This window comes from Streptomyces sp. NPDC004111 (assembly GCF_042874215.1).
Taxonomy (GTDB): domain Bacteria; phylum Actinomycetota; class Actinomycetes; order Streptomycetales; family Streptomycetaceae; genus Streptomyces.
Genome location: NZ_JBIAMU010000009.1, coordinates 176,245 through 287,414, shown reverse-complemented (window position 1 = coordinate 287,414; position 111,170 = coordinate 176,245). Strand labels below are relative to the sequence as shown.

Genomic DNA, 111,170 nt, shown 5'->3' with positions numbered 1-111,170 from the left:
CTGGACGACTGGGTCGACGGGGTGCAGGGCTCCACCCCCGACGCGGTGCTGGCCGAGCTGGGCCGGGGCATGGGCGGCATGGACCACGGGAGCGGCGGGAACAGCGGGGGCGGCGGCCACGAGGGCCACTCGATGCCCGCCCCCACGCAGTCGACGCCCGCCGCGAAGGGCCCCTCGCGGATGATGATGGGCGCCACCAGCGACCTCCTGGGACCCGACGCGGGCGACGTCGCCTACCCGCACTACCTGGTCAACGGCCGCACCCCGCAGGCCCCTTCGACGTACCGCGCCAAGCCGGGCGACCGGATCCGCATCCGGATCGTCAACGCGGGCGGCGACACCGCCTTCCGCGTCGCGCTCGGCGGCCACCGGATGACCGTCACCCACACGGACGGCTTCCCGGTCCGGCACGCGGAGACGGACGCACTGCTGCTGGGGATGGGCGAGCGGTACGACGTCCTGGTCACGGCCAAGGACGGCGTGTTCCCGCTGACCGCGGTCGCCGAGGGCAAGAAGGCGGCGGCCCTGGCGCTGCTGCGCACCGGCGGCGGCGCGGCGCCCGCCGCCTCCGTACGCCCGAAGGAGCTGACCGGGAAGCTGCTGACGGCGGACAGGCTGACCGCGGACGAGTCGGTGGCGCTGCCCGCCCGCAAGCCGGACCGGACGGTGAAGATCCGGCTGACCGGCGGGATGGCCAAGTACGACTGGGCGTTCGACGGGAAGCCGTACTCGCCCGACCAGCGGCACCCGGTGAAGGCGGGCGAGCGGGTCAGGCTGGACTTCACCAACGCGACGGCCATGTGGCACCCGCTGCACCTGCACGGCCACACCTTCGCCCTGGCGAACCCCGGCGCCGGCCCGCGCAAGGACACCGCGATCATCCTGCCGAACGGGCGCCTCACGGTGGACTTCGACGCCGACAACCCGGGGCTGTGGATGATCCACTGCCACAACGTCTACCACTCGGAGGCGGGAATGATGACGGTGCTGGGCTACCGGCGCTGAGCCGGGCCCCGGGGCGGGAGGCGGCGGGGTGCCGGACCGGAAGGCCGCCGGGCCCCGCCGCCCCCGCCCCGGGGGCGGTGAAAAGGCCGTGGGGCACGGGTGAAGATCCTGTTACTGTCACGACACCACGGGTCGAATGCGCATTCGCATCGCCCCGAGTCGCGCTAAGGACACCGCCGCATGACCACGCCCCTCCCGCCCTCCGGTTCCGACCCGTGGGCAGCTCCCGACGCGGACACGCCCGAGGCCCCGCCGACCGGTCCGGACCCGCACGGGACGGGCCCGCGGGCCGACCCGTACGCCCACCCGGCGGTCCCGCCGCCGCCCACGCACCCGGGCCCTTACACCTACCCGGGCGGCTACGGCATGCCGTTCGCGCCGCCCCCGCCGCCCCGCAACGGCATGGGCGTCACCGCGCTGGTCCTCGGGCTGGTCAGCACGCTCCTGGGCCTGCTGGTCGTGCTCTTCTGGGCGACCTGGCTGCCGGGGCTGCTGGCCCTCGTGTTCGGCCTCGTCGCACTGGGGCAGGTCAGGAGGGGCACGGCCACCAACAAGGGCGCCGCCGTGGCCGGTGCGGTCCTCGGCGCCGTGGGCCTGCTGTTCTCGGGCGGCGGCGGCTACCTCGCCGTCACCGGGTACCGCGCGGCCGAGGCACGGGTGGCGGAGCACCGCACGGTGGACGGCGAGGAGTACGGCGACCCGTCCGCGGACGACGGCGCGGACGCGGACACCTCCCCCGCGGACCGCACGCCGGAGCCCGAACCCGAGCCGGAGATCCTGCCCTTCGGGAAGTCCTTCACCTACGAGGACGGCGTGAAGGTCACCGTGAGCGCCCCGAAGTCCTTCACCCCCGACCGGTACACCGCGCACCTGCTCAAGCCGGGCAACCGCGCGTACTTCGTGCGGATCACCATCGACAACGGCAGCACGAAGCGGCTGTCCCCGCTCTCCTACCCGCAGGTCACCGACCAGCGCGGCGCCGACGTGGACGTCATGGTCGACTCCGCGCACGTCTCGTACTTCGCCCGGACCATCCTGCCCGGCAACCGGTCCAGCGCCATGCACGCCTTCCAGGTGCCGAAGGACGCCGCCACGCGGCTCCAGCTGGAGTACGCCCCGGACTACGAGGGACACGACTTCCAGATGTGGACCGGCCCGGCCGAGTAGGCGGGGACCAGGCGGCGCACCAGGACATCGCGTCAGGTAGACGATTAGAGTGGCGGGCGTGCCCCGACTACGCATCGCCCTGAATCAGATCGACTCGACCGTCGGTGATCTCGCCGCGAACGCCGAGGCGATCGTGCACTGGACCCGGCACGCCGCCGAACAGGGCGCGCACCTGGTCGCGTTCCCCGAGATGGTGCTCACCGGGTACCCCGTGGAGGACCTGGCCCTGCGGTCGTCCTTCGTCGAGGCCTCCCGCACCGCCGTACGGGAACTGGCCGCGCGGCTCGCCGAGGAGGGCTTCGGGGAGGTCCCGGTCGTCGTCGGCCACCTCGACCGGGCGGCCCGCGCCCGGCCGCGCTACGGGCAGCCCGCCGGAGCCCCGCAGGACGCCGCCTCGGTACTGCACCGGGGCGAGGTCGCCCTGACCTTCGCCAAGCATCACCTCCCCAACTACGGCGTCTTCGACGAGTTCCGGTACTTCGTGCCGGGCGACACGATGCCGGTCGTCCGGGTGCACGGGGTGGACGTCGCCCTCGCCATCTGCGAGGACCTCTGGCAGGACGGCGGCCGGGTGCCCGCCGCCCGCACCGTGCGGGCCGGGCTGCTGCTGTCGGTCAACGCCTCGCCGTACGAGGTGCACAAGGACGACACCCGCCTCGACCTGGTGCGCAGGCGCGCCCGGGAGGCCGGCTGCACCACCGCGTACGTGGCGACGACCGGCGGCCAGGACGAGCTGGTCTACGACGGCGACTCGATCGTCTGCGACCGCGACGGCGAAGTCCTCGCGCGCGCACCGCAGTTCTCCGAGGGCAGCATGCTGCTGGACCTGGACCTGCCCGCCGCGAGCGGGGACCCGGTGACCGGGACGGTCGACGACGGACTGCGCGTCGACCGGGTGGTGCTCAGCACGGACCCGCCGCCCGCCCACGACGCCGAGCTGACCGGGGACAGCGCGGCGCGGCTGGAGGACACCGAGGAGGTGTACACGGCGCTGGTGGTGGGGCTGCGCGCCTACCTCGCGAAGAACGGTTTCCGCTCGGTGCTGGTCGGGCTGTCCGGCGGCATCGACTCGGCGCTGGTCGCCTCGATCGCCTGCGACGCGGTGGGCGCCCGGCACGTGTACGGCGTGTCCATGCCGTCGAAGTACAGCTCGCAGCACTCGAAGGACGACGCAGCCGAACTGGCCCGGCGCACCGGGCTGCACTACCGCACCGTCCCCATCGGCCCGATGTTCGACGCGTACACCGCCGCGCTGGAGCTGACCGGCCTAGCCGAGGAGAACCTCCAGTCGCGGCTGCGCGGCACCACCCTGATGGCGCTCTCCAACCAGGAGGGCCACCTCGTCCTCGCCCCGGGCAACAAGTCCGAGCTGGCGGTGGGCTACTCGACCCTCTACGGCGACTCCGTCGGCGGGTTCGGCCCGATCAAGGACGTCTACAAGACGTGGGTCTTCGATCTGGCCCGCTGGCGCAACAAGGCGGCCGAGGAGCGCGGGAAGACCCCGCCGATCCCGGAGAACTCGCTCACCAAGCCGCCCAGCGCCGAACTGCGCCCCGGCCAGGTCGACACCGACTCGCTGCCCGACTACGCCGTCCTGGACGCGGTGCTGGAGCGCTACGTCGACCGTGACGAGGGCCTGGAGGCGATCGTCGCGGCGGGCTTCGACCGAGAACTGGTCGCGCGGACACTGCGGATGGTGGACGCGGCCGAGTACAAGCGCCGCCAGTACCCGCCGGGCACCAAGATCTCCCCGAAGGGCTTCGGCAAGGACCGCAGGCTGCCGGTCACCAACCGGTGGCGGGAGTCGGGCTGAGCCCCGCGGCCCGCGGGAAGGGGGCCGCGGGCGGCGGGGCGGGTCCGCGGACCCGGGCTAGAACTTCACCCGGGCGGCGATCGGCAGGTGGTCGCTCGCGGTGCGCTCCAGGGCCCAGGAGGACATCGGCTCGACGCCCTTGACCATGATCTGGTCGATCCGCGCCATCGGGAACCCGGCCGGCCAGGTGAAGCCGAAGCCGTCGCCCGCGGCTCCCTGGGTGGAGCGCATCTGGGCGGTGATGCCGTTGAGGGCACGGTCGTTCATGGTGCCGTTGAGGTCGCCGAGCAGCACGATGCGCCGCAGCGGCTCGTGGGCGATGGCCTCGCCCAGGGCGTCCGCGCTGGCGTCGCGCTGCCCGGCGGTGAAGCCGGACTGGAGCTTGACCCGTACCGAGGGCATGTGGGCCACGTACACCGCGACGTCGCCCTTGGGGGTGGCCACCGTGGAGCGCATCGCGCGGGCCCAGCCGAGCTGGATGTCGACCTGCCGGGTGTCGGTCATCGGGTACTTGCTCCACAGCCCGACGGTGCCCTCGACCGAGTGGTAGCGGTACGTGGCGCCCATGGCCTTCTTGTACGCCGCGAGGCGGTCGCCCCGGATCTCCTCCAGGGCCACCACGTCGGCGCCGGAGGCGGCGACCACCCGTACGGTGCCCTCGGGGTCGTCGTTCTCCGCGTTGACGTTGTGGGTGGCGACGGTGAGGTCGCCGCCGGGGGCGGTCTTGTCGGAGTAGAGCCCGGCGAAGAGGTTGAGCCAGACCGCCGCCGGGAGGATCAGCGCGACCAGCGCGAGGGCCGAGCGGCGCAGCAGGGCGCACACCAGCAGCACCGGGACGGCCAGCCCGAACCAGGGCAGGAAGGTCTCGGTGAGGCTGCCGAGGTTGCCGATGGTGTTGGGGATCTGCGCGTGGAACATCATCACCAGCGCGACCAGCACGGCCAGGACCGCGAGGAAGATGCCGCGCCGCCAGATCCGGCGGTCGCCGCGCCAGGCGGCCGACGGCCGCCCCGTGCGCGCCCCGGAACCCGAGCCGGAACCGGACCCCGGGACGGAACCGGAACCCGAGCCGGAACCAGAACCGGCGACGGAACCGGAACCGGCCGCGGAACCCGGTCCTGCGGCCGAAGCGGAATCCGGCCCTGAGCCGGGAGGGGTGCCGGGAGCGGCCCCGGAACCCGGTGCGAAGGCCCCGCCGGCGCCGTCGCCCGCGCCGGTCGAGGCGGTGGCTCCGGAGCCGGTTCCGGAGGGCTCCGCCTCCGGGCCGTCGTTCCCGGTGTCCGGCCTGTACGCCTGCGCCATTCCGCTGTCCTCACTTGCCGTGCTCGCTCACCGCCCGCCCCGCCCCTTGACCCTAGGCGATGACCGGTGCCCTTCTCCGCCGCCATCCGCAACGGCCGTACGGCGTGAAGGACGGCGGTGCCCGGCGACGGGTTCCGGTGCGACCGCCCGCCCGGTCCTCTGTGACGAAACGCGCACAGAAGGGCAGGTGGGGAGGGTGTCTCGGCGTCCCACTTCCGGACTGCGCCGCGGGATGCCACCATGGACGCGGTCCGGAGACGCCGTAAGGGCGCTTCGAGATGACGAAGGAGCCGTTTCAGCCATGACGCTTCAGGCTGCCCACAACGCTGCCCAGCACCCGGATTCCGCCGGGTCGCCCGCCCCCTCGCCCGCGGCCCCCGCCGCCGCGAGCCGGGACCCCAAGTCGCTCTACGGAGGTACCGGCACCCGCCGGATCACCGTTCACCAGATCGCCGCCGCCAAGGAGCGCGGCGAGAAGTGGCCCATGCTCACCGCGTACGACGCGATGACGGCGTCCGTGTTCGACGAGGCCGGGGTACCGGTGCTGCTCGTCGGGGACTCGATGGGCAACTGCCACCTCGGGTACGAGACCACCGTGCCGGTCACCATGGACGAGATGGCCGTGCTGTCGGCCGCCGTCGTCCGCGGGACCCAGCGCGCCATGGTCGTCGCCGACCTGCCGTTCGGCTCGTACCAGGAGGGCCCCGTGCAGGCCCTGCGCAACGCCACCCGGCTGATCAAGGAGTCGGGCGTCGGCGCGGTCAAGCTGGAGGGCGGCGAGCGGTCGCTGCCGCAGACCGAACTGCTGGTCGCCTCCGGCATCCCGGTGATGTCCCACCTGGGGCTCACCCCGCAGTCCGTGAACACGCTCGGCTACCGGGTGCAGGGCCGCGGCGACGAGGCCGCGCACCGGCTGCTGCGGGACGCCAAGGCCGCCGAGGACGCGGGCGCGTTCGCCCTGGTCCTGGAGCTGGTCCCGGCGGAGCTGGCGGCGGAGGTCACCCGCAGCCTGTCCATCCCCACCATCGGCATCGGCGCGGGCCCGGACACCGACGCGCAGGTCCTCGTCTACACCGACATGGTGGGGCTGACCGGCGGCAAGGTGCCGCGCTTCACCAAGCAGTACGCGAACCTGCGGCAGACCCTCGGGGACGCGGCACGGGCGTTCGCCGACGAGGTCTCGGGCGGAACGTTCCCGCGCGAGGAGCACACCTTCCACTAGGAGCCCCGCCCCGGGGAGCCCCTTCCCCCGGAAACCCCTCCCGCGGGGACCCTTCCCGCGGGAGGGACCGTCCGGCGGGCACCGCCGGACCACGAGCCACTGCCCGCACGAACGACGGCCCGCCGCCTTCCCCCACGGCGGGCCGTCGGCGTTCGCGGCGGACGGCGGGAACGGCGCCCTGTCGGCGGGCTGTCGGTGATCTGTCGGTGGAGCGGGGCCGGCCGGACAGAACTGTCGGCCGATTGTCAGTGGCGGCTGCTCCAATGTTCGACATGACGCGATACGACAAGAAACCGGGTGACACCGGCACACCTGCCATCCAGGTACGGGGCCTGGCCAAGCACTACGGCGAGACCAGGGCGCTCGACGGCGTGGACCTCGACGTGAGCGAGGGCACGGTCCTCGGCGTACTCGGCCCCAACGGCGCCGGCAAGACCACCCTCGTGCGCTGCCTCTCCACCCTGATCAGGCCCGACGCGGGCACGGCGACGGTCGCCGGGTTCGACGTGGTGCGCCAGCCGCGGCAGCTGCGCCGGACGATCGGCCTGACCGGGCAGTACGCCTCGGTCGACGAGAAGCTCTCCGGCTGGGAGAACCTCTACATGATCGGGCGGCTGCTCGACCTGTCCCGCAAGGACTCCCGCAGGCGCGCGGACGACCTGCTGGAGCGGTTCTCGCTGACCGAGGCGGCGAAGAAGGCCGCCGCGACGTACTCCGGCGGCATGCGCCGCCGGCTCGACCTGGCGGCGTCCATGATCGGGCAGCCCGCGGTGCTCTACCTGGACGAGCCGACGACCGGCCTCGACCCGCGCACCCGCAACGAGGTGTGGGCGGAGGTGCAGCGCATGGTCGGCGAGGGCGTCACCGTGCTGCTCACCACGCAGTACATGGAGGAGGCCGAGCAGCTGGCCAGCGAGCTGACCGTGATCGACCGGGGCAAGGTCGTCGCGGAGGGCAAGGTGGACGAGCTGAAGGCCAAGGTCGGCGGGCGCACCCTGCAGATCCGCCCCTCCGACCCGGCCCAGCTGAACGCCATGGCGGGCACGCTGGCCGAGGCGGGGCTGGACGGCCTCGCGGGCTCGCAGACGCGGGTCGACGAGGGCCTGCTGTACGTGCCGATCCTCAGCGACGAGCAACTGACCGCGGTGGTCGGCCTGCTGGGCGCCCGCGGGTTCGCCATCGCCGACATCGGCACCCATCTGCCCAGCCTGGACGAGGTGTTCCTGGCGATCACGGGCGAGAAGAGCAGCGAGGCGGACAGCGCGTCGCCGTCCGCCGGGCGGATCGAGGACGCCGTGGAGAAGGAAGAGGTAGCGGCATGAGTACGGCCACCCTGACCAAGCCGGAGCCCGGCACCGGGCGGACGCGGCCGGCGGACCTCGTCGACGAGGGCCGGATCGGGCTGCGCGCCAATCTGCGGCACATCACCGCGCTCGCGCGGCGCAACGCGCTGCAGATCAAGCGGGACCCGGAGTCGCTGTTCGACGTCCTGTTCATGCCGATCATCTTCACGCTGCTGTTCACGTTCGTCTTCGGCGGCGCGGTGGCGGGCGCCGGCAACCAGGACCAGTACGTCAGCTACCTGGTGCCCGGCCTGATGGCGATGATGGGCATGAACGTGTCGATGGCGGTCGGCACCGGTGTCAACGAGGACTTCCAGAAGGGGGTCATGGACCGGTTCCGGACGATGCCCATCGCCCGGTCCTCCGTCCTCATCGCCAAGATCGTCGTCGAGATCGGCCGCATGATGATCGCCTTCGCGATCCTGCTGACCGTCGGTCTCGTCCTGGGGATGAACATCGCCACCTCGCCGCTGCACGTGCTGGCCGCGGTCGGTCTGTCGCTGCTCTTCGGTGCCGCGCTGATGTGGGTGTTCATCCTGATCGGACTGACCGTCAAGACGGCGCAGGCCGTGCAGGGGATGGCGATGATCGTGCTGATGCCGCTCCAGTTCGGCTCCTCCATCTTCACCCCGACGAAGACCATGCCCGGCTGGCTGCAGACGTTCACCGACTACAACCCGCTGTCCAACCTGGCGGACGCGGTGCGCGGACTGTTCCTGAGCGGCCCGATCGCCCAGGACGTGTGGATGGTGCTGGGCTGGGCCGTGGTGATCACCCTGGCGACCGCGCCGCTGGCGATCTCCAGGTTCCGCAACAAGACCTGAGCCCACGGGCCCCGGCGACCCGAGCCGTTCCACAGGACACGCGCTAGTGCCCGGGACCCCGCTCCTCGAACCAGTCCGGATCCTCCCCGTACCGATCGCGTCGTGCGTACACGAGGGCGGTGGCCTCCTCCATGGAGAGGCCGCCGCCTTCCGCGTACGCCGTCCCGTAGGCCTCCTCGCCCAGGACGGCGCGGGCCTGGGCCGCCGCGAGGTCCCTGGCCTCGACCTCCTGCCCGACGACGAAGTGCCGCTTGGGGAGCTGCTCCTGGTACGTGCCGAGCAGCCGCGCCGCGTCCGCCGCCAGTCGCGTGTCCGGTGCGCCGCCGTCGTGGCCGCCGGCCAGACCGGCCAGCGAGCCCGCGATCGTCATCAGGTGCACGGCGGGCATCTGCGGGGCCACCATCCGGGACAGCGCGGACCCCGCCCGCTCCAGTGCGCGGGCCCCCAGGGCGAGGCCCTCCGCGTACGAGCCCTCCAGGTTGGCCACCCAGGCGAGCAGCCCGAGCGAGAAGCCGTCGAAGATCCGCAGGTTGCCGCCCTCGAAGTCGTCGCGCAGCACCGTCAGTTGCTCGCGGGCCTCGGCCAGCCGGCCGGTGCGGGCCAGCCGGATGCCGAGGTAGAGCCGGGTGGCCGGACCCGCCTCGGTGCCGGGGCTCACCGGGTCGGCCAGCCCCTGCCACAGCAGTGCCTCGCCCTCGTCGCCCCGGTCGATCTCCATCAGGGCACCGGCCAGCCGGGTGCGCAGCAGCAGGACGTGGGGACGCGCGTCGAGTGCCTCCGCGTGGCCGACGGCCTCCTCGTACGCCTCGGCGGCCAGGGCGAAGTCGCCGGACTTCTCGTATGCCTCGCCCAGCGCGGACAGCGCCTCGGCGATCCCCCAGCCGTCGCCGAGCCGGCGGAAGATCTCCAGGCTCTCCTCGGCGTCCCGGCGGGCGTCGCCCGCCCAGGCGGAGTGGTTGGCGAAGATGTTGGCCCGCATCTCCAGGGCGCAGGCCAGGTCCCACTCGTACCCGAACCGCCGGCAGGCGTCGACGGTCCCGTCGATCGCGTCGCGCAGCACGGCGTCGTCCTCGCTGGTCATCAGCAGCGCGAGGACCCACAGCGAGCCCGGGGCGCGGCAGGCCTGCGGCAGGTCGGGGCGGTAGGTGGCGGCGACCCGGCGCAGCCAGCGCTCGGCCTCCGGGCCGAACCAGGCGTCCAGCCGGTGGTCCATGCTGACCAGGTGGAGGATGCGGACGCCGCGCCGGGCCTCCTGGAGCACCTCGGGGCGCATCGGCGGGGGTGCGTCGGTGCACGCCTCGAAGACGGCCTCGACGGACTCGGGGGGCGCCTCGAACGGGTCCTCGCTCAGCGCCAGGGTGGCCGCGGTCCAGTGCCTGGCCTCGCTGCGCCGGTCGCGGACCTGCCAGTACCAGGCCAGGGAGTGCACCAGGCAGAGCGCCTCGTGCTCGTCCCCGGCGGCGACGGCGCGGCGCAGTGCGGCGCGCAGGTTCTCGTACTCGCTCTGGAAGCGGGCGACCCAGTGCAGCTGTTCCCGGCTGTGCAGCAACGGGTTCCCGGTGCGGGCCAGTTCGCGGAAGTGGACGAGGTGGCGGTGCTCGGCCTCGGCGCGGGTGCCGGACTCGGCGAGGCGTTCGGCGGCGTACTCCGAGACGGTTTCCAGCAGGTGGTAGCGCATCTGGCCGTCGGTCTCGGCGGGCGCGGCGACGACGAGGGACTTGTCGACGAGCGAGCCGAGCAGGTCGAGTGCGGCGGGCCCGCAGACCGCTTCGGCGGCGGCCAGGTCGCAGCCGCCCTGGAAGACCGAGAGCGCGGCCAGGGCCTGCCGTTCGTCCTCCTCCAGCAGTTCCCACGACCAGTCGACGACCGCGCGCAGCGTCTGCTGGCGGGGCAGTACGGTCCTGGCGCCCGCGCTGAGCAGCCGGAACCGGTCGTCGAGCCGGTCGGCGATCTGCCGGGGGGTGAGCATCCGCAGCCGGGCGGCGGCGAGTTCGATGGCCAGCGGCAGTCCGTCGAGGCGGCGGCAGATCTCGGCGGCGGCGGCCGGGTCGTCGTCGGTGCGGAACCCGGGCCTGGCGGCGGCGCCGCGCTCGGCGAACAGCCGCAGCGCGACGGGCGGCGGGAGCGGTTCCACCGGGCGCACCAGTTCGCCCGGCACGCCGAGGGGTTCGCGGCTGGTGGCGAGGATGGTCAGCTCGGGGCAGCGCGCGAGGAGGTGCTCGGCGAGCCGGGCCGCGGCGGCCACGACGTGCTCGCAGTTGTCGAGCAGGAGCAGCACGCTGCGGCGGGAGAGGTACTCGGTGAGGCGGATCAGCGGGTCGCGGCCGGTGGGGTCGGCGGCCCGCAGTTCCTCGGCGCCCGCGCCGCGCAGCACGATCTCCTGGGCGCCGAGCGCGGTGAGGACCGCCTCGGGGACGGTGTCCGGGTCCTCCACCGGGGCGAGTTCCACCAGCCACACGCCGTCGCCCCACGGGCCGGGGGTGCCGGCCCGCTCGGCCGCCTCGGCGGCCTCCTGCGAGAGCCGTGTCTTGCCCGCTCCCCCGGGCCCCAGGAGCGTCACGAGCCGGGCCTGCGCGAGGTCGTCCCGGATGACGTCGATGTCCTTCTCCCGGCCGACGAAGGAGGTGAGGCGGGCCCGGAGATTGCCCGTGACGGGCGGGGCGGCGGGCCGTGGTGCGCGGGGGGCCGGCGGGGCACCGGGGGCCTTGGGGGCTTCCGGGACCTCCGCGGCCTCGGGAGCCCCGGCAGTCTCGGGGACCCCGGCAGCCTCAGGGGTCAGCAGCCGGGCGTGCAGCGTGCGCAGCTCGGCGGAGGGGTCCGTGCCGAGGCGGTCGGCGAGCAGGGTGCGCACGGTCTCGTACCCGGCCAGCGCCTCCGCGGTGCGGCCGGTGGCGTGCAGGGCGCGCAGCCGCAGGGCCTGGAGGGGTTCGTCCAGGGGGTGCTCGGCGCAGAGCGCGGTCAGTTCCGGGAGTGCCTCGGCCGCGCCGCCGAGCGCGAGGGACGCGCCGAGCCGGGCGCGGCGGGCGTCCAGCAGGCGGGCCTCCCAGCGGGTCGCGTCGGCGGTACGGGCCGGGAGGTCGGCCAGCGGCGGGCCGCCGCCGGCCCGCCACAGGGCGAGCGCGTCGTCGAGCAGCGCGAGGGCCTTCGTCGCGTCGCCCTCGGCGGCGGCCCGCAGCCCCTCGGTCGTGAGGTGCTCGAACCGGTGCAGGTCGACGTCGTCCGGGGCGGCGGCGAGTACGTAGCCGCCGTCGGCGGAGGTGACCGCGGCGCGGCCGATGGTCCTGCGCAGCCGGGCCACGAGGGCCTGGACGGCGCCGGGGGTGTCGGCCGGGGCGGAGTCGGGATCGCCCCACAGGTCGTCGGCGAGAGCGGCGACCGAGACCTGCCGGCCGGGGCGCAGGGCGAGCGCCGTCAGCAGTGCGCGCAGGCGGGGACCGCCGAGGGGGACGGGGGTTCCGTCGTCGCGGAGGGCTCGGGCGGGGCCGAGAATCTGATAACGCACCGAGCCATTGTCCCTGCCGATCCCGGCATCGGCCCCGCCGCCCGAGGGGGCTCGGCGGGGTGGGGGAACGTGAGGCGTCGCCGCCCGAGGGGGCGGGGGCGTGGAACCGTGGGGGTGGGGTCGGGCGTTGGGGGGAGTGCGGGACGGTACGGTCGGCTCCTCGACCGGTACCCGCCCCGCACCGACCACGTGCCGCACCGACCACGTCCCGCCGCAGCACACCCTCCACGCCCCGCCCCGTACCAACGCCCCCCACGGACCCCGCCCCCGCCCAGGAGTCGCTTCCATGACCACCGCCATCAGCCGCAAGGACCGCCGCGTCAGCCCGGTCTTCCTCGGCATCGTTGCCGTCATGGCCGTCTCCGGGTGGGCCGTCTGGACGGATTTCGCGGCGATGCCCGGGATCGCGGTCTTCCTCTTCGTGACCGCCGCCTGGGTCGTCTCGCTGTGCCTGCACGAGTACGCGCACGCCCGCACCGCCCTGCACAGCGGTGACATCAGCATCGGTGCCAAGGGCTATCTGACGCTCAACCCGCTGAAGTACACGCACGCCCTGCTCAGCATCGTGCTGCCGATCATCTTCGTGATCATGGGCGGTATCGGCCTTCCCGGCGGGGCCGTCTTCATCGAGCGGGGCCGGATCCAGGGGCGCTGGAAGCACAGTCTGATCTCGGCGGCCGGGCCGCTGACGAACGTGGTGTTCGCGATCGTGTGCACCGCGCCGTTCTGGCTGGACGCGCTGGACGGCGTACCGGCCGCCTTCCGCTACGCGCTCGGCTTCCTGGCCCTGCTCCAGGTCTCGGCGGCGATCCTGAACTTCCTGCCGGTCCCCGGGCTCGACGGGTACGGGGTGATCGAGCCCTGGCTCTCCCACCGGTTCCGGCGGCAGATCGAGCCGTACGCGCCCTTCGGGCTGCTGTTCGTGTTCGCACTGCTGTGGGTGCCGAGCGTGAACCGGGTGTTCTTCGACGTGATCTACGCGATCACCGGCAGCCTCGGGGTGGACGAGGTGGAGAGCTACTGCGGGCGCGACCTGTTCCAGTTCTGGCAGGAGACCAACCCGCTCTGCCAGGTCCGCTAGGACTCCCCGGGCCGGCCGGGCCCGACCGGCCCCGCCCTACGCCTTGGCGGCGGAGGCTTCGCGTCCGCTCTGCCCGGCCTTCTCCGCCTTCGCCCGGCGCAGATAGAACCACGCCATGTTCGACGAGACACCGGCCAGCAGGATCCACACGATGCCCAGCAGGTTGCCCGCGACGAACGAGACCACCGCGGCGGCGACCGACAGTGCGCAGACGACCAGGGCGTACACAGCGAGGCGGGGCATGGGGGACATCTCCTGTCCAGGTGGAGGGGGAACTGCCCGTCCAGTGTCCCCCATGCCCGGATCGCCTTATACGTCGGTCACCCGCAGACCCGCGTGGGCCTTGTAGCGGCGGTTCACCGAGATCAGGTTGGCGACCAGCGACTCGACCTGGTGGGCGTTGCGCAGCCGGCCGGCGAAGACGCCGCGCATGCCGGGGATGCGGGCGGCCAGCGCCTGTACGAGGTCGGTGTCCGCGCGCACCTCGCCGAGCACCATCACGTCGGTGTCGATCTCCTCGACCTCGGGGTCCTGGAGGAGGACGGCCGAGAGGTGGTGGAAGGCGGCCGTGACGCGCGAGTCCGGGAGGAGGGCGGCGGCCTGCTCGGCGGCACTGCCCTCCTCGGGCTTCAGGGCGTACGCGCCCTTCTTGTCGAAGCCGAGCGGGTTCACGCAGTCGACGACGAGCTTGCCGGCGAGTTCCTCGCGCAGCGATTCGAGGGTCTTGGCGTGGCCGTCCCACGGCACCGCCACGATCACGATGTCGCTGCGCCGCGCGCACTCGGCGTTGTCCGCGCCCTCGACGCCCAGGCCCAGCTCGGCGGCGGCCGACCGCGCGCGTTCGGCGGCCCGGGAGCCGATGATCACCTTCTGGCCGGCCCTGGCCAGCCGGTAGGCGAGGCCGCGCCCCTGGTCGCCGGTACCGCCGAGGACGCCGACGACGAGGCCGGACACGTCGGGCAGCTCCCAGGGGTCCCTGACCGGCTTGGGGGCGGGGGCGGCGTCGCCCGTGGTGCTGTCTGTGGTGGAAGTCATGGGCCGACCCTACTTCCCGGTAGTGCGCTCGTTGGGGTGAGCCCGCGACGTCCCGGGGACACGGCGGGTGCGCGCACGGCAGGCTTCCGTCCATGGATGCCGTGAGGGTCGCACTGCTGCGGGAGGTCCTGGCCGGTACGGAGTGGCTGGGCGCCACCCGTCGATTCGCCGGGGTGCTGCGGGCGTCGGTGGTGCCGCAGGGCAGCGGGCTGCTCCTGGTGGGCACGGAGCGGTACGAGCCGTGGCACCTGGCGGCGCACCTGATGGACGAGGCGGCCTGGTCGGGGCTGCCCGCGCTGGCGCCCACCCTGGTGCGGCACGAGGTGCGGCACGACGACCCGGCGCACCTGTCGACGGGCCTGGGACGGCTGACGGCGGCCGGCCGCGGCGACACGCTGCTGGTGGTGGCGCCGGGGGACGGGGCGGCCGACGTGGACGCGGACGCGGAGCTGCTGGAGCGGGTGAACGACGTGCGCAGGGCGGGGGTCACGGTGCTGGCGCTGTCCGGCGGGGACGAGCGGGCGGGGGAACTGGGGGCGCTGGCACACGAGTTGCTGGCGGTGCCGGAGGGCGGGGCGGTGGATCTGGACACGGTCCAGCATCTGGTGAGTGCGGCGGCGGGTGAGAACGTGCTGCCGGGGCCGCGTGGGGGGCGCCGGTTCCGGGACCGGCTGGCCCGGTTGACGGATCGGCTTACGGCGCCGCCGCCGGAGCGGTGGTAGGGCGGGGGCGGGCGGGGGGCAGTACGGGGCCGGGGCCGGGGCGGGGCGGGGCGGGTGGTTCGGCTCCGCCGGGGGCCGCCCCCTTGCCCGCCCGTTCCGCCCCCGGGGGGCGGCCCCGCCGCCCAAGGGGGCGGGGGCAGGGTGGGAAGGGGCGGCCCCGCCGACCGAGGGGGCGGGGGTGAGGTGGGAGAGGGCGGCTCTGGTGTCCGAGGGGGGCGATAAGAAGTTGCATGGTTCAGCGAAATGCTCGCAGCATGGTGCTTCGTGCCTCCCAAATCCGCCAGGTTCTCGCTGGCATCCGTACTCCCCGACCTCTCCCCCTGGCGTTCCTCCGCCGATTTCAGGCTGCTCTGGATCCAGGGGCTGGTCGCGTTCTTCGGCAGCTCCATGGCGCTCATCGCGCTGCCGCTGCAGATCGCCCACCTCACCGACTCGCCGCTCGCGGTCGGTGCGATCGGCGCCGTCGAGCTGGTGCCGCTGATCGTCTTCGGTCTGTACGGCGGGGCGCTGGCCGACGCCTCCGACCGGAAGCGGATCATCCTGCTCACCGAGGCGGGGCTCGGTGTGCTCGCCGTCGTGCTGCTGGTGAACTCGCTGCTTCCCGAGCCCCTGCTGTGGCCGCTGTACGTCGTCGCCGCCGGTGTCGCCGCCCTCGCCGGGCTCCAGCGTCCGGCGCTCGACTCGCTGATGGCGCGGATCGTGCCGCACGACCAGCTGACCGCGGCCGCCGCGCTCAACGCGCTGCGCTGGCAGGTCGGCGCCATCGCCGGACCCGCGCTCGCCGGTGTCGTGGTCGCGACCGCGGGCACGCCGACCGCGTACACCGTCACCGTCGTCGGGTTCGCCGCCTCGGTGCTGATGTGCCTGCGGCTCTCCCCCGCCCCGCCCGTGCGGGACGCCGAGAAGCCCTCGCTGCGCGGCATAGCGGAGGGCGCGCGCTACGCCTGGAGCAAGCCGGTGCTGCTGGGCACGTACGCGGTCGACCTGGCCGCCATGTTCTTCGCGTTCCCGAACGCCGTCTTCCCCTTCCTCGCCACCGAGCTGCGCGCCGAGTGGGCGCTGGGGCTGATGTACGCGGCGATGCCGCTGGGGGCCTGCCTGGTCGGGCTGACCAGCGGCTGGGCGTCGAAGGTACGGCGGCACGGCCGGCTCGTGGTGATCGGCGCGACCGGCTGGGGTCTCGCCATGACGGCCGCCGGGCTCACCTCCAACATCTGGCTGGTGCTGGTGTGCATCGTGCTGGCGGGCGGCGGCGACATGCTCAGCGGACTCGGCCGTTCCACCATCTGGAACCAGACCATCCCCGAGGAGCTGCGCGGACGGCTCGCGGGCATCGAGATCCTCTCGTACAGCTGCGGACCGCAGCTCGGCCAGGTCAGGTCCGGCGCCATCGCGGGCTGGACCGGGGTGCGGGGCGCGGTGTGGAGCGGCGGCGCCGCGTGCGTCGTCGCGGTGGGCCTGCTGGCCGCCGTACTGCCGAAGCTGCTCTCGTACGACTCGGAGACCGACGAGGACGCCCAGCGGCGCCGCGCCCAGCGCGAGGAGGAGGCCCGCCGGGAGACCGGGGACCCGGAAGAGGCGGGCACGCCGCACGGGGCGGGCGCGGAGGCGGCAGGGGCCGCGTAGGGCGCACGAACGGGCGGGGCGGGCCCGGAGGACGTTCCTCCGGGCCCGCCCCGCCGGTGGTTCCGCGCAGGATCCCCCGCTCGGCCCCTGCCCGGCTCCCGCCCGGGTCCGGCCCGGCTCCCGCCCGGGTCCCGCGCGGCTCCCGCCCGGGTCCGGCCCGGCGCCGCTCAGGCGCCCGCGCCCGCCTGCGGCCCGTTCTTGTCGTGCCACTTGGGGTCGTTCTCCCATTCGAGGTTGCGCTCGCGGGCGGTCTCCATGGCGTGCTGCGCCTCCTCCCGGCTGGCGTACGGGCCGAAGCGGTCCTTGGAGGGGCACTGCGGGCCCTCCTCGACCGTCTTGTGCTCCAGGCAGTAGAACCACTCGCCGGGCTTGCCGGTGGTGCGTCGTTTGAACAGGGCCATCTCTCGTCACTCCTCGCTCGGTCGTACGGCGTCGCTCCGTCGTCTCTGCCGCCATAGTGCCCCCGCCCCGCTGACTACACTCGTCGGCATGTCTGGCCAGTCGCTGCTCGTACCAGGGGAGCTCTCTCCCACCCGTTCCGTCCCCGGCAACATCCGGCGTCCCGAGTACGTCGGGAAACCCTCGCCGACGCCGTACACAGGACCCGAGGTCCAGGACTCCGACACCGTCGAGCGGATGCGCGTCGCGGGCCGTATCGCCGCGCAGGCGATGGAGGAGGCCGCCAAGCACATCGCGCCCGGTGTGACCACCGACGAGCTCGACCGGGTCGCGCACGAGTTCATGGTGGACCACGGCGCCTACCCCTCGACGCTCGGTTACAAGGGCTACCCCAAGTCGCTGTGCAGCTCGGTCAACGAGGTCATCTGCCACGGCATCCCCGACTCGACCGTGCTGCGCGACGGCGACATCGTGAACCTCGACGTCACCGCGTACCTCAACGGCGTGCACGGCGACAACAACGCCACCTACTTCTGCGGCGACGTCGACGAGGAGTCCCGGCTGCTCGTCGAGCGCACCCGGGAGTCCCTCAACCGCGCCATCAAGGCGGTCAAGCCGGGCCGCCAGATCAACGTCATCGGCCGGGTCATCGAGTCGTACGCCAAGCGCTTCGGCTACGGCGTGGTCCGTGACTTCACCGGCCACGGCATCAACACGTCCTTCCACTCCGGGCTGATCGTGCCGCACTACGACAGCCCGCACGCCACGACCGTCATGCGGCCCGGCATGACGTTCACCATCGAGCCGATGCTGACGCTGGGCACGCACGAGTACGACATGTGGGAGGACGGCTGGACGGTCGTCACCAAGGACCGCAGGCGCACGGCCCAGTTCGAGCACACGCTGGTGGTGACGGAGACCGGGGCGGACATCCTGACGCTGCCGTAGGGCGCCCGTGGCGGGCCGGATTTTTTTTACCGACAGGTCGTCGGGAACAGGTTGACTTAGGTAACCCTAAGCACCGAAGATCGGTGGTGGCAGGTGTCAGCGCTGTCACCACCGCTCTCTTTCCCGGCCCCTTTCGTCCCCGGAGGTCCGCTTTGGACACCAACTTCTCCACCCTGATCCGTGTCGCTTCGCACGAGCAGCACACGGAGGCGGAGACCTCGACGTTCATGAGCGACCTCCTCGGCGGCCGGCTCGGCGTGGACGCGTACACGCGCTACACCGAGCAGCTGTGGTTCGTCTACCGGGCGCTGGAGGAGGCCGCGGACTCGCTGCGCGAGGACCCGGTCGCGGGCCCGTTCATACAGCCCGAGCTGATGCGCACCCCCGAGCTGGAGCGCGACCTGGCGCACCTGCGGGGCGAGAACTGGCAGGACGGCCTGGAGCCGCTGCCCGCCACCCGGGCGTACGCGGCACGCGTCGCCGAGTGCGCGGCGACCTGGCCCGGCGGGTACGTGGCCCACCACTACACCCGTTACCTGGGCGACCTCTCCGGCGGCCAGATCATCCGCGACAAGGCGGAGAAGACCTGGGGCTTCGCGCGCAAGGGCGACGGCGTCCGCTTCTACGTCTTCGAGCAGGTCTCCAACCCGGCCGCCTTCAAGCGGGACTACCGGGAGCTGCTGGACAACATCGCGGCGGACGAGCTGGAGAAGAAGCGCATCGTCGAGGAGTGCAAGCGGGCGTTCGACTTCAACGGGGCGGTGTTCCGGGAGCTGGGCGGGGAGTTCCCGCTCAGTGCGTAGTACGGGGCGGGTACGGGGCCTTTGACGGTACGTGGGCCGGGCGGGGCGGGGCGGAGCTGCCCCGCTGTGCGGCGACCTTGTACTGACGGAGGGTTCTACGGGGCCGGGCCGTGGCTTTGCGCACGGCCGGTTCTACGGGGTCCACACCGGGGCGGTGTGGGCCCCTCGCGCTGTGCGGGCGGGCTCGTGGGCGGTGAAGTGGACCCGGCCGCCGAGTTCGATGAGGCCGTCCGGTCCCGGGGCGGTGAGGAGCTGGGAGCCGCGGCCCTGGGTGATGTTGAGGGCGCGGCCCAGCTCGGCGGTGAGCAGGAGCGCGGCGGCGCCGGTCGCCTCGTCCTCGGCGATGCCGTCGTCGCGGCGCGGGAAACCGCGGGCGCGGACGCGGCCCGCCGCCTCGTCCTCCCAGGCCCACGCGTAGAGCCAGCCCTCGCCGGGCGGCGGCGCGGGCAGCGCGTCGACCTCGGCCGGGCTCGCGAAGCGCTGGAGGGTGCGCGGGGGTGCCCAGTCGGCGCGGGCCGTGATCCAGGTGAACTCGCCGTCCTGGCGGGCGAAGACGTCGCCCACGGGCAGCTCCATCACCTCGATGTCGAGGAGCCAGGCGGCACCGACGAGGGGGTACCCGGCGAACGGGAGACGGGTGGTGGGGGTGTAGATGTCGAGGACGCCGCGCTCGGGGTCGTCGACGAACACCGTCTCGCTGTAACCGAGTTCCCGGGCGAGGGCCTGACGGCCGGCCGGGTCGGGGTGCGTACGGGGGGCGTCCCGGACGACGGCGAGGGTGTTGCCGTGGGTGCCGTTGGGGGCGCAGAAGACTTGGAGGATGTCGAGGTCGTTCACGGGCGGCATTGAAGCACGGGGTGGGTGAGAGCGCTTCCTGCTGCCCGGAACTCGCGCCTGCGGCGGGCGGTTGCCCCGGCCCGCTGCGCCGGATCTGCGGCTGCCGCCGCGTGGCGCAGGCCTGGCCGGGCTTGCGCCTGCGGCGGGCGATGCCCCTCCCCGCCCCTTCCCTAAACCGCTGGCCGCGGGGCTGTGTTTGGACTGCGTGTGCGTAGTTGGTTGCTCGCGCAGTTCCCCGCGCCCCTGAAGGGGCGCGGGGAACTGCGCGAGCGGGCACGTACAAGCCGCGGATGGGCACCCGGCTCGGGAGGGCCCGCCACCTGGGGTCCGGGGCGGAGCACCGGTTTCGGGAAGGGGCGGGGTGGGGGAAGGCCCCGCGCAGCGGACCCCGCCCGCCCCCGCCACCCTCCCGCCCTTACGCCCCGTTCGCCGTGCGGCGCCGCTTCGCCGCGAAGACAACCGCGCCGCCCGCCAGCGCCAGCGCCCCCGCCGCGCCCATCAGCGCACCCGACGGCGTCGACGAGCCCGTCGCGGCGAGGTTGCCGCCGACCGGGCCACCCACCGACGTACCGTCACCGGCACCGCCGACCGTCCCGCCGCCCACCGACGTACCGCCCGTCGTCGAGCCCGCGTCCGTCCCACCGGCCGTGGAGCCGCCCGCCGAGCCGCCCGCCGATCCACCACCCACCGCGCCGCCCTCCGGCAGCTGCGCGTTCTTGTCCACCGAGACCGCCACCGTCAGGGCGTCCAGCGCCTGGCCCGGCTCGTACATGCCGCCGAAGGCCTTCACGCCGCCCGCCGTCAGCTTGGCGGGCACGCCCGACAGCTTCACCACGCCGTCCACGACGGCCAGTTCGCCCGAGGGCGTCAGCGACGCGATGTCCAGCGCCCTGTACGTCTCGACCTTCTTCGTCGTGCGGTCCTTCGTGGAGACGTCGGCGGTCAGGGTGCCCTTGCCGTTCTTCACCTCGACCTTGAGGGCGGAGAGGTTGAGGTCGAGGGTGAACGCCCCGTTCTCCTCGTGCCCCAGGAAGCGGACCTTGCCGTCGAAGGACGCCGAGAGGTTCTGCTTCTCCGCGTCGAAGGAGCCCTTGCCCTTCGGGAAGCGGAAGCCGTCGCCCGACTTCACCGCGCCGCCGGACAGTTCGATCCTGCCGTGCGCGATCGGGCCCGTGACGTACTTGCGGAAGCGTTCCAGGACACCCCAGTCGAGGTTGCCGTCGACGATCGCGCCCCGGTCGGCGCCGACCGGCGGGGTGACCGGGGCGGTCGGTGCCGGAGTGGTCGGGGCGGGGGTCGTGGGAGCGGGCGTGGTCGGTTCGACCGGGGGCTTGGTGGCCGGCGGCTTCGTCGGGTCGACGGGCGGCTTCGTCGGGTCCACCGGCGGCTTCGTCGTCGGCGGCTTCGTCGGCTCGCCGCCGCCCGCCGCCTTCACCGACAGGGTCGCCGCGTCGAGCTTGTCGCCCTCCTTGTACTGGCCGTTGAAGGCCGTCGAGCCCTCCTTGGTCAGCGTGGCCGGGATGTCCTTGAAGACCATCGCGCCGCCCGCGCCCTGGCCGGGCTTCACGGCGGACAGGTCGAGCGCAGCGAGCCGCACGTCGTTCTGCGTGACGAACTCCGTGCCGCCCTGCGGCTTCGACCTGATGTCGGCGGTGATCGCACCGGTCCTGCCGGCCGTGGAGATCTTCAGGTCCGACATGGTGATGTCGAGGACCCCGTCGTGCGCGGTGAAGTGCACGCTGCCCTTGAACGCGGTCTGCGTGCCGTGCGTCGTCGTGTCGTACGTGCCGACGCCGTCGACGAAGGTGAACACACCGTTGCCGGCCGCCTGCCGGGCACCCTCCGCGACCGTGATCCTGCCGCCGGAGAACGGCGATGCGAGGTACTTGCGGAAGGACTCCTTGAAGCCCCAGTCCAGCGTGCCGTCCTTCAGCTCCAGTTGAGGAGCGCCGGGGGCGGCGGGGGCGGCCGAGGCCGGCAGGGTCAGGACGGTGGCGCCCACGGCGGCGGCCGTGGCTACGGCCGCGGCGAGGGCTATGGGGCGGCGGGTGGCTGCCATGGTCAGGGGTCTCCTAGGACGTGCGGGGGTGGGGAAAGGGGTGGAGAGGGGGAAGGGAGAGGAAAAGGAGAGAAGAAGGAAGGGTGGGTGCGGCGGGGCCCCCGGGGAGGGTGGGGCCCCGCGCGGGAGAGTGGCGTCAGCCGGCGCCTTCGGTGCTCTCCGCACCCCGCGCGCCCCGCCTGCGGAGCAGCAGGAACGCGGCTCCTCCGACCACCAGGACGCCCGCGCCCACGGCGACGTACAGCCCGGTGTCCGAAGAAGAGGTGGCGGCCGCGGTGTTCGCGGTCCGCGGTGTCGCGGCGGCCTTCTTCGGCTGGTCCGCGCCGGCCGCCGGGGTCCCGGTGTCGCTGCCGAGGTCCGGCAGCGCGGGGAGTTTCGCCCTGTCGTCGACGGTGACGGCGAGGGACACCGGGTCCATCTCGGTGCCCGCCCGGTACATCGAGCCGAAGGCCCGTGCGCCCTGCTCGGTCAGTGTGGCGGGTGCCTCGGTGAGTACGGCCAGGCCGTCCTTGGCGGTGAGGGACTTCGCCTCGAAGGTGACCAGCGGTACACCGGCCGAGCTGGTGGGCCTGTCCGTCCGGGCGTCCTTGCCCGCCACGTCGGCGACGAGGGTGCCCTTGCCGTCGGCGACCTTCACACCGACCTTGGAGAGGGTCAGGTCGAGGTGGGCGCCCGAGAAGCGGACGCTGCCCGCGAAGGACGCGTCGAGGGTCTGCCCTCCGCTGTCGTACGTCCCCCTGCCCTGCGGGAAGCGGAACAGTGCGCCACCGTCCTGCGCGCCCGCGGTCAGTTCCCACCGGCCCTTGGAGATGGGCCCGGTGACGTACTCGCGGAAGGTGCGGCGCACGCCCCAGTCGACGGCGGCGTCGGTGAAGGTGCCGGGGGCCCGGCGGCCGTCCTCGGCCTTCGCCTTCTCCCCGGCCTTCTTCTCCCCGGCCTTGTCCTTCGGGTCCTCGGGCTTCCTTCCGGGGTCGGTGGACGGGCCGCTTCCGGGGGTCTTCGCGCCCGCCGCCACGTCCGCCGACAGGCTGACCGGGTCGAGGGGCGTGCCCGCGGTGTAGTAGCCGGCGAAGGCGGTGGCGCCCTGCGCGGTGAGCGTGGCGGGGATGTCGCGGAGGGCGACGGGGCTGCTGCCGCCCTTCATGTTGATGCCGCCGACGGCGAGCGAGGCGAGCGGGATCTGGGCGCCGCCGGTCACCTTGCCGGTGGCCCTGCTCCGGCTGCTGACGTCCGCGAACAGGGTGCCGCTGCCGCCGGAGATCCGGACGGTGGGGCGGCCGATGGTGAGGTCGAGTTCGTGGCTGCCGTCCGCCTTCCGGTGGCCGGTGAAGCGGACCTTGCCCTGGAAGCCGGCGGTCAGGGCCCCGCTGTCCGGGTCGTAGGAACCGCTCGCCGAGTGGAAGCGGAACTGGCTTCCGCCGACGGTCGCGGCACCGCCGAGGAGGGAGAAGTTCCCCTTGGCTATCGGCCCGGTGACGTAGCTCTGGAAGGAGGACTTGATCCCCCAGTCGAGCCTGCCGCCCTGGACGGTGCGCGCTGCCGCACTGGCTGCGGCGGCCGGGAGCAGTGCTCCCAGCACGGCCGCGACGAGCGCGAGGGCGAACGCGCGGGCCGGTCTGGACGACAACATGGGGGACCCTCCGAGGTCTGGCGAGTGAGGTAAGGCTAACCTAAGCTAATCCCGACCTGGTCCGGAACCCCCGTGAACCGTTCACCGGTGTCCGGCCCCCGCCGGCCGGGAGCCGACTCCCCTGCCCCATCGATCACTTCGGCCCCCTCGGACCGGAAGCAACAGAACAGGACGGTGCACCCCGTGCGAACGCCCGCCGCGTCCCGGCGCCCCTCACGCCCGGCAGCCGCGCTGCTCTCCGCGCTCGCCCTGGCCGTCGTCGCCACCGGCTGCGGCGGCGGTACGACGACGGCTCCGCCCACCGTGGAGACGAAGGCGCGGACCGCCCCCGACCGGGTCGAGCCGCTGTCCGCCGCGCCGAAGGCGCAGCTCCCGGTCACCGTGGCGTCCGCCGACGGGAAGCGGGTGAAGGTCGCCTCCACCGACCGGATCGTGCCGCTGACGGGGAGCCTGAACGAGATCGTCTTCACCCTCGGGCTCGGCCGGCAGGTGGTCGCCCGCGACATCACCGCCACCTTCGAACAGGCCGCGGCCCTCCCGGTGGTGACACGTGCGCACGACGTGTCGGCGGAGAGCGTGCTGTCGCTGCGGCCCACCGTGGTCCTCGCGGACACCACGACGGGCCCCGCCGAGGCCGTCCAGCAGATCCGCGACGCGGGCGTCCCGCTGGTCGTGGTGAAGCCCGCGAAGGAACTCGCCGACGTGGACCGGCGCATCGACGCCGTGGCCGCCGCGCTCGGCGTGCGGCCGGCCGGGGAGGAGCTGAAGAAGCGCACCCGGGAGCGGATCGCCGCCGTGCAGAAGGACATTCCGCGGCCGAAGGACGGCAGGAAGCCCCGGGTGACGTTCCTCTACCTGCGCGGTTCGGCGTCGGTCTACCTGCTCGGCGGGCGCGACTCCGGGGCGAGTTCGCTGCTGGAGGCGGCCGGCGCGGTCGACGCGGGCAAGGACTCCGGGCTGGACAAGGACTTCACCGCGATCACCAGCGAGGCGCTGGTGAAGGCGGCGCCCGACGCGATCCTGGTGATGCGCAAGGGACTCGAATCGGTGAACGGCGTGGACGGCCTGCTCAAGGTCCCCGGCGTCGCCGAGACCCCGGCCGGGCTCGACCGCCGGATCGTCTCCGTCGACGACGGCGTCCTGCTGAACTACGGCCCCCGTACCGACCAGGTCCTCACGTCCCTGGTCGACCAGCTCTACGGCGGGAACGAATGACCGGCGACCCCACGACCACCGTCCCCCAAGCCCCGACGGCAGACCGGCCCGGCCCGCCGGACCGCTCCCCGGCGGAGCACGGTTGCGCCCCGGACGCGTCCCCGGCTCCGGCGCGCGGCGCCACCGCGGCCGGCGATCCCGTGCCGTCGAAGCCGCGCGGTAGGGCCTTCACCCTCACCGTCGGGCTGTCCGTCGCGCTGCTCGCCCTCGCCCTGGTGTCCGCGGGGCTCGGCACCTACCACATCTCCCCCGGTGACGTCCTGGGCTCCGTACAGCACCGGCTGGGGCTCGGCGGTGCTCCGCTGGACCGGGTCGGCGAGAGCGTGCTGTGGAACATCCGGCTGCCCCGGGTGGTTCTCGCGCTGCTCGTCGGTGCCTCGCTGGGCTGTGCGGGCGCCCTGATGCAGGGCGTGTTCGGCAATCCGCTGGCCGAGCCCGGGGTCATCGGCATCTCGGCCGGTGCGGCGGTCGGCGCGGTCGCCTCGATCGCGCTCGGGCTGAGCTTCCTCGGCAACTGGACGGTGACGTTCTGCGCGTTCGTGGCCGGTCTGCTCACCGTGCTGGTGGTGTACGTGCTCTCCCGGTCGGGCGGGCGCAGCGAGGTCGTGACGCTGATCCTCACCGGCATCGCGGTGAACGCCTTCGCGGGCGCGCTGATCGGCCTGTTCATCTTCTTCGCGGACAACGCGCAGATCACCCAGATCACCTTCTGGCAGCTCGGCTCGCTCGCCCAGGCCACCTGGCCCAAGGTGCTCGCGGTGCTGCCGTGCGCCCTGCTCGGCCTGCTCGTCGCCCCCTTCCACGCCCGCAAGTTGGACCTGCTCGCGCTCGGCGAGCGCCCGGCCAGGCACCTGGGCGTGGACGTGGAGAAGCTGCGCATGGTGCTCGTACTGGTGGTGGCGCTGCTGACGGCGGCGGCGGTCGCGGTGGCGGGCATCATCACCTTCGTCGGGCTGCTCGTCCCGCATCTGCTGCGGATGGCGAACGGCCCCGGGCACCGCTTCCTGGTGCCCGGCAGCGCGCTGGGCGGCGCACTCGTGCTGCTCGCCGGCGACCTCGCCGCCCGGACGGTGGCGAACCCGGCGGAGCTGCCGCTGGGTGTGCTGACCGCGCTGTTCGGCAGTCCTTTCTTCTTCTGGCTGCTGCGCCGGACCCGTCGCAAGCAGGGTGGTTGGGCATGAAATTCGCGTCTCTCTTCTCCTCGGCGGGCCGCCGCCGCGAGCTGCCGTCCCCGCTCGAACGCGGCCGGGCCGCCGTCGAGGCGGCCGCTCTGCACGTCCGGCTCGGGCAGCGCGAGGTGCTGCGCGGCATCGACCTGAGCGCGCACGCGGGCGAGGTGCTGGCACTGGTCGGGCCCAACGGGGCCGGGAAGTCGACCCTGCTGGCCGCCTTCGCCGCCGACCTGCCCGCCACCGCGGGAGAGGTACGCATCGCCGGCCGGGCGGTCGGCGGCTGGAGCGCGCCGGAGCTGGCGCTGCGCCGGTCCGTGCTGCCGCAGTCGGCGGCGCTGTCCTTCCCGTTCCCGGTCGAGGACGTCGTACGGATGGGGCGCGCGCCCTGGGCGGGCACGGAACGCGAGGACGAGGACGACGCGGCGGTCGCGGAGGCGATGGCGGCGACGGAGGTCACCGGGTTCGGGCCGCGCCCCTTCTCCGCGCTGTCCGGCGGCGAGCGGGCCCGGGTCGCCCTGGCCAGGGTGCTGGCGCAGCGCGCCCCGGTGCTCCTGCTGGACGAGCCGACCGCGGCGCTCGACCTGCGCCACCAGGAACTGGTGCTGCGGATCTGCCGCGAGCGGGCGGCGGCCGGGGACGCGGTGGTGGTCGTGCTGCACGATCTGGGGCTCGCCGCGGCGTACGCGGACCGGGCGGCCGTGCTGCACGACGGACGGATCGCGGCGTGCGGGCCGCCCGCCGAGGTGTTCGCGGGCGAGCTGCTGAGCCGGGTGTACCGGCAGCCGGTCGAGGTGCTGCCGCACCCGCGCACCGGGGCCCCGCTGGTGCTTCCGCGGCGGGATCCGCACCCGGCGGGGAAGGAGCCGCGGGCCGCGGCCGGGTCCTGCGCCGAGGCGTGATTTGACCCGGCCTTTGCCGGACTCCGAGGCACCCATGGGGCTCCTGTGACCGGCTCGTACTCCTGGGCCCAAGGTGAGATCTGAATCACTGCACGGGGGGCTATGTCCGGAGTAAGGGGCGCTTAACTTAGGTAAGCCTCAGTAGACCTGTGGGCCTCGTAGACCTTTCACCCCGCGTGGAGTTCCCTTATGCGTCCCCTCCGTCTTCCCGTCCTCACCGTCGTCGCCGCCGCGACCGTGCTCACGGCCATGACCGGCTGCGCCCAGAAGAGCAAGGCCATGAAGAACGACGGCAGCGACAGCGGTGCGATCCAGGTCGTGGCCAAGGACGACTCCTGCGCGGTGTCGAAGAAGGCCTTCCCCGCGGGCAAGGTCGAGCTGGCCGTGGAGAACAAGGGCACCAAGGTCACCGAGGTGTACGTGCTCTTCCCCGACGGCCGCATCCTCACCGAGCGCGAGAACATCGGTCCGGGCACCAAGGCCGACCTCACCGCCGAGGTCAAGGCCGGGGCGTACGAGATCACCTGCAAGCCCGGCATGAAGGGCGACGGCATCCGGCAGAAGGTGGTCGCCACCGGCGGCGCCCAGCAGGCCGCCCGCAACCCGGAGAAGGACGCCGCGGTCGCCGCGTACCGCACCTACGTGCGCGAGCAGGCTGAGGAGACGCTGCCCAAGGCGCAGGTCTTCGCGGACGCGGTGAAGGCGGGCGACCTGGAGGCCGCGAAGAAGGCGTACGCGCCCTCGCGGATCGGCTGGGAGCGCACCGAGCCGGTCGCCGAGTCGTTCGGCGACATCGACCCGATGGTCGACCTGCGCGAGGACGGCGTGGAGGAGACCGGCAAGCCGTGGACCGGCTGGCACCGCCTGGAGAAGGCGCTGTGGCAGGACAAGAAGATCGGGGACGCGGAGAAGAAGCTCGCGGACACCCTGATCAAGGACCTGGGCGTGTGGGTGAAGAAGGTCGGCACGGCCGAGATCACCCCGTCCTCGATGGCCAACGGCGCCAAGGAGCTCCTCGACGAGGTGGCCACCGGCAAGGTCACCGGCGAGGAGGAGCGCTACAGCCACACCGACCTCGTGGACTTCAAGGCGAACGTCGAGGGCGCGGAGAAGGCGTACACCCTGCTGAAGCCGGTCGCCTCGAAGAGCGACCCGAAGCTCACCGCCGAGCTGGACAAGCAGTTCGCGGCGCTGGACAAGCTGCTCGACAAGCACCGCCCGAACACCTCCTCGTACGACTTCGTCAGTTACGACAAGGTCGGCAAGGCCGACCGCAAGACGCTCTCCGACGGGGTGAACGCGCTGGCCGAGCCGCTGTCGAAGCTCGCCGCCGCGGTCACCAAGTAGGCGCACAGGTCACGTGGAAGGAGGCGGACCCGTGTCAGCAGCACAAGCCGGTCCCCCGTCGGAAACCGGCGAGGACCTGAGCAGGAACACCGGGGCCGTGGCCGGTACCGGTACGGATGCCGGTAGCGGTACGGGCACCCCCGCCGGTGCGGAAGCCGGCCCGCGCCCCGGTGCCGGTGGCGGCGGCTCCCCCGGCCCGTCCCGCCGTTCGGTGGTCGGCTGGGGCGGTGCAGGGCTCGCGCTCGGGGCCGCGGCGGCGGGCGGCGCGGCCCTCGCCCTGAACCGTGACCGGGAGCCGGAACCGGCCGCGCCCGCCGCCTCCGACGGGGCCGCCGTCCCCTTCCACGGGCCGCACCAGGCGGGCATCGCCACCGCGGTCCCCGACCGGCTGCACTTCGCCGCGTTCGACGTGACGACCAAGGACCGGGCGGAACTCGTCCAGTTGCTGAAGGACTGGACGGCGGCCGCCGCCCGGATGACGGCCGGGCACGCGGTCGGCGAGGGCGCGTTCGGCGGGCTGCCGGAGGCCCCGCCGGACGACACGGGCGAGGCGCTCGGGCTCAAGCCGTCCCGGCTCACCCTGACGATCGGTTTCGGCCCCTCCCTGTTCGACGGCCGCTTCCAGCTGGCCGGGCGGCGTCCGGCGGCGCTGGTCGACCTGCCGAAGTTCCCCGGCGACAACCTCGACAGGGCGCGCAGCGGCGGCGACCTGTGCGTCCAGGCGTGCGCGGACGACCCGCAGGTGGCGGTGCACGCCGTCCGCAACCTGGCCAGGATCGGCTTCGGCAAGGTCGCGGTGCGCTGGTCGCAGCTCGGCTTCGGCAAGACCTCCTCGACCACTCCCGACGCGCAGACGCCCCGCAACCTCTTCGGTTTCAAGGACGGCACCCGCAACATCGCGGGCGCCGACTCCGCCGCCCTCGACAAGCATGTGTGGGCGTCCGCGAAGGACGGGGCGGCGTGGATGGCCGGCGGCTCCTACCTGGTGGCCCGCCGCATCCGGATGAACATCGAGACCTGGGACCGCACCCCGCTGTCTGAGCAGGAGGACATCTTCGGCCGCGACAAGGGCGAGGGCGCGGCGGTCGGCAGGTCCAAGGAGCACGACGAGCCCCGGCTGCAGGCCCTGCTGCCCACCTCGCACGTACGGCTCGCACACCCCGACAGCAACGCCGGGGCGCGGATGCTGCGGCGCGGCTACTCGTTCACCGACGGCACGGACGGGCTCGGCCGGCTGGACGCCGGGCTGTTCTTCCTGGCGTACCAGCGCGACGCGCGGGACGCGTTCATCCCGGTGCAGCGCAGCCTGGCGCGCTCCGACGCGCTCAACGAGTACATCCAGCACGTGGGTTCGGCGCACTTCGCCGTACCGCCCGGCGTCCGGGACAAGGGCGACTGGTGGGGCCGGGCGCTGTTCTCGTGACCCGGCCCGCTCCGCTCCCAAGCTCTCCAGACCCTCGTAACCCTCGAATGCTCGTGAAAGGGCGGGGACCGACGTGTTCGCCAACTATCTGACCGGTCTGCGTGAAGGCCTCGAAGCCAGCCTGGTCGTCTGCATCCTGATCGCCTATCTGGTGAAGACCGGCCGCCGGGACGCGCTGGCGCCGGTGTGGATCGGCATCGGCGTCGCCGTGCTGCTCGCGCTCGGCTTCGGTGCCGGACTGACCTTCGGTTCGCAGGAGCTGACCTTCGAGACGCAGGAGGCGCTGGGCGGTTCGCTGTCGATCCTGGCGGTGGGCCTGGTGACCTGGATGGTGTTCTGGATGCGGCGCACCGCCCGGCACCTGAAATCCGAGCTGCACGGGAAGCTGGACGCGGCGCTGCGGATGGGGACGGGCGCGCTGGTGGCGACCGCGTTCCTGGCGGTGGGGCGCGAGGGGCTGGAGACGGCGCTGTTCGTGTGGGCCTCGGTGCGGGCGTCGGGCGACGGCACGCACGCGCCGCTGATCGGAGTGGTCCTCGGCCTGCTGACGGCGATCGTGCTGGGCTGGCTGTTCTACCGGGGTGCGGTCCGGATCAACCTGGCGAAGTTCTTCACCTGGACCGGCGGCATGCTGCTGGTCGTCGCGGCCGGTGTGCTGGCGTACGGCGTCCACGACCTCCAGGAGGCGCGCTTCCTGGGCGGTCTGTCCGACAAGGCCTTCGACATCAGCGAGCAGATCCCGCCGGACAGCTGGTACGGGACGCTCCTGAAGGGCGTCTTCAACTTCCAGCCCGACCCGACCGTCCTCCAGGTCACGGTGTGGGCGCTGTATCTGGTCCCGATGCTGGTGCTCTTCCTCGCCCCGGTAGGGTTCCGGTCGTCGGCGACGGTGACACAGAGGGCGACCCATGGGCAGGCTGAGCACAGTGCGGACCGGGCGGCGTCCGGCGACGCGTCACAAGCGGCGCATGGCGGCCCTCGCGACGGCGGGGGCGCTGGCGCTGACGGCGAGCGGGTGCGTGACGGTGCACGGGGAGACGGCGGTCGTCCCGTCGGCGACCAGGGCTGAGGCGGCCCGCGCGCTGCAGGACTTCACCGCCGCCTACAACAAGGCGGACAAGGCGTACGACCCGGCCCTCAGCGCGGGCCGGGTCACCGGCGCGCTCGGCGCCATCAACCAGGGCGGGCTCAAGGCCCGGCAGAAGCAGAGCCCCGGCGGCAATCCGCGCCACCGTGAACTGGCCCTCACCGACACGAAGTTCCTGATCCCGAAGAAGGCCGGCTGGCCGCGCTGGTTCGTCGCCGACGCCGACAGCAACCGGGACACCGAGGGCGGCAGCGCCGACAGCCGCTGGCTGATCGTCTTCGTCCGGGGCGGCGCGAACCAGCTCTGGGAGGCCGCGCACCTGCTGACGCTCTCGCCGGGCGAGGTGCCGAAGTTCGCGGTGGACGCCGACGGCTGGGCGAAGCCCGCGCCCGCCGACGGGGCCGGCCTGGCCGCCGCTCCGCGGGAGCTGAGCCGGGCCTACGCCGCGTACCTCCAGAACAGGGGGAAGGCGGGCTCCGTGCGCTTCGCACCCGGCGCGGACACCACGCTGTGGCTGGCCTCGCGGCAACGGGCCTCGCAGCGCATCGGCCGCTCCATGCAGTACCTCGACCAGCAGCTGGACACCGGTGCGTTCGCCCCGGTCGCGCTGAGCACCGCGGACGGCGGTGCGTTCGTCTTCTTCGCCACCCGCCACTTCGAGAAGCAGACCGCGGCGCGCGGGGTGCCGCTGCTGGACCTCAACGCGGACGTCACCGCCCTGATGACCGGCACCGCGAAGTCGACGCTGACCAAGGAGCGGGTGTCGAGCCAGGTGGCGCTGGTCCCCAGGAAGGGCGCGGCGCGGCCGGCGGTGGAGCTGGAGTCCCGGGTGCAGGGGCTGGTCGCGGCGTCGGGGTCCTGACACACCGGCCCCGAGTCCCGGTGCCCGCGCCGGGGCCCCTCGTCCGTGGCCCGGTCGCCGCCGTGGAGCGCGCGGGGGTCAGCGGCCCACCGGCCAGGCGACCGCGTGCGGGTCGTGGCCGGCGTCGCTCTGCGCGCCCTCGGCGTACCGGGCGCAGGCGTCGGTGAGCGTTTCGAGGAGGGTCAGCGGGTCGGGCAGCGGGTGTTCGAGGCCGCGCACCCAGTGCACGTCCAGGTCACCGGGGAGCCGGGCCGGCGGTACGAGGACGTAGCTGCCGCGGCAGTGCCAGCGCAGGCCGGGGTGCTCGTCCATGGTCTCGGGGTGGCAGTCCAGCTCGCACGGCCACCACTCGTCCTCGTCCTCGGGGGTGCCCCGGGTCGCGGTGAAGAACAGCATCCGGGCGTCCTCGCCGCTGCCGCCCTCGCCGAAGACGGCCACCGGGCCGACCTCGATCCCGGCGGACAGCAGGCGCTCCAACGCGGCGCGACCGGCCTCCAGCGGAACGTCGAGGACGTCGTGGACCATGCCGGTCGCGGTGATGAAGTTGGCCTGCGGCTGGGTGTGCGCCCAGCGGTCGATCTGGGCGCGGTCGGTGGTCGACTGGGTCTGCCAGGCGAAGGACAGCGGATGGCGGGCGGGCGTGGGACAGCCGACGCGCTCGCAGGAACACCGGTAGCCGGAGGGATGCGCGGCAGGGGCGAGGGGCAGTCCGGCCGCGGCGGCGGCGCGCAGCAGCTCCAGGCGGTCGACCCCGGAGTCCGGTGCGGGTTTGCCCCCGCCGCGGCGGCGCAGCCACTGCGCGATCCGGCCCTTGGCCCCGAACGGTCCGGACATGTCGGCTGCTCCGGACGATTTGCTCCCCGCGCCCATCTGGCTCCTCACCCTCAACGTCGGCCCCCGGCGGACCCCTCCATGCTCCCACCATCCTGCGCCCCGGGTGGCCGGTGTCCGTATCCGGGGTTGGTGAGATAGCTCGCTCGGGACGGGGCGCGAGGGAGGAATGCGCCGCACCGGAGGCGGGTGCGGGGCGGGGCGGGGGCCTGTTCAGCGGGGGGCGAGGCCGTGGAGGGCGTAGTCGACGAGGCGGTCGGCGTAGGCGTGGGTGAGGGGGCCGGTGCGCATCAGCCAGCGCCCCGAGAGCGGGCCGGTGAACAGTTCCACGGCGATGTCCAGGTCCAGGTCGGCGCGGAGTTCGCCGCGTTCGCGGGAGGCCGCGAGGCGGTCGGCGTACAGCTGGAGGGAGGGGCGCAGCAGCTTCTCGACGTACTGGGCGCACAGCTCGGCGTCGACGATGCCCTCGGCGGCGAGCGCGCGGGTGGGCAGGTCGTACTTGGGATCGACGAGTTCGTCGACGGTCGCGCGCACGACGAGCCGGAGGTCGGCGGCGAGGTCGCCGGTGTCGGGGATGGCTGCCCCGACCTCGCCGACCGCCTCGGCGGCCTGTTCGCCGAGGTCGACGAAGGCCTCCAGGAGGACCGCCGCCTTGGAGGGCCACCAGCGGTAGATGGTCTGCTTGCCGACGCCGGCGCGGGCGGCGATGCCCTCGATGGTGGTCTTCGGGTAGCCGGCCTCGACGACGAGGGCGAGCGCGGCGTCGTAGATCGCTCGCCGGGAGCGCTCGCTGCGCCGCGTGGAGTCGGGGGTCCTGGTGTCTGCCATCCCGGCAATCTACCAGCCCGCGAGACGTTCCGTCTCGCTCACTGGGGGTGGTCGGCGGGCCTCCCCCGCGCGGGCCGCCCGGCCCTCCCGCGCGCACCCGCCTCACGTACCGTGAACCACCCTTTCGGTGCACAGCGGAAGTCCCCGCGAGCCCCGACCATGGGCACCAGGCAGGCCGACCACTCCTGCCCCCTCCTTCGAAGGAGCCCTCATTGAGCCGACCCATTCGTGACGCCGCGCCCCGTCGCTACCTGATGTGCCCCCCGGAGCACTTCAGGGTCACGTACTCCATCAACCCCTGGATGGACCCCAGCAAGCCGGTCGAGCTGCCGCTCGCCCTCGCGCAGTGGGAAGACCTGCGCGACCGCTATCTCTCCCTCGGCCACACCGTCGAACTCCTCGAACCGCTGCCCGGCCTCCCCGACATGGTCTTCGCCGCCAACGGCGCCACCGTCGTCGACCACCGGGTCCTGGGCGCCCGGTTCGCCTACGCGGAACGGACCCTGGAGGCCGAGGCGCACCGCGAGTGGTTCGCGGCGCACGGCTTCGGGGACGTCCACGAGCCGGAGCACGTCAACGAGGGCGAGGGCGACTTCGCCGTCACCTCCTCCTGGGTGCTGGCCGGGCGCGGTTTCCGCTCGACGTCGGCCGCGCACGACGAGGCGCAGGAGTTCTTCGGCCGCCCGGTGATCGGCCTGGACCTCGTGGACCCCCGCTACTACCACCTCGACACGGCGCTCGCGGTCCTCGACGACCGCACCGACGAGGTCATGTACTACCCGGGTGCCTTCTCCCCGGGCAGCCGGGCCGTCCTCGCCCGCCTCTTCCCCGACGCGCTGATCGCCGAGGAGCCGGACGCGGCGGCGCTGGGACTCAACGCGGTCAGCGACGGGCGCCACGTCCTGCTGCCGCAGGCGGCGACCGGCCTCTACGAGCCGCTGCGCGCACGCGGATTCGAGCCGATCGGCATGGACCTGGGCGAACTGCTCAAGGGCGGCGGCAGTGTGAAGTGCTGCACGCAGGAGCTGCGCGGCTGACAGCGGCCGGGGGGCGGGGAGCCGGCCGTCCGGTGCCCGGCGGCACGGCGCCCCGCCCCTCTAACGGGGCGGCCACTCGTCGCCCCAGTCGGTGTCCCTGGCCGTGCGGTACAGGTCGCCGTGCCGCTTCTTGGAGATGTTCTCCCGGGCCTGGGTGCCGTCCGCCCGGCACAGCTCCAGCATCACCAGTCCCTTGCGGATCTGCGGCCGGCGCACGACGCGGGCGCCGGCCGCGGTGGCGTCGAGAGCCTCCTCCCGCACCGCGGCCACGTACGCGAACTTCTCGTCCTCGTAGGGCAGCGAGCCGCCCTTGACCTGGCGGTGCAGCGAGGAGCGGCTGACCCGGGCGGAGAAGTGGCACCAGTCGTCGCCGTCCGCCTCCAGCGGGCAGGCGGCGCTGTGCGGGCAGGGGGCGGCGACGCGCAGCCCGGCGGCGATCAGCCGGTCGCGGGCGGCCAGGACGCGCCGGTAGCCGTCCGGGGTGCCGGGCTCGACCACGACGACGGCGCCGGTGGCGGCGCGGGCGGCCTCCTCGACGAGGGTGTCCCGGTCGGCCTCGGTGAGTTCCTTGAGCACGTACGAGATGGTGACGAGATCGGTGCTCTCGATGCTGAGCGCCGTTCCGATGCGCGAGCGCTGCCACACGACGTCGCGCAGGGCGGGCACCCCGGACGCCTCGGCCAGCTCCCGGCCCAGCGCCAGCGCGGGCTCCGCCCAGTCCAGCACGGTGCTGCGCTGCGTCCCCCACGCCTCGCAGACCGCCCAGCTCGCGGCCCCGGTGCCGCCCCCGACGTCGGTGTGCGTGGCGGGCACCCAGCCGGGCGCCGCCAGCCGCAGCGCCCCGAGCGCGGACCGTACGGCCTCGAAGGTCGCCGGCATCCGGTAGGCCGCGTAGGCCGCCACGTCCGAGCGGTCGCGCAGCACCGGGGCGTCGGTCGGGGTGGTCCCCCGGTAGTTGGCGATCAGCCGTTCGACGGCCTGCGCCGCCTGCTTGGGCGGCAGTCCGTCGAGCAGCCCGGCGAGGGCACCGCGCAGCACGTCCGGGGTGGCGCCGGGAGCGGTCGGGGCGCCCGCGGCCGAGGTGGGGAGGGTGGAGTTCACCGCAGAAGTGTAGGGCCGGCCGGGCGCGCCGGGCCGGACCGCACCGGGGCCCCAAAAGGGGCATCGGTGAACTGCTGCGCTTCCAGAGGCAGTTGCATACTCTGACAGCCGTTGACCGTTTCCGGCGGCAATGTGTCGGGGCAGACCGTGCGACGGCGGATCAGGGGGCAGACCGTGGGACAGCGGATCGTGCGCATGGCGCTGGTGGCCGCAGGAGCCGTGCTCGCCCTGCTCCTGCTGCTCGCCACCTGCGGCGGCGGCCAGGACGGCGGGGGCGCGAAGGACGCGGGCAAGGACGGCGGGCAGCCGGCGAAGGCGGCCACCGAGGCGCCGCCCGCCACGCCCCGGCTGGCCGCGCCCGCCGCGTACGACAACACGAAGGGGTGGCGGATCGTCGGCGGCTCCGCGGAGTACGCGCTCGCCCAGGAGCCCGCCCTCGTCGCGCACGTGGAGCGCTCCGGCGCCGACCGCTTCGTGCTCCGCGCCTACGACGCGCGCACCGGGCGGACCGTGTGGTCGGGCGAGCCGTGGCGCTCCCTGTCGGACCCGGCGTACTTCCCCAAGCTGCTCACCGTCACCAAGGGCGACCGCCGCTTCTTCGTCACCTGGTCGTACGGGAAGGTCAGCGGCGCGGACGCGCTGTCCACCGGGGACTCGGTGGTCGCCCTCGACATGTACGACGCCCGCGACGGCAGCCAGCAGCACACCGAGCTGCCCTGGCCGGGCGTCCCGGTGGTCTCCGGTACGGGCCCCGGCATCCTGCTCACCGACGGCGCGGCCACCGCGACCGTGGTGGACCCGGAGACCGGGCGGCCGACCGCGTACACCCCCAAGGACCTCGGAGCCCCCAAGGGGTGCAAGAACTGCGGGGTGCGCACCGAGGTGCGGGGCCTGACCGCCAAGGGGCTGCTGGTCGGCGGGCGCACCGAGTTCTGGGTGAAGGGCGGCTGGTACAGCAGGTCGGTGGCGCCCAAGGGCACCGACCCGGTGTCCGGGCTGCCCACCTCGGTGACCGCGACCGGACAGATCCTCGCGAAGTGGCAGAAGAAGAAGCCCGACGGCTGGGACCGGTGGGCGGTGCACGACGCGGCCACCGGCAAGGTGCTGGCCTCGGTGGACTGCCGCAAACCGGCGATAGAGCCGGGCACCTACCCGCAGGCGGTGACCGCGCCCGGCGGCCAGTACCTGGTCGCCGGGAACCTCGCCTTCGACCTCCGCACCCCCGCGCCCAAGGAGGCGACCACCGGCCACTGCCTCCAGGAGAAGGAGGGCAGCAGGCCGGTCACCCTCACCTCGGTCACCGACGACGGCATCGCCTACGGCACCACCAGCCCGACCTCGGCGGCCGGCACCCCCGTCGAGGTCCCGCTGGCCACCGGCGCGCCCGTCGCCCTCAAGGACACCGCCGTGCCGCCGGAGACGGAGCTTGCGGGCACGGGGCTGTTCCGGTGGACCGACCGGCGCGAGCGCCCGTACCTGATCGGCTATCCGCGCCGCTGAACCGCCCGTGCCGCGCCTCTGGCGCACCGGGCCGAACTCGGCCACGCTGAGCGGATGTTGCTGCCCCGCGCACACGAACAGACGGAGCTGGTCGAGGTCGTCCGGATCACCCCGGACGCGAACGACCCGATGCCCAGGACCATGGCGGGCGAGGACGTGGCGCTCTGGGACGCCGACCAGGCGCGGGAGGTGTTCGCCCTGGTCGAGGCGCTGCCGGGCAGTCAGCCCGGCCGGACGTTCCTGCCGGGCTGGGGAGTGCGGGTGCACGGCGCGCGCGGGATGCTCTTCGAGATCGCCTTCTCCTACGACTGCCACGCGGCCCGGGTGTGGGGGCCGTCCGTCCCGCACAAGCAGGAGGGCATCTACAGCTTCGACCCGGACAGCGCCCCGGCGCTCGAACTGCTGCGCCGCTTCCGGGAGAGCGGGTAGCGGGGCGGGCAAGGGAGAGCGGGTGGCGGGCGGGTACGGCGACGGCCGCCCACCGGCACCGGGCGGCGGCCGTCCTCGTACCCCTGCGCCGGTTACGCGTCCGAGGTGCGCTGCCACGGGCGGCACAGGGCCGTGAAGCACACGACGGCGAGCAGCGCGCACACCAGCTGCACGACCGCCATCGGGACCGCCGTGGCCTCGCCCGCGATGCCCACCAGCGGCGAGGCGACCGCGCCGACCAGGAACGACGACGTGCCCAGCAGCGCGGAGGCGGAGCCCGCCGCGTGCGGGGTGCGCATCAGGGCCTGGGTGTTGGTGCTCGGCATGATCAGGCCCATCGCCGACATCAGCACGAACAGCCCGCCCGCGACCGGCCACAGCCCGACCTCGCCGAACACCCCGCTCGTCATCAGCAGCAGCGCCGTGGCGGCGAGCGTGACCACGGCCAGCCCGAACGCGAGGACCTTGTCGAGGCGGACCCGGCCGACCAGGACCTTGCCGTTGATCTGGCCGACGACGATCAGGCCGATCGAGTTCACGCCGAACAGCAGGCTGAAGGTCTGCGGGGACGCCCCGTAGATCTCCTGGACCACGAACGGGGAGGCCGAGATGTACGCGAAGAGGACCGCGAAGGCGAGTCCGCCGGTCAGCATGTAGCCGGTGAAGACCCGGTCGGCGAGCAGCCCCTTCATGGTGCGCAGGGCCGCGCCCACGCCACCGGTGTGCCGCCGCTCCTCGGGCAGCGTCTCGTGCAGCCACTTCCACACCACCAGGGTCAGCACCAGGCCGACACCGGTCAGTACGTAGAAGACGCCGCGCCAGTCGGTCAGGCGCAGCACCTGGCCGCCGATCACCGGGGCGATGACCGGGGCCACCCCGGAGATCAGCATCAGGGTGGAGAAGAAGCGGGCCATCTCCACGCCGTCGTACAGGTCGCGGACCACCGCCCGCGCGATGACGATTCCGGCGGCGCCCGCCAGGCCCTGGAGGAGGCGGAAGGCGATGAGGAGTTCCGCGTTGGGGGCCAGCGCGCAGATGGCGGTGGCCAGCACGTAGACGACCATGCCGAAGAGCAGCGGGCGGCGGCGGCCGAGCTTGTCGCTGAGCGGGCCGACGACGAGCTGGCCGAGCGCCATGCCGGCGAGGCAGGCGGTCAGGGTGAGCTGGACGGTCGCGGCCGGCGCGTTCAGCGCGCCGGTGACCTCCGGGAGGGCCGGGAGGTACATGTCCATGGAGAGCGGCGGGAGGGCCGTGAGGCCGCCGAGCACGAGGGTGACCAGGAGGCCGGTGCGGCGGACGGCGGCCCCGCCCGTCCGCCCCGCGCCGTCGGTGCCCTTGCCCGGGGCGGCCTCGCCGGACACCGGCCGGGCGGGTGCGGCGACGGCGGGTGCGGCGGAGACGGCGGACACGGTTCCGGCCGTCGCGGCGGTCGCGGACTCCGCCGCCGCCATGACCTCCGCGCCCGCCGCGGGTATGTGCTCCTGCCCGGCCGATCCTGCTGAACTCTTGCCGCTCTCCGGCATCATCGCTCCCATTTCGTTGAATACCGACCCATGCTCTCAGCTCTTCCGGAGTGTTCGGAACAGTCTTTCGGCACTGGTGGGAGCGCTTGCGGCACGGAGGGGGAGCGACCCGGCGCACATCAGTGTGCGTTACACCGGCTTCAGTCCGGGGTTTCCGGCCTCGGTGACGAACGAGGCCGCCGTGGAGATGGGCGCCCCGGGCGTGCTGACCGCGGACACGGTCCGGAAGTCGGCCCGCGCCTGCTGGGTGCCCAGGGTGACCAGGGCGTAGCCGCGCCGCCCGTTGTAGTGCTTCATGTGCGGGTTGGCGCCGGTGAGGGCGGCCCAGTTCGCGGGCCTGTCGGCGCCGTCCTTGCCGCTGGTGACCGACGTGGTGACGATCTCGGTGCCGACCGTCCGCGACGCCGGGTCGCGGAAGTCGCGCTTGATGTCGAGCCCGTAGGAGACGTGCACGTCACCGGTGAGCACCAGCAGGTTCTTCACCCCGGCGGACTCGGCCCCGGCGAGGATCCGGGCGCGGGAGGCGGGGTAGCCGTCCCAGGAGTCCATGCTGAGCTTGAAGCCGGGGGCGTCCTTGTCGCGCCGCTCGGCGAAGGTGACCTGCTGCGGGACGACGTTCCACACGGGTCGCGGGCCCTGCCGCCAGCCGTCGATCAGCCAGCGCTCCTGGGCGGCGCCCGTCATGGTGCGGCCCGGGTCCTCCGACTCCGGGCCCGGCACCTGCCAGCCGTCGCCATACGCCTGGTCGGAGCGGTACTGGCGGGTGTCGAGGATGTCGAACTGGGCGAGCCTGCCGAACCGCAGCCGCCGGTAGAGCCGCATGTCGGGGCCGGTGGGGCGCTGCGGGGCGCGCAGCGGCTGGTTCTCCCAGTACGCGCGGTAGGCGGCGGCCCGGCGCAGCAGGAACTCCTCCGGCGGCACGTCGTTCTCCGGCGTGCCCCCCGCGTAGTTGTTCTCGGTCTCGTGGTCGTCCCAGGTGACGACGAACGGGTGCGCGGCGTGCGCGGCGCGCAGGTCCGGGTCCGACTTGTAGAGGGCGTACCGCAGCCGGTAGTCCTCCAGGGTCACGGTCTCCCGGTTGAAGTGGGCGGGCAGCCGGCGGTCGGTGTACTTGCGCTCGCCGCCGGTGGCGTTGACCGCGTACTCGTAGAGGTAGTCGCCGAGGTGGAAGACGGCGTCGACGTCCTCTTGGGCGAGGTGCCGGTAGGCGGTGTAGTAGCCGTCGTGGTACGCCTGGCAGGAGACCACACCGAGCCGCAGCGCACTGTTGCGGGCGCCGGGGGCGGGAGCGGTGCGGGTCCGTCCGGTGGGGCTGATCCACCGGCCCGCCCGGAAGCGGTAGTACAGGACGCGGTCGGTGCCGAGCCCGTCCACCTCGACGTGCACGCTGTGGTGGAACTCCGGGTGGGCGGTGACGCCGCCGCGCCGCACCACCCGCCCGAACCGCTCGTCGTGCGCGATCTCCCACTCGACCCGCACCCGCTTCCTGGGCAGACCGCTGTCCGTTTCGTACGGTCTGGGGGCCAGCCGGGTCCACAGCAGGACGGATCCGGGCAGCGGGTCCCCGGAGGCGACGCCCAGCGTGAAGGGGTTCTCGGTGATCCGCCGTGCGTCGAAGTCACCGGCGGACGCGGCGTGCGCCTCGCCGGCGCCGGGGAGGTTGGTGGCGAAGGCGAGGGCCGCGGCGGCTCCCGCGACGGTGAGGAAGCGGCGCCGACCGTGTGTCAAGTGGCGTGCCGCGGCGCGGAGTTCGGGAGAGTGCTGGGGTGCTCCGGAGGCTGTCATGCGGGCAGTTGAGCGCGCCGGAACGGCACCTGGTTGTCACGTACACGTCCACCACATGACGGACAGATGATCTCCTGACCGGCGGATCTGGCTACCCTCCCCTGTCATGAGTACTGACGCACGGATCGCGGTGGTGACGGGAGCGGGCTCGGGCATCGGCCGGGCGGTGGCGGTGGAACTGGCCGCGGCCGGCTGGACGGTGGCCCTGGCGGGCCGCCGTACCGGGCCGCTGGAGGAGACGGCGGAGCTGGCGCGGGCGGCGGGCGGCACGGCCCTCGCCGTACGCACCGACGTGTCCTCCCCCGCCGAGGTGGACGCCCTCTTCGGCACGGTCCGCGACACCTTCGGCCGCCTCGACCTGCTCTTCAACAACGCGGGCACCTTCGGGCCCGGCGGGGTGCCCACCGAGGAACTCTCCTACGAGGACTGGCAGTCGGTCGTCCAGGTGAACGTCACCGGCGCGTTCCTGTGCGCCCAGGCGGCCTACCGCCTGATGAAGGAGCAGACCCCGCGCGGCGGCCGGATCATCAACAACGGCTCCATCTCCGCCCACGCCCCCCGCCCGCACTCCGTCGCGTACACCACCACCAAGCACGCCATGACGGGCCTGACCAAGTCCCTGTCCCTGGACGGCCGCGCGTACGACATCGCGGTCGGCCAGATCGACATCGGCAACGCGGCCACGGACATGACGGAACGGATGCGCACCGGCATCCTCCAGGCGGACGGCCGGCTCGCGGTGGAGCCGGTGATGGACGTGGCGGAGGTGGCCCGCACGGTGCGGCACATGGCGGACCTGCCGCTGGGGGCGAACGTCCAGTTCGCCACGGTCCTGGCCACCTCCATGCCCTACGTGGGCCGCGGCTGACCACGCCGCCGCGCGTCCCTCTCGGGCGACGGGGCCGCCCGAGAGGGCGGAACGTGCGGGCAGGGGGGCAGCCCCCGGCGGAGCGGGCCCCTTGCCTTGCCTTGCCCTGCCTTGCCCGGCCCCCCCCGCTCCCCCACGTCACCCACCACTCGCCACTCGCCACTCGCCAGCGTGGGAATGCGCACTCCCGCCCACCGGTTGTGCCGACCATGACTACCGACCCCGCGTCTCCGCTCACCGCCGAGATCCTCCGCTACACCGCCTTCTCCACCACCCCCGCCGGCGGCAACCCGGCCGGCGTCGTCCTCGACGCCTCCGCCCTGGACGACCCGGAGATGCTCGCCGTCGCGGCCGAACTCGGCTACAGCGAGACCGCCTTCCTCACTGCGGGCCGGGCCCCCGGGGCGTACCGGGTCCGTTACTTCAGCCCGAAGGCGGAGGTCCCCTTCTGCGGGCACGCCACCGTCGCGACCGCCGTCGCGCTCGGTGAGCGGCTCGGGCCGCTGGACCTCACGTTCGAAACGAACGCGGGCACGGTGCCCGTCAACGTCGCGGCCTCCCCCGACGGCACCCTGCGCGCCACGCTCACCAGCGTCGAACCGCACACCGAGGCCGCCGAGCCGCAGGACGTCGAGGAAGCCCTGGCCGCCCTGAACTGGCCCGCAGGCGACCTCGACCCGGCCATCGCGCCCCGCATCGCCTACGCGGGCGCCCGCCACCTCGTCCTCGCGGCGGCCACCCGCGCACGGCTGGCCGACCTGGACTACGACTTCGTCCGGCTGCGCACGCTGATGGAACGCCTGGACCTGACCACGGTCCAGCTGGTCCACCGCGTCTCGGACACGGTGTTCCACGTCCGCGACCCGTTCCCGGTGGGCGGAGTGGTCGAGGACGCGGCGACGGGCGCGGCGGCGGCGGCGTTCGGGGCGTACGCCCGGGAGCTGGGGCTGGTACCGGCGGAGTCGACGCTCACGCTGCACCAGGGGGAGGACATGGGGAGGCCGGGGACGCTGACGGTGACGCTGCGGGCCGACGACCCCCGCGTCCAGGTCTCGGGCACGGCGGTCGCGATCTCCTGAGGCGCGGCGGGGGGCGCGGACGCCGGCATCCCCCACTCCCCGGTACATGTGTGCCCCTTCCAGGGGCGGGGGGTGTGTCACTGTGCGGCTGCCGCCGCGCGGGCACGAGCGTGGCGTGCCCCGGCAGGGGCGCGGGACTGTGTCACTGTGCGGCTGCCGCCGCGCGGGCGCGATCAACGCCCCTTCAGGGGCGCGGGGAACTGCGCGAGCAACCACGCTCCTCCCGCGCGTGCGCACTCTCCCCTGGCGGGCTCGCCACCCGGGGTCCGGGGCGGAGCTCCGGTTTCGGGAAGGGGCGGGGTGGGGTGAAGCCCCGCGCAGCGGCCACTTGGGTGCGGAGCAGCGGGCCGGGCCGGGCGGGGCCGGAGGGTGCGGCTCCGCCGGGGGCCGCCCCCTTGCCCGCCCGTCCCGCCCCCGGGGGGCGGCCCCGCCGCCCAAGGGGACGGGGCGGGGCGGGGGAGCGAGCGTGCGGGCCCGGCGTCCAAGGGGGCGGCGGGGGCAACGGCTATCCCGTTTGGGCCGGGGTCGTGTGGGAGAGCCAGGTCCGGGACTCGTCCCGGCTCAGCACCCGCTCCACCACCAACCCCCCACGCATCCCCGGAAAGTACCTCCCCGCCGGCCAGCTCCGCGCATACGGTTCGGGGTCCAGGACCAGCACCCGCGTCCCGTTCACCGGCGGAATGTCCGCGGGGTCGCCCTCGTTCCAGATCCACGCCCCGTCCGCACCGACCAGGTTGAACGACCCCTGGGTCAGGACCTGGCCCTCGACGTCCCGGCAGACGGCCACCGCCTCCGCGGACGGCGGCGTGCCCGGCAGATGGCCGCCGCCCACGAGCGCGTCGGCGAGCAGCGTGTGGAGCTGGAAGTTGTCCCCGATGCCGCCGATGCGGACGAGGAACCCGGCGCTGCTCTCCCGGTGGAGCACCACCAGCGGCTCCCCGTCGAGCACCCGCAGCGCGTACCGCAGCCCCTTCAGGGAGGGGCCGCCCCTCTCCTCGCAGGCCCATTCGATCCGGGCCAGCAGGGCCAGCAGTTCCCCGCGGCAGGGAACCTGCCCGCGCCCCGCCTCCTCGTTCAGCAACGCGAAAGCGGCCATCTGCCACTGCGGAAGCGTCCACCAGGCGAGGGCGGGACCGAAGCCGGTGCGCTCCGCGGCCTCGCCGTCGGGGCCCTGCCCGGGTTCCTCGGGGTCGGGGAACGTCCCGCCCCCGCTCTCCTCCCACAGCGCACAGAACTCCGCCACGTCCTCGAACGCCTCCCGCATCCCCGCGAACACCCCGGGCGCGCACAGCCCGGCGTCGGCCCCGCGCTCCACGCACGCCCCGACGATCACCGCGACCACCGCGCGCACCCCTTCGGGCGCCGAGGTCAGCAGTGCGGCCAGCCGCGGCCCGCACTCCCGCACCTCCGCGGGCCCGGCCTGCCCGAAGGTCTGCCGTATCGCGTCGAACCCGCTCCCGGTCAGCTCCGCGTCGCGCGCGGCCACCCCCGCCTCGAACTCCGCGACCGCGCGCAGCAGTTCCCCGCCCACTTCACTTGATCCAAAACCCATCCGGGCACCCTACCGACGCCCCCGGCACGGGGCGAAAGTGACCGGAGGCAGCCGGACCGCGGGCGCAGGAGCGCACGCCAGGGAGTACACGCGAAGGAGCACCTGCGAAGGACAGCGCACGAAGGAGCACACGCGAAGGACGCCGCACGAAGGAGAGGAAGCAGCAGATGAGCCGACCTGTACGCCGGGTTCTGTCACTCGGGGCCCTCGCGGTCCCCGAGGAGACGGTCATCCATCTAGGACCGGCGTTGCCGCCGGCCTCGTGCGGTCTACCCGCGAACTCGGGCGAGCAGCCCTCGATCGTCCGCGCAGGAACGTCTTGCGACGGTCCCTCTTGACCTTGCTCCGGGTGGGGTTTACCTAGCCGCCTGAGTCACCTCAGGCGCTGGTGGTCTCTTACACCACCGTTTCACCCTTACCCGGGACCTGAGTCCCGGGCGGTCTGTTTTCTGTGGCACTGTCCCGCGGGTCACCCCGGGTGGCTGTTGGCCACCACCCTGCTCTGTGGAGCCCGGACGTTCCTCGGGAAGCCCCCGGAGGAGCTCCACGCGACCGTCCAGTCGCCTCATCTGCTGCGCGGACCATGCTACCCGGGGTCGCGGGGGCCGCCGTCCGGGGACCCGGACGGACCGGTCCGCTTGACCTTGCCGCAGCGTCAACGTTTCCAATGGAGTCATGCGGATCGGAGAGATCGCCGCACTCGTCGGGATCACCACGCGTGCGGTGCGCCACTACCACCACGTCGGGCTGCTGCCCGAGCCCGAGCGGCTGCCCAACGGCTACCGCGAGTACACCCTGCGCGACGCCGTCGTGCTCGCCCGGATCAGGCGGCTCACCGAGCTGGGGCTCGGCCTCGACGAGGTGCGCGACGTGGTCCGCGACGACGTGGGCCGCGAGCTGGCCGTCGTACTGGAGGAACTGGACGCGGACCTGGCCCGCCAGGAGGCGGCGATCAGGGAGCGCAGGGCGCGGATCGGAACGCTGCTCGCGCAGGCCAGGGACGGCGAGCTGTCGCCGGAGGGGCCCGTGTCGCCCGCACTGGGCGAGCTGCTGCGCGGGCTGCCCGCGCGCGGCGCGATGGCGGCCAAGGACCGGGAGATGCTGGCGCTGCTGGAGACCACGGCGCCGGACCTCGCCCGGGGGCCCATGGTGGACGCGCTGCGGGCGGCGGCCGCCCTGCCGGGTGCGGCGGAGCGGGCCCAGCAGGCGTACGACCGGCTGGACGAGCTGGCCGGCGACGTGCCCGTCGACGACCCGCGGGTGCGGGCCGCGGCGGAGCTGCTGGCCTCGTGCGTGCCGGACGACATGTGGAGCGGCGACGCGCTGCCGGACGAGGACAGCGCGTTCCTGCGGGCCTTCTTCGCCGACTTCGCACCGGCCCAGGCGGAAGCCGTACGGCTGTCGCTCAGGATCGTCACCGAGCGGAAGGGAACGGGATCGTGAAGAAGCTGCTCAGAGGTATCGCCTACACGGCCATTCCGGCGGAACTGACCCTGGTGGTCTGCCTGCTGGCGGGCGTGCGGGTGCCCGGCGGGGTGCTGGTGGCGGCCGAGGCGCTGGTGCTGGCCCTGGTCTGCGCCGAGGTGTTCCTCTTCGTACGGCTGCGCAGGCAGGGGCTCTCGGCGCGGGAGGCCGTGGCGGAGCTGGTGCCCGCGCCCGTGCTGCGGATCCTGGGGCACGAGCTGCGGCTGCTCGCGTCGATCGCCCGGTGGGTGGCGCGGCGTCCGCACGGGATCGGTCCCGGCGACACGGCGTTCGCGCACGCGGGGGCGCAGTCGGCGCTGCTGCTGGGCTTCGGCTTCGTGTGCGTGGTGGAGACGGTGGGGATGCACGTCCTGCTGGCAGGGGTGCCGGTGGTGCAGATGGTCTTCCTGGTGCTGGACGTGTACACCGTGGTGCTGATCCTGGGGCTGCACGCGGCGGCCGTGAGCAGGCCCCACGTGGTGCGCGCGGACGGCTCGCTGCGGGTGCGCGCGGGCGCCCACACGGATCTGCTGCTGCCCGCCGCGCACATCGTCTCCGTACGGTACGACCTGCGGCTGAACCCGGGTCAGAAGAAGGACGACGGGCTGCTGGAACTGGCCGTGGCGTCGCAGACCAATGTGACCGTGCGGCTGTCGGAGCCGGTGGAGGCGGTGTCGCTGCTGGGCAAGCGGCGGCCGGTGACCACGGTCTGCTTCCACGCGGACGACGCCCGGGGACTGGCGGAGGCGGCGCGGGCGGCCCTGGAGCAGCGGGAGGCGGCCGGGGACGGCCCGGCCACCGCCGCGGGCGGGGCGGCCGACGGCGACCGCACCCCGGCCGCCCGGGGCGAGCGCTCCCCGCTCGCCCCGCTCACGCCGGAGCGAACAGCACCTTCGCCGACCCCGGGTCGGCCTGCGTCAGTCGCACCCTGATCCGCTCGCCCAGCGGCAGGTTCCGTCCGCCCTCGACACGGGCGATCACGGCGAGGTCGGCACTGTCCAGCTGGACGGTGCCGACCGTCGGTTCGTGGTCCTTGACGTCGACCACGTGGGCGTCGAAGAGTTCGCCGATCCGGTCCTTGAGGAGGGCCGCCTCGACGATGTCGACGGACTCCCGCTCGACCGTGTTCTGCCGGCGGGTGCCCTCGGCCATCTCCTTGGGGAGGCCGGGGAGGGCCGCCAGGACCCACTCCGGCGGATCCTGGCCCGCCGCCGCGGCGACGCACAGTTCTCCCGCGTACCGGTCGACGAGGCGGCGCAGCGGAGCCGTGCAGTGGGTGTACGGGGCGGCCACCGCGGCGTGCACCGCGGCGTCCGGGACCTCGCCGCCGGTGAAGACGGTGTAGCCCGCGCCGCGCAGCAGCGTCGTGCACTCCTGGAGGAAGGCGGCGTGCGCCGGGTCCGCCGGGTCGAGGCCGCGGACGATCTGCGCGTACGAGGTGTGGTGCGGCCAGTCGATGCCCAGGGCGCGCGCGGTGCGGCGCAGCCGGGCGACCGCGCCGTCGGGGGCGGCGGGCAGGGTGCGCAGGATGCCGGTGCCCGAGGCGGTCATCAGGTCGGCGGCGGCCATTCCGGTCAGCAGGGAGATCTGGGCGTTCCAGCCGTCGGCGGGCAGCGGGGTGCGGTAGGCGAGCCGGTAGGCGCCGTCGCGGAGTTCGATCTCCTGCTCGGGGACGTTGAGGGAGATCCCGCCGCGCTCGCGCTCCTGCTCCTCGCGCAGCCGGCCGATGTCGCGCAGGAGGGCGAGGGACTCGTCGGCGGTGCCCGCGTCGATCCGCCGCTGGACGCCCGCGTAGTCCAGCTTGGCGCGGCTGCGGACCAGGGCGCGCCTGACGTCGGTGGCGCGGACCGCGCCGTCGGCGTCGAGGTCGATCCGCCACAGCAGGGCCGGGCGGACCTGGTCGGCCAGCAGGCTCGCGGCGCCCTCGGAGAGCAGCCGCGGGTGCAGCGGCACCTTCTCGTCCGGGAAGTAGAGGGTGGTGACGCGGCGGTGCGCCTCCGCGTCGAGGGCGCCGCCGGGCGCGACGAAGGCGGCCACGTCGGCGATGGCGTAGTGCACCCGGTACCCGCCGCCCTCGCGCCGGGCCAGGTGCATGGCCTGGTCGAGGTCGGTGGAGGCGGGCGGGTCGACGGTGAACAGCGCGAGGCCGGTGGCGTCGTACGGGTCCGCGGGCAGCCGGGGGTGGCAGGCGGCCTCCCGGGCCTCCGCCAGCACCTCGGGCGGGAAGGCGTCCGGACCGGCCGGGTCGGCGGGTACGTCGAGGGTCGTCCGCAGCTCGCGCAGGGCCGCCCGCAGCGGGGCGGCCTCGGCGGCGCCGGTCACGTGGATATGGCGGCGGGGCATGGGTCGAGCGTAGGGCGGCAGGGGGAAAGCGGCACGGCGGAAGGGGGTGGTCCGGGCGGGGGCGGCGGCGCACTACCGTGGGCTGGTCCGTCCCGCAGTCCCGAAGGAGTCACCCCGTGCTCGTGCTCTTGCCGCCGTCCGAAGGAAAGGCCGCTTCCGGGCGCGGCGCCCCGCTGAAGCCGGAGTCCCTGTCGCTGCCGGGCCTCGCGGAGGCGCGGGCCGCGGTGCTGGCCGAGCTGGTGGAGCTGTGCCGGGGCGACGAGGAGAAGGCCCGTGAGGTGCTCGGGCTGAGCGAGGGGCTGCGCGGCGAGGTCGCCAAGAACGCCGGGCTGCTCACCGCGGGCACCCGCCCGGCCGGGGAGATCTACACGGGGGTGCTGTACGACGCCCTGGACCTCGCCTCGCTCGACGCGGCGGCCCGCAAGCGGGCGCGGCAATGGCTGCTGGTGTTCTCGGGGCTGTGGGGGGCGGTGGGAGTCGGTGACCGCATTCCGTCCTACCGCTGCTCGATGGGGGTGAAGCTGCCGGGGCTCGGGGCGCTCGGCGCGTACTGGCGTCCGGCGATGGCCGGGGTCATGCCCGAGGCGGCGGGCGACGGGCTGGTACTGGACCTGCGCTCCTCCGCGTACACGGCGGCCTGGAAGCCGAAGGGCGAGGTCGCGGGCCGGACGGCGACGGTACGGGTCCTGCACGCGCAGGTGGTGGACGGCGTGGAGAAGCGCTCGGTGGTCAGCCACTTCAACAAGGCGACGAAGGGCCGGATCGTACGGGACCTGCTGGTCGCGGGGGCCGCGCCGCGCGATCCGGCGGAGCTGGTGGTGGCGCTGCGGGACCTGGGTCACGTGGTGGAGGCCGCGGAGCCGGCCAGGGCGGGCCGGCCGTGGGAGCTGGACGTGGTGGTGCGGCAGATCCACTGAGGCGCGCGGCGGGCCGGCGGCGGCTGCCGTCGGCGGCCGTACGGGACACGGGTTTATGCGCGTAGAGTGGAAAGGTTGTCTTTCCGGTCCACCCGCTCCTGGCGGGCCGGCCGGTCCTTCGCGCTCCGTCCGAACCAGATCCAGAGGAAACTCCGTGCCCAGCTCTTTGTGCGACATATTGACCTCGGTGGCGCAGGGGCAGTACCCGCCGCCGGACGGTCGCACGCTCGTCCTTCCGCAGCCGAGCCCGCGGGACGCCGGTGTGGTCGCCTTCACCGCCCACTCGGTGATCTTCTCGGACGAGGACCCGGAGTGGATCCGCACGCAGTTGCAGGCGGCCTGCCCGGACCCGTTCTCGGCGTCCCTGCACCCGGTCTTCCTGGCCGCCCTGATGTCGCGCACCGGCCGCCGCATGGACACGGTCGGCTCGCTGACCCTGGCCCCGGCCCTGGAGGGTCCGCCGCCGCTGGAGCTCACCCCGATCGAGGACCCGGACCACCCCCGGGTGGCGCGTGCCCGCAAGTACCGGGACGACGTCCGGGTCTGGTCGTCCGAGGGCGGCGGGATCCTGGTCATCGGCCGCGGTCTGGCCGGCCGCTGGGAGACGGCCATCGAGGTCGACGAGGAGTCCCGGCACCGGGGCCTCGGCCGGGCGCTGGCGGAGTCGGCGCGGCACATGGTCCCGGCGGGCGAGGTGGTCTGGTCCCAGCAGGCACCGGGGAACGCCCGGAGCGTACGGGCCTTCCAGGCGGCGGGGTACCGGGCGGTCGGCGCGGAGGCCCTGCTGATCGCGGCCTGAGCGGCGGACCCGGGGAGCAGCCCGAGCGGGGCGTCCGGTACGGCACGCACCGGCGGCATATTGCAGAGGGCGCAACGCACGTTGTGCAGAGTGCTGCATCCGAGGCAGGATGCATGCATGGCCTTCTCCCTGTTCGCGCTCGCCCCTGTCATCCCCGTCGTGGTCGTCGACGACGCCCGGCACGCCGTTCCGCTCGCCCGCGCCCTCGTGGCCGGCGGGCTGCCCGCCATCGAGGTCACGCTGCGCACCCCCGCCGCCCCGGACGCGATCCGGGCGATCGCGGCCGAGGTGCCGGACGCGGTCGTCGGCGCCGGCACCGTCGTGACCCCCGCCCACGTGGACCGGTCGGTGGCCGCCGGAGCGAAGTTCCTGGTCAGCCCCGGCTGGACGGACTCGCTGCTGAGCGCGATGCAGGAGTCGGGCGTCCCCTTCCTCCCCGGCGTCTCGACCACCTCCGAAGTGGTCGCCCTGCTGGAGCGCGGCGTCACCGACATGAAGTTCTTCCCCGCGGAGGCGGCCGGCGGCACCGCGTACCTCAAGTCGCTCTCCGGACCGCTCCCCCAGGCCCGCTTCTGCCCGACCGGCGGCATCTCCCTGGCCTCCGCCCCCTCCTACCTCGCCCTGCCCAACGTCGGCTGCGTGGGCGGCACCTGGATGCTCCCCGCCGACGCGATCGCCGCCGAGGACTGGGACCGGGTGGAGAATCTGGCCCGCGAGGCCGCGGCCCTGCGATAACCGGACGGCCCGCGGCAGGCGGCCCGGACGTCCCCCCGTACGGCCGCCCCCGCACACGGCGAAGCCCCGGCCCGCTCCCGAGGAGGAGCGGACCGGGGCTTCGCCGTGGGTGTCAGCGCAGGTGCGAGGTGTCGTTCAGCAGCCGCACCGAGGCGTTGCCGTCCGCGTAGTACGCCACCGCCGACAGCGAAGCCGCCGACAGCTCCATCCGGAACAGCGCCTGCGGCGGGGCGCCCAGCGCGAGGCGCACCAGCGTCTTGACCGGGGTGACGTGGGTGACGACCAGTACCGTGCGGCCCGCGTACTTCTCCGTCAGCCGGTCCCGGGCCGCCGCCACCCGCACGGCCACCTCGGCGAAGCTCTCGCCGCCGCCGGTCGGTGCCGCGTCCGGGGAGTCCAGCCAGTCGTCCAGGTCCTCGGGGTGGCGCTGCTTGACCTCGGCGAACGTCAGCCCCTCCCAGGCGCCGAAGTCCGTCTCCCGCAGGTCCTCCTCGACCTGTACGGGCAGCCCGAGGCGGCGGGCCACCGCGTCGGCGGTCTCCCGGCAGCGCAGCAGCGGGGAGCTGACGATCGCCTGGACGGTGCCGCGCGCGGCGAGCGCGTCGGCGACCGCCTCGGCCTGCTTCCGGCCGACCGCCGAGAGCATCGGGTCCGAGCCGCCGCTGCCGGAGAACCGCTTCTCCGGAGTGAGCGGGGTCTCGCCGTGCCGCAGCAGCACGAGGGTGGCGGGCTCGCCGAGATCGGCGGTGACCCCCCAGCCCACGGAGGGCGTGGACGGCTCCTGCGGGGCCGCCGCCGGTTCCTCGTCCAGTGCGAACAGGCCCTCGGGGGCGGGGGCCGCGGCCCGTGCCCCGGCCAGCGCTGCGCGGGCCCGCGCAGCGCCCGCGGCGGCGTCGCCGACCACCCGGGGCGGCTCGGCGGCAGCGGCGGCGGGCGAGGAGGACGCGGCGGCGGACCCCGAGGGCTCCCACTGCCTGCCCTTCTTGCCCGCGTCCATCGCCTCGTTGGCGAGCCGGTCCGCGTGCTTGTTCTTCTCGCGCGGGATCCACTCGTAGCGGACCTGCGCGCGCGGCAGGATCGTCGCCGCCTCGGCCGCGAGCGGCTTCATGTCGGGGTGCTTGATCTTCCAGCGGCCCGACATCTGCTCGACGACCAGCTTGGAGTCCATCCGCACGTGCACCCGGGCGTCCGGGAACAGGTCCCGGGCCGCCTTCAGCCCGGCGATCAGGCCCTTGTACTCGGCGACGTTGTTCGTGGCCACACCGATGTACTCGGCGGCCTCGGCCAGCGTCTCACCGGTGTGCGGGTCGAGCACGACGGCGCCGTAACCGGCGGGCCCCGGGTTGCCCCGGGAGCCGCCGTCCGCCTCGACGACCAGGCTGCGTACGGTTTCCGCCATCGTTCTCTACAGCCCCGACTCGGACGTGCGGACCAGGATGCGGCGGCAGTTCTCGCAGCGCAGCACGGCCTCGGGGGCGGCGGCGCGGACCTCGTTCACCTCGGTGATGTTGAGCTCCAGCCGGCAGCCCTCGCAGCGGCGCTGGTACAGCCGGGCGGCGCCGACGCCACCGGACTGGGTGCGCAGCTTCTCGTACAGCTTGACCAGGTCGGCGGGGACCGAGCCGACCACGACCTCGCGCTCCTTGGCGACCTTCGCGGCCTCCTCGTCGAGCTCGCCGGTGGCGGCGTCGCGGCGCGCGGTCGCGTCGTCGGCCTTGGCCTGCACGGAGTCGACCCGGGCGGTCAGCTCGGCGGCGCGCTCCTGCGCGGACTCGCGGCGCTCCATGACCTCCAGGACGACGTCCTCCAGGTCGCCCTGGCGCTTGGCCAGCGAGACGATCTCCTTCTGGAGGTTCTCCAGGTCCTTCGGGGAGGTGATCGCCCCGGAGTCCAGCCGCTGCTGGTCGCGGGCGGCGCGCTGGCGGACCTGGTCGACGTCCTGCTCGGCCTTGGTCTGCTCGCGGGCGGTGTCGGACTCCTCCGTCGTCGCGGCGACCAGCAGGTCGCGCAGCTGGGTGAGGTCCTTGGTCAGCGACTCGATCTCGGCGTGCTCGGGCAGCGACTTGCGCTTGTGGGCGAGCTGGGACAGCCGTACGTCGAGGGCCTGGACGTCGAGAAGTCGGATCTGGTCGGCGGGCGCGGCGTTCAGTTGGGGGCTCCAGGAGAAGAGAAGGGTGCGGAGAAGTCGGTGGCGGGCCCGGAGGAGAGCTGGGCCGTCCAGGGGTCGGTGACCGTGTGCGAGACATGGACCCGCAGGTTCCACCCCTCCCGGTCGGAGATCGTTTCGAGCTGGGCCGCGGCCTGCTCGCACCAGGGCCACTCGGTGGCCCAGTGCGCCGCGTCGATCAGTGCGGGCAGCGGCGCGCTCTCGCGGGCCTCGGAGACCGGGTGGTGGCGCAGGTCGGCGGTCAGGAACGCGTCCACACCCGCCGCCCTGACCTGCTCGAAGAGGCTGTCGCCCGATCCGCCGCTGACGGCGACGGTGGTGACGGTGGCGTCCGGGTCGCCGGCGAACCGGATGCCCTGCGCGGTGTGCGGCAGGCGCTTGGCGGCGCGTGCGGCGAAGTCGCGGAGGCTCTCGGGGTGGTCGAGTTCACAGATCCTGCCGAGCCCGCGACGCCCTTCGGGGTCGCTCGGGTCGGGGACCAGCGGCCGTACGACGCGCAGGTCGAGGGCGCCGGCGAGGGCGTCGGAGACTCCGGGGTCGGCGGTGTCGGCGTTGGTGTGCGCGACGTGCAGGGCGATGCCGTTCCTGATGAGCGTGTGCACCACGCGGCCCTTGAAGTGGGTGGCCGCGACCGTCGTCGTGCCGCGCAGGTAGAGCGGGTGGTGGGTGACGATCAGGTCGGCGCCCAGCGCGACCGCCTCGTCGGCGATCTCCTGGACGGGGTCGACGGCGAACAGGACCCGGTTCACCTCGGTGTCCGGGTCGCCACAGACCGTACCGACGGCGTCCCAGCTCTCGGCCCGCTCGGGGGGCCAGAGGGCGTCGAGGGCGGCGATGACTTCAGACAGACGGGGCACGGATGCAAGGCTACCTGCCGTCCGTGCCCCGTCCGCCTGGCTGTCCGCTACCGGGTTCCCCGGCACCGGGAACCCGGCCCGGCGGGACTACTTGGCCAGGAAGCCGCGGAGGTCGGCGAGGACCTCGTCGGCGGCGGCGGTGCCCAGACCCAGGTACCAGGTCTCGTCGGGCACGTCCTTGGCCTGCCCCTTCTTCACCGCGTCCAGCTTGTTCCAGAGCGGGTTGGCCTCGGCCTTGTCGCGCTTGGTCGCCTTGGCGTCGCCGTACACGCCGGTGAAGATCCAGTCGGCCGCGGCCTCGTCGATCTTCTCCGGGCTGACCTCCGCCGCGAGGTCGTCGACCTGCTGGTTCTTGGGGCGGGGCAGGCCGGCGTCGTCGAGGATGGTGCCGATGAAGGAGGCCTTGGCGTACAGCCGGGTCTTCTCCGGCATGTAGCGCAGCATGGTGATCGTCGGCTTCTTGCCGCCGTGCGCGGCGGCCACGTCGGCGCCGAGCTGCTTGGCCTTCTTCTCGTACGCGGCGAGCTGGGCGTCGGCCTCGGCGCTCCTGTCGAGGGCGGCGGCGTTCAGCTTGAGGTTCTCCTTCCAGGTGAAGCCGGGGCGGATGGAGAAGACGGTCGGGGCGATCTCGGAGAGCAGCTTGTACTGCTTCTCGGCGCGCAGCTTGCTGCCCAGGATCAGGTCGGGCTTGAGCGCGAGGATCGCCTCCATGTTGAGGCTGTTGATGGTGCCGACGCTCTTCGGGGCCCCGGCGCCCTTCTTCTTCAGGTACTCGGGCAGCTCCTGCGAGCCCTCGGAGGGCGCCCAGCCGACCGGCTTCATGCCCAGCGACACCACGTTGTCCAGCTCGCCGACGTCGAGCACGACGACCCGCTTGGGGGCGGCCTTCAGCTCGGTGCTGCCCATGGCGTGGGTGATGGTGCGCGGGAACTGGCCAGGCTTCGCGTCGGTGCCGAGGGCCGCGGTCTTCTTCGCGGCGTCGCCGAAGTCCTTGCCGCCCTGGGCGACGGACTTCCCGCCGTCGGACTTCTTCTCGCCGCCGCCCTCGGAGTCCCCGCCGCCGCAGGCGGACAGGGCGAGCGCGGCGGTGACCGCCAGGGTGACGGCGGCGGTGCCGCGGCGGCGTATGGAGGACGACATGCAAGGACTCGCTTCCGGACAACGAACGGGGGCGTGCGGCGGGCCGGTGCGGACCTCCGCACGCCCCCGCCGGCACTTCTGCAAACACTTAGGCGAACCTAACCTTACGTCTCCCTGCGGACTCCCCCGAGCACACCCGTCCCCCGCATTTCGCTGGAACGACCGGACGGCCACCCTTATGTGTGAAGTGGGGTGACTCGTGTTGTCCGGCGGGAAAGCCGAAAACTAGCGTCGCGGGCGGAGGTGACGGATCAATGACTGCCTGTGCCATCGAGACCGCCCCGGAGGGCGGTGCGGTGCGGCGCCCCGGGTGCACGATCGCCGCGGACGGTTCGTACGCGGCGCGCCTGGCCGGGAGCGCGGAGGCGTGGTTCCCGGAGCGGTGGACCCTGGACGGTCCGGAGCCGTACGCGGTGCCGCTCCCCGCCGACCAGCCCGAGGAGCCCGGCACCGAGGTGCTGCCGCTGGCCGACGGACGCGTGCTGATCCACCGGCGGGCGATGGGCCGGCACCTCTTCTCCCTGCTCTACCCGACCGGCCCGACGACCGGCGAACTCCCGCTGGGAGCCGTCGAGTTCGGCGAGGGGCCGCTGACCCTGCTGCCGCCGGCCCCGGGCGGCGGCGCCGCCTACGCGCTGGCCGTCGGCGCGCACTCGACGGCGCTGTGGCTGGTCGCGGGCGGCGCGTTCGGCCCCGAGCACGTGGCCGAGGTGCCGGGCCGCTGCACGGGCGGGGTGTGGCTGGACCGCGAGGGGCGGATCCTCGCCCTGGACCGGGAGGGCGAGGGCGGCGCGGTGAAGTCCGTCGCGGTGGACCTGGAGCGCGGCGGCGAGGTGACCCCGCTGCTCCAGATCACGGAGCGGAGCAACGACCGGCTGCTCCTCGCCGACCCGGACAGCGGCCTGCTCATGATCCGCTCGGACGCGCCCGGCGAGGACCGCCTGGGGTGGGGCGTACTGGGCAGCACCCGCCCGGTCCGCTTCCCGGAGTCGCTCCGGGTGGACGGCTGCACGGTGACCCCGTTCGCGGCCCAGCCGGGACAGGTGCTGACGCCGGAGTCGTGCGCGGTGGCGGTACGGATAGACCGGGCCGGCCGGCCTGCGGACCCGTCCGCGTGCTGGGTCGGTCTGTGGCGCCCCACGGACGGCCGCCTGCACCAACTGGCCGCCCCCCAGGGGTGGTTGTCCGGCTCCGGGCTGTGGACCCGGGACGGTGTGCTGCGGCTGCCGTTCGCGACGCCCGAGGTGCCCTGCGGGGTCGCGGAGGTCTGCGTACCGCCGGCCGGCCCGGCGCCGGACCCGGCGGCCGGGGCAGCACCGGCCTCCGGGATACGGGCCGACGGGCCCGGTACCGAGGAGCGGGAGGCATCCGCCGGAGAGGGCCCCGCGGGGCGGACCTCGGGCGGGGAGGGCTCGGCCGCCTGGCGCCCCGTACCGCTCCAGCAGGCGACGCTGACGGGGCGGCTGCACCGGATCGGGACGCGCCCGCCGAGGCCGGAGCCCGAGACGGCGGAACCGGCAGACCGGCCGCGGGGCGCGACGCCCGCGCACGGCACACCGCTCGAACCGGCCGCCGGCCAGGACCCGGCACCCGGCCGCACCCCGGTGCCCGGCCCGAACACCTCGCCCGGTCGGGGCACGGCCCCCACCCCGGCCCGGGACACGGACCCCGGCCACGGACCGGCACCTGCACCCGCACCCGCATCCACCGCGCCAGCCGCTCCGGCCCAGCAGGTCCCGCAGATCCCGCAGGTCCCGCAGGTCCCCGGGGACGCGATGCACGCGCCGAACCGGCAGGCCCCTCGGGACGCGGTGCACCCTCCGGCCCCGCAGGCACCCCGGGAGGTGATGCACCCTTCGGCCCCGCAGCCACCGGCCGCCCCGCCGGCACCTCCGGTGCCCGTCCCCGTGCCGTCCGCGCGCCCGGCCGTACCGGCGTCCGCACCCCCGACACTGCTGGCTCCGCCGCCGCCCGCCTCGGCCCACGCGGCGGCTACGGAGATGGTCCGGATGACCGTCCCGGTGCGGATCGAGGTGCCCGTGCCCACCGTGCTGACCGGAAGAACAACCCCGCTGACCGAGACATGACCGGGCGGTTAGACTCGCGGGCCCGGGGGCAGGCGGACCTGGGCGTACGTATGTAAGCGATCTGTTGACGGGGTGACTTTCCCACATGTCCGAAACCCTCACCGACCCGGCACAGGCGGGACCGCAGACCACGGTCCCGGCGCAGGGCGGACCGGTCGGCTCCGGCAAGCACCGGGGCGACGCGGCGCCGAAGGAGGAGCCGACGGCTCCGGCACAGGGACGGCATCGGCGCGACGCCTAGTCGGGCCGCACGCACCACGGCGGGGCCGGGACCAGGAGGGCATTCCTCCCGGTCCCGGCCCCGCCGCACATACGGCGCGCGCCCGTCCGCGCACCGCGCCCGGAAGCCGGGGCCTCACCCCTTCTTCAGCCCCAGCACCTCCCCCGCACCGAAGGTCTCCCCCTCGGGGCGGCCCGCGAAGAACCCGCCGAGGGCCTCGTCCAGTTCCTCGTAACTGAAGACGTCCTTCGCGGTGTCGAACTTGGCGGCCACCTTGGGCCGTTCCATGACCGCGACCATTCCGCCGTGCACGACGAGCAGTTGGCCGTTCGCGCGGGCGGCGGCCGGTGAGGCCAGGTAGCCGACCAGCGGGGCGACGTGCTCCGGGGAGAGCGGGTCGGTCTGGTCGGGGGCGGACGGCTCCTGGTAGCCCGCGAAGACGTCCTCGGTCATCCGGGTGCGGGCGCGCGGGCAGATCGCGTTGGCGGTGACGCCGTACTTGGCGAGGGCGAGCGCGGTGGAGGTGGTGAGGCCGACGATGCCGCCCTTGGCCGCCGCGTAGTTGGGCTGGCCCGCCGAGCCCGCGAGGTACGCCTCGGAGGAGGTGTTGACGATGCGGCCGTAGACCGGGCCGCCCGCCTCCTTCGAGCGTGCCCGCCAGTGCACGGAGGCGAAGTGGGTGGTGTTGAAGTGGCCCTTGAGGTGGACCCGGACGACCGTGTCCCACTCCTCCTCGCTCATCGAGAAGACCATCCGGTCGCGCAGGATCCCGGCGTTGTTGACGAGGATGTCGAGCTTGCCGAACTGTGCGACGGCCAGCTCGACCAGTGCGCGGGCCTGGTCGAAGTCGGCGACGTCGCCCTGGTGGGCGACCGCCCGGCCGCCCGCGGCACGGATCTCCTCGGCCACCGACTCGGCGGGGGTCGCGGACGCGTCGCCGGACCCGTCGCGCCCCGGCTGCCCGAAGTCGTTGACGACCACGGACGCGCCGAGCCGGGCGAGTTCGAGGGCCTCGGCGCGCCCGAGGCCGCGCCCGGCTCCGGTGACGATCGCGGACAGTCCTTCGAGCGGCAGGGACATGAACGACTCCTTCGGAACGGTGTGCGGAGCGGGTCTCGGTACGGGTGCCGTGGCTGGTCCCGGTACGGGTCTCGGTACGGGTCTCGGTACGGCTGCCGCGGCGGGTGCGCGGTGCCGGTGCGGGCCGGGCGGGCCGGGCGGTGCGGACGGGCAGTACGGGCCCAGCGGCGGGTCGGGCGGTGCGGCCGGGCGGTGCGGGCCTGACAGCGGGTCGGGCAGTGCGGTCGGGCAGGACGGGCCCGGCATCAGGGGCGGACAGTGCTGCCGGGCGGTGCGAGCCCGACAGCGCGGCGGACGGTGCGGTCGGGCCGCGCGGCCCAACAGCGCGGTGGGTGGTGCCGCCGAACGATGCCGCCCGGCAGCGTGGCGGACCGTGCCGCCGCGGGTGGCCCGGAGGGGGTGGTTCCGCGGCGGCGGTGGGTCAGAGGGCGATCGACGTGCGCAGGGCCGAGCCCGTCCGCATCTGCTCCAACGCGTCGTTGATCTCCGCCAGTTGGACCCGGTGGGTGATCATCGATTCGAGGTCGATGCGGCCGGCCCGCCACAGCGCGACGGCCCGCTCGTAGGAGCGGAGCACGTCGCCGCCGCCGTACATCGAGGGCAGGATCCGCTTCTCGTCGAAGAACAGCTCGAACATGTTGAGCTGGAAGTTGTCGTCCATGGCGCCCGCGCCGACCACGCACAGGGTGCCGCCGCGCCGTGTCGTGTCGTAGGCGACCCGGGCGGTGGCGGACTTGCCGACGACCTCGAAGACGTAGTCGAAGCCCTCGCCGGAGGTGATCCGCTGTTTGGCGTCGGCGAGTTCGTCGGGTGCGAGCGCCTCGGTGGCGCCGAAGCGCAGTGCGGCCTCGCGGCGGGAGGCGACCGGGTCGACGGCGACGATCTGGGCCGCGCCCTGCACCCGGGCGCCCTGGATCGCGGAGATCCCCACGCCGCCGCAGCCGATGACGGCGACCGACGAACCGGCCTCCACCCGGGCGGTGTTGATCGCGGCGCCCAGTCCGGTGGTGACGCCGCAGCCGATCAGCGCGGCGATCTCGAAGGGGACGTCGTCGGGGATCGGCACCGCGCACCCGGCGTCGACCACGACCTCCTCGGTGAAGGTCCCGGTCCCGGCGAAGCCGAAGACGTCGCCGCCGGCCCGCTTGAAGTTGGGGGTGCCCGCGTTCATGAACCCGGCCAGGCACAGCTGTGTCTGGCCGCGCTTGCAGGCCGGACAGCTGCCGCAGGCGGGCAGCCAGCACACCAGCACCCGGTCCCCCGCCGAGAGCCCGGTGACCCCGTCGCCCACGTCCACGATCTCGCCCGCGCCCTCGTGGCCGGGGACGAAGGGGGCGGGCTGCGGGAGCACGCCGCTCATCGCGGAGACGTCGGAGTGGCACAGCCCGGTGGCCCGCACCCGGATCCTGACCTTGCCGGGGCCGAAGCCCACCGCCTCGATGTCGTCGTGGACCTCCAGCTTGTCCTGGCCTACTTCGTGCAGTACGGCTGCGCGCATGGCATGACTCCCCTCACGGTTCACCTGGTGTGGAAGGTTCTCGGCGGGACGCGGGCCCGGCACCACGGGCACCGGAAGTCGCCCGCGCCCGGTATCGCCCGTGCCCGATGTCGCCCGCGTCCGGCGTCAGGAGTGCTCGACGACGGTGTCCGCGAGGACCGGCGCGTCGTCCCGCTCGGCCGACGTCACCGTCAGCCGGGTGCGGCCCTCCTCCGCCCACATGCGGATGCGGAGGGTCTCGCCGGGGAAGACGATGCCCGCGAAGCGGGTGCCGTAGGACTTCACCCGGGTCACGTCGCCGTCGAGCACCGTGTCGACGACGGCCTTGAGCGCCATCCCGTACGAGCACAGCCCGTGCAGGATCGGCCTGTCGAAGCCCGCGAGCCGGGCGAACTCGGGGTCGGCGTGCAGCGGGTTCCAGTCGCCGGAGAGCCGGTAGAGCAGCGCCTGCTCCTCGCGGATGGGCCGCTCGACGGTGAACTCCGGTTCGCGGCCGGGAACTTCGCTGCGGGCGGAGGGACCGCGCTCGCCGCCGAAGCCGCCCTCGCCGCGTACGAAGATGGAGGAGTCGCTGGTCCACAGCGGCCCGTCCGCGTCCGACGCCTCGGAACGCAGCACGATCACGGCCGCCTTGCCCTTGTCGTACACGGCGCTGACGCCGGAGGTCTGGGTGGCCTCGCCGCTGACCGGGATCGGCCGGTGGAGGGTCACGGTCTGTCCGCCGTGCAGGACCGCGGCGAGGTCGACCTCGATGCCGGGTACGGCGAGCCCGCCCATCATGGCCATGCCCGCGCCCGCGACGGTGGCGAAGCTGGGCAGCACGTGCAGCTTGCTCTCCAGGGTGTAGCGCAGCTCGCCGGGGTCGGTGGCGGGGACGCCCGCGCCGAGGCCCAGGTGGTAGAGCTGGACGTCCTTGTGCCCCCAGACGAGGGGGGCGGTCCGGGGTTCGGCGGCGAGTGCCTTCGCGACATCAATGGGCATGGGCGCAAAGCTCCTTCGACGGGCTGCGGGCGTCGGACGGCGGACATCGGGGGCGGCCGTGCGGAGAAGACCCCGGCGCTGCCGTCCGCACCGTCGGCCGCGCCGGGGTCGTACGGGAGGGGCCCGTCACGCACCCCCGGTTGTAGAACGCGTTCTAGGCCGATGGCCCCATGTATAACGCACCCCGCCCGGCTTGGGAAGAAGAAGTGTGACGATCCGTCAGATGCGCTGTGGGACACCCGCCAACGCCCCGCGCGGCCACCCGTGACATTTGTACTGGTGGGCCGAGTACACATCGCGCTACTGCGCGAGCGGGCCGCTCCGTAGGGTTTTCGACATGACCACCTCAGCCAAGGACACCGCCCCGGGCACACCCCCGGCAGTCCTCTTCAGCGCCGTCGGCAAGACCTACGGCCAGGTGCGCGCCGTCGACGGCATCGACCTCGCCCTGAGCCCCGGCGAGACCGTCGCCCTGCTCGGCCGCAACGGCGCGGGGAAGTCCACCACCATCAACCTCCTGCTCGGCCTCGACGAGCCCGGCACCGGAGAGGTCAGCCTGTTCGGCGGCACCCCCGCGCGGGCGGTCCAGGCGGGCCGGGTGGGCGCGATGCTCCAGGACGGCCGCCCCATCCCCCGGGTCACGGTCCGCGAGCTGGTCACCTTCGTGTCGAAGACCTACCCGTCGCCGATGCCGGTGGACGAGGCCCTGGAGCTGGCCGGGATAAGGGAGTTCGGGTCCCGGCGCGCCGACAAGCTCTCCGGCGGACAGATCCAGCGGGTCCGCTTCGCCGTCGCGCTGGTCGGCAACCCGGAGCTGATCGTGCTCGACGAGCCGACCGCCGCGCTGGACGTGGAGGCGCGCCGCGCCCTGTGGGAGTCGATGCGGCGGTACGCGGCCCGGGGCAACACCGTCCTGTTCTCCACCCACTACCTCGCCGAGGCCGACGAGAACGCCGACCGGATCACGGTCATCGACCGCGGCCGGATCGTCGCCGACGGCAGCAGCGAGGAGCTCAAGCGCCGGGCCGGCGGCAACCTGGTCTCCTTCGACCTGGCGGGCCGCCCCACCGATGGCCTGGGCCTGCTGCCGGGCGTGAGCGAGGTGGAGATCCGCGGCGACCGCGCCCGGCTCCGCAGCGACGACTCGGACGCCACCGTCATGGCCCTGGCCGGAATGCGGGCGGTCCGCAACCTGGAAGTCACCCGGGCCACCCTGGAGGACGCCTTCCTCCAGCTCACCGACCCCGACAGGGTCCCGGCCGGCCCCGCGGCCGCGCCCCACGCCAAGGAGAGTGTGTGATGGCCCTCGTTCTCGACTACGTCGCCCTGGAGACCCGGCGCACGCTGCGCGACACGGGGTTCGTGATCTTCGGCATCGGGATGCCGGTGCTGATGTACCTGCTGTTCACCAACATCGGCGGCAACGACGCCGCCGAGTGGCGGACCGCCTCGATGATCGGCATGGCCGCCTACGGGGCGCTGGGCGCGGCGATGTCCGCCGGTACGGGAGTGGCCGAGGACAAGTCGCTCGGCTGGCTGCGCCAGTTGCGGATCACCCCGATGACCCCGGCGCAGGTGGTGCTGGGCCGGGCGCTGACCGCCTCGGTCGTCGTGCTGCCCGCGATCCTGGCGGTGCTGGCGGTGGGCGGGCTGGTCAACGGGGTGAGCCTGGCCGTCTGGCAGTGGCTGCTGCTCGCGGTGCTGCTGTGGCTGGGTTCGCTGCCCTTCACCCTGCTGGGCATAGGCAACGGCTACCGGCTCTCGGCGCAGAGCACCGGCGTGGTGAACGTGGGCTGCAACCTGGGCCTGTCCATCCTGGGCGGTCTGTGGTTCCCGACCCAGCTCTTCCCCGGCTGGCTCCAGGGCATCTCGACGTACACCCCGACCAAGGCGATCTCCCAGATCGGGGTGTCCATCGGCCAGGGCGAGGCTCCCGGCCTCCTGGCGCTCGCGGTGCTCGCCGGCTGGCTGCTGGTGTTCGGCTCCTACGCTTCCTACGCGTACCGCAAGGCGGCGCGCACGGTCTGACGGGCGGGAACAGCAAAGCGAGCGGGACCCGGCCGGCACGGCCGGCCGGTGGACGGACGAGAAGGCGGAGCAGAGGTGGCACGGTGAAGGACAACCGGCTGACACGGACGTGGCGGAACAGGCCGCGGCCGGGTACCGACCCGGACGCGCACTACGCGGAGCGGATGGGCCCGCCCAACGGCTTCTCCCTGCTGCCCTGGCTGCTGATGGGCATGGGCGCCTTCTCCCACCTCTTCCAGGGCAAGACCGACAACCCGTGGATCGGCGGCGCCTTCCTCCTGGCCTTCAACTCCCTGTACATCTACGTGGTGTTCCGGGCCTTCGACAAGCGGAGCCGCGAATCGCGCAGCACCCGGCTGGCGCTGGTCGGCCTCGGTCTGATGACCGGCGTCGTGTCCGCCTGGTACGGCGGTCCCTGGCTGCTGTTCTGGCCGCTGCTCGGCCTGGCCACCGGCGCGGTGCTGCGCGGCCCGAAGGTCGGCCGGGTGATGCTCGCCCTGGCCGTGCTGGCCGGGGTGGTCGCCGGGGTGCGGGACGGCTGGGGCGCGATCAACGTCGCGTACGGGACGCTGCTGTCCGGCCTGGTCACCTCCGCCATCCTCACCCTGGCCGAGACGGTCAAGGAACTCCGCGAGACCCGGCAGGAACTGGCCCGTACCGCGGTGGAGAAGGAGCGGCTGCGCTTCTCCCGCGACCTGCACGACCTGCTCGGCCACACCCTGTCGGTGATCGTGGTGAAGTCGGAGGCCGCCCGCAGGCTGGCGCCCCGCGACCTCGAAGCCGCGCTCTCCCAGGTCAACGACATCGAGTCGGTCGGCAGGCAGGCCCTCACCGAGATCCGCGAGGCCGTCACCGGCTACCGCGAAGGCAGCCTCAACACCGAGCTGGACGGCGCCCGCTCGGCCCTGTCCGCCGCCGGCATCGAACCGGTCGTACGGCAGTCGGGCCCGCCCCTGGAACCGCAGCCGGAGTCGCTGCTGGGCTGGGTGGTGCGGGAGGCCGTCACCAACGTCGTCCGGCACAGCCGGGACGCGTCCCGCTGCACGATCACCGTGACGGGCGGCTCGGAGCGGGTCCTGCTGGAGATCGCGGACGACGGGCGCGGCGTACGATCCGAGCAGCACGGATCCGGGACGGGCACCAGTACGGCGCCCACCGCCGTCCGCACCGGCACGGGCCTCAAGGGCCTCACCGAACGCCTCGCGGCGGCCGGTGGCTCCCTCACCGCGGGCCCCGGGCCGCGCGGCGGCTTCCTGGTGAAGGCCGAACTGCCGGTCGACACACAGCTGGAGCTGACCCGATGATCCGAGTTCTCCTCGCCGAGGACCAAGGCATGATGCGCGGCGCCCTCGCCCTCCTGCTCGGCCTGGAGGAGGACATGGAGGTCGTCGCGCAGGTCGCGGCGGGTGACGAAATCGTCGACGCGGCGCTGGCCGCCCGCCCGGACGTGGCCCTGCTGGACATCGAACTGCCCGGCATGACCGGTCTGGACGCCGCGGCCCTGCTGCGCACCGAGGCCCCCGACTGCAAGGTCATGATCCTCACGACCTTCGGCCGGCCCGGCTATCTGCGCCGGGCGATGGACGCGGGCGCGGTCGGCTTCCTGGTCAAGGACGGCCCGGTGGAGGAACTCGCGGCCTCGATCCGGCGCGTGTTGACCGGTGAGACGGTCATCGACCCGGCGCTGGCCGTCGCCGCCCTCAGCTCGGGCCCGAGCCCGCTGACGGCCCGCGAGTGCGACGTGCTGAACGCGGCGGTGGACGGCGCGACGGTCGCCGACATCGCCGCCAAGCTGCACCTCTCGGAGTCAACGGTACGCAACTACCTGTCCTCCGCGATCGGCAAGACGGGCACCCGCAACCGGATGGAGGCGGTCCGCTCGGCCCGCCAGCAGGGCTGGCTGTAGCCGCTCCGGGAACCGATGGGCCGGCACCCGGAGCGGACGCCGCCGCTCAGGCGTGCAGCGTGGCCAGGACGGTGTCCGTCGCGGTGCCGTCGGCGAGCACCAGCGGGCCGACGAGGTGGCCGAGGGCGTCCTCGGGGAGTACGGCGGGCTGGGTGCGGGGCAGCCGCAGCAGCGCGCCGTGCGGCAGCCGGATCTCGGTGGCGTCGGCCGTGTCCGAGGTGGTGGAGCCGGCCGTCTCCAGCGGCTCCCGGCCCGCGTACGTCCGGCTGAAGCCCTTGGCGAGGGTGTCGCTGACGCTCTGCTCCTGGATCTCGGCGCGGCCCTCGATCGCGGCGAGCAGCTGGGCGACGGCGACCGGGTCGTGGGTGGCGTCGTACACCCAGCGGGTGCCCAGCTCGCCGTGCTCGGTGGTGCCGACGAGGGCGTGTTCGGGGGCGCCGGGCAGTGGGGCGCCCCGGTAGGTGACCGGGACCAGGTACACGCTCTCGCCGTCGGCGAGCAGGTGGAACTCGATGCCGACCTCGCCCGCCGGGTCGTCGAGCCGGAAGCCGCGCGCGGGGACCAGCTCGGGTGCGGCCGTCCCCCGGTACCAGGGCCGGGTGGGCAGCCAGGCCGAGAGCAGCTCCAGCTTGGTCGGCCGGAGAGTGGTTCGGTAGATGTACGCCATGCCGGGGTGCTCCTTCGTGACGCGGGGGCCGCTGCGGTCCTGCCCACTGTGCCATCCGCGACCGGCTCCGCGGCGCCGCCCCCTCGCTCGGCGCCCCCTCGCCTGCGCGGCGCGGCCCCGGTTCACAACTCCCGTGCGTACGGGGGTTCCGCGCCCGCCCGCGCGCAGGTGAGGGCCGCCGCGCGGGCCGCGAGGGCGAGGACCTCCCGCCACTGGGTCCCGTCCGCCGCCGCGAGCGCGCCGGGCGCCAGCAGGTCCCGCCCGGCCAGCGCGTGCAGGAGCGCCGCGTTCACGGTGTCGCCCGCGCCGATCGTGTCGACGACCTCGGTCCTCTCGGCGGGCACCGACCACTCCCCGCCCCCGCGGGTGTGCACGGTCAGCCCCTCGCCGCCCCGGGTCAGCACCACCGCAGCCGGGCCCGCCGCCAGCCAGCCCGGCACGTCCGCGCCCAGCCACGCGGCGTCCTCCTCGCTGAGCTTGAGCAGCGAGAGCGACGGCAGCCAGGACCGGAAGCGGGCGCGGTAGGCGTCCGGGTCGTCGATCAGTCCGGCCCTGATGTTCGGGTCCAGCGCCACGAACACGCCGCGCGCGGCCTCCCGGCGCAGCAGCGCCTCGTACGCGCTCGCCCCCGGCTCCAGGACGAGCGAGCAGGTCCCCACGGACAACGCCCGCACCTCGTCGGGCAGTTGGGGCGGGAGGGCGAAGAGGCGGTCGGCGCTGCCGTTGACGTAGAAGGAGTACGAGGCGGAACCCGCCGTGTCGAGGGCGGCCACGGCGAGGGTGGTGGGCTCGGGGCCGCGCTGCACCAGGTCCGTGCCCACCCCCTCCTCGGCCAGGCGTGCCATCAGTGACCTGCCGAAGGCGTCGGTGGAGACGCGGGAGCAGAAGGACACCCGCGCTCCGAGCCGGCCGAGGGCGACGGCCGTGTTGTACGGCCCGCCGCCGCGGGCGGGCACCAGCGGCGCCAGGGCGTCTCCGCCGGTCTGCGGGACCAGGTCGATCAGGGCCTCACCGGCGACGACGATCACGGGGCGGTTCCTTTCGCAGTGCTGCGGGGTGGTGCGGTCGTGGGGTACGGGGGTCAGACCTTGGCCGGGGCGGGCCGCTCGGCCGGGGCGTCGGTGAGCGGATCGGCGGGGACCGCCTCCGGGAGCCCCTTGGCGTCGGCCCTCAGCGTACGCACGGAGAGCAGGGTGAAGACGGCGACGAGGCAGCCGAGCACCAGGTAGGTCTTCTGGTAGCCGATGCTGTCGTAGCCCATGCCCGCGAGCGGCGAGATGACGGCGGCGCCGACCTGGGTGGCGAGCTGGAAGCCGACCAGGTAGATGGAGGAGGACAGCCGCGACTCGAAGTGCCGGTTGATGTACTTGAAGATCGCGATCAGCATGATCGGCAGTTCGACGGCGTGCAGCAGCTTGACCGCCGAGATGGCGACGGGGTCGGTGACCACGCCGGAGAGCAGGATGCGGGTGGCCATGATGCAGCCCGCGACGAGCAGCGACCGCTTGGGGCCGAGCCGGTTGACCAGGAAGGGCGCGAGGGCCATGCCGCCGGCCTCCAGGAAGACCTGGGCGGAGTTCAGGTCGCTGAACATCCGGTTGCCCTCGGCGGTGGTGGAGAAGAGCGAGGCGAAGTAGGAGGGGAACATCGCGTCGTAGGTGTTGTACGTCGCCGTGACCGCGACCACGAAGAGCAGCAGGCCCCAGAAGGCGGGGTAGCGGAACAGCGACTTCACGTCGGCCACGGACACCGAGGAGGCGGCGTGGTCGACGGCGGCGGCCCGGCGTCCGCCGGTGACCCGCAGCGCGAGGAGCAGGCCGAGGAAGACGGCGGCGGAGAGGGACGCGGCCCAGAAGTTGAGGTCGGGGTCGATGTTGAAGAGGCGGCCGGCGAAGAAGGTGGCCGCGGCCCAGCCCAGCGAGCCGAACATGCGGGCCCGGCCGAACTCGAAGCCGTGGAAGCGGCCGAGCCGCTCGATGTAGCTCTCCAGGGTGCCGACGGCCACGGCGAAGGCCATCGCGAGGTACGCGGAGCCGATCACCAGGCCGAGCACGAAGTGGGACTTGAGGAGCGGCCCGTACACGTAGATGTACAGGGGGCCGACCAGGAGCATCAGCGCGGCGATCCAGTACAGCAGGTTCTTGCGCAGGCCCAGCCGGTCCTGGAGGAAGCCGTAGACCGGCATGACCAGCAGGCAGCCGATGGCGTTGGCGCTGATCACCAGCGAGCTGCGGCCGGCGCTGAGGCCGATCTCCTGGGTGAGCCAGATGGCGAACAGCGACCAGGACAGCGACCAGGTCACGAAGAACATGAACAGGGCGGCGCCGGCGAGGGTGAAGTTGAGGCGGCGTCGGCTGCGGCCCGGGGCCCCGGCGGCGTCCCCCGGTCCGGCGGGACCGGCGTCCGCCGGGGAGGGATCGGGGCTCGTCCCGCTGCCGCGGCCGGACTGCTGACTCTGGGTCGTCATGGTGCGCTCCTTGCGCGCTGGGGCGTCGCGGTGTCCCGGGCGGCGCCTCGCTCATGATGCCGGAATAGAAGGTTCCGTCCGGCGTCCGAAATCTACCCTTACACGTGCTAGGGCAGCCCAACTATCACGTGCTAGGTTCGAAAAGGCAAGGGCCCGACGACCAGGAAGCGACTTTGACATGGCCTTCGACACGGCACCCGCCGACGCGGACCGCACCCTGCCCGGCCGCGAGGCCCCCCGGCTGCACGTGCGGCCGGCCGCCGGGCAGTGGTGCAACGACCCCAACGGCCCGGTCTTCCACAACGGCCGCTACCACCTCTTCTTCCAGCACAACCCGTCCGCCGCCGTGTGGGGCGACATCCACTGGGGCCACGCCTCCAGCCCCGACCTGGCCACCTGGACCGACCACGGCACCGCCCTCGCCCCGACCCCGGGCGGGCGCGACGCGGTGGGCGCCTGGTCGGGCTGCGCGGTGATCGACGAGGGGGTGCCGACGGCCGTGTACACGGGCATGGACCGCCACGACGGCATCGGCTCGGTGATGCTCGCGCGCGCCACCGACGACACCCTGCGCACTCTCAAGGCCGAACCGGTGCCGGTGGTCGACGGCCCGCCCCCCGGCCTCGACCTGCACGCCTTCCGCGACCCCTTCCTCTTCACCCACGAGGGCCGGCGCTGGGCACTGGTCGGCGCCGGGCACCGGCGCACCCGCACCCCGGACGTGCTGCTCTACCGGGTCGACGCGCTCACCTCGTGGACGTACGCGGGCTCGCTCCTCGACGCCGCCGACCCGGTCGCCGCCCGCGTCGCCGCGCCCGCCACCGCCTGGGAGTGCCCGGCGCTGCTGCCGACGGGCGACGGGCGGTGGATGCTGCTGCTCTCCCTGTGGGCGGACGACATCACCTACTCCACCAGCTGGCTGCTGGGCGACCTGGAACCGAGCGGCGAAGGGCTGCGGTTCGTGCCCGCCTCGGGCGGGATGCTCGACCACGGCCGCGACTTCTACGCCCCGACCGTCCTGGTGGAGGACGACCGCACCCTGCTGTGGGGCTGGAGCTGGGAGTCGCGCACCGAGGAGGAGTCGGTGGCGGCGGGCTGGGCGGGATGTCTGACCCACCCGCGCGAGATCGGCGTGCACCCACAGGACGGCACCCCGCGCCTGGCCCCGGCCCGTGAACTGGCCGCCCTGCGCGGCACATCGCTGCCGCCCGGCGCGGCGCTGCCGCCGGCGTACGAGATCGAGCTCGACGCCACGGTGTCGCTGGCCGACACCGAACTCACCCTGGCCCTGGGCGACTCGGTCACCCTGCGGCTGAACCCCACCCGGGGCACCCTCACCCTGGACCGCACCGCCGCCCCCGCGACGGCCTCCCACCCGCTGCCGCGCACGGCGCACGCGGTGGCGACGGTGCCGGGCGGAACGCACGCCCGGCTGCACGTCCTGGTGGACGGCCCGCTGCTGGAGGTGTTCCTGAACGAACGGGCCATGCTGACGGAGAAGGTCCACCCGGCCCCACGGGGCAGCTACGAGGTGACGGTGGTCCGGGGCGACGCGAACGTCCGCACGGCGGCCTGGACCCTGGGCTGACCGGCACTGCGGCGGGGGGAGAACTCCGGTCCGTCAGCGCCCGCAGGGCCGGACACCGTGGGGCCCGACGCCCGTAGTCCACTCCTCGTGGGCGCGGTCGGCGCGATCTCCGGACGTCCCCGGTCTCACCCCCGCCCCGGCTCCCGCACCGAGTCCCGTTCCACCACCGGGCAGGCCAGCTTCACCGGGGAGGCCGTCGGGTCGATCTCCGTGCCCGCGTCGACCGCGTCCAGCAGCATCCCCACCGCCAACGCGCCCATCCCGTGGTGGGGCAGCGCCACCGTGGTGAGGGCCGGGACCAGGTGGGCCGCCATCTGGTCCTGGTCGTCGTAGCCCACCACCGAGAGGTCCCCCGGCACGTCGAGGCCCAGGCGCGCCGCCGCGAGCAGCACCCCCGCCGCCACCCGGTCGTTGGCGCACACGACGCCGGTCGGCCGGTCGGGGCGGGGGCAGTCGAGGACGCGCATCGCGGCGGCGTACCCCTCGTCGATCTGCCAGCCCGCGCGCACCGTCCACTCCGCGCGGACCTCCAGCCCCGCGGCCCGCAGCCCGTCGGCGAAGCCGCGCGCCCGGTCGGCGGCGGCGATGCTGCCGGCCGCGCCGCCGAGCAGGGCGACCCTCCGGTGTCCCGCCGCCAGCAGCACGTCGACCGCGGCCCGGCCGCCCGCCCGTTCGTCGGCGACCACGGCGGCGTACGAACCGGCCTGTTTCGGCAGGCAGTTGGCGAGCACCGCGTGGGCGGGCTCGATGCCCTCGGGCACGGCGGTGCGCCGCATGTCCATGGCGGCGTACACCACCCCGTCGACCCGTCTGGCCCGCAGTTCGGCGACCGCCTCGGCCTCCGCCGCCGGGTCGAGCCGGGACTCCAGGAGCAGCACCTGGTGTCCGCGCGCCCGCGCCGCCTCCATCGCGCCGAGCACCATCCGCCCGGCGAACGGACTGGTGGCGATCTCGTCGCTGAGCATTCCGATGACGCCGCTGCGCCGGGTGCGCAGGGTCCGGGCGGCCTCGTCGGGGCGGTAGCCCAGTTCGGCGGCGGCGGCCCTGATCCGGGCCTGGGTCTCGGCGGAGAGGTTGCCTGCGGCGCGTCCGCTGTAGACGAAGGAGACGGCGGCCCGGGAGACCTTCGCCAGTTCGGCCACGTCGCGGGCGGTGGGGCGCTTCACGTGGCGGGTCTCCTCGGGGAGTGGGCTGCGGGCGGTACGGCGGCGGGGACTGCGCCCAGTATCCCCGGCCGGGGCCCGGCACCCCGGCAGGACCCCTCGAAGCGTGCCCGCAGCCCGCCCGGCACTTGACCTTTCACGTGATAGGTCTACAGTCCTGTGTCACGGTGAGCCGCCGTCACAAGTCTCGGATTTCCGCACATATCAGGTGTGCGGGCGCGCTCCGCGCTGTCCTCGGGCAGCCTGCCGGGAGCCGGGACCGGACCACAGACCGGAAACCAGAGGTGCACGCGATGCGCGCAGGGCAAGGACCGACCCGCAGAGCACTGTTCACAGCCGGAGCGACGGGCGCGGCGATGGCCGCCCTGCCCTCCCCCGCCCGCGCGGCCGGGGCCCCGCGCACCGCACCGGCCGCCACCGGGCGCCCCCGCGCGGCCAGTTACCGCGCCGAGTACCACTTCACCGCCCCCGACCAGTGGAAGAACGACCCGCAGCGCCCGCTGTGGATCGACGGCGAGTACCACTACTACTACCTCTACAACCCGGACTACATCGCGGGCGGCACCCGGGCCGGCACGGTCTGGCGGCTGGCCACCAGCACCGACCTGGTGACCTTCCGCGACCGCGGCACGGCGATCCCCAAGGACACCACTCCGGCGGGCGACGTCTGGTCGGGCTGCGCGGTGCTGGACACGGAGAACACCGCGGGCTTCGGCCGGGGCGCGGTCGTGGTGCTGGCGACCCAGGAGCCGGTCGAGGGCGCCGACTCGCAGGCCCAGTACCTCTGGTACTCCACCGACCGGGGCCGCACCTTCCGCCCGTACGGGGACGGCGCGACGCCCGTGCTGCCCAACCCCGGCGTCAAGGACTTCCGGGACCCGAAGATCGTCCGGGACGAGGCGCGGGGCCGCTGGGTGATGGTGCTCGCCGAGGGCACGAAGGTCGGCTTCTACCTCTCCCACGACCTCAGGAAGTGGACGTACGCGAGCGGCTTCGTACGGGAGGGCCTGGGCGTGCTGGAGTGCCCCGACCTCTTCCGGCTGGAGGGGCCGGACGGCACCGCCGTCTGGGTGCTGGGCGTCAGCGCCAACGGCAAGCCCCGCGGCCTGCCGAACACCTACGCCTACTGGACCGGCGCCTTCGACGGCACCGCCTTCACGGCGGACGCGCACGAACCGCAGTGGCTGGACCACGGCTTCGACTGGTACGGCGCGGTCACCTTCGACAGGCACCGCCCGGACGGCTCCCCCGACCCGAAGGTCCGGTACGCCCTGGCGTGGATGAACAACTGGGACTACCCCGACAACACCCCCACCCTGGACACGGACGGCTTCAACGGCACCGACTCGATCGTCCGCGAGATCACCCTGCGGCAGGACGCGGCCGGCGTCCGCTACCTGGCCTCCGCCCCGGTGTCCGCACTGGCCTCGCACGCCTCGCGGACGGTGGACCACGGTGATCTGCGGGTGGACGGCACCCTGCCGCTGCCCGCCACCACCACCGCCTACGAACTCACCACCGAGATCACCTGGTCGGGCCCGCTGACCGGCGCCGGGGTCCAGCTCCGCCGCTCCGGCGACGGCACCCGGCACATCGACGCGGGCGTCTACGAGCGGACCGCCTTCGTGAACCGCCGCAACTGCGCCAACCCCGACACCTCGGGCAAGCACCAGGAGAGCAGGTCCCCCTTCGACCCGGCCGGGCGCAGGGTCCGGATGCGTGTGCTGGTGGACCGTACGACGGTCGAGGTGTTCTTCGACGACGGCCGCCACTCCCACGCGATGGAGGCGTTCCCCTACCTCGTGGACACGGGCCTGTCCCTTTTCACGATCGGCGGACCGGCGGAGTTCCGGGGGACGGTGGTCCGGGAGTTCGGCCGGGCCTGAGGCGGCCCCCGGTCACCGGGCCGCGGACGGCCCCCGGCCGGTGGACCCGGGACGGCCCCCGGCCGGCGGCCTCGGGGCGGCCCCCCGGTCAGCCGGCCGGGGTCACCCGCTTCTCGCCCCTGGGCAGCCACACCAGCGCCAGCAGTACGCCGGCCAGGATGACGCCCGCGCCGATCCGGAAGGACAGGGCGTAGCCCGCCGTCAGGGACTCGGGGTCGGTGGCGCCGTCGGTGCGGGCGGCGGCGAAGGTGGACAGGACCGCCAGGCCGAGGGCGCCGCCCATGGTGCGGGAGGTGTTGACGAGGCCGGAGACCAGGCCGGCGTCGCCGGGGGCCGCGCCCGAGGTGGCGAGGGCGGCGAGCGGTGTGGTGGAGAGGCCCGCGCCGAGCATCATCAGCAGGCCGGGGAGCAGGATCGCCGTGACGTACGTGCCGTCGGCGGTCATCGTCGACTGCCAGGCGAAGCCCGTCGCGGCGATCAGGCTGCCGAGGACGACCAGGTTGCGGGGGCCGATGACCGCCATCAGCCGGGGGGCCAGCTTGGAGCCCGTGACGATGGCCAGCGAACTGGGAACCAGGGCCAGGCCCGCGCCGAGCGGGGTGTAGCCGAGCACGTTCTGCGCGTACAGGGTCATGAAGAACCACATGCAGAACATCGCCGAGCCGTTGATGAACATCGCCGCGTTCGCCGCCGACACCGAGCGCACCCTGAACAGCTTCAGCGGCATCAGCGGGGCGCGGGTGCGGGACTCCACGAGGAGGAACAGGAGCAGCAGGACGACGCCGCCGCCGAGCGGGACCAGGGTGCTGGTGGCCGTCCAGCCCGCGGCCTCGGTCTGCACGATGCCGTACGCGAGGGTGGCGAGGCCCGCGGTGGCCAGGACCGCGCCGGGCAGGTCGAGGCGGCGGCCCTCGCGGGCGTGGCTCTCGGTGAGGCAGAAGAAGGCGCCGAGGAGGACCAGGGCGCCGACCGGCACGTTGATCAGGAGGGTCCAGCGCCAGGAGAGGCTCTCGGTGAGCACGCCGCCGACGAAGCCGCCCGCCGCGCCGCCGCCCGCGCCCACCGCCGACCAGGTGCCGATCGCGCGGGCACGGGCCGGGCCCTCGGGGACGGCCGAGGTGAGGAGGGTGAGGGTGGCGGGGGCCAGGATCGCCGCGCCCAGGCCCTGGACCGCGCGGGCCGAGATGAGCTGCCAGCCCTCCTGGGCGAGGCCGCCCGCGAGGGAGGCGGCGGTGAAGACGGCGAGGCCCACCAGGAAGGCGCGCTTGCGGCCGTAGATGTCGGCCGCCCGCCCGCCGAGCAGCATGAATCCGGCGAAGGCGATCGAGTAGGCGTTGAGCACCCACTGCAGGCCGGTGCCGCTGAGGCCCAGGTCGGCGCGCATGGAGGGCAGGGCCACGTTGACCACGGACACGTCGAGCACGACGAGGAACTGTCCGGCGCAGGCGGCGAGCACCACCGCCCAGGTGTGCGCGGGGCGGCGGGTGCCCGCCGGGGGTATCTCGCTGTCGGGTGCGGCGTCGGTGGGGGCGTGGTGGACCATGCCCGTCATGGTCTCAGGTGCCGGGTGGTCCGTACATCCGTGTTTCGGCGCACGGACCGCCCGCCCCCGGTCCCGGGGCGGCGGGAGCGGGTCAGTCCTTGCGGAGGAGGGTGACGACGGCCGCTCCGCCGAGTCCGATGTTGTGGGCGAGCCCCACACGTGCGCCGGTCACCTGCCGGGCGCCCGCCTCGCCGCGGAGTTGCCAGGTCAGCTCGGCGGTCTGGGCGATTCCGGTGGCGCCCAGCGGGTGGCCCTTGGAGATCAGTCCGCCGGACGGGTTGACCACCCAGCGCCCCCCGTACGTCGTCGCGCCGGACTCGATCAGCTTGCCGGAGCCGCCTTCGGGGCACATGCCCAGCGCTTCGTAGGTCAGCAGTTCGTTGATGGAGAAGCAGTCGTGGAGTTCGATCACGTCGATGTCCTCGATGCCGAGGCCGGACGCCTCGTACACCTGGCGGGCCGCCTCGCGCGACATGGGCCGGCCGACGACGTCGATGCAGGAGCCGGAGGCGAAGGACTCCTCGGTGTCGGTGGTCATGGCCTGGGCGGCGATCTCGACGGCCCGCTCGTGCAGGCCGTGCTCGACGACGAAGCGCTCGGAGACGACGACGGCCGCGGCGGCCCCGTCGGAGGTGGGCGAGCACTGGAGCTTGGTCAGCGGGCGGTGGACGGTCCTGGCCGCGAGGATCTCCTCGACCGTGTACGGGTCCTGGAACTGGGCGTACGGGTTGTTCACCGAGTGCTGGTGGTTCTTCGCGCCGACCGCGGCGAGCTGCGCCTCGGTGGTGCCGTGGCGCTCCATGTGCTCGCGGGCGGCGTTGCCGAAGATCTGGGCGGTGGGCGGGGTCATCTCGAAGCCGTGCCGGGCGGCCATGACGCCGTAGTGGCGTGCGACGGGCGAGGTCTGGAAGTCGCCCCCGTCCGTTCCGCCTCCGAGCGCACCCCGCTTCATCTTCTCGAAGCCGAGGGCGAGCACGCAGTCGGCCAGGCCGCCCTCGACGAACTGCCGGGCCATCATCAGTGCGGTGGAGCCGGTGGCGCAGTTGTTGTTGACGTTGTAGACGGGGACGCCGGTGAGCCCCAGTCCGTAGGCGGCGCGCTGGCCCGCGGTGGAGCCCTGGAAGCAGTACCCGACGGGGACCTGCTGGACCTGCCGGTACGCCACCCCGGCGTCGGCGAGGGCCGCTTCCCCGGCCTCCTTGGCCATGTCCCAGTACTGCCAGTCCCGCGATTCGGGCTTCTCGAACTTCGTCATGCCGACCCCGACGACGTACGCCTTCATTCTCGTCACTCCCCTTGGTGGTCGCGCGGCAGGCCGAGGATGCGCTCGGCGACGACATTGAGCTGGACCTGGGTGGTGCCGCCCGCGATGGTCAGGCAGCGGGACATCAGGAAGCCGTGCACGGCCCGCTCCCCCGGGCCCTCCCGCAACGCCCCTTCGGGGCCCAGGAGTTCGAGCGCGAGTTCGGCGATCCGCTGCTGGTGCGGGGTCTGGACGAGCTTGCGCACGCTCGCCCCGGCGCCCGCCTCCAGGCCGTCCACCTGCTGGAGGGTGGTGCGCAGGCCGATGCAGGCCAGTGCGTGCGCCTCGGCGGCGAGGGCTCCGACGCGGGCCCGGGTGGCGCCGTCGAGGTCGGCGGCGCGGGTGATGAGCGCCTCCAGGCCGGTGTCGAAGGCGACCTGGTCGGCCATGTGGACGCGTTCGTTGCCGAGGGTGTTGCGGGCCACCTTCCAGCCGCCCGTCTCCTCCCCCACCAGGGCGTCCGCGGGCAGCAGCACGTCGTCGAAGTACACCTCGTTGAAGAGGGAGTCCCCGGTGATCTCCTTGAGCGGGCGGATGTCGATGCCCGGGGTGTTCTTCATGTCGACGACGAAGTAGCCGAGCCCCTGGTGCTTGGTGGGGGCGTCGGGGTCGGTGCGGGCGAGCAGGATGCCGTGGTCGGCCCACTGCGCGGCGGACGTCCACACCTTCTGGCCGTTGATCCGCCAGCGGCCGTCGGGGGTGCGTTCGGCGCGGGTGCGCAGGGCGGCGAGGTCGGACCCGGCCTCCGGCTCCGAGAAGAGCTGACACCACATCAGCTCGCCGCTCAGGGTGGCCGGTACGTACCTCTCCTGCTGCTCGGGGGTGCCGTGGGCGACGAGGGAGGGCACGACCCAGGTGGAGATGCCGAGCCCGCTGAGGGCGACCCCGGCGTCCTTCAGCTCCCGCTGCACGGCGAGCTGTTGCACGGGGTCGGCGCCGAGCCCCCAGGGGGCGGGCAGGTGCGGGGCGGCGTACCCGGTGGGGGCGAGGGCCCGCCGGGCCGCGCCGGGGTCGAGCCCGACCGCGGTTTCGATCACCGCCCTGGCCTGCGCCCGGTGGCCTTCGGCCGCTTCGGGGAGTTTTGTGCGCAGCTCGCGCCTGGCCCCGGCGGCGGCCAGCCGCACGGCCCGCAGCCGGTGCCCGTCGCCCGTCCCGAGCAGTTGCCGGGCGACCAGTGCCCGCCGCAGGTAGAGGTGGGCGTCGTGCTCCCAGGTGAACCCGATGCCGCCCAGGATCTGGATGCAGTCCTTGGCGCAGGAGAAGGCGGCGTCGAGGGCGGTCGCGGCGGCCAGGGCCGCGGTGAGTCCGCGCACGTCGGGGGCCTCGTCCACCGCGTTCGCGGCGTCCCACACCAGGGCCCGCGCCTGCTCGACCCGTACCAGCATGTCGGCGCACAGGTGCTTGACCGCCTGGAACTGGCCGATGGGCCGCCCGAACTGTTCCCTGACCTTGGCGTGCGCGGTGGCGGTGTCGAGCGCCCAGCCGGCCGTCCCGCACGCGTCGGCCGCGTACAGGACGGCGGCGAGGTCGGTGACCAGGGCGGTGGTGAGGGTGAGCGCCCGGCCGGCCGGGACGAGGGTGCTGCGGGCGGTGACCTCGGCGGTGGGGCGGGTGGGGTCGGCCGAGGCGTGCGTACGGATCTCCAGGTCGCCCGCGTCCACGGCCAGCCACACGGTGCCGTGGGCGGCTTCGGCCGCGAGCAGGACGAGGTCGGCGCCGGGCGAGGCCCCGAGGACGGGGGGCGCGGTGCCGTCGAGGAGGTAGCCGTCGCCGGCCAGGACGGCGGTGAGGGTGCCGGGCCCGGTGGCGACCGAGGCGACCGGCCGGTCCGCGGCCAGCGCGGGACGTCCGCCGCGCACCAGCAGATCGGCGGCCAGCACGCTCGGCAGGAACGGCCCGGGAAGCGCGGCCCGCCCGGTCTCCTCCAGGATCACGGCGAGGTCGAGCAGCGTCCCGCCGCCCTCGGGCAGGTGCACGTCCAGCAGCCCCATGCCGGCGGCCCCCTCCCAGTACGGGGGCCGCCCTCCTCCCCCGTCCTCGCCGCCCTGCCCGTCGAGGATCTTCCGTACGTCCTGCGGCGACGCCACCCGTCCGACCCAGCCGCGCACTGCTTCGGCCAACTCGCGGTGCTCGCGCGTGATTCCGATGCCCATGGTCGGGCAGAGTAGAACACGTTCCATTCTGACGGAAGGTCAGATGCCGGACCGGTCCGGCACGGGTGCCACCCGCCCGCCCCCCGGCCGCCGCCATGCGGCAGCATGACCCCAGCTCAGCCCCCTCACCCCAGGAGCCACGCCATGACCACCCGCCCCGCGCCCAAGCCCGACACCCTCGCCGCGTTCGAGGCCGCCAAGGGGTTCATGCCGGTCGGTGAGGGGCTCGCGCTGTACGCGGCCGCCGCCGGGGCGGCGCGCGAGCTGACGCTGCCGCTCCTGGAGGTGGGGACGTACTGCGGCCGGTCGACGCTGCTGCTCGCCGACGCCGCCCGCGAGGCCGGTGTGACGGCCGTGACCGTGGACCACCACCGGGGCAGCGAGGAGCAGCAGCCGGGGTGGGAGTACCACGACACGACCGTCGTGGACCCGGAACTGGGCGTCATGGACACGCTCCCGGCCTTCCGCCGCACCCTCCACCGGGCCGGGCTCGAAGACCACGTCGTCGCGCTCGTCGGCCGCTCCCCGCAGGCCGCCCGCCTCTGGGGCGCCCCTCTCTCCCTCGTCTTCATCGACGGCGGGCACACCGACGAGCACGCCACCAACGACTACGAGGGCTGGGCCCCGCACGTCGCCGAGGGCGGTCTGCTGGTGATCCACGACGTGTTCCCCGACCCGGCCGACGGCGGCCAGGCCCCGTACCGCGTGTACCTGCGTGCTCTCGCGTCCGGCGCGTTCACCGAGGTCTCGGTGACCGACTCGCTGCGCGTCCTGCGGCGTACCGGCTCGGGGATCTGAGCGGCCCGCATAGCATCGCCCTGTGTCGTACGACGGTCAGTACCCCCACGTGTCCCCGCCCGAGCCGACCCCGCGCCGAGGTCGCGGCAACGCCCTGATCGTGGCCGCCGCCCTGGCGCCCACCGCCCTGGCGGGCTGGCTCGTCTGGCAGGCGATGAGCGGGCCGGGCGACGAGCCCTCGCCGCAGGTGCTGGCGCCGCCCAGCCAGTCCGCGTCCGCACCCGCCGCCACCCGGCCCCCCACCCGGAGTCCCGAACCCGGCGCCGCCGGCAACAGTGCCGCCCCGACCAGGAGCGCCGCACCGCCCCAGGCCTCCTCCGGCGCCTCTGCGCAGGGTCCCGCGCCCGGCGGTCCGCTCGCCGGCCGGACCGTCGTCGTCGACCCCGGCCACAACCCCGGTAATTTCCGGCACACCCGGGAAATCAATCGCCAGGTGAATATCGGAACCAACCGCAAGGAATGCGACACCACTGGGACGGCGAGCAATGCGGGATACACCGAGGCGGAATTCACACTCGATGTGTCGCGCCGCCTGAAAGCAATTCTCGAAAAGCAGGGCGCAACCGTCCAATTCACCCAGAACGGCGACCGCGCCTTCGGCCCGTGCATCGACGAGCGCGCCCGTATCGGAAACGAGGCGAAGGCCGACGCGGTGATCTCCGTACACGCCGACGGTTCGGCCGCCGGCCACCGCGGGTTCCACGTCATCCTGCCCGCACGGGTGAACTCCGGAGCGGCGGACACCTCTTCGATCGTCGGCCCCTCACGCGATCTCGGCGAGCGCATCGTGGGCAACTTCGTGCGAGTGACCGGTGACGCACCCGCCAACTACCTGGGCGAGAAGACCGGATTGGTGGTCCGCGACGACCTCGGCGGGCTCAATCTCTCGACCGTTCCCAAGGTGTTCATCGAGTGCGGCAACATGCGTGACGCGCAGGACATCGCCCTGTTGTCGAGTGCTTCCTGGCGGCAGAAGGCGGCCCAGGGGATGGCCGACGGCATCAGCGGCTTCCTCCAGGGGTAGGGCTGCTCCGCGTCCGGCGGTCGCGGGCGGGCCAACATCACGGTCCGGAACCACGCCCGGTTACCGTCCGGCAACCATGGGGCCCACCCCGGGGACCGGACGATACATTCATCCGTACGATGGGGAGCCGCCCCCGAGCTTCGCACCAGTAGTTCGCGAGAACCGCGCACACCGGCGCAGCGACAGCCGCCCCGAAGAGACGACTGATAAAGGATTTTACGTGAACATCCGCTCCCTCACACGAGGTGATGGCGTGGTGATCGGAGCAGCGGTGGTGCTGTTCATCGCCTCGTTCCTCAGCCTGAACGCAGCTCCTGACTGCTCTGGCATCGACTCTCGTTACTGCCCCCGCGTTTCCGTCAATGCCTGGGACACCCTCGGGCTTCTGATGAGCATGTATCTCGCGGGCGTCATCGCCGCGACGCTCATCGTCGTGGCGCGCGGCCTGCCGGCTCCGCGCAAGGTGGCGGGCATCGAGCTCGGGCAGTTCGGCGTCGCCCTCGCGGTCTTCGCGGCCTGGACCGCGTTCTGGACGATCATCGACGCGGGCAGCTCGGGTGCCGGCATGATCCTCGGCCTGATCGCCGCCCTGGCCCTGGCCGCCGGCGCGGTCGCCTCTCCGCTGGTCCCGGCCCTCAGGGCGCCGCTCATGGGCGCCCCGAAGCCGGCCAACCCGTACGGCGCCCAGCAGGGCCAGCCGGGTGCCGGTTACGGCTACCCGGGCGGTCCGCAGCAGTCCTTCGGCGGCCAGCAGCCCGCCCCCGGCGGCTACGGCTACCCGGGCGGCGCCACCCAGGACCCGCAGGCCGCCGCGCAGGCCCCGGCCGCCGGTCAGCCGGACCAGGGCGCCCAGCCGGCCCAGGCCGACGCCTCCGGCTTCGCCCCGTTCTGGTTCGCGGTTCCGGTGGCCCGTCCGCTGTACCCGGAGGACGGTGCGCCCACGCCGATCGCCGAACTGGCGCCCGGCACCTGGTACCTGGCGGTGGACCAGCGCGGCAACGGCCTGGTCGCCCAGACCCAGGACGGCCGTCGCGGTCTGCTGCAGGACACCACGGGGATCCAGCGCGGCTGACGCGCCCCTCCCCCGCGCTCGGCACGGCGGCCCTCGTCCCCCTCGGGGAGGCGGGGGCCGCCGTCGTGTCCGGCCCCGTGCTCTTGTCCGGTGCGCCCCGGCGCCGTACAGTCCCTGACGCTCCATCAGAAATGGGCGTCGCGGGCGCCCGCGCGGCAGGGACGGCAAGTACGGCAGGTGCGGCCGGCACCGCCGGTACGGCAACAGGAGGCCCCGGTATGCGACTTGGACTCGCGCTCGGCTACTGGGGACGCGGCCCCGACCCCGGCCACCTCGCCCTCGTACAGGAGGCGGAGCGGCTCGGCTACGACTCGGTGTGGACGTCCGAGGCCTGGGGCTCCGACGCGTTCACCCCGCTGACCTGGTTCGCCGCCCGCACCAGCCGGATCCGGCTCGGCACCGCGATCGTGCAGATGGCGGCCCGCACACCGACCGCGACCGCCATGCACGCGCTGACCCTGGACCACCTGTCCGGCGGCCGGATGATGCTGGGCCTGGGCCTGTCGGGGCCACAGGTGGTGGAGGGCTGGTACGGGCGGCCGTTCCCGCGCAGCCCGCTGACCGCGACCCGGGAGTACGTGGACGTGGTGCGCCAGGTGCTGCGCCGCGAGGGCCCGGTGGAACTGGACGGACGCTTCCACCAGCACCCGTACCGGGGCGCGGACGCCACCGGCATCGGCAAGCCGCTGAAGCCGATCGTCCATCCGCTGCGGGCCGACCTGCCCGTCCTGCTCGGCGCCGAGGGACCCAAGAACATCGCCCAGACCACCCGCATCGCGGACGGCTGGCTGCCGCTCTACTGGTCGCCGACGCGGCCGGACGCCTACCGGCTCGGCGACGTCCCGCGGGGCTTCATGGTGGCGCCGATGGCCCGCGCGCACGTCTGCGACGACGTGGCCGAGGGACTGCTGCCGGTCAAGGCGATGCTCGGCTTCTACATCGGCGGCATGGGGCACGCGGCGAAGAACTTCCACGCGGACCTGATGGCGCGGATGGGGTACGAGGAGCAGGCCCGCCGGATCCAGGAGCTGTTCCTCGCCGGGCGCAAGGAGGAGGCGGTGCTGGCCGTGCCGGACGCCTTCGCGGACGAGATCTCCCTGGTGGGGCCGCGCGGGCGGATCGCGGAGCGGCTGGAGCTGTGGCGCAAGGGCCCGGTGACCGACCTGCTGGTCACCGCACCGGACCCGAACACCTTGCGCGTACTGGCCGAACTCAACTCCTGACCGCTACCGCGTGCCCCGTCTCAAGTAGACCGCAAGGCACTTGACGAAACGTCAGTCAAAGGCGATCTTCCCGAGCCACTGGTCCAGCAGCGCGCGGTCGCCGTGCACCTCCACCTTCCCGGCGTCCGGCGACTGGCGCCGGTAGAAGACCTGGAGCAGGTCGGTCAGCGGTCCGCGCAGCGCGACCGCGGCCTTCTCGTGGCCGCGCCGCCACTCGATCGCCGTACCGGTGAAGTCGATGATCCACTCGGCGTCGAGGGCCGGGTCGGTGTCGGTGGCGTGGAAGTGGACAGTGCGCCCCGCGCCGAAGAGCTCGCGCAGGTCGGGGCGGGACTCCAGGGTCTGCGGCAGCGCGCCGATCCACATCCACTCGTCGATGGCGTCGGCGGCGACCTCGGGGTCCACCTCGTACGGGGTCCCGGCGGCCAGGGCCGCGTCCGCGCGGTGCACCACCGTCTCGTGGGTCATCCGGCGTGCCCAGAACGCGGCGGGCCGCCCCGCCGGCGCCCAGGTCCACACCTGTGCCTCGGGGCCGGCCTCGCGCAGCGCGGCGGCGCACATCTCGGCGCCCTCGGCCAGCCAGGCGTCGAGGGCCGCCGGGTCGTCGGTGCCGGGGCCGTCGCCGTGCGGGACGTCCGCGGGCGGTATCACCTCGGGGGACCGCTTGGAGACGATCTGGTGGACCCAGCGGTGCGCCCAGCCGGTGTGGTGGAGGAGGTCGCGCAGGGTCCACTCGGGACAGGACGGCACCTGCGCCCCGAGGTCGGCACCGGAGACCGCCGCGCGCATGCGGGCGGTCTCCTCGACGATCTGATCGCAGTAACGGGCGTGGTCGAGAAGAGTCATGAGCCGCACCCTAAGCGGGCCGACGCCGCCCGCCAATGGCTTTAATCCGCGGCCGGAGCAGGGCCGTTGAGCTGCGCGTTGTGCTCCGTTGCGGGCTCCGCGGCGGCCTGGCCGGGGACGGTGGCGGGCGACTGGGCCGGGGAGCCGCCCTTGGCGAGTTCGCCCGCCGAGGGAACCTTGTCGGTGACCTGGGCACCCGCTTCCTTGCCCGCGTCCTTGACCCCGCCGATGACCTTCTCGAAGAGCCCGACCTCACCAGCGCCGACGGTGCCCGCGGCCAGCTTGGAGCCCAGGCCCTTGAGCGATTCGATGCCCTGGGAGAGCGGGGCGACGGCCTTGGAGAGGAGTTCGTCGCCCTTGGCGTTGTTCACCGCCGCCTTGAGCCTGTTGTACGTGAAGGCACCCGCGAGGCCCGCCTTGACCATGGCGAACTTCCGGCCGTCCGCGCCGCTCTGGAACTTGCCCGCCCGGAAGGGCTTCACGATCCACTGGTACGCGGCCCCGGCGGCCAGCGAGGCGTTGGCGACGAACCGGGTCTTGGCCAGCCGCTGCTTCTCCACCTCGGTGGTCGGCGAGGCGCTGGAGGTGGCGTCGACCGCGTTGGCCGCGCTGTCCTTGTCCTTGCCGTTGCAGGCCGCGAGCGGCACGAGCAGCGCACACGTCAGCGGCACCGCCACGAGCGCGCGGCGGGCAGGGGTGGCGGTGAGGGAACGGGACACGGCGGGCCTCCAGGGGCCGGAACGGCTGCGGCACTTTCCCGCAGCGTCACCCGCGTGCCGTGCGCCCACCACCAGGGCGGGGCCATCCGGGTTTGCCGCACGTCAACGGGGCAACACGTCTGGCATGTCCACACGAACCCGCACAGGAAATCCCGCGGCCACGCTGATCACGGTCGTCGCGGACATCGCCGCCCTCATCCTCGGCCTGTGGATCGTGTTCTACCTGCTGGACGCCAACCAGCAGAACGCCCTGGTGGGCTTCGTCCACGACGCCGCCCGCTTCCTGGCCGGATGGTCCTACGACCTGTTCACCTTCGACGAGGAGTGGGCGCGGGTGGTGGCCGGTTACGGTCTGCCGGCCGTGGTCTACCTGTTCGTCGGGCACGCGCTGGCGGGCGCGGTACGCCGCCGCTGACGCCACGGGGGCCCGGGGCGCGCCCCGGGCCCCGCGCTCAGCAGCAGTCCGGGTCCAGGCCCAGCGGCAGCCGTTCGCCGCCGAAGACCGCGCAGGTGGCCTCCTCGCCGCCGAGCGCGGCCACCGCGAGCAGCAGGGAGCCCGCCGTCCAGGTGGTGAGCTCCTGCGGCCAGATCGCCCGGTCGTCGAAGACGTAGCCCGTCCAGTACATGCCGCTGCCGTCGTCCGCGCGCAGGTGCTGGACGGACTGGAGGATCTCCAGCGCCCGGTCGGACTCCCCCGTCACCCAGAGCGCCAGGGCGAGTTCGCAGCTCTCGCCGCCGGTCACCCAGGGGTTGGGCAGCACGCAGCGCACCCCCAGGTCCGGTACGACGAAGTCGTCCCAGCCGGACTCGATGCGCTCCTTGGCCGCCGGGCCGGTGAGGGCTCCGGCGAGGATCGGGTAGTACCAGTCCATCGAGTAGCGGGACTTGTCGAGGAACCGCTCGGGGTGCTTCTGGATCGCGTGCCGCAGCGCGCCGACCGCCAGCTCCCAGTCGGGCTGCGGTTCCTCGCGCTGTTCGGCGATGGCGAGCGCGCAGCGCAGCGCCTGGTGGATCGAGGAACTCCCGGTCAGCAGCGCGTCGTTGACGGGAGTGCCGTCGTCCTCGCGCTTCCAGCCGATCTGCCCGCCCGGCTGCTGGAGCGCGAGCACGAACTCGACGGCCGCGTAGACGGCCGGCCACATCCGGTCGATGAACGCCTCGTCGCCGGTGGCCAGGTAGTGGTGCCAGACGCCGACGGCGATGTAGGCGCAGAAGTTGGTCTCGCGGGCGCGGTCGGTGGGGCGGGTGTGGTCGCCGTCGTCGTACGCCGCGTACCAGGAGCCGTCCGGGTTCTGGTGTCCGACCAGCCAGTCGTACGCCCGCGCCGCCGCCTCGTGCTCGCCCGCCGCGTCCAGGGCCATCGCGGCCTCGGTGTGGTCCCACGGGTCGAGGTGGTGGCCGCGGAACCAGGGTATGGCGCCGTCCGCGCGCTGCCCGGCGAGGATGCCCGCGACGGTCTCGGCGGCCTGATCGGCCGTCAGGACCCCGGGCAGCACGAGGTGTTCGGTGTAGCCGGGGCTCGTCACTTGGTGTCCGCCGCGGCCTTGGCGCCCGCGTCCGTCCCGGTGCCCGCGCCGTCGGTGGCCGCTTCGGCGGGGAGGTGCGGCTTGGTGGCGTACGCGACGAAGCTCTTGCCGATCACCGGGTTGAGGGCCTGCTCGGCGACCTTGGTGAGCAGCGGCTTCTTCATGATGTCCCAGACCAGGAGCTTGTGGTACGCCTTGACCGGCAGCGCCTTGTCGTTGTCCACGCCGAACGCGCACTTGAGCCACCAGTACGGCGAGTGCAGGGCGTGCGCGTGGTGGGTGCCGTAGGGCCTCAGCCCCGCCTCCCTCATCCTGCCGAGGAGTTCGTCGGCCTTGTAGATGCGGATGTGCCCGCCCTCGACCTCGTGGTACGCGTCGGAGAGCGCCCAGCAGACCTTCTCGGGGCCGTAGCGCGGCACGGTCACCGCGATCCGGCCGCCGGGCCGCAGCACGCGGACCATCTCGGCGAGCACGCCCTTGTCGTCGGGTATGTGCTCCATGACCTCGGAGATGATCACGACGTCGAAGGAGGCGTCCGGGAAGGGCAGGTTGAGCGCGTCGCCCTCCATGGCGGTGGCGGTCGCGCCCTCGGGGGCCTCGCCCGCCTCCTTCATGGCGGCGAACCACTTGGCGACCTCGCGGATCTCGTCGCCGTTCTGGTCCAGCGCGACCACCTGGGCGCCGCGCCGGTAGCACTCGAAGGCGTGCCGTCCGGCGCCGCAGCCCAGGTCGAGGACGCGGTCGCCCGGGGCGAGCGGGAAGCGGGAAAAGTCCACGGTCAGCACGGGGGCTCAGCTTTCATCCGGCGGTGGGGGTGGTTCGGTCGGGTCGTCGTCGGGGCGGCGGGCGGTGCGTCGGCGGGGCGGCGGCCGGCCTCGGCCCGTGCCCCCGGGCGGCTATGGCTTGAGGGAGCCCCGTCGTACCGCGGCCTGCGCGGCGACGGCCTCGCGGTAGAGCTCGGCGGTGCCGATCGCGGCCTGCTTCCAGGTGAACCTGGCGAGCACCCGGGCCCGGCCGGCCGCACCGAGCCTGCTGCGCAGGTCCGCGTCGCCGAGCAGTCTGCCCAGTTGTCCGGCGAGCGCGTCGGCGTCGCCGGGCGGCACCGCGAGACAGGTCTCCCCGTCGGGGCCGGCGACCTCGGGGATGGCGCCGCCGGTGGTGGCGACGAGCGGGGTGCCGGTGGCCATCGCCTCGGCGGCGGGCAGCGAGAACCCTTCGTACAGCGAGGGCACACAGGCGATCTGCGCACCGCGTACGAGGTCGACCAGTTCCTGGTCGGTGATGCCCTTGACGAACTCGATGGCGCCCTGGAGGCCGTACTGCTCGATGGCGCGGGCGACGGGGCCGTCCTCGGCGCGCTTGCCGACGACGACCAGGTGCGCGTCGGGCCGCTCGGCGCGGAGCTTGGCGAGCGCCTCGACGAGGTGCACCAGTCCCTTGAGGGGGACGTCGGCGCTGGAGGTGGTGACGATCCGGCCCGGCACCTCGGCGACGGACGGGTCCGGCGACCACAGCTGGGTGTCGGCACCGATGTGGACGACGTGGATCCGCTCGCGCCGTACGCCGAGGTGCTCGACGATCTCGGCCTGCGAGGAGCCGGACACGGTGAGCACCGACGGCAGCCGGCGGGCGACCCGCTTCTGCATCCGGGTGAAGCCGTACCAGCGGCGCACCGACAGGTTCTTGAGCCGGGTGTCCGCGGCGTCGAGGTCGAGCTGCCGGTCGACGGTGATGGGGTGGTGAATGGTCGTCACCAGGGGGGCGCCGAGGTCGCCGAGCAGTCCGTAACCGAGGGTCTGGTTGTCGTGCACGACGTCGAACTCGCCGCGCCGGGCGGCCAGGTGGCGCTTGGCGCGCAGCGAGAAGGTCAGCGGCTCGGGGAATCCGCCGGTGCGCATGGTGGCGAACTCGACGGCGTCGATCCAGTCGCGGAACTCCTCGCGCCGCGGGGTGCGGAACGGGTCGGGGCTGCGGTACAGGTCCAGGCTCGGCAGCTCGGTGAGCGCGACGCCCTCGTCGAGCACCGGGTAGGGCTGCGCGCCGAGCACCTCGACGTGGTGCCCGAGTCGGGCGAGTTCCCGGGAGAGGTGGCGGACGTAGACGCCCTGGCCGCCGCAGAACGGGTTCCCCTTGTAGGAGAGGAGCGCGATGCGCAACGGGCGGTCCCCGTCGCCTGCGCCTGCTTCCCCTCGTGCGGCGTCCCCTGTCTGGGGGCCCGCCTGTATGGCCTCAGCGGTCACTCCCGGCCCCCTTCTTGACGCACTCCCGCCGGAGCGTAGCCGCTGGCGCTAATCTAGAACAAGTTCCAGAGTTGATCGAACACGGAGCTTTGAATCTACCGGCAGTAGGCGGCGGCGTAAGGTCCGGATCAGGTGATTCGCGCCACGGCTCACGGGCGGGCGCGACACGCGGGAGACCGCGGCCGACGACGCAGGCAGACGGGCGCGCGCAGCGCACGGGGCGCACAGGGAACACGGGGACACCATGAGAGCGGAAGCCAGGACGGCGGGCGGCGGGGCGAGCGGCCGGGGCAGCGGGCCGGGCCGGAGCGCGGGCGGGGACCGGGAGACGGGTTCCGCACGGGCCGCCGGGAGCGGCCGGGGCCAGGGCTCCGCCCGCGGCAACGGCCTGGGCCCGGCCGCCCCCGCGCTGACCGAGCGCCAGGAGGCCCGCCGCCGCCGCATCCTGCACGCCAGCGCGCAGCTGGCCAGCCGGGGCGGCTTCGACGCGGTCCAGATGCGCGAGGTCGCGGAGGAGGCGGGCGTGGCACTGGGGACCCTCTACCGCTACTTCCCCTCCAAGGTGCACCTGCTGGTCGCCACCATGCAGGACCAGCTGCACCACATGCACACCACGCTGCGCAAGCGGCCCCCGGCGGCCACGTCCTCGTCGGAGCGGGTGGCGGAGACCCTGATGCGGGCGTTCCGCGCGCTGCAGCGCGAGCCGAACCTGGCGGACGCCATGGTCCGTGCCCTGACCTTCGCGGACCGCTCGGTCAGCCCGGAGGTGGACACCGTCTCCCGGCAGACCACCGCGATCATCCTGGACGCCATGGGGCTCTCCGACGCCCAGGACCGGCCCACCCCACAGCAGCTCTCGGCGGTGCGGGTCATCGAGCACACCTGGCACTCGGCCCTGATCACCTGGCTCTCGGGCCGGGCCTCGATCGCCCAGGTGAAGATCGACATCGAGACGGTGTGCAAGCTGATCGACGTGACCTCGGCGCAGGCGGCGGCCCCGGGGCAGGCCCCGTCCGGCGCGCCGGACGGCACGGCGAAGTAGCGGGGCACGGGGCGGGCGGGCCGACTCCTCGACGGCCCGCACCGTCCCGCACCCCGCGGTCCTCGGCCCGCCGCTCACTCCTCCGGCGGGAACACCGGCTCCCCCGTGTCGCGCAGCGCGATGGCGATCGCCTCGACCGGGCAGCCCTCCGCCGCGGCCAGTACGTCCTCGTCGGCGTCGACGTCCGGGTGCACCGGGTGGGACTGCCGGGCGGAGTCCAGGCGGAAGGAGCCGGGGGCGGCGGCGACGCACATGCCGGAGCCGATGCACACGCCCCGGTCCACCTCCACGTGCCAGCGGTCGCCCATCAGGCGTCCTGCCCCGGGGCCTCGTACCCGGCGGGCAGGTGGATCATCTTGTGCTCCAGGTACTCGCCGTACCCCTCGGGGCCGAACTCGCGGCCCAGGCCGGAGTTCTTGTAGCCGCCGAAGGGGCCCATCATGTCGATGCTGAAGGTGTTGACCGAGTAGGTGCCGGTGCGCACCCGGCGGGCCACCTCGACGCCGCGGTCCACGTCGGCCGTCCAGACGCTGCCGCTCAGGCCGTACTCGGAGTCGTTGGCGATACGGACCGCCTCCGCCTCGTCCTCGTACGGCAGCAGGCACATCACCGGACCGAAGATCTCCTCGCGGGCCACCCGCGTCGTGTTGTCGACGCCGCCGAGCAGGGTGGGCTCGACGTACCAGCCGCGTTCCCGGCCGGCCGGGCGTCCGCCGCCGGCCAGGACCTTGGCGCCCTCCTCCTGGCCGATCCGGATGTAGTCGAGGGAGCGCTGCTGCTGGCGCCGGGCGACCAGCGGTCCGACCTCGGTGGCCGGGTCCATCGGGTCGCCGACCTTGAGCGCGCCCGCCGCCGCGGCGAAGGCCTCGGCGAACTCGTCGTAGCGGGAACGGGGGGCCAGGATGCGCGACTGGGCCACGCAGGCCTGTCCGTTCAGCATCCAGGCGAAGGGGGCGATGCCGGCGACGGTCGTCCCCAGGTCGGCGTCGGGGAGGATGACGGCCGCCGACTTGCCGCCGAGTTCCAGGGTGACGCGGCTGAGGTTGCGGGAGGCGACCTCCATCACGCGCTTGCCCGCGGCGACCGATCCGGTGAAGGACACCTTGTCCACACCGGGGTGCGCGACCAGGTACTCGCTGACCTCGCGCTCGGCGGGCAGGATGGAGAGCACGCCCTCGGGAAGCCCCGCCTCGGTGCAGATCTCCGCGAGGAGATAGCCGTCCAGGGGCGTCTCGGGCGAGGTCTTCAGCACGGCCGTGCAGCCGCTGAGCAGGGCGGGTGCCAGCTTGGCCGCGGCGGTGAACTGGGGGACGTTCCAGGGGACCACCGCCGCGACGACCCCGACCGGCTCGCGCCGCACCAGCAGATTGCCCAGGGCGCCGGTGCGGCGGGTCTCCACCGGGAAGTCCTGCGCCACCTTGATCGTCGTGTCCCACACCATCATCGCGGCGAGCGCCTGCATCATCACGCTCGCGGTGTACGGGGTGCCGTTCTGCGCGCTGATGACGCGGGCGATCTCCTCGTGGCGCACCGCGATGGCGTCCTTGATGCGGGTGACGACCTCGATCCGCTCCGCCAGTGTCATCCGGGGCCAGGGCCCCTCGTCGAAGGCCCTGCGGGCCGCCGCCACCGCCCGGTCCACGTCCGCCTCGGCGGCGTGCGGGACCCGGCCGATGACCTGTTCGGTGTGCGGGGAGACCACTTCGATGACGTCGGAACCGGACGGCTCGACCAACTTGCCTGCGATGAAGAGCTGTTGGTGTTCGACGAGTTCGGTCATGGCTGTCGCCTCCCGCGAGTCCGGCCCGGTGCACTACTGCTGACGCTCCATCAGTTACCGCTCCCCCCGAACTGATACCAGTTCTAGTTCGTACGGGGAAGGGGTGCGACGCGCCCGGCCGCGAGCAGCGGGGCGAGGGCGAGCAGCATGCACAGGCCGCCCACCGGGAGGAGGTCGAGGCTGACGGCCATGCAGACCGTGCCCGCCACCAGGGCGGTCACCATGAGGATCCGGGTGCGGACGGAGGCGGCGGTCAGGGCCGCCAGGACGACCAGGCCGACGAAGAAGAGCTGCGGGACCACCCCGTAGACGACCGGCTCGACCCCGGGGACCGCCTTGACCTGCCGGAAGATCTCGCGCATCGCGGGCCGGTCCTCGGCGATCAGCCCGGACACCAGGTCGATCGCCGCCTGCACGGCGGTGGCGAGCAGCCCGGCACCCGTCACCAGCAGGGCCGCCGAGGCCGCCGGGCGCCGCGACGCGGGCGCCGAACGGTACAGCTGGCGCAGGACCGGAACGAACAGGAGCACCCCGACGAGCATCGCGAGATGCCCCAGCGTCCAGCCGGTGCCCGGCGTGCCCCGCTCGCTGAGCAGCCGGACGGCGCCGTACACGACCAGCGAAACGGGCGCCGCGACGAGCGCGAACCGGGTGAACCCGGCGGGCCGGACGAGGCCGGAGGGGGTACGGGGGGCGGTGGCGGGGACCGGGGCGGGCCGGTCCTGCGGGGCGGGCCGGCCGTGCGGGGCGGTGGTGCGGGGAGCGGCGGCGTGCGGGGCGGTGGTGCGGGGGGCGGTGGTGCGGGGGGCGGTGGTGTGCGGGGCGGTGGTGCGGGGGGCGGTGGTGTGCTGGGTGTGCGTCGGGTTCGTCATGCGTCGATCTTGTCCGCGTACAGCCATGCGGCCCATCCGGGACAACCACGGGGCACCCCCGACAACGACCCCGAGAATCCTGGGGGTCGACACCCGCACCGTCCCCCACCTCGCACTGGAACCCGTTCTAGTTATAGTGACCGCAAGGCAAGTCCCGCACCACTCGCGACAGTTGGGGGAGCCATGACACAGGTGACCGAGCACGGCGGCGGCGTCTGGAGCATCAAGGTCCCGATCCCGGACAACCCCCTCGGCCACACCCTGGTGCACCTCGTGGACACCGACCGCGGGCCGGTGCTGATCGACACCGGCTGGGACGACCCCGCCTCCTGGGACACCCTGACCGCCGGGCTCGCCGCCCTCGACGTACGCGTCGCCGACGTGCACGGCGTGGTCATCACCCACCACCACCCCGACCACCACGGCCTCTCCGGGCAGGTGCGCGACGTCTCCGGCGCGTGGATCGCCATGCACGCCGCCGACGCCGAGGTGGTCCGCCGCACCCGCGGCGCCGAACCGGACGTCTGGCTCGACTACCTGACCGCCAAGCTGGCCGCCGCCGGGGCCCCCGAGGACCACCTCGGTCCGCTGCGCGCCGCCCGCGGGTCGGGGCGGATGCGCACGCTGCCGGGGCTGCGGGCGGCGCTCCCGGACCGGGAGATCGTGCCCGGGGAACTGCTGCCGCTGGCGGGCCGCGCGCTGCGCGCCGTATGGACCCCGGGCCACACGCCCGGCCATGTGTGCCTGCATCTGGAGGAGGAGCACCCGGCCGGTCTGCCCGGCCACGGGCGGCTCTTCTCCGGTGACCACCTGCTCCCCGGCATCACCCCGCACATCGGCCTGTACGAGGACCCGGACGACGACGCCACCGGCCCCGACCCGGGCGGCCGGCTCCGTTCGAGCGCGGGGGACCCCCTCGGCGACTACATGGCCTCCCTGGAGCGGATCGCCCGGCTGGACGTCGCCGAGGTGCTGCCCGCCCACCAGCACCCCTTCACCACCCCGCGCGAGCGCGTCGAGGAACTCCTCGCCCACCACGAGGAACGCCTCGCCGGGCTGCGCGCCCTGCTGGCCGCGCCCCTCACGCCCTGGCAGCTCGCGGAGCGGATGGAGTGGAACCGGCCCTGGGAACAGATCCCCTACGGCTCGCGCAACATCGCCGTGTCCGAGGCCGAGGCCCATCTGCGCCGACTGGTGAAACTGGGACACGCGGAGGCCGTACCGGGCAGCGATCCGGTGACCTACACGGCGGTGTGACGGCGGGGCGGCGGCGGCGCGACGGCGGGCCCGACCCCGGACAGGTCGGTAGAGTGTGCGAGTCGTCATCATGCCCGTACGGGAGAAGCCGGTGCGAATCCGGCACTGACCCGCAACCGTGATTCCCATCGCGCGCGATCCCTCGCCGCGGTGCGAAGAGTCGGAACGCCCGGCCCGCATGACTGGCACGGCACCGTCGAGGTAGAGGTACACGGGGCCGGTGCCGCGGTGCCTGTCGAAGGGGTCCGTGCCCGGCCGCCCTTCAGGAGAGGCACCACCGACATGACCCTTCGCCGCAGCGCCGCAGCGCTCGCCGCAGCCGCCGTTCTCGGTGCGGTGGCCGCTCCGGCCGCCTCCGCCGCGCCGGCCCCGTCGCCGGTGGCGATCCCCTCGGGGCTGTACGGCAAGAGCGACCCGACGTACGACGGTGTCTTCCGGCAGTCCCTCGCCCTGCTCGCCCAGCAGACCGTCGGAGTGAAGCCGGCCACGAAGGCGGTCGACTGGCTGGTGGCCCAGCAGTGCGACAACGGCGGCTTCCCCGCCTTCCGGGCCGACGCGAGCAGGCCCTGCGACGCGAAGGTGCTGGTCGACACCAACGCGACGGCCGCCGCCGTACAGGCGCTGAAGGCGCTCGGCGGGCAGGACGCCACGGTGAAGAAGGCCGTGGGCTGGCTGAAGTCCGTCCAGAACAAGGACGGCGGCTGGCCCTACTCCCCCGGCACGCCGAGCGACGCCAACTCCACCTCGATCGTGGTGGGCGCCCTGGTCGCGGCCGGTGAGCGGCCCAAGGACGCCATGGGCAAGGACTGGAAGTCGTCGCTCGACGCACTGCTGGCCTTCCAGGCGGACTGCGCGGGCAAGGCGGAGAACCAGGGCGCCTTCGCCTTCCAGCCCGACAAGGCGGGGAAGAAGTTCCCGAACGCCGACGCGACCGCCGCCGTGGTGACCGCGGCGGCCCAGAAGACGATGGTCGTCGCCCCGGCCAAGACCAACGAGGAGCTCAAGCCCGCGGCCGACTGCGAGGCGGGCATGACCTCCCCCGAGGCCGCCGTGGACGGTGGCTCCGACTACCTCGCCCGGCTGCTCGCGAAGAACGGTCAGCACCTGATGTCGGCGATGCCGGGCGCCGAGGACAAGCCCGACTTCGGCAACACCGCGGACGCCACGGTGGCGCTGGCCGCCGCGGGCCACCGGGACGCCGCCGCGAAGCCCGCCCAGTGGCTGGCCCGCAACGGTGCGGCCTGGGCGAAGCAGACCGGTCCCGCCGCCTGGGCCCAGCTGGTCTTCGCCGCGCACGCCACCGGCATGGACCCGCGCTCCTTCGGCGGCACCGACCTCGTCGAGCAGCTCAACGCGACCGGCCCCGCGCCGCAGGCGAAGCAGGCCGCGGAGGACGCCGGGAAGAAGGACGAGGCGAAGAAGGACGACACGGGCGGCTCCTCCGCCACCTGGTGGGTCGTCGGTGTCGCCTTCGTGGCGAGCATGGGCGCGGGCTTCCTGATCAGCGGCCGCAACAAGAAGAACCAGCAGCTGTGAGCCGGACCGCCGCGGCCCGCCGCGCGAAGTGCGCCGCACCGCTGCTCGCCGTGGCGATGGGGCTGGGCGCGCTGCTGCCCGCGGGCGCCGCAGCGGCGGCGGACCAGGGCTCCGGCTACCGCTACTGGTCGTTCTGGGAGCGTGACGGCGGCACCTGGACGTACGCGACCCAGGGAGCCGCCACCACCCGTCCGGCCGACGGCGCGGTCCAGGGATTCCGGTTCGCCGTGAGCCAGGACTCGCAGGACGCCGCCAAGCCGCGCGGGGAAGCGGGCTTCGAAGCGATCTGCGCCAAGACCCCCGCCCAACCGGGCAGCAAGCGCCTCGCCCTCGTGCTGGACTTCGGAACGCCGCAGGACGCCCCGGACGGCGAGACGCCGCCCGCACCGCGCGGCGTGTGCGCCCGGGTGGGCGAGGACGCGACGACCGCCGAAGCGCTGGCGGAGGTGGCCAGGCCGCTGCGCTACAACAACGCGGCGCTGCTCTGTGCCATCGCCGGCTACCCCAGGACCGGGTGCGCCGACCAGGTGAGCGGAACGTCCTCGCAGAACGCCGAGCCGTCCGCGCCCGCTCCCACCGCCGACTCTCCTTCCGCCTCCGCCTCGCAGGACGACGGGGGCACGGGCCCGTCCGCCGGTGTCCTGGTCGGACTCGCCGCCGTGCTGGCGCTGGGCGCCGCCGCCGTGTGGCAGGCCCGCCGCCGTCGGGGATGAGCGGCGCGACGAAGCCGGAGGGCAGCACCCCCTCCGGCCGCCGCGACCCGGCCGGCAGGGGCACCGGCCGACCGGTCCGCGGGCCGGCCGGTCCGCTGCGGGCCCCCGCCGCCAGCCGCAGCAACGCGCTGCACGCCGGGGCCTGGTGGCTGTGGGCACTGGGACTCGCCACGGCCGCCTCCCGCACCACCAATCCGCTGCTGCTCGGGCTGATCGTCGGCGTCGCCGGGTACGTGGTCGCGGCCCGGCGCACGGACGCGCCGTGGGCACGGTCGTACGGCGCCTTCGTCAAGCTGGGCCTGATGGTGCTGGTGATCCGGCTGGTGTTCTCGGTCTTCCTCGGCTCGCCGATCCCGGGACAGCATGTGCTCCTCACCCTGCCGGAAGTACCGCTTCCGGACTGGGCGCAGGGGGTGCGGCTCGGCGGGCGGGTCACCGCGGAACAGCTCGTCTTCGCCCTGTACGACGGCCTCAAGCTCGCCACCCTGCTCATCTGCGTGGGCGCGGCGAACGCGCTGGCCAACCCGGCCCGGCTGCTCAAGTCGCTGCCCGGCGCCCTGTACGAGGCGGGGGTGGCGGTCGTCGTCGCGATGACCTTCGCGCCGAACATGGTCTCCGACGTCGTACGGCTGCGGACCGCCCGGCGGCTGCGCGGCCGGCCCACCGGCGGGGTGAGGGCGCTGCTCCAGATCGGGCTTCCGGTGCTGGAGGGTGCGCTGGAGAGGTCGGTGGCGCTGGCCGCTTCGATGGACGCCCGGGGGTACGGGCGCACCGCGCAGGTCCCGCCCCGGGTGCGGCACCTGACGACGGTGCTCACCCTCGGCGGACTGCTCGGGGTGTGCGCGGGGGCGTACGGGCTGCTCGCCGCGCAGGGTGCCGGGTACGGCCTGCCGGTGCTGCTGATCGGGCTGGCCGCCGCGATGGCCGGGCTGCGGCTCGGCGGGCAGCGCAGCGTGCGCACCCGGTACCGGCCGGACCGGTGGGGGGTGCGGGCCTGGCTGGTCGCCGGGTCGGGGGCGGTCGTGGCCGCGTCGATGATCTGGGCCGCCTCGTACGACCCGCAGGCCCTGCACCCGGGGGTGCTGCCGCTGGTGGCGCCGCAGTTCCCGGTGTGGCCGGCGCTGTCGGTGCTGGTGGGGCTGCTGCCCGCGGTCGTGGCCCCCGTACCGCCCGCCCTGTCCCCGCCGTCCGCCGCCTCCGTACCGCCCGCTGTCAGAGGAAAGCAAAAGTGATCCGGTTCGAGAACGTCTCCGTGCGGTACGAGGGTGCTGCCGCGCCCGCGATCCAGGGCGTCGATCTGACCGTCCCCGAGGGTGAGCTGGTGCTGCTGGTCGGCCCGTCCGGGGTCGGCAAGTCGACCCTGCTGGGCGCGGTGTCGGGGCTGGTGCCGCACTTCACCGGGGGTGTGCTGAGCGGCCGGGTCACCGTCGACGGCCGGGACACCCGCACCCACAAACCGCGCGAACTGGCGGACCTGGTCGGCACCGTGGGCCAGGACCCGCTGTCGCACTTCGTCACCGACACCGTCGAGGACGAACTGGCGTACGGCATGGAGTCGCTCGGCATCGCCCCCGACGTGATGCGGCGCCGCGTCGAGGAGACCCTGGACCTGCTCGGCCTCGCCGATCTGCGCGACCGGCCGATCGCCACCCTCTCCGGCGGCCAGCAGCAGCGCGTGGCCATCGGGTCCGTGCTGACCAGCCACCCGAAGGTCCTCGTGCTGGACGAGCCGACGTCCGCCCTGGACCCGGCCGCCGCCGAGGAGGTCCTGGCGGTGCTGCAACGGCTGGTGCACGATCTGGGCACCACCGTCCTGATGGCCGAGCACCGCCTGGAGCGGGTGGTGCAGTACGCGGATCAAGTCGTCCTCCTTCCGGGTCCGGGGCTCGCCCCTGTTCTGGGGGAGCCCGCCGAGGTGATGGCGGTGTCGCCGGTGCACCCGCCGGTGGTGGGGCTGGGGCGGCTGGCCGGCTGGTCGCCGCTGCCGCTGTCGGTACGGGACGCCCGGCGCAGGGCCGCCCCGCTGCGGGCCGAGCTCGCCGACCGCCGCCCGGCCCCGTTCACCGCGCCGCCCGCCGCCGCACCGGTCGCCGAGACCGAGCACCTGGTGCTGCGCCGCGGCCGCATCGAGGCACTGCGCGAGGTCACCCTGTCGGTGCGCCCCGGCGAGACGGTCGCGCTCATGGGCCGCAACGGGGCCGGGAAGTCGACCCTGCTGAACGCCCTGGTCGGCATCCACCCGGCGACCTCCGGCCGGGTCCTGGTCGGCGGGCGGACCCCGGCGAAGACCTCGCCGCGCGAGATGGTCCGCCGGGTGGGCCTGGTCCCGCAGGAGCCACGCGACCTGCTGTACGCGGACACGGTCGCCGCCGAGTGCGCGGCGGCGGACCACGACGCGGGCGCCGAACCGGGCACCTGCCGCGCGCTGGTGAGCGCGCTGCTGCCGGACGTGCCGGACTCGACGCATCCGCGCGACCTGTCGGAGGGGCAGCGGCTGGCGCTGGCCCTGGCCCTGGTGCTGACCGGGAGGCCGCCGCTGCTCCTGCTGGACGAGCCGACCCGCGGTCTGGACTACGCGGCCAAGGCCCGGCTGATCGGCCTGCTGCGCACGCTGGCCGCGGAGGGACACGCGATCGTGCTGGCCACCCATGACGTGGAGCTGGCCGCCGAGCTGGCGCACCGGGTGGTGATCCTCGCCGACGGCGAGGTCGTCGCGGACGGTCCGACACCGCAGGTGGTGGTCTCCTCCCCGTCCTTCGCCCCTCAGGTGGCGAAGATCCTGGCACCGCAGGAGTGGCTGACGGTGCCGCAGGTGGCGGCGGCACTCGAAGGCCCCCGCACGGGTGACCCTCGCCCCGGAACCGCACGGCCCGGTGACACGCGGCCCGGCGACACGCGCTCCGGTGGAACCCCGTCCGGCGGCACGGCGTGAAGGGCCCGACGCAGGACCCCGGGGGCCCGGCCCGTCCCGTGCGGCTGGGGCCCCGGTCCGTCGCCGCGCTGGTCCTGATCAGTCTCGTCGGGGTGGTCGCCTTCGGGTGGCCGCTGCTCGCGGACTCCGCCGCCGGGCTCGCCCACTCCAAGGACGCCCCCTGGCTGTTCGCCGCGCTGCTGCCGCTGCTGGTCGCGGTGGTGGTGGCGACGATCTCCGACTCGGGTCTGGACGCCAAGGCCGTAGCGATGCTGGGCGTGCTGGCCGCGGTGGGCGCCGCCCTTCGTCCCCTCGGGGCGGGCACGGCCGGCCTGGAGCCGATGTTCTTCCTGATGGTGCTGAGCGGGCGGGTACTGGGGCCCGGCTTCGGTTTCGTCCTCGGGTCGGTCACGATCTTCGCCTCCGCTCTGCTGACCGGTGGGGTGGGGCCCTGGATGCCGTTCCAGATGCTGGCCATGGGCTGGTTCACGATGGGCGCCGGACTGCTGCCCGGCTGGGAGCGGCTGCGCGGCCGGACCGAAGTGGCGATGCTCGCTCTCTACGGGGCCGCCGCCGCCTTCTTCTACGGCACGGTCATGAACCTCCAGGGCTGGACCTATCTCGGTGGGCTCTCCACCGGTGTCTCCTTCGTGCCGGGCGACCCGGTGCACGAGAACCTCGTCCGCTTCCTCGCGTACTGCCTGGCCACCTCGGTCGGCTGGGACCTCGGCCGGGCCGTCCTGACGGTCGTCCTGACGCTGACGGCCGGCCCCGCCCTGCTGAAGGCGCTGCGCCGGGCCACCCGGCGAGCGGCCTTCGAGGCCCCGGTCGCCTTCGAGGACACGGCCCGGCTGTCCGGGAAGCCGACGACGCCGCCACGTCCGTAGCGCTCGGTCCGACAACACCGCCACGTCCGTAGCGCTCCGGCCGACAGCGCCGCCGCGGCCGTAGTGCTCCGCTCGCGCTCCGTGCGGAAGAGGGGTCCCGGGCTGTGAAGCGGCCCATAGGACTTTGGTCCTCCACTAGGCCGGTTCGTAGATCCTCCGCTGCTGCGGGCGGACCGGCCGCACCTGTTCCGACCTGCCGGTTTAACCGTTTTGCCGGTTTCGGGACGTTCGGCCTGCTCCACCGCTCCCACTAGTACGAGGGGTGTTTGCGGGGGCTCCGGCGGACTGCTCTATTGGTGGAGCCGCAGGGCGCCGGACGGCTTCCGCTTTCCGCCGGGGCGCCCCTCCCCCTCGTCCTCCCGGACCTGTGCGGCTCCCCTGTCCCCTGCGTTAGGTTCCCCGTGTCGTTCGCTCTTCCCGGTCGCTTCGCCACCCGCCGCAACACCGTCGCCGTCGGCGCCACCGTCCTGCTGGGCGCGGCGGGTGCCGTGCTCGGCACGACGTCCCCGGCAGCCGCGGCCCCGGCGTCCGCCAAGGACACGGCCCGCCAGATGATGCCGGCCGCCCAGTTCCAGTGCTTCAGCAACATCGTGGCCCACGAGTCGGGCTGGAACCACCACGCCACCAACTCCTCCTCCGGCGCCTACGGCCTGGTCCAGGCGCTGCCCGCGTCGAAGATGTCCTCCGCGGGCGCGGACTGGAAGGAGAACCCCAAGACCCAGATCAAGTGGGGTCTGGACTACATGAACTCCCGCTACGGCAGCCCCTGCGGCGCCTGGAAGTTCTGGCAGAGCAACAACTGGTACTGAGCCGGAGACGGTCGGCGCCGGGCCTCAGCCCAGTGCGTCGAACCACCGGGCTATCTCCGGTGCGGACTTCTTGAAGGCCCCGAAGTGGTCGACCTCCCCCTGGTCGACGACCGGGGCCTTCACTCCGTGCCGGGCCAGGTCGGCGGCGCAGCTGCGGGCGTTGCCGATGGGGACGTCGGTGTCCCCGGCCGAGGTGTAGAGCCGAAGCGGCACCTCGGGCTTCCAGTCGCAGGTGCCGTCGTTGGCCTCGATCACCGCGCGGAGCGTGCCCGTGGGGTGGCGCAGCCGCTCGTAGTAGGCGGGGGTGAGCAGGTCCTTGAGTGTGGCGGGAAGGTTCGCGACCACCTCCTCCTCGGTGTGCCGGGTGTCGAAGAGCCGCTCCACGACGTCGGCGTAGGGCTTGCGGAAGACCTCGGCGGGGTTCTTGTAGAGCGGGTGCAGCTTGTTCTGCGCGGTGAGGAAGTAGGCGGAGTAGAAGAGCCCGCTGACCGGGTTGACCCGGCCGTCGTACAGCGCGGGTATCTCCGTGTCGCCGAGGTCGTACGGTCCGCTGACCGGGGCCGCCGCCCGGAGCCTGAGGTGTGTGCCGCTCCTGCCGCCGGCCAGTTCGCGGGCGACGGCCATCGCGACCTGCCCGCCCTGCGAGAAGCCGGTGGCGTAGACGTCGCCGGTCAGCTTCCTGCCGAGTCGCTCCGCCGCCCGGCCGGAGGCGCGCAGCATGTCGACGGTCGCGGTCACCGAGGACCCGGTGTCCATGTACGGGTGCGGGCCGGATCCCTTGCCGAGGCCGAGGTAGTCGGGGGCCGCGACCGCCCGTCCCGTGCTCGCGTACAGATACGGGGAGAGCCTGCCGAAGTCCTCGCCGACCGAGGGCGCGTAGTCGCGGTGGACCATCGTGCCGTGGGTGTCGGAGACGAGGGACAGCCGCCGGTCGCCGCCCCGCGGCAGGACGAGCAGGCCGCTCGCGGTGGTCGGCGCGCCCTGCGGGGTCACGGTGCGGTAGATCAGCCGGTACGCCGCGACGCCGTGCCGCACCAGGGTCCGGTCGGCCTTGATCCCGGCCTTGGTCACGAACCCGAGCACCGCGTCGCGGTCGAGTGCGGCGACCGGGGTGACGGAGAGCAGCGTGCCCCGTCCGCCGTGCGCGGGCGTGGGTGCGGCGGGTAAGGCGGCGGGGGCCGTTCTCGGAGCGACGGCCGCTGTCGCCGGTGCGGCGGCCAGTGCGACGAGGACGGTGGCGGCGGCCAGTGCGGTGGCCCGCAGGCCGGTGCTCCGGCGCACTGCCGAACACCGCGGGTTGATTACAGTGCGTGTCTGCTTCATGTCTCGACAGTAGGCTCGCGGGCCACCCGCTCACCATGCGGCTGACCGCACTTCTGAGGTGCGGTAAACACCACCCCCGCACCGCCGGCACGGCCCGCCCCCGCACCCCCGCAACCCCGCCGCCGGCCCCGCTCAGAGCCGATCAAAGCCGGTCAGAGCCCCAGAGCCGCCCAGAGCCAGCCAGAGCCTCAGAGCCTCAGAGCCTCAGAGCCTCTGAATGATCGTCCCCGTCGCCAGCGCCCCGCCCGCACACATCGTGATCAGCGCGAACTCCTTGTCCCTGCGCTCCAGTTCGTGCAGCGCCGTGGTGAACAGCCGTGCCCCGGTGGCGCCCACCGGGTGCCCCAGCGCGATGGCCCCTCCGTTCACATTGACCTTCTCCAGGTCCTGCTCGAAGACCTGCCCCCAGCTCAGCACCACCGAGGCGAAGGCCTCGTTGATCTCGACCAGGTCGATGTCCTTGAGCGACATGCCCGCCTTGCCGAGCACCGCGCGCGTCGCGTCGATCGGCCCGTCCAGATGGAAGTGCGGGTCGGAGCCGACCAGTGCCTGGGCGACGATCCGGGCCCGCGGCTTCAGCTTCAGGGCCCGCGCCATCCGCTTCGACGCCCACATCAGGGCGGACGCGCCGTCGGATATCTGCGAGGAGTTGCCCGCGGTGTGCACGGCGGTCGGCATCACCGGCTTCAGCCCGGCCAGGGCCTCCATCGACGTGTCGCGCAGCCCTTCGTCGCGGTCGACGAGCCGCCACATGCCCTGGCCGGCCGCCTGCTCGTCCTCGTTGGTGGGCACCTGCACCGCGAAGGTCTCGCGCTTGAAACGCTCCTCGGCCCACGCGGTCGCGGCCCGCTCCTGCGACAACAGGCCCAGCGAGTCGACCCGTTCACGGGTCAGCCCCCGGTTCCTGGCGATCCGCTCGGCCGCCTCGAACTGGTTGGGCAGATCCACGTTCCACTCGTCCGGGAAGGGCTTGCCGGGCCCGTGCCGGGAGCCGCTGCCGAGCGGCACCCGGCTCATCGCCTCGACGCCGCAGCCGATCCCGATGTCGATGACACCGGCCGCGATCATGTTCGCGACCATGTGGTTCGCCTGCTGGGAGGAGCCGCACTGGCAGTCGACGGTGGTCGCGGCGGTCTCGTACGGGAGGCCCATGGCGAGCCATGCGTTGCGCACCGGGTTCATCGACTGCTCGCCGGCGTGGGTGACCGTACCGCCGACGACCTGCTCGACGCAGTCCGCGGGGATTCCGGTCCGGCCGAGGAGTTCGCGGTACGTCTCACCGAGCAGGTAGGCGGGATGGAGATTGGCGAGCGCCCCGCCCCGCTTGCCGATGGGCGTTCGTACGGCTTCGACGATGACGGGTTCCGCGGCCATGAGCTCGTCCTCTTCTCACCAGACACCGAGTTCCAGATACCGAGTTCTCACCAGAATTAGTACGCGTTCTAGTTCTTGCTCCAGTCTCGTGAAGAACGGCCCGCCAGCGCAAGGGTCTTGCCACTTGTAGAACTCGTTACTACCTTGCGGTCAACTTCTGATGGGCCGTCAGGGAATGCACTAGTGAGCCGTCAGACCCGGCACGACCGAGACGATCTGGAGTTGCCGATGTCCTGTCCCGTCCTCCCCGAGGGTTTCGACTTCACCGACCCCGACGTCCTCCAGGCCGGCGTCCCGCTGCCCGAGTTCGCCGCCATGCGGCAGACCTCCCCGGTGTGGTGGTGCGCGCAGACGCCCGGGATATCGGGCTTCCAGGACGAGGGCTACTGGGTGGTGACCCGGCACGAGGACGTCAAGTACGTCTCGACGCACCCGGAACTCTTCTCCTCCAACACCAACACCGCCGTCATCCGCTTCAACGAGTCCATCAGCCGCGACCAGATCGAGGTCCAGAAGCTGATCATGCTGAACATGGACCCGCCGGAGCACACCCGGGTCCGCCAGATCGTGCAGCGCGGCTTCACCCCGCGCGCCATCCGCTCCCTGGAGGACGCCCTGCGCGACCGGGCCCGCCGGATCGTCGACGCGGCGCTCGCCGAGGCGGAGAAGGGCGACGGCAGCTTCGACTTCGTCAGCAACATCGCCGTGGAACTGCCCCTCCAGGCCATCGCCGAGCTGATCGGCGTACCGCAGGAGGACCGGGCGAAGATCTTCGACTGGTCCAACAAGATGGCGGCGTACGACGACCCGGAGTACGCCATCACCGAGGAGGTCGGCTCCGAGGCGGCCATGGAGATCGTCTCGTACGCGATGAACCTGGCCGCCGCCCGCAAGGAGTGCCCGGCCAAGGACATCGTGTCGCAGCTGGTGGCGGCCGAGGACGAGGGGAACCTCGGCTCGGACGAGTTCGGCTTCTTCGTGATCATCCTGGCGGTGGCGGGCAACGAGACCACTCGCAACGCCATCAGCCACGGCATGCACGCCTTCCTCACCCACCCCGAGCAGTGGGAGCTCTACAAGCGGGAGCGGCCCGCGACGGCCGCCGAGGAGATAGTCCGCTGGGCGACCCCCGTGGTGTCCTTCCAGCGGACCGCGACCCAGGACGTCGAGCTGGGCGGGCAGCGGATCAGGAAGGGCGACCGGGTGGGGCTGTTCTACTCGTCCGCCAACCACGACCCGGAGGTCTTCACCGAGCCGGAGAAGTTCGACATCACCCGCGACCCCAATCCGCACCTGGGCTTCGGCGGCGGCGGCCCGCACTTCTGCCTGGGCAAGTCCCTCGCGGTGCTGGAGATCAACCTGATCTTCAACGCCATCGCGGACGCGCTGCCCGACCTGCGGCTGACCGGTGATCCGCGGCGGCTCCGTTCGGCCTGGCTGAACGGGATCAAGGAATTGCGCGTCAGCAGGGGCTGACCGGGTAGGCGGGCGGAGCGAGTGCGGGGCAGTCGGCCGAGTTCCACCGATTTCGATGAATTTCCAGTAATTCGGTGCGATTTGAATCACATCGAGCCGTCCCGAAATCGGGCACTCGGCAGCCCGTTCGCCCAGGCAGGAGGCGCATTCGGCACTGACGGGTGATCATCCCCGCACTGTGTGCAAAGAGCACCTAAATGTCTATGGTCGGTTCGGGTCGTCCCGTTGTGCGGGGCGGCCCCTGTCTTTGCCCCCGCAGTCGTTCCGGGCAGAGGCTGCCGTCCACACCAGAAAGTGCAGGCGAGACGAACTCGTGCCGACGCCCACACCCGTCGCACCCAGGCCCACGTCGCCGGACGAGGACCGGGGAGGCAGCGCCTCCACCGGCACCCCCGCCGGCCACCGCGCCGCCTCCGGCACCCCCGTCACCGTGACCGACCCGGCCATGGTGAAGCGGGCCGTGAAGGCCGCCGCCCTCGGCAACGCCATGGAGTGGTTCGACTTCGGCGTCTACAGCTACATCGCGGTCACCCTCGGCAAGGTGTTCTTCCCCAGCGGCAACCCGACCGCGCAGCTGCTGTCGACGTTCGGCGCGTTCGCCGCGGCGTTCCTGGTCAGGCCCATCGGCGGAATGGTCTTCGGCCCCCTCGGCGACCGCATCGGCCGTCAGAAGGTCCTCGCCCTCACCATGATCATGATGGCGGCGGGCACCTTCGCCATCGGGCTGATCCCCTCGTTCGCCACGATCGGCATCTGGGCGCCGATCCTGCTGTTCACGGCCCGCCTGGTGCAGGGCTTCTCGACCGGTGGCGAGTACGGCGGCGCCTCGACGTTCATCGCCGAGTACGCCCCGGACAAGAAGCGCGGCTTCCTCGGCAGCTGGCTGGAGTTCGGCACGCTCGCCGGTTACATCGGCGGCGCCGGCCTGGTCACCCTGATGACGGCACTGCTCAGCCCGGACGACCTGGTCTCCTGGGGCTGGCGCATTCCGTTCCTGATCGCGGGCCCGATGGGCATCATCGGCCTCTACCTGCGCCTGCGTCTTGAGGAGACCCCGGCCTTCGCCGCGCTGGAGAAGGAGTCCCGGGACAAGCAGAAGGAACAGAAGAAGGTCTCCGTCAAGGAGATGGTGGTCGGCCAGTGGCGGGCCATGGTCCTGTGCATCGGCCTGGTGCTGGTCTTCAACGTCACCGACTACATGCTGCTGTCGTACATGCCGACCTACCTGACCGAGCAGCTGAAGTACGACGCCACCCACGGCCTGCTCGTCGTGCTGTGCGTGATGGCGCTGATGATGTGCGTCCAGCCGTTCGCGGGCCGCGCCAGCGACCGCTTCGGCCGCCGCCCGGTGATCGCCGCGGGCTGCGCGGGCTTCTTCCTGCTGTCGGCCCCGGCCCTGCTGCTGATCCGCCAGGGCAGCCTGCTCGCGATCGGTCTGGGCATGGCCGCCCTCGGTCTGCTGCTGGTCTGCTTCACCGCGTCGATGCCCTCGACACTGCCGGCGCTGTTCCCGACGAAGGTGCGCTACGGCTCGCTGTCCATCGGCTTCAACATCTCCGTGTCGGTGTTCGGCGGTACGACGCCGCTGGTGGTGACCGCCCTGATCGGGGCGACCGGCAACCTGATGATGCCCGCGTACTACATGATGGGCGCGGCCGTCATCGGCGGTATCGCGGTGTTCTTCATGACCGAGAGCGCCCGCCGCCCGCTGCCGGGCTCGCCGCCGTCGGTGGAGACCGAGGAAGAGGCCCGCGCCCTGCGCCGCGAGCAGAACGCCACCGCGTAGGCCCGGCACGGCACGGTCCCGCGGCTCCGGCCCGCCCTCGTCCCGTCCCGTCCACGTACGAACGACCCCCTCCCCCCGTGTGGTGAGGGGGTCGTACGTACGGGCACGGAGACACGGTGGGTGAACGGGACCCCGGATGCTGCTGCCGTGCGCGTACGTACGGCAGCCCCGGGCGCGCGAACGCCCGCGCCGACACAGCCGCCCTTGTGCGGGCGAACACCCGGACGACTGCGTACCGCCCTCCGCCCGCACTCGGGCCTCCGTTCTACTCGCCCGGCGCCCCCTCCTGCCACGCAATAAAGAGCGGCACCTCACCGGAGGCGTCGAGCACGACGATCCCGAAGGGCCGGTCGAAACGGATCGTCTCGGTACGCCTCGGCGGCGGTGGCGCGCTGCCCGGCGCCATCATGACCGCGCTCACGGCGGCGGCCTCCACTCCCTCCTCGGCGACCTTGAGCACCGCCTCCTGCACCACCCGCGAGACGGCGAGCGGTTCCGGTGACATCCCGGAGAAGTCCGCGAGGTCCGAGGTCGCCCGGTGGATCCCCCAGCCGGGCAGCTCGTCGGTCACTTCGACGGTGGTACGCAGCGACAGCCGCGGCAGCGCGATCTCCACCAGGTCCGTGTCCAGTCGGGTCCGCTCCCCGGCCGGCCCCCACCCGGCGGGCAGTACGCCGTCGGGGCCCGCGCCCTCGGGCCCGAGCAGGAACCGCACCCGGGCGGGCCCCCCGGCCCCCTCCCGAGCCGGAACCCCGGCCCCCTGGCCCGGAGCCTCCGGCAGGGCACCCGCGCCGTGCTCCGCCCGGCAGCGCAGCTCCACCACCCGGACCGCGCCGACCGCCCAGGCGTCCGCGAGCGGCACCCCCTTGTGCATGGTCGGCACCCGGTGGCGTACCCCCGACGCATCGGTGAAGTCCCGGTCGGCGGTCCGCCGCGGAGGGAAGGGGGACTCCCAACGCGCTTTCAGCGCCAGGGCGTTGACGACCGCGAGGAGGATGTCGTCGCCGAGCCGAACCGGCAGCCGCTCGATCGTGCCGTCGGTGGCGTCCCGCACCCAGGCGTCGACGGCGGCCGGATCGAGGTGGCCCACCGCGACGCCCGGCAGCGCCTCCTGGAACTCCCGGTACACCGGCACCCTGCTCCACACGCAGGTGGCCAGGCCGAGAGCGTCGGTCCCGCCCAGGGCGCGGGTCGCCGCAGCCACGGCCTTGGCGGCGTCGTCCCCGGCGACACCGAGCAACGCCCGTATCTCCTCCGCGGTTTCGCCCCTCGCCCCGGACGCGACGACCCCCATCGCGAGCCACAGCCCGGCGGGCGAACGGACGAAGTCACCTCCCGCACCCCCGCCGCGAGGTCCCGCGGGACCGGCTCCCGCCCGGCCCGCGCCCCCGTCCGCACCCGCGTGCGCCGTCCACCGCGCGGCGAACCGCCGGATCTCCTCGGCCCCCTCCATGTCTCTCCCCCTACTTCTCCAGCGCGTCGGCGGTCGCCCGCGCGAAGCCGTCCACGTTGTCCAGCATGATGTTGTGCCCGCAGTCGGAGACCGCCACGACACCCACCCCGGCGGCCACCAGCGCGTCACCGCCCCGGAAGTACGGGTCGCCCTCCGGCACCAGGTACGTGCGCGGGATCCGCAGGTCGCGCAGCAGGTCCCGCATCACGGGTTCGCTCCCCCGGGTCAGTCCCACCGCGCTGCGGTAGAGCGCCTCGGGGCCGCCCGTCTTCATCGTCGACCACCAGGTCTCCCCGACGGTCGCGCGCAGCGAGTCCCAGCCGGTGGCCAGGAACTCGGCCTCGCTGCCGTACCCGGCGATGCCGCCGCTGCCCGGGGCGCCCTTCGCCGGGGTGATCGGGTCGAGGTTGGCGTCCACCAGCACCAGCCGGGACACCAGGTCCGGGTACCGCTCGGCCAGTACCAGCGCCACCGCGCCGCCCATGCTGTGCGCGATCACCTCGGCGCCCCTCACGTCCGCCGCCCGCAGCAGCCCGGCCAGCGCCCCGGCGTGGGACTCCAGGCTGTAGTCGAAGTCCAGCGGCCGGTCGCTGACCCCGAACCCGAGCAGGTCCACCAGCAGGGACCGCCGCCCTGTCAGCAGCGGGTGGGACGCCGCCTCCACGAACATCCCGGACACCCCGCCGAGCCCGTGCACGTACACCCGGCACGGCTCCTCGCCCGGCAGCTCCACCCATCGCATCCGGTCCCCGCCGGACGTCACGACCGCCTCGCGCATGACCCGCCTCTCGTCCCTCTCACGCCAAGACCCGGCTCACGCCAAGATCCGGCTCGCGCCATGATCTCCGGCTCCCCCAAGATCCCTGGACTGCCGACAGTAACGGCCGCCACTGACAACGCCCCTGGAGCCCGCGGCACCCCGCCCGCCCGGAGGCGCACGGAGGGTTGTCGGTGCCGTGCGGCAGGATGGACAGCATGAGCATCGTGAAGATCAACGCACTGAGCGTGCCCGCCGAGCAGCGGGAAGTCCTGGAGAAGCGGTTCTCGTCGCGGGCCGGGTCCGTGGAGAACTCCGACGGCTTCGAGTGGTTCGAGCTGCTGCGCCCCGTCGAGGGCACCGACAAGTACCTCGTCTACACGCGCTGGCGCGACGAGGAGTCCTTCAAGGCGTGGATGGAGGGCCCGATGAAGGCGGCCCACCAGCAGGGCGCGCAGGGTCCGGGCAGCGCGGAGGGCGGCGAGCGTCCCAGGCCCGCCGCCTCCGACTCCACGGTGTGGTCCTTCGAGGTGGTCCAGCAGGCCGCCCCGAAGGCCGGTCAGGACCTCGCGGGCTGACCGGACCGGACCTCGCGGGTCCGGCCCGATCCGCCCGAAGGGCCCTTTCGCCCGCCGTTACGCGGTACCGGGGCCGACCGCGCGCCCCGTACCGGACGGGTCACAGCTGAAGCAGTCGCTCGGTCACCTCGCGGTACTGGCGCAGGGCGATCCGCAGTTCCTCCGTCTCCGCCTGCCGGTCGCTGTCCTCCCAGGCGGCGCGGAGCGAACGGCGCTGTCCGGCAAGGGTGTCGGCCACGTGCCGCACGGCCTCCTCCAGTACGTGGTCGGCCTCCTCGACGGCGCGGCGCGGCTCGTCGACGAACCGGTTGACGGCCTGCTGGAGCCGCAGCCCCAGCTTGTCGCGCTCACCGTGCGGCAGCAGCGCGACGGAGCCGGCCGCCGATTCCGCCCCGGCGGTGTGCGCGGTCCCGGGGCGGGTGGCCCCGGGCTGCGGAGAACCGGCCTGCGGCGGTGCGGCGGGGACGGCCCCCTCGGCCGCCGGGCCGCGTCCGATGCCCCGCTGTTCCTCGGAGAGTTCCGCGTCGGTCCGGCCGTCCGGCACCCCGGCCGCCCGGGGGTCGCTCCCGCGCGGGCCGCTTGCCCGGGGTCCGGGGACGCTCCGCTCCGGGGCGCCCTGCGGCCTGCGCAGCGGTCCGACCTCGTCGGAGGCGCCCGCCCCGCTCACCCCGAAGTCCCTTGCCGTGCGGCTCCGTTCGGCCCGCACCGGGTCGTGCAGCGCGTCCGGCTCGGCGTGCGCGCCGCGCTCCGAAGGGGCGGGGGCCCGGTGCGGCCCGACGTCCCCGGCGCGTCCCTGACTGTCGTATCCGGCCTCGTCGCTCATCTCAGACTCCACTCCCCTTGGCGTGCCGCCCCAGCAGGCGCGGCCGGTGCGAACCGTGCTCGTCCCCGGGTGCGTCCGGGTGCTGCCCGCCCTCGTGGGCGTGCGTCCCACGGGCCCCGGCGCGCTCCTCACGGCCGGTACCGCGATCGGTGACCAGCGCCTCGAACAGGGCCCTGGCCTCGACGAGAGCCTCCCGCATCTGCTCCGTACCGCCCTCGCCCCGCGCCGCGCGCCGTACCCGGCGCAGGCCCTCGACATGGGTGGCGTGGTGCACGGACAGGGCGTCCAGCTGCTCGCCCTCGGTCTGCGGGTAGCCGCGTTCGGCGGCGAGCGCGGCCAGCAGCCGGTCGGCCTCCGCGACCGCCTTCTGCGGAGAGTCCACGAACTGCTCCTGCACGCCCGCCCATTGGGCGACGTACTGCTCGTGGCGCTCCGGCGGCAGCGCGCGCTGCCGGAAGTCGCCGTGCCGCTTCACCCGTTCCGCGAGTTCGCGCTCGGCGGCCCCGGTGTCGCCACCGTGCCGGTCCACCACCCGTTCGTACTCGGGCCCGAACCGGTGCTTCAGGTTCCTGCCGCCCACGCGGCCCCGGCCGGAACCGAGGAAGACGACAGCCGCCGCGACGGCGATCACGACCACCACGACCAGCACAATGATCAGCACTGTGGACATGCTCTGCCTTTCCGTTACTCGGGACCGCTACAGCGACATGTGCGGCCGCTACGGAGAAGTCGGGCCCACAAGGAGCCTCTCGCCCACCGGGTAGCCCGTAATCCGGTGGGCAAACGGTCGTCACATCCGGTACAGAGTCGTCATGACCTGGATCATCGGCATCGAACGGCCCGACACCCCCGACGCGACGACCCTGCGCCGCGACTACTACGACGAGGTGGCCAGCCGCTACTGGAAGCGCCCGGCGACCGAGCGGGAGATCGACGAGGGCCTGACCGACGACGGCACGGAACTGCTGGTCGCACCGACCGGCGCGTTCGTCGTCGGCCGCTTTGCGGGCAAGCCGGCCGCGTGCGCGGGACTGGTCGTGGTGGGCCCCGGACTCGCGGAGCTGACAAGGGTGTTCGTACGCCCGGAGGTACGCGGCACGGGCGGCGGCGGGCTCCTGCTGAAGGCGATCGAGGAGACGGCGCGCGACTACGGCATCCGTCGTATCCGCCTCGACACCCGCAACGATCTGGTGGAGGCGCGCGCCCTGTACGCCCGGCACGGCTACGTCGAGGGCCCGGCGCACAACGCGGACCGGTACGCCGAGCACTGGTTCTCGAAGGACCTGACCGAGGTCGGGAGCGCCGGGTAGACGGGCCGCCGCCCTCCTCGTCCGCACCGCACCCGCCGCGCTGATCCGCGCTGTACCGGTGTGTCCTTCCCCTCTGTGCTGGTGTGTACTTCCCCTGTCCTGGTGTGTCCTTCCCCGAACCGCCCTGCCTGTGGGGGTCTCTCCACCGGTTCTGCATAATCGCTGGCAGTTCAAGGGAGGGGACCCCATGGAAAACGGACACCTATGTCCCGAATGCGGCACAGAACGGGCAGCGCCGGACGGAACCAGACCCGGTCCCGGCGCACCTGCCTGTGACTGCGCCCGCCGCGCGGCGGAAGCGCACCACGCGGACCGCACGGCGGAGATGGCACACGCGGAGGACTTCAATCCGCTGCGCATCCGCCCGTACGTGAACCTGGCACGCCCCGAGGAGGAGGGCCCGGCTCCGGTGCCTCCGGCCTTCGAGGAGCAGGGCCCCGGGAACGCGGCCCCACCGCAGGACGACACCCGCCCCGCGGCGCCGGCCGAGCACCCCGCCGCCCGGACCATGCCCCTGCGGCCGGTCCCCACCGCGGCGGCCCCCTACGGCGCGCGCACCACCGACGACACGTTCGTCGCGGGCCCACCCGGCGGCGGCCCGGCGGGACACGGCGACGCGCCCGCGCCCCGCCGCACCCGTACCGTCCTCCTCGCCGCCGCGGCGGCCGTGGTCGTGGTGGCCGGTGCCGCCTTCGCCACCGGGGCCTTCGACAGCGCACCCGAGGAGCCCCTCGCCCTCCCCGCGACCACCTCGTCCGCCCCCGCCCTGGTCACCGAGTCGGCCCCCGCGAGCAGCAGCCCCTCCCCCACCGCCACCTCGCCCTCGCCGACCGCGACCCGCGCCACCACCCGGCCGACCCCGTCGCGCACCACCCGCTCCGCGACCCCGACCCGGTCGCCGGTCACGACCCCCTCGCCGCGCCCGACCCCCACCGCCACCACCCCGTCGCCCCGGCAGACCACCCCGAAGCCGCCGGCGAACACCCTGCCGCCGGGCTCGCTCGCGCAGGGCTCCAGCGGCCCCGAGGTGATGGAGCTCCAGGACCGGCTGTACCAGGAGTGGATGTACAGCGGCCCGATCAACGGCCGCTACACCTCCCGCGTGACCGACGCGGTCGCCCGGTTCCAGTCGTACATGTCGATCGAGGAGGACCCCGAGGGCGTGTACGGCCCGGCGACGCGCGCCGCACTGGAGGCCAGGACCAGGGAGCCGTAGCCGCCCGGCACCGGCCGCCCGGGGGCCGGGTGGCGCGAACCCCCACTTGTTTTGTATCGTGCAAGAACAAAGTGGTTCCGTCCGCATACCCTGACCGGTGGACGGAACCGCTTGTTTCTTTCCCGCGCCCTCTATCAGCGCCCTGGAGTCCGCATGCCGGCCGCCGCCACCCCCACCACCACCGTCCTGCCCTTCAAGGCACTCCTGCTCGACATGGACGGCACCCTCGTCAACTCCGACGCGGTGGTCGAGCGCTGCTGGCGTGAGTGGGCCCTCGCCCAGGGGCTGGACCCGGACGAGGCCCTCAAGGTGGTGCACGGCCGGCAGGGCTACGCGACCATGGCGGCCCTCCTCCCGGACCGCCCGATGGAGCAGAACCACGCCGACAACCGCGTGATGCTCGCCAAGGAGACCGCCGACACCGACGGCGTCGTCCCGGTGCCCGGCGCGCCCGCGTTCATGGCGGCCATCGCGGACCTGCCGCACGCCCTGGTCACCTCGGCGGACGAGAAGCTGGCGCAGGCCCGGATGACGGCCGCCGCGCTGCCGATGCCGCTGGTACGGGTCACCGCCGAGCTGGTCTCCGCGAGCAAGCCGGACCCGGAGGGCTTCCTGAAGGGCGCCGCCGAGCTGGGCTTCGAAGCCTCCGAATGCATCGTCTTCGAGGACTCGGGCGCGGGCATCGCGGCGGGCCGGGCGGCCGGTATGCGGGTTCTGGGCATCGGCCCGCGCGCGGGCGAGCACGAGCCGACCGCGCTGGTCCGCGACCTGACGCAGGTGCGCGTGGTGACCGCCGAGGACGGCACGCACGCCCTGCACATCACGGCCTGACACCCGCGGCAGCGCCCGTGCGACGAAGAGGGGCGGGCCCCCCGCCCCCCCCCCGGGCCCCCCCCCAAGGTTTTTTTTTATTTTAGTGGCCCCCACGGGGTTTGTTTGTTGGGGTTGCCCAGCGGGGGGTGGGCCGGCGG

At 73.6% G+C, this 111,170-nt stretch carries 96 protein-coding genes, 1 other RNA gene, 2 pseudogenes and 1 riboswitch (1 of these 100 running past the window's edge); of the genes and pseudogenes, 55 read left to right on the top strand and 44 right to left on the bottom strand.

Annotated elements, in window-relative coordinates:
- The 3 genes from ACFYVL_RS19880 to ACFYVL_RS19870 form a co-directional block, all read left to right on the top strand.
- Positions 1–1,005 carry the 3' portion of a multicopper oxidase family protein gene (locus tag ACFYVL_RS19880; protein ID WP_389246443.1) on the top strand. 642 nt of this gene lie to the left of the window's left edge, so the window shows 1,005 of its 1,647 coding nt (coding positions 643–1,647); the start codon falls outside the window, past its left edge; the stop codon is at positions 1,003–1,005.
- A gap of 180 nt (positions 1,006–1,185) precedes the next feature.
- A complete protein-coding gene (locus tag ACFYVL_RS19875) occupies positions 1,186–2,172 on the top strand; it encodes a DUF4190 domain-containing protein (protein ID WP_389246441.1) in 987 nt (328 codons plus the stop codon).
- 58 nt (positions 2,173–2,230) lie between these two features.
- The gene (locus ACFYVL_RS19870; RefSeq protein WP_389246439.1) at positions 2,231–3,985 is read left to right on the top strand and encodes an NAD+ synthase; all 1,755 of its coding nucleotides are present in this window, start codon (positions 2,231–2,233) and stop codon (positions 3,983–3,985) included.
- Between the two features lie 57 nt (positions 3,986–4,042).
- Here the strand turns inward: ACFYVL_RS19870 and ACFYVL_RS19865 are convergent, their stop codons facing one another.
- Positions 4,043–4,960: an endonuclease/exonuclease/phosphatase family protein gene (locus tag ACFYVL_RS19865; RefSeq protein WP_389246584.1), complete on the bottom strand. Its 918-nt coding sequence runs from the start codon at positions 4,958–4,960 to the stop codon at positions 4,043–4,045.
- Between the two features lie 628 nt (positions 4,961–5,588).
- On the opposite strand from ACFYVL_RS19865, the gene panB reads away from it, so the two are divergent.
- The 3 genes from panB to ACFYVL_RS19850 all read left to right on the top strand — a co-directional run bounded on the left by panB (position 5,589) and on the right by ACFYVL_RS19850 (position 8,676).
- Positions 5,589–6,509, top strand: coding sequence for a 3-methyl-2-oxobutanoate hydroxymethyltransferase (gene panB / locus ACFYVL_RS19860; RefSeq protein ID WP_389246437.1), 921 nt, complete (start codon positions 5,589–5,591; stop codon positions 6,507–6,509).
- Positions 6,510–6,772: 263 nt separating this feature from the next.
- On the top strand, positions 6,773–7,831 hold the full coding sequence (locus ACFYVL_RS19855) for an ATP-binding cassette domain-containing protein (RefSeq protein ID WP_389246435.1): 1,059 nt from the start codon (positions 6,773–6,775) through the stop codon (positions 7,829–7,831).
- Positions 7,828–8,676 carry an ABC transporter permease gene (locus ACFYVL_RS19850; RefSeq protein ID WP_389246434.1) on the top strand — a complete coding sequence of 283 codons (849 nt, stop codon included), beginning with the start codon at positions 7,828–7,830 and terminating at the stop codon, positions 8,674–8,676. Before ACFYVL_RS19855 ends, ACFYVL_RS19850 begins: the two co-directional genes overlap by 4 nt.
- 43 nt (positions 8,677–8,719) lie before the next feature.
- On the opposite strand, the gene ACFYVL_RS19845 is transcribed toward ACFYVL_RS19850, so the two are convergent.
- Entirely contained in the window at positions 8,720–12,178 is a 3,459-nt protein-coding gene (locus ACFYVL_RS19845) for a BTAD domain-containing putative transcriptional regulator (RefSeq protein ID WP_389246432.1), read from the bottom strand.
- Positions 12,179–12,464: 286 nt separating this feature from the next.
- Here ACFYVL_RS19845 and ACFYVL_RS19840 point away from each other — a divergent pair, with 286 nt between their 5' ends.
- A complete protein-coding gene (locus tag ACFYVL_RS19840) occupies positions 12,465–13,259 on the top strand; it encodes a site-2 protease family protein (protein WP_389246430.1) in 795 nt (264 codons plus the stop codon).
- A 36-nt stretch (positions 13,260–13,295) separates the two neighbouring features.
- Here the strand turns inward: ACFYVL_RS19840 and ACFYVL_RS19835 are convergent, their stop codons facing one another.
- Both ACFYVL_RS19835 and npdG read right to left on the bottom strand, forming a co-directional pair.
- Positions 13,296–13,556, bottom strand: coding sequence for a hypothetical protein (locus ACFYVL_RS19835; protein WP_389246428.1), 261 nt, complete (start codon positions 13,554–13,556; stop codon positions 13,296–13,298).
- A 12-nt stretch (positions 13,557–13,568) separates the two neighbouring features.
- Positions 13,569–14,294, bottom strand: a complete 726-nt coding sequence (gene npdG / locus ACFYVL_RS19830) for an NADPH-dependent F420 reductase (RefSeq protein WP_389246426.1) — start codon at positions 14,292–14,294, stop codon at positions 13,569–13,571.
- 92 nt (positions 14,295–14,386) lie between these two features.
- Between npdG and ACFYVL_RS19825 the strand changes: the two genes are divergently transcribed.
- Both ACFYVL_RS19825 and ACFYVL_RS19820 read left to right on the top strand, forming a co-directional pair.
- Complete coding sequence (locus ACFYVL_RS19825; protein WP_389246424.1) at positions 14,387–15,016, top strand: hypothetical protein; 630 nt, start codon at positions 14,387–14,389, stop codon at positions 15,014–15,016.
- A gap of 264 nt (positions 15,017–15,280) precedes the next feature.
- A complete protein-coding gene (locus tag ACFYVL_RS19820) occupies positions 15,281–16,642 on the top strand; it encodes an MFS transporter (protein ID WP_389246422.1) in 1,362 nt (453 codons plus the stop codon).
- Between the two features lie 167 nt (positions 16,643–16,809).
- On the opposite strand, the gene ACFYVL_RS19815 is transcribed toward ACFYVL_RS19820, so the two are convergent.
- The gene (locus ACFYVL_RS19815; RefSeq protein ID WP_389246420.1) at positions 16,810–17,043 is read right to left on the bottom strand and encodes a hypothetical protein; all 234 of its coding nucleotides are present in this window, start codon (positions 17,041–17,043) and stop codon (positions 16,810–16,812) included.
- An 88-nt stretch (positions 17,044–17,131) separates the two neighbouring features.
- On the opposite strand from ACFYVL_RS19815, the gene map reads away from it, so the two are divergent.
- Together map and ACFYVL_RS19805 are read left to right on the top strand one after the other, a co-directional pair.
- A complete protein-coding gene (map, locus tag ACFYVL_RS19810) occupies positions 17,132–17,989 on the top strand; it encodes a type I methionyl aminopeptidase (protein WP_389246418.1) in 858 nt (285 codons plus the stop codon).
- 152 nt (positions 17,990–18,141) lie between these two features.
- Positions 18,142–18,792 (top strand): heme oxygenase (biliverdin-producing), encoded by a 651-nt coding sequence (locus ACFYVL_RS19805; RefSeq protein WP_389246416.1) that lies wholly within the window; start codon positions 18,142–18,144, stop codon positions 18,790–18,792.
- 132 nt (positions 18,793–18,924) lie between these two features.
- On the opposite strand, the gene ACFYVL_RS19800 is transcribed toward ACFYVL_RS19805, so the two are convergent.
- The 3 genes from ACFYVL_RS19800 to ACFYVL_RS19790 form a co-directional block, all read right to left on the bottom strand.
- Positions 18,925–19,638: a PhzF family phenazine biosynthesis protein gene (locus ACFYVL_RS19800; RefSeq protein WP_389246414.1), complete on the bottom strand. Its 714-nt coding sequence runs from the start codon at positions 19,636–19,638 to the stop codon at positions 18,925–18,927.
- A 406-nt stretch (positions 19,639–20,044) separates the two neighbouring features.
- Positions 20,045–21,688, bottom strand: a complete 1,644-nt coding sequence (locus ACFYVL_RS19795) for an HtaA domain-containing protein (RefSeq protein ID WP_389246412.1) — start codon at positions 21,686–21,688, stop codon at positions 20,045–20,047.
- A 136-nt stretch (positions 21,689–21,824) separates the two neighbouring features.
- The gene (locus ACFYVL_RS19790; protein WP_389246410.1) at positions 21,825–23,318 is read right to left on the bottom strand and encodes an HtaA domain-containing protein; all 1,494 of its coding nucleotides are present in this window, start codon (positions 23,316–23,318) and stop codon (positions 21,825–21,827) included.
- A 183-nt stretch (positions 23,319–23,501) separates the two neighbouring features.
- Here ACFYVL_RS19790 and ACFYVL_RS19785 point away from each other — a divergent pair, with 183 nt between their 5' ends.
- From ACFYVL_RS19785 to ACFYVL_RS19755, 7 genes are all read left to right on the top strand, one after another.
- Positions 23,502–24,533: a hemin ABC transporter substrate-binding protein gene (locus tag ACFYVL_RS19785; protein ID WP_389246407.1), complete on the top strand. Its 1,032-nt coding sequence runs from the start codon at positions 23,502–23,504 to the stop codon at positions 24,531–24,533.
- The gene (locus tag ACFYVL_RS19780; protein WP_389246404.1) at positions 24,530–25,714 is read left to right on the top strand and encodes a FecCD family ABC transporter permease; all 1,185 of its coding nucleotides are present in this window, start codon (positions 24,530–24,532) and stop codon (positions 25,712–25,714) included. Before ACFYVL_RS19785 ends, ACFYVL_RS19780 begins: the two co-directional genes overlap by 4 nt.
- Positions 25,711–26,604, top strand: coding sequence for a heme ABC transporter ATP-binding protein (locus tag ACFYVL_RS19775; RefSeq protein WP_389246402.1), 894 nt, complete (start codon positions 25,711–25,713; stop codon positions 26,602–26,604). Before ACFYVL_RS19780 ends, ACFYVL_RS19775 begins: the two co-directional genes overlap by 4 nt.
- 189 nt (positions 26,605–26,793) lie before the next feature.
- Complete coding sequence (gene efeO / locus ACFYVL_RS19770; RefSeq protein ID WP_389246400.1) at positions 26,794–27,951, top strand: iron uptake system protein EfeO; 1,158 nt, start codon at positions 26,794–26,796, stop codon at positions 27,949–27,951.
- Between the two features lie 97 nt (positions 27,952–28,048).
- Positions 28,049–29,374 (top strand): iron uptake transporter deferrochelatase/peroxidase subunit, encoded by a 1,326-nt coding sequence (gene efeB / locus ACFYVL_RS19765; RefSeq protein ID WP_389246582.1) that lies wholly within the window; start codon positions 28,049–28,051, stop codon positions 29,372–29,374.
- Between the two features lie 73 nt (positions 29,375–29,447).
- Positions 29,448–30,443 (top strand): iron uptake transporter permease EfeU, encoded by a 996-nt coding sequence (efeU, locus tag ACFYVL_RS19760; RefSeq protein ID WP_389246398.1) that lies wholly within the window; start codon positions 29,448–29,450, stop codon positions 30,441–30,443.
- The gene (locus ACFYVL_RS19755) at positions 30,343–31,323 is read left to right on the top strand and encodes a hypothetical protein (protein ID WP_389246396.1); all 981 of its coding nucleotides are present in this window, start codon (positions 30,343–30,345) and stop codon (positions 31,321–31,323) included. Before efeU ends, ACFYVL_RS19755 begins: the two co-directional genes overlap by 101 nt.
- A gap of 78 nt (positions 31,324–31,401) precedes the next feature.
- Here the strand turns inward: ACFYVL_RS19755 and ACFYVL_RS19750 are convergent, their stop codons facing one another.
- Positions 31,402–32,157: a bifunctional DNA primase/polymerase gene (locus tag ACFYVL_RS19750; protein ID WP_389246393.1), complete on the bottom strand. Its 756-nt coding sequence runs from the start codon at positions 32,155–32,157 to the stop codon at positions 31,402–31,404.
- 210 nt (positions 32,158–32,367) lie between these two features.
- The gene (locus ACFYVL_RS19745; RefSeq protein WP_389246391.1) at positions 32,368–32,982 is read right to left on the bottom strand and encodes a TetR/AcrR family transcriptional regulator; all 615 of its coding nucleotides are present in this window, start codon (positions 32,980–32,982) and stop codon (positions 32,368–32,370) included.
- A gap of 212 nt (positions 32,983–33,194) precedes the next feature.
- On the opposite strand from ACFYVL_RS19745, the gene ddaH reads away from it, so the two are divergent.
- A complete protein-coding gene (gene ddaH, locus ACFYVL_RS19740) occupies positions 33,195–34,019 on the top strand; it encodes a dimethylargininase (RefSeq protein WP_389246389.1) in 825 nt (274 codons plus the stop codon).
- A gap of 60 nt (positions 34,020–34,079) precedes the next feature.
- On the opposite strand, the gene ACFYVL_RS19735 is transcribed toward ddaH, so the two are convergent.
- On the bottom strand, positions 34,080–35,120 hold the full coding sequence (locus tag ACFYVL_RS19735; protein ID WP_389246387.1) for a small ribosomal subunit Rsm22 family protein: 1,041 nt from the start codon (positions 35,118–35,120) through the stop codon (positions 34,080–34,082).
- Positions 35,121–35,231: 111 nt separating this feature from the next.
- On the opposite strand from ACFYVL_RS19735, the gene ACFYVL_RS19730 reads away from it, so the two are divergent.
- Both ACFYVL_RS19730 and ACFYVL_RS19725 read left to right on the top strand, forming a co-directional pair.
- Positions 35,232–36,620, top strand: coding sequence for a hypothetical protein (locus ACFYVL_RS19730; protein WP_389246386.1), 1,389 nt, complete (start codon positions 35,232–35,234; stop codon positions 36,618–36,620).
- Positions 36,621–36,674: 54 nt separating this feature from the next.
- Positions 36,675–37,049, top strand: coding sequence for a hypothetical protein (locus ACFYVL_RS19725; protein WP_389246384.1), 375 nt, complete (start codon positions 36,675–36,677; stop codon positions 37,047–37,049).
- A 92-nt stretch (positions 37,050–37,141) separates the two neighbouring features.
- Here the strand turns inward: ACFYVL_RS19725 and ACFYVL_RS19720 are convergent, their stop codons facing one another.
- The gene (locus ACFYVL_RS19720) at positions 37,142–38,584 is read right to left on the bottom strand and encodes a Bcr/CflA family multidrug efflux MFS transporter (RefSeq protein ID WP_389246382.1); all 1,443 of its coding nucleotides are present in this window, start codon (positions 38,582–38,584) and stop codon (positions 37,142–37,144) included.
- 117 nt (positions 38,585–38,701) lie between these two features.
- Complete coding sequence (locus ACFYVL_RS19715; protein ID WP_389246380.1) at positions 38,702–40,357, bottom strand: alkaline phosphatase D family protein; 1,656 nt, start codon at positions 40,355–40,357, stop codon at positions 38,702–38,704.
- A 106-nt stretch (positions 40,358–40,463) separates the two neighbouring features.
- Between ACFYVL_RS19715 and ACFYVL_RS19710 the strand changes: the two genes are divergently transcribed.
- A complete protein-coding gene (locus ACFYVL_RS19710; RefSeq protein ID WP_389246378.1) occupies positions 40,464–41,225 on the top strand; it encodes an SDR family oxidoreductase in 762 nt (253 codons plus the stop codon).
- Positions 41,226–41,434: 209 nt separating this feature from the next.
- A complete protein-coding gene (locus ACFYVL_RS19705; protein WP_389246376.1) occupies positions 41,435–42,304 on the top strand; it encodes a PhzF family phenazine biosynthesis protein in 870 nt (289 codons plus the stop codon).
- 505 nt (positions 42,305–42,809) lie between these two features.
- Here ACFYVL_RS19705 and ACFYVL_RS19700 read toward each other — a convergent pair.
- Together ACFYVL_RS19700 and rnpB are read right to left on the bottom strand one after the other, a co-directional pair.
- Positions 42,810–43,856, bottom strand: a complete 1,047-nt coding sequence (locus ACFYVL_RS19700; RefSeq protein ID WP_389246374.1) for a hypothetical protein — start codon at positions 43,854–43,856, stop codon at positions 42,810–42,812.
- Between the two features lie 164 nt (positions 43,857–44,020).
- An RNA gene (gene rnpB / locus ACFYVL_RS19695) (RNase P RNA component class A) lies at positions 44,021–44,424 on the bottom strand.
- A gap of 107 nt (positions 44,425–44,531) precedes the next feature.
- Here rnpB and ACFYVL_RS19690 point away from each other — a divergent pair.
- Positions 44,532–45,299, top strand: a complete 768-nt coding sequence (locus ACFYVL_RS19690; protein ID WP_389246373.1) for a MerR family transcriptional regulator — start codon at positions 44,532–44,534, stop codon at positions 45,297–45,299.
- Positions 45,296–46,252 (top strand): hypothetical protein, encoded by a 957-nt coding sequence (locus ACFYVL_RS19685; protein ID WP_389246371.1) that lies wholly within the window; start codon positions 45,296–45,298, stop codon positions 46,250–46,252. Before ACFYVL_RS19690 ends, ACFYVL_RS19685 begins: the two co-directional genes overlap by 4 nt.
- Here ACFYVL_RS19685 and ACFYVL_RS19680 read toward each other — a convergent pair.
- Positions 46,191–47,663 carry an RNB domain-containing ribonuclease gene (locus ACFYVL_RS19680; RefSeq protein ID WP_389246368.1) on the bottom strand — a complete coding sequence of 491 codons (1,473 nt, stop codon included), beginning with the start codon at positions 47,661–47,663 and terminating at the stop codon, positions 46,191–46,193. The genes ACFYVL_RS19685 and ACFYVL_RS19680 overlap by 62 nt on opposite strands.
- A 116-nt stretch (positions 47,664–47,779) precedes the next feature.
- Between ACFYVL_RS19680 and yaaA the strand changes: the two genes are divergently transcribed.
- The 3 genes from yaaA (at position 47,780) to eda (ending at position 50,114) form a co-directional block, all read left to right on the top strand.
- On the top strand, positions 47,780–48,580 hold the full coding sequence (yaaA, locus tag ACFYVL_RS19675; RefSeq protein ID WP_389246366.1) for a peroxide stress protein YaaA: 801 nt from the start codon (positions 47,780–47,782) through the stop codon (positions 48,578–48,580).
- A 154-nt stretch (positions 48,581–48,734) separates the two neighbouring features.
- Positions 48,735–49,379 (top strand): GNAT family N-acetyltransferase, encoded by a 645-nt coding sequence (locus ACFYVL_RS19670; RefSeq protein WP_389246364.1) that lies wholly within the window; start codon positions 48,735–48,737, stop codon positions 49,377–49,379.
- A gap of 117 nt (positions 49,380–49,496) precedes the next feature.
- On the top strand, positions 49,497–50,114 hold the full coding sequence (gene eda, locus ACFYVL_RS19665) for a bifunctional 4-hydroxy-2-oxoglutarate aldolase/2-dehydro-3-deoxy-phosphogluconate aldolase (protein WP_389246362.1): 618 nt from the start codon (positions 49,497–49,499) through the stop codon (positions 50,112–50,114).
- 112 nt (positions 50,115–50,226) lie between these two features.
- Here eda and ACFYVL_RS19660 read toward each other — a convergent pair whose 3' ends face one another.
- The 4 genes from ACFYVL_RS19660 to ACFYVL_RS19645 form a co-directional block, all read right to left on the bottom strand.
- Positions 50,227–51,513: a bifunctional RNase H/acid phosphatase gene (locus ACFYVL_RS19660; protein ID WP_389246360.1), complete on the bottom strand. Its 1,287-nt coding sequence runs from the start codon at positions 51,511–51,513 to the stop codon at positions 50,227–50,229.
- Positions 51,514–51,519: 6 nt separating this feature from the next.
- A complete protein-coding gene (locus ACFYVL_RS19655) occupies positions 51,520–52,263 on the bottom strand; it encodes a zinc ribbon domain-containing protein (protein ID WP_389246580.1) in 744 nt (247 codons plus the stop codon).
- Positions 52,260–53,138, bottom strand: a complete 879-nt coding sequence (locus ACFYVL_RS19650; protein ID WP_389246358.1) for a Nif3-like dinuclear metal center hexameric protein — start codon at positions 53,136–53,138, stop codon at positions 52,260–52,262. The genes ACFYVL_RS19655 and ACFYVL_RS19650 overlap by 4 nt, the downstream gene beginning before the upstream one ends.
- A gap of 87 nt (positions 53,139–53,225) precedes the next feature.
- Positions 53,226–54,278, bottom strand: a complete 1,053-nt coding sequence (locus tag ACFYVL_RS19645; protein ID WP_389246356.1) for an ABC transporter substrate-binding protein — start codon at positions 54,276–54,278, stop codon at positions 53,226–53,228.
- Positions 54,279–54,532: 254 nt separating this feature from the next.
- On the opposite strand from ACFYVL_RS19645, the pseudogene ACFYVL_RS19640 reads away from it, so the two are divergent.
- Both ACFYVL_RS19640 and ACFYVL_RS19635 read left to right on the top strand, forming a co-directional pair.
- Positions 54,533–55,750, top strand: a pseudogene (locus ACFYVL_RS19640) (hypothetical protein); the annotation flags it as partial.
- 700 nt (positions 55,751–56,450) lie between these two features.
- Positions 56,451–56,606 carry a hypothetical protein gene (locus tag ACFYVL_RS19635; RefSeq protein ID WP_389246354.1) on the top strand — a complete coding sequence of 52 codons (156 nt, stop codon included), beginning with the start codon at positions 56,451–56,453 and terminating at the stop codon, positions 56,604–56,606.
- Positions 56,607–56,720: 114 nt separating this feature from the next.
- Here ACFYVL_RS19635 and ACFYVL_RS19630 read toward each other — a convergent pair whose 3' ends face one another.
- The 3 genes from ACFYVL_RS19630 to ACFYVL_RS19620 all read right to left on the bottom strand — a co-directional run bounded on the left by ACFYVL_RS19630 (position 56,721) and on the right by ACFYVL_RS19620 (position 60,144).
- On the bottom strand, positions 56,721–57,665 hold the full coding sequence (locus ACFYVL_RS19630; protein ID WP_389246352.1) for a 3-oxoacyl-ACP reductase: 945 nt from the start codon (positions 57,663–57,665) through the stop codon (positions 56,721–56,723).
- 421 nt (positions 57,666–58,086) lie between these two features.
- A complete protein-coding gene (locus ACFYVL_RS19625) occupies positions 58,087–59,163 on the bottom strand; it encodes a Zn-dependent alcohol dehydrogenase (protein ID WP_389246349.1) in 1,077 nt (358 codons plus the stop codon).
- A gap of 126 nt (positions 59,164–59,289) precedes the next feature.
- Entirely contained in the window at positions 59,290–60,144 is an 855-nt protein-coding gene (locus ACFYVL_RS19620) for a MaoC/PaaZ C-terminal domain-containing protein (protein ID WP_389246347.1), read from the bottom strand.
- 337 nt (positions 60,145–60,481) lie between these two features.
- Here ACFYVL_RS19620 and ACFYVL_RS19615 point away from each other — a divergent pair, with 337 nt between their 5' ends.
- The 4 genes from ACFYVL_RS19615 to ACFYVL_RS19600 all read left to right on the top strand — a co-directional run bounded on the left by ACFYVL_RS19615 (position 60,482) and on the right by ACFYVL_RS19600 (position 64,078).
- Complete coding sequence (locus ACFYVL_RS19615) at positions 60,482–61,444, top strand: ATP-binding cassette domain-containing protein (protein ID WP_389246345.1); 963 nt, start codon at positions 60,482–60,484, stop codon at positions 61,442–61,444.
- Positions 61,444–62,172, top strand: a complete 729-nt coding sequence (locus ACFYVL_RS19610; RefSeq protein WP_389246342.1) for an ABC transporter permease — start codon at positions 61,444–61,446, stop codon at positions 62,170–62,172. Before ACFYVL_RS19615 ends, ACFYVL_RS19610 begins: the two co-directional genes overlap by 1 nt.
- Before the next feature lie 83 nt (positions 62,173–62,255).
- Positions 62,256–63,476 carry a sensor histidine kinase gene (locus ACFYVL_RS19605; RefSeq protein WP_389246339.1) on the top strand — a complete coding sequence of 407 codons (1,221 nt, stop codon included), beginning with the start codon at positions 62,256–62,258 and terminating at the stop codon, positions 63,474–63,476.
- Positions 63,473–64,078 (top strand): response regulator, encoded by a 606-nt coding sequence (locus ACFYVL_RS19600; RefSeq protein WP_389246337.1) that lies wholly within the window; start codon positions 63,473–63,475, stop codon positions 64,076–64,078. The genes ACFYVL_RS19605 and ACFYVL_RS19600 overlap by 4 nt, the downstream gene beginning before the upstream one ends.
- A 46-nt stretch (positions 64,079–64,124) precedes the next feature.
- Here ACFYVL_RS19600 and ACFYVL_RS19595 read toward each other — a convergent pair whose 3' ends face one another.
- The 3 genes from ACFYVL_RS19595 to ACFYVL_RS19585 form a co-directional block, all read right to left on the bottom strand.
- Positions 64,125–64,745 carry a 1,4-alpha-glucan branching protein gene (locus ACFYVL_RS19595; protein ID WP_389246335.1) on the bottom strand — a complete coding sequence of 207 codons (621 nt, stop codon included), beginning with the start codon at positions 64,743–64,745 and terminating at the stop codon, positions 64,125–64,127.
- Between the two features lie 122 nt (positions 64,746–64,867).
- The gene (locus ACFYVL_RS19590; protein WP_389246333.1) at positions 64,868–65,773 is read right to left on the bottom strand and encodes a carbohydrate kinase; all 906 of its coding nucleotides are present in this window, start codon (positions 65,771–65,773) and stop codon (positions 64,868–64,870) included.
- A 53-nt stretch (positions 65,774–65,826) separates the two neighbouring features.
- Positions 65,827–67,212: an oligosaccharide MFS transporter gene (locus ACFYVL_RS19585; RefSeq protein WP_389246331.1), complete on the bottom strand. Its 1,386-nt coding sequence runs from the start codon at positions 67,210–67,212 to the stop codon at positions 65,827–65,829.
- Positions 67,213–67,390: 178 nt separating this feature from the next.
- Here ACFYVL_RS19585 and ACFYVL_RS19580 point away from each other — a divergent pair, with 178 nt between their 5' ends.
- On the top strand, positions 67,391–68,800 hold the full coding sequence (locus ACFYVL_RS19580) for a glycoside hydrolase family 32 protein (RefSeq protein WP_389246329.1): 1,410 nt from the start codon (positions 67,391–67,393) through the stop codon (positions 68,798–68,800).
- 125 nt (positions 68,801–68,925) lie between these two features.
- Here the strand turns inward: ACFYVL_RS19580 and ACFYVL_RS19575 are convergent, their stop codons facing one another.
- The gene (locus tag ACFYVL_RS19575; RefSeq protein WP_389246327.1) at positions 68,926–69,966 is read right to left on the bottom strand and encodes a LacI family DNA-binding transcriptional regulator; all 1,041 of its coding nucleotides are present in this window, start codon (positions 69,964–69,966) and stop codon (positions 68,926–68,928) included.
- A 290-nt stretch (positions 69,967–70,256) separates the two neighbouring features.
- Between ACFYVL_RS19575 and ACFYVL_RS19570 the strand changes: the two genes are divergently transcribed.
- Positions 70,257–71,849 carry a glycoside hydrolase family 32 protein gene (locus tag ACFYVL_RS19570; protein ID WP_389246325.1) on the top strand — a complete coding sequence of 531 codons (1,593 nt, stop codon included), beginning with the start codon at positions 70,257–70,259 and terminating at the stop codon, positions 71,847–71,849.
- 88 nt (positions 71,850–71,937) lie between these two features.
- Here ACFYVL_RS19570 and ACFYVL_RS19565 read toward each other — a convergent pair whose 3' ends face one another.
- The 3 genes from ACFYVL_RS19565 to ACFYVL_RS19555 form a co-directional block, all read right to left on the bottom strand.
- Entirely contained in the window at positions 71,938–73,401 is a 1,464-nt protein-coding gene (locus ACFYVL_RS19565) for an MFS transporter (protein WP_389246323.1), read from the bottom strand.
- Between the two features lie 82 nt (positions 73,402–73,483).
- Positions 73,484–74,674: a lipid-transfer protein gene (locus ACFYVL_RS19560; protein ID WP_389246322.1), complete on the bottom strand. Its 1,191-nt coding sequence runs from the start codon at positions 74,672–74,674 to the stop codon at positions 73,484–73,486.
- A gap of 5 nt (positions 74,675–74,679) precedes the next feature.
- Positions 74,680–76,848: an acyl-CoA dehydrogenase gene (locus ACFYVL_RS19555; RefSeq protein WP_389246320.1), complete on the bottom strand. Its 2,169-nt coding sequence runs from the start codon at positions 76,846–76,848 to the stop codon at positions 74,680–74,682.
- Positions 76,849–76,992: 144 nt separating this feature from the next.
- Between ACFYVL_RS19555 and ACFYVL_RS19550 the strand changes: the two genes are divergently transcribed.
- From ACFYVL_RS19550 to ACFYVL_RS19535, 4 genes are all read left to right on the top strand, one after another.
- The gene (locus ACFYVL_RS19550; protein ID WP_389246318.1) at positions 76,993–77,646 is read left to right on the top strand and encodes a class I SAM-dependent methyltransferase; all 654 of its coding nucleotides are present in this window, start codon (positions 76,993–76,995) and stop codon (positions 77,644–77,646) included.
- A gap of 22 nt (positions 77,647–77,668) precedes the next feature.
- Positions 77,669–78,670: an N-acetylmuramoyl-L-alanine amidase gene (locus ACFYVL_RS19545; RefSeq protein WP_389246316.1), complete on the top strand. Its 1,002-nt coding sequence runs from the start codon at positions 77,669–77,671 to the stop codon at positions 78,668–78,670.
- 220 nt (positions 78,671–78,890) lie between these two features.
- Positions 78,891–79,742 carry a hypothetical protein gene (locus tag ACFYVL_RS19540; protein WP_389246314.1) on the top strand — a complete coding sequence of 284 codons (852 nt, stop codon included), beginning with the start codon at positions 78,891–78,893 and terminating at the stop codon, positions 79,740–79,742.
- A 218-nt stretch (positions 79,743–79,960) separates the two neighbouring features.
- Positions 79,961–80,965 (top strand): LLM class F420-dependent oxidoreductase, encoded by a 1,005-nt coding sequence (locus ACFYVL_RS19535; protein ID WP_389246312.1) that lies wholly within the window; start codon positions 79,961–79,963, stop codon positions 80,963–80,965.
- Between the two features lie 51 nt (positions 80,966–81,016).
- Here ACFYVL_RS19535 and ACFYVL_RS19530 read toward each other — a convergent pair whose 3' ends face one another.
- A complete protein-coding gene (locus tag ACFYVL_RS19530; protein ID WP_389246310.1) occupies positions 81,017–81,811 on the bottom strand; it encodes a maleylpyruvate isomerase family mycothiol-dependent enzyme in 795 nt (264 codons plus the stop codon).
- A 155-nt stretch (positions 81,812–81,966) separates the two neighbouring features.
- A pseudogene (locus ACFYVL_RS19525) lies at positions 81,967–82,530 on the bottom strand (hypothetical protein); the annotation flags it as partial.
- A 124-nt stretch (positions 82,531–82,654) separates the two neighbouring features.
- Here ACFYVL_RS19525 and ACFYVL_RS19520 point away from each other — a divergent pair.
- Positions 82,655–82,945 carry a hypothetical protein gene (locus tag ACFYVL_RS19520; protein WP_389246308.1) on the top strand — a complete coding sequence of 97 codons (291 nt, stop codon included), beginning with the start codon at positions 82,655–82,657 and terminating at the stop codon, positions 82,943–82,945.
- Between the two features lie 37 nt (positions 82,946–82,982).
- Here the strand turns inward: ACFYVL_RS19520 and ACFYVL_RS19515 are convergent, their stop codons facing one another.
- From ACFYVL_RS19515 to ACFYVL_RS19505, 3 genes are all read right to left on the bottom strand, one after another.
- On the bottom strand, positions 82,983–84,056 hold the full coding sequence (locus ACFYVL_RS19515) for a prenyltransferase (protein ID WP_389246306.1): 1,074 nt from the start codon (positions 84,054–84,056) through the stop codon (positions 82,983–82,985).
- Positions 84,053–84,841 (bottom strand): methyltransferase domain-containing protein, encoded by a 789-nt coding sequence (locus ACFYVL_RS19510; RefSeq protein ID WP_389246304.1) that lies wholly within the window; start codon positions 84,839–84,841, stop codon positions 84,053–84,055. The genes ACFYVL_RS19515 and ACFYVL_RS19510 overlap by 4 nt, the downstream gene beginning before the upstream one ends.
- Positions 84,842–84,952: 111 nt before the next feature.
- Positions 84,953–86,296 (bottom strand): glycosyltransferase family 4 protein, encoded by a 1,344-nt coding sequence (locus tag ACFYVL_RS19505; protein ID WP_389246302.1) that lies wholly within the window; start codon positions 86,294–86,296, stop codon positions 84,953–84,955.
- Between the two features lie 244 nt (positions 86,297–86,540).
- Here ACFYVL_RS19505 and ACFYVL_RS19500 point away from each other — a divergent pair, with 244 nt between their 5' ends.
- Positions 86,541–87,338, top strand: coding sequence for a TetR family transcriptional regulator (locus ACFYVL_RS19500; protein WP_389246300.1), 798 nt, complete (start codon positions 86,541–86,543; stop codon positions 87,336–87,338).
- A gap of 74 nt (positions 87,339–87,412) precedes the next feature.
- Here the strand turns inward: ACFYVL_RS19500 and ACFYVL_RS19495 are convergent, their stop codons facing one another.
- From ACFYVL_RS19495 to ACFYVL_RS19485, 3 genes are all read right to left on the bottom strand, one after another.
- Entirely contained in the window at positions 87,413–87,646 is a 234-nt protein-coding gene (locus ACFYVL_RS19495) for a ferredoxin (protein WP_389246298.1), read from the bottom strand.
- The gene (locus tag ACFYVL_RS19490; protein ID WP_389246296.1) at positions 87,646–89,118 is read right to left on the bottom strand and encodes an aldehyde dehydrogenase; all 1,473 of its coding nucleotides are present in this window, start codon (positions 89,116–89,118) and stop codon (positions 87,646–87,648) included. The genes ACFYVL_RS19495 and ACFYVL_RS19490 overlap by 1 nt, the downstream gene beginning before the upstream one ends.
- A gap of 83 nt (positions 89,119–89,201) precedes the next feature.
- Complete coding sequence (locus tag ACFYVL_RS19485) at positions 89,202–89,990, bottom strand: hypothetical protein (protein ID WP_389246294.1); 789 nt, start codon at positions 89,988–89,990, stop codon at positions 89,202–89,204.
- Positions 89,991–90,173: 183 nt separating this feature from the next.
- On the opposite strand from ACFYVL_RS19485, the gene ACFYVL_RS19480 reads away from it, so the two are divergent.
- From ACFYVL_RS19480 to ACFYVL_RS19450, 7 genes are all read left to right on the top strand, one after another.
- A complete protein-coding gene (locus tag ACFYVL_RS19480; protein WP_389246292.1) occupies positions 90,174–91,247 on the top strand; it encodes an MBL fold metallo-hydrolase in 1,074 nt (357 codons plus the stop codon).
- A gap of 42 nt (positions 91,248–91,289) precedes the next feature.
- Positions 91,290–91,440, top strand: a riboswitch (cobalamin riboswitch).
- 89 nt (positions 91,441–91,529) lie between these two features.
- Complete coding sequence (locus ACFYVL_RS19475; protein WP_389246290.1) at positions 91,530–92,783, top strand: prenyltransferase/squalene oxidase repeat-containing protein; 1,254 nt, start codon at positions 91,530–91,532, stop codon at positions 92,781–92,783.
- A gap of 56 nt (positions 92,784–92,839) precedes the next feature.
- The gene (locus ACFYVL_RS19470; RefSeq protein WP_389246578.1) at positions 92,840–93,496 is read left to right on the top strand and encodes an SCO2322 family protein; all 657 of its coding nucleotides are present in this window, start codon (positions 92,840–92,842) and stop codon (positions 93,494–93,496) included.
- Entirely contained in the window at positions 93,493–94,728 is a 1,236-nt protein-coding gene (locus tag ACFYVL_RS19465) for an energy-coupling factor transporter transmembrane component T (RefSeq protein WP_389246289.1), read from the top strand. Before ACFYVL_RS19470 ends, ACFYVL_RS19465 begins: the two co-directional genes overlap by 4 nt.
- On the top strand, positions 94,725–96,428 hold the full coding sequence (locus ACFYVL_RS19460; RefSeq protein ID WP_389246287.1) for an ABC transporter ATP-binding protein: 1,704 nt from the start codon (positions 94,725–94,727) through the stop codon (positions 96,426–96,428). Before ACFYVL_RS19465 ends, ACFYVL_RS19460 begins: the two co-directional genes overlap by 4 nt.
- Positions 96,425–97,294: an ECF transporter S component gene (locus tag ACFYVL_RS19455; protein WP_389246285.1), complete on the top strand. Its 870-nt coding sequence runs from the start codon at positions 96,425–96,427 to the stop codon at positions 97,292–97,294. Before ACFYVL_RS19460 ends, ACFYVL_RS19455 begins: the two co-directional genes overlap by 4 nt.
- A 401-nt stretch (positions 97,295–97,695) precedes the next feature.
- A complete protein-coding gene (locus ACFYVL_RS19450; protein WP_389246283.1) occupies positions 97,696–98,103 on the top strand; it encodes a transglycosylase SLT domain-containing protein in 408 nt (135 codons plus the stop codon).
- Between the two features lie 24 nt (positions 98,104–98,127).
- Here the strand turns inward: ACFYVL_RS19450 and ACFYVL_RS19445 are convergent, their stop codons facing one another.
- Both ACFYVL_RS19445 and ACFYVL_RS19440 read right to left on the bottom strand, forming a co-directional pair.
- Positions 98,128–99,426 (bottom strand): alpha/beta hydrolase, encoded by a 1,299-nt coding sequence (locus ACFYVL_RS19445; protein WP_389246281.1) that lies wholly within the window; start codon positions 99,424–99,426, stop codon positions 98,128–98,130.
- A 204-nt stretch (positions 99,427–99,630) separates the two neighbouring features.
- Positions 99,631–100,800 carry a steroid 3-ketoacyl-CoA thiolase gene (locus tag ACFYVL_RS19440; RefSeq protein ID WP_389246279.1) on the bottom strand — a complete coding sequence of 390 codons (1,170 nt, stop codon included), beginning with the start codon at positions 100,798–100,800 and terminating at the stop codon, positions 99,631–99,633.
- A gap of 228 nt (positions 100,801–101,028) precedes the next feature.
- Here ACFYVL_RS19440 and ACFYVL_RS19435 point away from each other — a divergent pair, with 228 nt between their 5' ends.
- Entirely contained in the window at positions 101,029–102,276 is a 1,248-nt protein-coding gene (locus ACFYVL_RS19435; protein ID WP_389246576.1) for a cytochrome P450, read from the top strand.
- A gap of 313 nt (positions 102,277–102,589) precedes the next feature.
- A complete protein-coding gene (proP, locus tag ACFYVL_RS19430; protein WP_389246277.1) occupies positions 102,590–104,062 on the top strand; it encodes a glycine betaine/L-proline transporter ProP in 1,473 nt (490 codons plus the stop codon).
- Positions 104,063–104,327: 265 nt separating this feature from the next.
- Here proP and ACFYVL_RS19425 read toward each other — a convergent pair whose 3' ends face one another.
- Both ACFYVL_RS19425 and ACFYVL_RS19420 read right to left on the bottom strand, forming a co-directional pair.
- Positions 104,328–105,515 carry a serpin family protein gene (locus ACFYVL_RS19425; protein ID WP_389246275.1) on the bottom strand — a complete coding sequence of 396 codons (1,188 nt, stop codon included), beginning with the start codon at positions 105,513–105,515 and terminating at the stop codon, positions 104,328–104,330.
- 10 nt (positions 105,516–105,525) lie between these two features.
- Positions 105,526–106,293 (bottom strand): alpha/beta fold hydrolase, encoded by a 768-nt coding sequence (locus ACFYVL_RS19420; protein ID WP_389246273.1) that lies wholly within the window; start codon positions 106,291–106,293, stop codon positions 105,526–105,528.
- Between the two features lie 197 nt (positions 106,294–106,490).
- Between ACFYVL_RS19420 and ACFYVL_RS19415 the strand changes: the two genes are divergently transcribed.
- Positions 106,491–106,850, top strand: coding sequence for an antibiotic biosynthesis monooxygenase family protein (locus ACFYVL_RS19415; RefSeq protein ID WP_389246271.1), 360 nt, complete (start codon positions 106,491–106,493; stop codon positions 106,848–106,850).
- A gap of 100 nt (positions 106,851–106,950) precedes the next feature.
- On the opposite strand, the gene ACFYVL_RS19410 is transcribed toward ACFYVL_RS19415, so the two are convergent.
- Positions 106,951–107,673 carry a hypothetical protein gene (locus tag ACFYVL_RS19410; protein ID WP_389246269.1) on the bottom strand — a complete coding sequence of 241 codons (723 nt, stop codon included), beginning with the start codon at positions 107,671–107,673 and terminating at the stop codon, positions 106,951–106,953.
- A 1-nt stretch (position 107,674) separates the two neighbouring features.
- Positions 107,675–108,343 carry a hypothetical protein gene (locus tag ACFYVL_RS19405; protein ID WP_389246267.1) on the bottom strand — a complete coding sequence of 223 codons (669 nt, stop codon included), beginning with the start codon at positions 108,341–108,343 and terminating at the stop codon, positions 107,675–107,677.
- 142 nt (positions 108,344–108,485) lie between these two features.
- Here ACFYVL_RS19405 and ACFYVL_RS19400 point away from each other — a divergent pair, with 142 nt between their 5' ends.
- From ACFYVL_RS19400 to ACFYVL_RS19390, 3 genes are all read left to right on the top strand, one after another.
- Entirely contained in the window at positions 108,486–108,983 is a 498-nt protein-coding gene (locus ACFYVL_RS19400) for a GNAT family N-acetyltransferase (RefSeq protein ID WP_389246265.1), read from the top strand.
- Positions 108,984–109,308: 325 nt separating this feature from the next.
- A complete protein-coding gene (locus ACFYVL_RS19395) occupies positions 109,309–110,199 on the top strand; it encodes a peptidoglycan-binding protein (protein ID WP_389246263.1) in 891 nt (296 codons plus the stop codon).
- A 153-nt stretch (positions 110,200–110,352) separates the two neighbouring features.
- On the top strand, positions 110,353–111,030 hold the full coding sequence (locus ACFYVL_RS19390; RefSeq protein WP_389246261.1) for an HAD-IA family hydrolase: 678 nt from the start codon (positions 110,353–110,355) through the stop codon (positions 111,028–111,030).
- Positions 111,031–111,170 lie beyond the last annotated feature (140 nt).

What these genes read in the sequence shown, in the direction of transcription:
- ACFYVL_RS19400 (WP_389246265.1), top strand. Translation starts at nt 108,486, where the DNA reads ATGACCTGGATCATCGGCATCGAACGGCCCGACACCCCCGACGCGACG.
- ACFYVL_RS19625 (WP_389246349.1), bottom strand. Translation starts at nt 59,163, where the DNA reads ATGCGCGCAGCCGTACTGCACGAAGTAGGCCAGGACAAGCTGGAGGTC.
- ACFYVL_RS19745 (WP_389246391.1), bottom strand. Translation starts at nt 32,982, where the DNA reads ATGGCAGACACCAGGACCCCCGACTCCACGCGGCGCAGCGAGCGCTCC.
- ACFYVL_RS19815 (WP_389246420.1), bottom strand. Translation starts at nt 17,043, where the DNA reads ATGGCCCTGTTCAAACGACGCACCACCGGCAAGCCCGGCGAGTGGTTC.
- npdG (WP_389246426.1), bottom strand. Translation starts at nt 14,294, where the DNA reads ATGACTTCCACCACAGACAGCACCACGGGCGACGCCGCCCCCGCCCCC.
- ACFYVL_RS19635 (WP_389246354.1), top strand. Translation starts at nt 56,451, where the DNA reads ATGTCCGAAACCCTCACCGACCCGGCACAGGCGGGACCGCAGACCACG.
- ACFYVL_RS19570 (WP_389246325.1), top strand. Translation starts at nt 70,257, where the DNA reads ATGCGCGCAGGGCAAGGACCGACCCGCAGAGCACTGTTCACAGCCGGA.
- ACFYVL_RS19750 (WP_389246393.1), bottom strand. Translation starts at nt 32,157, where the DNA reads ATGTCCGGACCGTTCGGGGCCAAGGGCCGGATCGCGCAGTGGCTGCGC.
- ACFYVL_RS19710 (WP_389246378.1), top strand. Translation starts at nt 40,464, where the DNA reads ATGAGTACTGACGCACGGATCGCGGTGGTGACGGGAGCGGGCTCGGGC.
- ACFYVL_RS19775 (WP_389246402.1), top strand. Translation starts at nt 25,711, where the DNA reads ATGAAATTCGCGTCTCTCTTCTCCTCGGCGGGCCGCCGCCGCGAGCTG.
- ACFYVL_RS19620 (WP_389246347.1), bottom strand. Translation starts at nt 60,144, where the DNA reads ATGCCCATTGATGTCGCGAAGGCACTCGCCGCCGAACCCCGGACCGCC.
- ACFYVL_RS19825 (WP_389246424.1), top strand. Translation starts at nt 14,387, where the DNA reads ATGGATGCCGTGAGGGTCGCACTGCTGCGGGAGGTCCTGGCCGGTACG.
- ACFYVL_RS19690 (WP_389246373.1), top strand. Translation starts at nt 44,532, where the DNA reads ATGCGGATCGGAGAGATCGCCGCACTCGTCGGGATCACCACGCGTGCG.
- ACFYVL_RS19420 (WP_389246273.1), bottom strand. Translation starts at nt 106,293, where the DNA reads ATGCGCGAGGCGGTCGTGACGTCCGGCGGGGACCGGATGCGATGGGTG.
- ACFYVL_RS19530 (WP_389246310.1), bottom strand. Translation starts at nt 81,811, where the DNA reads ATGACTCTTCTCGACCACGCCCGTTACTGCGATCAGATCGTCGAGGAG.
- ACFYVL_RS19660 (WP_389246360.1), bottom strand. Translation starts at nt 51,513, where the DNA reads ATGGCGGAAACCGTACGCAGCCTGGTCGTCGAGGCGGACGGCGGCTCC.
- ACFYVL_RS19800 (WP_389246414.1), bottom strand. Translation starts at nt 19,638, where the DNA reads ATGCCGCCCGTGAACGACCTCGACATCCTCCAAGTCTTCTGCGCCCCC.
- ACFYVL_RS19615 (WP_389246345.1), top strand. Translation starts at nt 60,482, where the DNA reads ATGACCACCTCAGCCAAGGACACCGCCCCGGGCACACCCCCGGCAGTC.
- ACFYVL_RS19645 (WP_389246356.1), bottom strand. Translation starts at nt 54,278, where the DNA reads ATGTCGTCCTCCATACGCCGCCGCGGCACCGCCGCCGTCACCCTGGCG.
- ACFYVL_RS19480 (WP_389246292.1), top strand. Translation starts at nt 90,174, where the DNA reads ATGACACAGGTGACCGAGCACGGCGGCGGCGTCTGGAGCATCAAGGTC.
- ACFYVL_RS19395 (WP_389246263.1), top strand. Translation starts at nt 109,309, where the DNA reads ATGGCACACGCGGAGGACTTCAATCCGCTGCGCATCCGCCCGTACGTG.
- ACFYVL_RS19520 (WP_389246308.1), top strand. Translation starts at nt 82,655, where the DNA reads ATGTCCACACGAACCCGCACAGGAAATCCCGCGGCCACGCTGATCACG.
- ACFYVL_RS19390 (WP_389246261.1), top strand. Translation starts at nt 110,353, where the DNA reads ATGCCGGCCGCCGCCACCCCCACCACCACCGTCCTGCCCTTCAAGGCA.
- ACFYVL_RS19840 (WP_389246430.1), top strand. Translation starts at nt 12,465, where the DNA reads ATGACCACCGCCATCAGCCGCAAGGACCGCCGCGTCAGCCCGGTCTTC.
- ACFYVL_RS19630 (WP_389246352.1), bottom strand. Translation starts at nt 57,665, where the DNA reads ATGTCCCTGCCGCTCGAAGGACTGTCCGCGATCGTCACCGGAGCCGGG.
- ACFYVL_RS19410 (WP_389246269.1), bottom strand. Translation starts at nt 107,673, where the DNA reads ATGAGCGACGAGGCCGGATACGACAGTCAGGGACGCGCCGGGGACGTC.
- ACFYVL_RS19610 (WP_389246342.1), top strand. Translation starts at nt 61,444, where the DNA reads ATGGCCCTCGTTCTCGACTACGTCGCCCTGGAGACCCGGCGCACGCTG.
- ACFYVL_RS19475 (WP_389246290.1), top strand. Translation starts at nt 91,530, where the DNA reads ATGACCCTTCGCCGCAGCGCCGCAGCGCTCGCCGCAGCCGCCGTTCTC.
- ACFYVL_RS19485 (WP_389246294.1), bottom strand. Translation starts at nt 89,990, where the DNA reads ATGACGAACCCGACGCACACCCAGCACACCACCGCCCCCCGCACCACC.
- ACFYVL_RS19500 (WP_389246300.1), top strand. Translation starts at nt 86,541, where the DNA reads ATGAGAGCGGAAGCCAGGACGGCGGGCGGCGGGGCGAGCGGCCGGGGC.
- ACFYVL_RS19720 (WP_389246382.1), bottom strand. Translation starts at nt 38,584, where the DNA reads ATGGGAGCGATGATGCCGGAGAGCGGCAAGAGTTCAGCAGGATCGGCC.
- ACFYVL_RS19535 (WP_389246312.1), top strand. Translation starts at nt 79,961, where the DNA reads ATGCGACTTGGACTCGCGCTCGGCTACTGGGGACGCGGCCCCGACCCC.
- ACFYVL_RS19415 (WP_389246271.1), top strand. Translation starts at nt 106,491, where the DNA reads ATGAGCATCGTGAAGATCAACGCACTGAGCGTGCCCGCCGAGCAGCGG.
- efeO (WP_389246400.1), top strand. Translation starts at nt 26,794, where the DNA reads ATGCGTCCCCTCCGTCTTCCCGTCCTCACCGTCGTCGCCGCCGCGACC.
- ACFYVL_RS19565 (WP_389246323.1), bottom strand. Translation starts at nt 73,401, where the DNA reads ATGACGGGCATGGTCCACCACGCCCCCACCGACGCCGCACCCGACAGC.
- ACFYVL_RS19875 (WP_389246441.1), top strand. Translation starts at nt 1,186, where the DNA reads ATGACCACGCCCCTCCCGCCCTCCGGTTCCGACCCGTGGGCAGCTCCC.
- ACFYVL_RS19560 (WP_389246322.1), bottom strand. Translation starts at nt 74,674, where the DNA reads ATGAAGGCGTACGTCGTCGGGGTCGGCATGACGAAGTTCGAGAAGCCC.
- ACFYVL_RS19440 (WP_389246279.1), bottom strand. Translation starts at nt 100,800, where the DNA reads ATGGCCGCGGAACCCGTCATCGTCGAAGCCGTACGAACGCCCATCGGC.
- ACFYVL_RS19600 (WP_389246337.1), top strand. Translation starts at nt 63,473, where the DNA reads ATGATCCGAGTTCTCCTCGCCGAGGACCAAGGCATGATGCGCGGCGCC.
- ACFYVL_RS19780 (WP_389246404.1), top strand. Translation starts at nt 24,530, where the DNA reads ATGACCGGCGACCCCACGACCACCGTCCCCCAAGCCCCGACGGCAGAC.
- ACFYVL_RS19725 (WP_389246384.1), top strand. Translation starts at nt 36,675, where the DNA reads ATGTTGCTGCCCCGCGCACACGAACAGACGGAGCTGGTCGAGGTCGTC.
- ACFYVL_RS19835 (WP_389246428.1), bottom strand. Translation starts at nt 13,556, where the DNA reads ATGGGGGACACTGGACGGGCAGTTCCCCCTCCACCTGGACAGGAGATG.
- eda (WP_389246362.1), top strand. Translation starts at nt 49,497, where the DNA reads ATGGCCTTCTCCCTGTTCGCGCTCGCCCCTGTCATCCCCGTCGTGGTC.
- ACFYVL_RS19585 (WP_389246331.1), bottom strand. Translation starts at nt 67,212, where the DNA reads ATGACGACCCAGAGTCAGCAGTCCGGCCGCGGCAGCGGGACGAGCCCC.
- ACFYVL_RS19550 (WP_389246318.1), top strand. Translation starts at nt 76,993, where the DNA reads ATGACCACCCGCCCCGCGCCCAAGCCCGACACCCTCGCCGCGTTCGAG.
- ACFYVL_RS19795 (WP_389246412.1), bottom strand. Translation starts at nt 21,688, where the DNA reads ATGGCAGCCACCCGCCGCCCCATAGCCCTCGCCGCGGCCGTAGCCACG.
- ACFYVL_RS19490 (WP_389246296.1), bottom strand. Translation starts at nt 89,118, where the DNA reads ATGACCGAACTCGTCGAACACCAACAGCTCTTCATCGCAGGCAAGTTG.
- panB (WP_389246437.1), top strand. Translation starts at nt 5,589, where the DNA reads ATGACGCTTCAGGCTGCCCACAACGCTGCCCAGCACCCGGATTCCGCC.
- ACFYVL_RS19705 (WP_389246376.1), top strand. Translation starts at nt 41,435, where the DNA reads ATGACTACCGACCCCGCGTCTCCGCTCACCGCCGAGATCCTCCGCTAC.
- ACFYVL_RS19470 (WP_389246578.1), top strand. Translation starts at nt 92,840, where the DNA reads ATGGGGCTGGGCGCGCTGCTGCCCGCGGGCGCCGCAGCGGCGGCGGAC.
- ACFYVL_RS19755 (WP_389246396.1), top strand. Translation starts at nt 30,343, where the DNA reads ATGGCGGCCCTCGCGACGGCGGGGGCGCTGGCGCTGACGGCGAGCGGG.
- ACFYVL_RS19580 (WP_389246329.1), top strand. Translation starts at nt 67,391, where the DNA reads ATGGCCTTCGACACGGCACCCGCCGACGCGGACCGCACCCTGCCCGGC.
- ACFYVL_RS19855 (WP_389246435.1), top strand. Translation starts at nt 6,773, where the DNA reads ATGTTCGACATGACGCGATACGACAAGAAACCGGGTGACACCGGCACA.
- ACFYVL_RS19555 (WP_389246320.1), bottom strand. Translation starts at nt 76,848, where the DNA reads ATGGGCATCGGAATCACGCGCGAGCACCGCGAGTTGGCCGAAGCAGTG.
- ACFYVL_RS19715 (WP_389246380.1), bottom strand. Translation starts at nt 40,357, where the DNA reads ATGACAGCCTCCGGAGCACCCCAGCACTCTCCCGAACTCCGCGCCGCG.
- ACFYVL_RS19435 (WP_389246576.1), top strand. Translation starts at nt 101,029, where the DNA reads ATGTCCTGTCCCGTCCTCCCCGAGGGTTTCGACTTCACCGACCCCGAC.
- ACFYVL_RS19850 (WP_389246434.1), top strand. Translation starts at nt 7,828, where the DNA reads ATGAGTACGGCCACCCTGACCAAGCCGGAGCCCGGCACCGGGCGGACG.
- ACFYVL_RS19405 (WP_389246267.1), bottom strand. Translation starts at nt 108,343, where the DNA reads ATGTCCACAGTGCTGATCATTGTGCTGGTCGTGGTGGTCGTGATCGCC.
- ACFYVL_RS19790 (WP_389246410.1), bottom strand. Translation starts at nt 23,318, where the DNA reads ATGTTGTCGTCCAGACCGGCCCGCGCGTTCGCCCTCGCGCTCGTCGCG.
- ACFYVL_RS19465 (WP_389246289.1), top strand. Translation starts at nt 93,493, where the DNA reads ATGAGCGGCGCGACGAAGCCGGAGGGCAGCACCCCCTCCGGCCGCCGC.
- ACFYVL_RS19680 (WP_389246368.1), bottom strand. Translation starts at nt 47,663, where the DNA reads ATGCCCCGCCGCCATATCCACGTGACCGGCGCCGCCGAGGCCGCCCCG.
- ACFYVL_RS19595 (WP_389246335.1), bottom strand. Translation starts at nt 64,745, where the DNA reads ATGGCGTACATCTACCGAACCACTCTCCGGCCGACCAAGCTGGAGCTG.
- ACFYVL_RS19495 (WP_389246298.1), bottom strand. Translation starts at nt 87,646, where the DNA reads ATGGGCGACCGCTGGCACGTGGAGGTGGACCGGGGCGTGTGCATCGGC.
- ACFYVL_RS19425 (WP_389246275.1), bottom strand. Translation starts at nt 105,515, where the DNA reads ATGGAGGGGGCCGAGGAGATCCGGCGGTTCGCCGCGCGGTGGACGGCG.
- ACFYVL_RS19700 (WP_389246374.1), bottom strand. Translation starts at nt 43,856, where the DNA reads ATGGGTTTTGGATCAAGTGAAGTGGGCGGGGAACTGCTGCGCGCGGTC.
- ACFYVL_RS19445 (WP_389246281.1), bottom strand. Translation starts at nt 99,426, where the DNA reads ATGAAGCAGACACGCACTGTAATCAACCCGCGGTGTTCGGCAGTGCGC.
- map (WP_389246418.1), top strand. Translation starts at nt 17,132, where the DNA reads ATGTCTGGCCAGTCGCTGCTCGTACCAGGGGAGCTCTCTCCCACCCGT.